The sequence below is a fragment of the Bacteroides sp. HPS0048 genome (assembly GCF_964240755.1).
Classification (GTDB): Bacteria; Bacteroidota; Bacteroidia; order Bacteroidales; family Bacteroidaceae; genus Bacteroides; species Bacteroides nordii.
The window spans coordinates 1-103,538 of the sequence record NZ_CAXSVC010000022.1; the positions used below are offsets into that span (position 1 = coordinate 1).

Genomic DNA, 103,538 nt, shown 5'->3' on the forward strand with positions numbered 1-103,538 from the left:
ACTTTTTTATTAGGAATAAGGAAAGATTACAAAGCGATCAAAAACACAATCAAGTACAATATTACCAATGGGATTACTGAGGGCTTCGTTAACAAACTAAAGGTAGTGAAGCGAAGCATGTATGGAAGGGCAGGATTAGAGTTACTCAAAATAAAGATGGTTATGGAAAATGTACTTTTCAACTAAATTGAAGAAGAACCACTCTTGGTATGTTAAAGTGTACATTCTTGTAAAGTAAATCCTTACTGTTAAAAAAGTACATTAACGATATTAACAAACGTATTTGACGAACGAGACTATTTCTATTGTTCCGGATAATGTTTTTGGGATGAGTGGCAATGTTTAATATAGCTCGAAAGTCTGTACCTGTGGTAAGTACAGACTTTCGAGCATTTTACTAGTTAGTTGGAAATCAATATTAATGTTGTACGAAAGTGGGACGTATCATCTTTAGGAATATTTACTGAATATTCCATTATCAAATGCGTCCCACTCATTTTTTCAAATTATAAGTCGGATATATATTGAACTACTTCAACTATATCCTGAGTACTGTTTTTTATTCGGTTCTCTTTTATGAATGATGTTATTTCCTTTTTTAAATCAGGGAATAACTTTATTAATTCTTTGGCTTTAGAGAACTTATTCAATTCATTAGCTATTTCAATATAATACCAAACATAAGGCTCTGCTTTATAGTTTTCGGGTAATTTCAATTGATATATTTCACCGGATGTATTTAGTGACGAGATATTATCAATAGCTGTGGTTGAAGAAGTACCATAACCGATATTTTGTGCCCGGACACTCATACGGCAACGATAGGAAGCATATAAAGTATATCTATCTTGTGTGAGAACCTCATAAAACCGATTATCCACCGGGATAAACTTTCGTTTATCAAAATATATGGTATCAATCTGATCTATCGGATACAGCGCCATATTTTTCCCTTCTTGCGAGGTGTAAATCATCTCTTCTGTAGCCTTGTTGTAGTTAAGAGTGGCATGTGTCCTTTTTTGATTCTTGTATAAGACGGTAGCCTCTCTGAACTGATCAAATATAAAATGATGATTTGTATTTTGCCCTTTAGTATTGATAGAAATACCTGACAATAAGATAATCAAGCCAATATAGGTTATTTTCATTCTATAAATATTTTTCGTTTGTATATGTCATTTCCGGATAAAACAGACACAATATAAGTACCTTTCGAGAGATGTTTTAATGAGAGCTGGGTAACGTTTTTAACATCTTCCAGAATTTTTCCAGAGATGTCTACTACTATGATATGGTCAACATTCGTATCCGCTGTTACATACAGTATTCCCTCATTAAACAATAACTGTATTTTTCTATTGTCTGAAAGATTTTCAAGACCTGTTGGAATGGAATTTATATCAAATGTTAATTTGTCATCTTCCATAATTACATTAGTTATTCTTAAACCACCATCAGAATCATCTGACAAGAAAGGTTTTGGAAAAGTTTTATCTGTCATAACGGCTCCTGAGTTAGTTTGATAGGCAGCTTCATCCAGGAAACCATTTTCTGTTAATGAACCAAATGGACGATAGATATATACTTCATCCGGTGGTCCGTTACGATTTCCATCTTTAACTGTTGTATTGATTCTATAGATAAGTAATCCGGAACGGATCAGATTTTTTTCATAACGTCCCTCTTTCTTCCTGTACTCCAATACATAATATTCATTGGGATTGGTGGAGTTCACTCTATAGCAACTGTTTTCTGCACTTTGTGACAACGGAAGTAAAGTGTAGGTACCAGGTTGTGTGATGGTTGGCATCTCTTTTATCCAACTTTGTCCTGCATATCTCCATTTCATATAGGCACCCATATGGCACCAACCACTGTTCATCAGGTCCCAACTGCCTACAGGATCCAGATTTTTGCTCTCTTCGCTATAATGATACAAATCCGGTGCTCCCAATGCATGAAACATTTCATGGCAAAGTGTATTTATAGTTACTTGATTTTCGGGTTGGAATACATAATCCATCACGCGTTTGCCATGAATATAACATTCTTTGGTGTATAATGACCAGCGATGTGCCCATAATAAGTCACTCCAGCCATCACTGTTTCCTTGAACAACAAAACATACATTATCTATATAACCGTCATTGTCATTATCCAATTCTTCCGGAGTGAAATCTTCTTCAATAGAAGCTTTTACAGCATCAATGGCATTTACAATTAAATTATGTTCTCTATTTGTCGATTCATCACTTGTTCTATACCCATCCGGATTGGTTGTTGCGTTATAAGGACGATAGAACCCTCTTTTATGAAAGTCAATATATCCGTCAGTTTTAGTTTCTAGATCAGCGGCTTTAGGATAGAAATGAGAAGTTATATCAAGGCTACTATATGAAACTTCTTGATAATAATCTTTTAAGGAACCACTGGAAGAGGTTGTACTGTTGAACCTGCTATCGTATACTGTTCTTTTTTTTGAAAATGTAGTGACATCCTGAAAAGAGACGAAAATAACAATATTATTTAATGGATTTTTATGAGATGCATATTGAGGCCTTGAAGCTCTTGTTATAGCTTGATTTCGCATTTGCTCCCGCCGTTCTTCATATCGTTTTTTCGGAATCTTCAGCCAGGGATTGATACTTACCTCTTTGGGTAATGCCTTGTCTGCCCGGCAAGAGGAGGGGACCATTTCACCTTTATCGTTTTTCACTGCATAGTAGCAGTAACCATCATCCGCTTGCACAATAGTATATCCGTCTTTATCATGCACCCAATGATAAAATTCATCTCCTGATGCATATAGAGTTAATTGACTTCCATCCGCCTGAGTCACAATCGTCTCCAAAAAACGGAAAGGGGCTGCATACGTTAACAGGCAACAATAGCATAATAGCAGGATTATAGATATATATTTTTTCATAATATAGTTGTTTTTAGGCAAATAAGGCCACCCTAAAGGTGACCTTATTGCAAATAAATTTATTTATAAGACAAAATCCGCTATTTTGCTTTAGTAAATACAATTCCGTCTTCAAATAATGTGAAATATCCGCCGGATGCTCCTGTTGTAGGATGGATAGCCTGGAAGCCCAATCCGTACTCACAAGTTATGACTCCGTCTTCAAAGATGCCCGTTAAGGCATTTAACGTATATAAATCTTCACCGTCAACATGAGTTGCTCTGAAATAACGGTTCCAATTATCTGTTGGTTTAGGTGTTGGGCCGATGTACTGATTGTCTTTGATAGAAATCATAATCTCACCTTCTACCTCTTCAACACTCATAGTAGCCAAAGTACCATAACCGAAATTAAGATTCAAGACATTTACGTCATCATCAGAAGCAGTAACCACTGCCGGTATACTTACATCAGTTCCATCAAATCCGGAAGTACCTGTTATGCTGTATGTACCAATGATAGCAGCCCACGGATGCTCATCATCAATAATACTTACTCTGACAGAATTTTGCACAGTTTCTTTTAAAACTGGTACGGTACTCGCAATTACCAAATTAAATGTTTTTTTCCCTGTAAACAGATCATTGTCTATTGCCTCAATTTCTATATACTGAGTTCCAAAACCTTCTTCAAAAACGATTGTTTTGTTTTTGATATTGAAATCAGTACCTTCAATAGCCGGAACAGCTTCGCCTTCTGTTACTGCTGCTACATTTACAGTTACTTTCTCTCCGTTAGGTAATCCTGCCAGAGCAATTGGAATTTTAATTGTTTCTGTTGCATTTTCATCAATGGAAGCTGTTGCCTCAGGAAAACTTACAAAAGTATCTTCTGCAAGAAATGATTGAGGCTCATTGTCGTCGCATGATGTTATTGCAAGTAACAAGCCACCAATCAAACTTAAATATTTTAGTTTTTTCATTTATGTATTCTTTGAAAGTTAATACTTGTTTTGAACCATATTCTTATTCGCGTCGATTTCAGACTGCGGAATCGGCATTACGTAATACGGGCTATCTGCCGATACATGCTGAGTAGAAGAGGGTACTCCTGAACCATCAGCCATAAAACCCTTTCCATCTCTCTGTACGTCTTCGTGTCTACGTTTCAAATCAAAGAAGCGATGTCCTTCGAAAGCCAACTCTAAACGACGTTGTAGTTGAATTTCTTTTTCCAGAGCGGCTCCGGATTCGGTTCCTTCTTCATAATCAGAATAACGTCTTTCTTTCACCAGATTCAAGTCTGACAGGGCATCATCATAATTTTTCAAATTATAGTTAGCTTCCGCACGTGTCAGATATACCTCTGAAGCACGGATGATAGGAATATCAATCAAACCTGTAGATTTACCTCCGTTATTATATTTCCATACTACATTGTATGCTCCTCCATTTACAAGTTTAATTTGTGACCGGCGGATGTCTGTAGATTTATACAGTTCATTCAAACTATAAGTTACCGAGTAATTAGCGATATAAGAAGACTCGCTACCCTGTCCCCAATCATTACCGGGTAGGTATCCATTATCGGCAGTAATTGCAATACGGAATAATACCTCAGGAACTTCCATGCTTGTAGTGAATATTTTGGAGAAATCACTAATGCTTGCAATATCAGAGCCGTCTCCGGCAATAGCATCTGTAGCAGCCGACACAGCTTTTGCATCTTCGCCCATTGTCAGATACACACGAGAAAGAATAGCGCTGATAGATTTCTTGTTCAATCGGCTGTTTATACTTTTATTATAGTTGTCACTCATTAACTTTTTAGCGTTTTCCAGATCTTCTACCAATCTTGAATAAACGTATTTTACTGTATGTCTGGAAGGAAGGTCTACTTCTGTATAATCTTTGTAAGTTACACCAAGATCACCATCGCTTGCAGTTTTATAATCTTTTCCATAAGCACGTACAAGGTCAAAATGTATCAACCCTCTCAGTGCCAAACATTCTGCTAATAGATTGTCGCTTATTGTTTTCTCATTGCCCTGGAAAGTATTTTCTTTCTCTAAGCGGGTAATTACCTCATTAGCACCTAAGATGGCATTATATGCTGAACTCCATAGTCCACTGATTCCATATGTGTCTGCATAATATCTGAAATCTGAGAATTCATTATATATCTGGCGGCCATTACGGTTCAGTACCAGGTTGTCGGACATTACATCCGGAACCATCAGCATAAAATTAGCAGTATAATATTGACTACGCATTGATTCATACACACTTTTAGTGGTATTATCAAAGTCTTCGATACTTTCCAATGCATTATCACTATTTAATGAATCATGTGGAGTAGTATCTAAGAAATCAGCACATCCTGTCATTGCAAAAACGAATACAGTTGCAACGGGTATTATTGTTTTTTTTAATAATTTCATATTTTATCTTTTTTACAAATTAAAAGGTGTTATTAGAAACCTATCTCAATACCAAACATAATGGTGCGTGCTGCCGGGAAACTGAAATCAAGTACAGATGCAGCGGGACCGGCTGTAGCAGCTAATCCTGTTGTAGGTGAATCACCTACTTCCGGGTCTAATCCAGAGAAATTAGTGATTGTGAATAGATTCAATCCTTGTGCATAAATCCTGAGATTTTCCATACGCAATGGTTTTAACCATCTTTTAGGTAAGGTATAAGCTAAGGTTATGTTCCTCAAACGCAAGTAAGAAGCATCTTCCAGATATCTGGTTGATTGATAACTTTGGTTATTCAGACTTTGTTTAGGGATATTGGTAATATCACCGGGTTTAGTCCACTGATTGTAGAGGAGTTTCTTATCAAGGTTCTGGTCTATCATTGAACCATCACTTTGAGTAAAGAAATTAATATGATTATAGATATAATTACCACCCGAGAAGTAGAAATCACCACTAAGTTCAATTCCTTTATAAGCCAATTTGGCTCCAAAAGAACCAAAGTATTTAGGATCCGGAGTTTTATCGTCAAGGATTACTGCGTCGTCAGAGTTATATACATTGGTTATTTTACCGTCTTTGGTATAATAGAGAGCATCACCATTAGCCGGATTTACTCCTGCCCAACGTACCATTTTGTATACATTGATAGGATGTCCTTCACTTACAAGGCTGTTCCAGCCGATTGTAATATCGTTTCCTTCATATAATTTCAGAACCTTGTTCTTGTTCTGTGAAATCATACCGTTGAGGCTGAAGGTCCAGTCATTTGTTCTGATAACGTCTCCACTGATAGCTAACTCATATCCCTTATTTTCCATTTCTCCTACATTATCGATACGGCTGGAGAAACCTGAAGTCATAGAAAGACGGGTTGCCAAAAGCAAATCTGTTGTTTTACGTTTGTAAAGGTCAAAAGTCACACTCAGGCGTGAGTCAAAGAAAGAAGCATCCAAGCCGACTGAGGTCTGCATACTCTTCTCCCATGACAAATTGGGATTCGGCAATCGGCTTGGATAAGCTGTCGATTCGCTGTTATAACTACCATAACCGTATACACCTTGAGCTGCGTAATCACCGATATTGTTATTACCCGATGTACCTACACTACCACGGATTTTTAAGCGTGTTAACCACTCAATATTTTCCAGGAATTTTTCTCTTTCCATATTCCATCCCAGACCGACTGCCCAGAAAGTACCGAACTGGTTGTCTGCACCAAAACGAGAAGAACCGTCACGGCGTAAAGCTACATCTAAAATATACTTATCGTCATAGGTATATCCGGCAGAACCCAGATAAGACAACATTTTCCATTCAGTAGTTGTACCTAACACGTCTTTATTAGTTGAACCAATGCTGATAGCATCCAGCTTTCCGGTAGCAAATCCTTCTACCATGGCATTAATTCTTCTGTATTTACTTGCCTGTGCTTCCATACCGACTACAGCTTTCACTGCATGTACAGAGTTGAATGTTTTTTCGTAAGTCAACATGTTAGTCCATAACCAAGTTGCTCTTTGAGTAAAGTTGTCATTTCTATAACCTTTAGGACCATCAGGGCTCAATATGTTACTTAATTGAGATTCCGGTTTATTATATTGGTACTGGATTGCTTGATTGAAGTCAACACCGGCTACAGTTACATACTTAATTTCATCCCAGATTTTCCACTCCAGATTGAACGCTCCTACAATTTTCAAACGATTGATGTATGAAGGATTGTTATCGATATTTTCGAAGATATTTAATGGTACTCCTCCTACTGTAATATCTGTATTATAAGAACCATCTTCATTGAAAGGTGCATCATAAGGGTTAGCACTATATACATAGTTGAAAGGATTTAAAGCATTACGGTCAGTTCTTAACAATCCTTCTTTAGAAATGCCGGCAGAAGTTGCTACTCCCACTTTTAGGCGATCACTTACAGTATGTTCTACATTGATACGGGCTGTTTCTCTTGTAAGGTATGATCCCGGAACAATGGCATCTTGATCATAATACTGTCCGGAAATATAAAATTTAGTCTTTTCACTACCTCCTGACATGTTCAATTCATACAATTGAGTTGCGCCGGTACGGAATATTTCATCTGCCCAGTTTGTACTTGGGTGAGCAGCAATTTCCTCGTCTGTCATTGCACCACCATTGGCACCGCCTGTAGCGCCATATCCGCTTCCTAACTGTCTTTCATAAGTTAGTTTCTCCTGTGCATTCATCATTTCAAACTTGTCAGTGGTCTTAGTTGAAATTCCGTATTGTGCCCGTATATTAAAGGTCGTTTTTCCGCTTTTTCCTTTCTTGGTGGTAACAAGAATAACACCATTAGAGCCTCTTGATCCATATATAGCTGTCGCAGAGGCATCTTTTAGGATAGACATGTACTCGATATCATTTGCATTTATAGATGCAAAATCCGTAGAAGACATAGGTACACCATCTATTACATATAATGGATCTGATCCGGCAGAAATGGAACTTGTTCCACGTATTTTAATATTTGCTCCTGCTCCCGGACGTCCTGTGGCGGCAGTCACTTGAACACCTGCAGATTTACCTTGCAATGCTTGGTCAAAACTGGTTACTGGCACTTTGGTTAACTGTTCTGCTTTTACGATATCAACAGATCCTGTCAGCGAACTTTTTTTAGCTGAACCATAAGCAACCACTACCACTTCGTCAACCATCTGTGAATCAGACTTAAGTACAACTCTCAGATTCGGTTTAATAGCCACCTCTTGCGTCTGCATTCCGATGTAAGAAATTTGCAAAGTCTTTGCAGAACTAAATATGTTTTTAAATATTTAATTATCAGTATATTATATCTATTTGTATGAACTTTGCATTATAGTATTCATCTCATCTTATCGCTTGATAATCAACAATATATATATGGTCATAATAAAATACAAATATATATGAGATACTCGTTTGAGGTTTAAATATGAATTTAATTAATTGGTAATCAAACAGAAATAACTCATACGAACGATAAGTTGAAATACTATTTCTTTGTTTAGTAATTAATCATCTCCAATAATGTCAATCATTATTGCAGTTGTGAGATGATTTTATGATAAAAGATACTAAGAAGAAATGTTATAATGATATCGATTAGATATATAATAATATATTACTAAATTAATATTTTTGTAAACACCTTGTGATGTGTGTATAAAATATACCGATATTTAATATCCGAGACAAGAATCACAAGCATGATAAAATGTTAATTTAAAATTGCAATTACATTGAATATTACTACTTTTACTCAGTAGTTTGTTTATAGCATTTGGAATTCAATCATCAATTATGGCAAACATAAGGGATGGCTAAACTTTGATCAACCCCTTATGTTTGTTATAATATATGCTCCGGCTTAGTTAATTCTATTGCTTATGGAAATGTATTCTTACTAATTCATAAACGATGTTTTGTGTCCCGTCTACATTTATGTAATTGGATGACGGGAAGTTTTCTCTCAATAAAGAAAACGCGGATATCGATAAACTGAAATACCCTCAAATGCCGAATGGAACCCAAACAAATTTTTATCCCGTTTACTTTATTATTACTTTAGTACTACTCATTCCAGCAGATGTGACAACTTGTACAATATATGTCCCATCAATACAATTGGAATATGATAATGTATAATCTACACTTTCAAGTCCTTCCGTTTTTTTGATTATTCGTCCCTTTATGTCAACCAAAGAAAGCTCAAGGATAGGTATTGGAGATTTTATATAAATAGTTTTAGTCATGTCATTTGTAACAGCAATAAGATTTGCATCAGAAAAATCAACGTTTTCAACCACAGAAACAGGCAACTCTTTTACTATAATTTCTGTTATCGTATCTCTATCTCCTCGTATTCTCTTCCATTCATTCCCATCTTGACTTTTATACATCATTCAAATCCGATCACCCTCTTCAGGAATATTAGCTATTGAGCATGAAAATACATTTCCACTTCCATAGCCTATTTTTAGGCTATTCACAGAAACTTCACGAGTAATGAATTCTTTTATGTTCCCATGTTTATCGACTAAAGCTAAAACAATCGCGCCAGAAAAATTGCGTATACCATAATTTATATAAAAACCGGCTTTTACAGTAAATCTAACTCGAGGAATAAAATTTGTTTCCGTGGTTGTCAATCCGGAAAACATTTCACCAGATTCCGTAGAGCCAGACATAAAAGCTAAATTATCACAATAACCAGATCCCTCTTCGCTTTTTTTCACCCCTATAACAGCATCCTGGCCTACAGTGAACCCTCCTCCTGTATTACCTCCTACTCCCTGAGAATCAGGATCCAGTGCCGACAATGAATAATAACCATTCGCAGTGCCACCCCATCCCCAATTGACGTGGTAATCATTCTGTTTATAACCATCTAACACAAATTGATGTCCTTCCTCTTTGTTATTACTACCACCATATATGATAAGGCGTCCTGCATCAAGTTCCTTCTTTAAAAGACTATTCCATTCCGCTTCCGTATACCATTCACGGGATTGCAAAGTCATACTTTTATCATATTTCATATACCGAACCATTCCTCCCATTGCTGTTAGGGTTAGAGCTCCGCTTGATCGGGGAGTATAGTCCATTTCTGAGAATACTCCACAATGATACATTAGTTGTGAAACAGCTTCTGCCTGCTCAGTCGAATAATTTCCTTTTTCATATTTATTCAACATATTATCCCAATCATAAACAATATTATAAGTAGCAGAAAGAGTCTGTTTATATTGTTTCGTTGTATACTGAAAAGTCATTCCGCTTCCTTGATCAGGCCATCGATTATATTTCATGACAATAGCCAGGGCTGTTGCTACGCAACCGGTTGGGGCCTGTGTACCGTTTATAGTCGGACACAACAAATTATAAGGTGCAGTCTGATCCCATAAAGCGGTTTCAATCAATACCTCTTCCGAATTCTTTGCTGAATCTATTTCATCCCTTAATCTTTCCCAAGCCCAAATCGTTTCTTCATCAGATACAATATTTTCCTCACGTGCCCAATTAATTTGCTCACGATAATATGCCATCCAGGCTCTTAGATTATCCGGCATATTTTCTACATGGAAACTGTTGACGTAACTATATGCCAATATTGGTTTTATTATATCATCTCCAGAAACAATAACAAACCCATTACCACCAACTTTATTAAATACATAATAAGCCGGAGAGTTATTCATTCGAGTACACACATCTTCACCTGTCCAAATCAAACTTACATCTATTTCATTACTCCTTGTTTGTGTATCGACACCGGTCAAAACAAATTTTGCTATTTTCTCTGCTGTTATCACATCGACATTTTTTGCAAAAAAAGAAAATGGAATACAACAGAACACTAAAAATAAAAAACATTTCATAACTCTTTATTTTTCTAATAATGAAAACTGTGATTATTTATAGAGACAAAAGTCCTCCTACATAAAATGTAAGAGGACCTTAATATTATTCTAAATAATCACTTACCATGTAAATGAGTCATCCTTCCAACCAAAATTACCGGCATCTACATAATAATAATGGTTAAAACATGCCGTTTTCGTAGTTTCTACAAAAAAAGAATAATTAATATCCGGATCCAAATATAAAGATACCATATCGTAAGTAGGATGAATATATCCAGTTGCAAAATCATATAAACCATTAGAATTCAATCCACCAAACAATGAAATACTACCATTCTCTGCAACAGAAAATTTGTAATCATAACCTTCGGCAAATAATTCCGGAAATTTATATTTGTTAAATCCTTCCGCTTTATATAATTCTTGTGACCACGAACCAAATAATCCGGATGTAAAAGTTCCAGTTGCAAAAAGTTGCCAATTATAATCTCTATTTATTGTCAAAGTGAATGTTCTGATTTTTCCCTGAATCGGATTTTCCGGAACGTTTAATTTTATAGAGTAATCTTCTCCAACAGCTAATTTGGTTCTATCAAAAGACACTTTTATAGCAGCTTCATAAGCACCATCAGCAAATTCCACATTAGTAGGAACTGTAAATAATCCGCTAACGTCCTCCTTCACCAACGGAATGGTTGCTGCCCCAATAGAATTAGCACGGAGCAGTAACACTTCGAATTCTTCCGGATCATCCGTACCAAATGTATAATTAGCGGAGGCCTCATTAAAAGCGACCTCTGTATTAGTAGCATTGTATATAGTACCATCTGTTGCATTTTGATCACATGCGATCAAAAAGAGCATTATAAAACCAATGGCACCAAAATATTTTATTTTTCTCATAATTTCATACTTTAAAAAATCTCTTATATTAAATATAATATCTCGTTATCTAGGATTTTGATCGGCTATATTTATATTGGTATTACCATCAAACTCTTTTTGAGGGATCAAAGTAACGAACAGGTTGTCGCCAGGTTTTAATGCTTTCTTTGAAGGGTGATTAGTTCCATTATAATTACGATCATAACCTAAGTTTAATCGACAAAGATCAAAAGCACGTCCCATACCTTCACTCCATAGTTCAACACGACGTTGAAATAATATCTCATCCATTAGTGTCATAAATGCTCCGTGAGTATCTGTATTATAAGTTGCTGCATTAGTACGGGCTTCCAATACAGTACCATAATTGGTATCACGCTTATCTCCCAATTCTTTCAACAAATTACGGGTAGTCGGGTAATCATTTTGCCGACATGCAGCTTCGGCTGCGATTAATACCAACTCCTCCGCACGCAAATAAATAACATCTCCCAAATAAGTTGAAAAATCAGAGTAGCGGAACTTAACTTGGCCATAAGGATAATATTTAGAAGTTTCCGGATCTTCCCACCAAGTTCTTTTACGGATATCAGTGTCTGGAATAATTCTCCAAAGCCATGCATCAATACACTGTTGAGCTATTTTGCCATAACCACCCTCCGGGTCCATATGTGACAAAAATGCTCCGTAAGGTCCAGTCTGGTCAGCTATAACCTGGAATCCCCACATAACACTTGGAGCTTTACAATTATTAAACTGGCCAAGATCTGTCATAGAAGCAACTCGGGTCAATCCTGGTTTTTCAAGAGCGGCATTCGCATATTTGGCAGCCGCCACCCAGTCCTCCTGAACTTGAGCAGCCCGTGCCCATAAACCATAAGTAACATAGAGATCGACATTCGTCGGATTCGCCTGTGCTACACCGGCAGCCTCAAATAAATCAACCGCAGTCTGATAATCATTGTTAATTCTTTCAAAAACATTTTCAACAGTTCCACGAGGTTGTCCTACAGTATTAGCAGAAGTAGCCTCCGTATAAACAGGTACTCCTGGAGTCTGTTTATTCACAGGATAATTTCCCTTACAGAAAAAATGGTACAGACAAAAATAGGCAAAACCTCTGACTGTATACGCTTGTGCCAATACAGACTGCCCTTTTGCACCAAATGATTTTAACTGATCAGCGGCGTCAATTACATAGTTTACCTGTGATATTATGGTATAATAAAAATTCCATTGAGCATATTGACGACCATCAGTTGTTGTCCAGTCACCATCTGTCGAGAATGAATAATCATAGAAAAACCAACCTTGTCCCTGATTAGCCATTAAATGATCCTCTCCTTGAATATCCTTAACCAGAGTCATTGCCATAAGACCAGGATTTTCATGACTCCAATTGCCAGACCAACCATTAATAAATAAACTCCGATAAACTCCGTTCATAGCTACCTGTGCAGCATCGGCATTCCCAAAAATAAGACTTCCGGATACTTTATCCGTAGGATTTGTATCAAGCGCATCGCTGCAAGAGCTAAACGAGCAAATCCCTACTAAAGTCAATATATATAATATTTTTTTCATCTTTGACATTTTTATAGTTTCAATCATTTGATTTACATTAGAATTTCACATCAACACTAAAAGAAATAGTACGTGAAGGAGTGTAAACATACGTAGTACCGCCAGTCATACTATATTGAGGATCCATGCCTTTTAAATGTGTAAATACATATAAATTATCAGCAGTTACTGCAAATCGCAAATTCTGAAAACCTATTCTTTTAACAACTTTTACAGGAAGTGAATATCCCAATGTAATATTCTTAATGGAGAAATAAGAAGCATCAATCAACATATCATCTGTCGAAGCATAATTTTTACCGATTTGATAACGCGGTATATCTGTTACATCTCCCGGTTTCTTCCATGCTCTTTCCAAGTTGATATGTTTAGCTTGTCCTGCATAATAAAAGCTCATAAGATTTTGATAAACACCATCAATCATCTCTCCACCAATAGAGTAATTGGTTGCAATTGACAGGTCAAAACCTTTATATTGCAATTGCGTACTAATAGATCCAAATAAATCCGGAATTCTACTACCGGCAACAACGCGAGAAGCTTGAGCATAAGTTTCATTTGTCGTGATATAAGGTTCAACTGTATTGCCTTTACCATCAACCGTAGCCCAATAAAGTTGATCACCCGTCATCGGATCAACACCTGCTGAACGAGAAACATAATAAGAATAGATAGGCTCACCTTCACGAATAATCTGACTACCGCTAAGTATGTCTTTTCCGTCATCCGTCAATTTCAACACTTTGTTTTTTAATGTGGAAGCCATAACCGTCAAATCCCACTGAAAGTCATTGGTTTTTATTAAACGCCCTGTTATATTTGCTTCAAAACCACTATTTCTCATGCTACCCGAATTTCTGTAATATCCCTCAAAACCGGATGACATCGGAAGAGGATAGTAAAGTAACATGTCTGTAGTTTTACGTGTATACCATTCGAGTCCCACTTGCAATCTTTGATCCCAAAAAGCAGCTTCCACACCAATGTTAAAATTATGATTGTTTTCCCAAGAAACTTCTTTATTGGCCACAGAACTTACAATTGCCCCCGACTCACTACCATTAGAATAGCTTAGGTCATAAAGAGACTGCCATGCATAAAAATTACTATAGCCATCGGCATCCAGAAGTCCATCATTACCTTGCACACCATAACTCGCTTTTACAGAAAGATTATTCAACCAAGTGAAATCTTTCATGAACTCTTCCTCTGAGATACGATAATTAGCACCAACTGACCAAAAATCTCCCCAACGATTATCTTTATAGAAACGTGAAGAGCCATCACGGCGATAACTGCCAGATAGATAATATTTATCCGCATAATTATAGTTTATACGTCCAAAATATGACTCAATACGATACTGTTTACTTGCCCCACTTGTGCTGTAAACTGTTGAAGCAGCATCCAATTCATAAAGCCCTCCAAAAGGGAAACCGGTTTTTGTTCCACTTAAAGTATTACTCTCATATGCATACCATTCATGAGCAACTAAAATATCAAAATTATGCTTATCAAAACCTCTGTTGTATGTTAATATCTGATTGAAGGTATATCCTAACGAATTAGAGTTCTGCTTAATAGCGCGCCCTTTGGAAGTAGCCGCATTTCCAAAAAACGGATTATAATAAACCAAAGCATTTGCATTGTAGTAATCAAGACCAAAATTAAATGATAATTTGAGACCTTGAGCCCATCCATCCTTTAAATCACCAAAATCTAAATGAGTACGTGCTGACAAATTATCTGCAACTGTACTGTATTTATCATCATATAATGTAGCGACAGAGTTAAAGTTCTGCTGCTGTCCGGTAGGACGGTTATCACCATAGTCAAACTGTTTATTTCCGTCGGCATCCAAAATAAATGCTCCACCGTTATTCTTATCTCTCAGATACACGGGAAAAATAGGTCCCATAAGAGAAGCTGAGTACCATACATTACTGGAAGAACTTGTAGCGGTTGCTGCGGTATTAGATATGTTACGTGCAAAATTTGCCCCCAAACCTGCACTTAACCATTCGACAGGTTTAGTTTCAATATTAGTTCTCCCTGAATAACGTTGAAAGTTTGTTGTTTTTAATATCCCATCTTCATTTACATATCCCAGTGAGAACATATATTGTGTTTTTTCCGTACCTCCGTTCAAATTGAAAGTATATTCATGACGCAATGCATTATTACGAGTTACCTCATCCATCCAATCGTCTTCCCACATTAAGGTAGCATCATTACGTATTTTACCTGTATTAATATCAATCAAATCAGAAATAGCATAGTTAAAAGGATTATATTGTTCTTTTTCTCCAAATATTTTAGTTGCGCCAGAAGCCATTTCTTGCAAAGCAGCCATTCCCGCTTGTCCAGATGGAGTTCCGTCTGCTATTTGTTGATTGTAAAAAGCCGAATATAAAGCTTCAACATATTGTTTGGAATCCATTGTTTCATATCTGGGAAGCGACCGACTCGATAAGCCGACAGAAGCTTTGAAATTAACTTCCGTCTTACCTTTTACACCTTTTTTGGTCGTTATCATAATAACTCCATTCGCTCCACGTGAACCATATAATGCAGCAGCAGAAGCATCCTTCAAAATAGTAATATTTTCGATATCATCAGGACTAATAGCCGCAATAGAACCGTCATACGGTATACCATCCACTACATAAAGAGGGGTTTTACTAGCATTGATAGATCCCATACCACGAATATAAATAGAAGATGAAGAACCCGGCTGTCCACTACCCGTTGTTGCTTGAACACCTGGTGCTAATCCGTCAATTGCTTTTGTCACATTGGACATCTGACGTTTTTTTAATTCACCCGATTTTACTGTTGCGGCAGAACCGGTAAATGATGTTTTTTTTGCAGTACCGTAAGCTACTACCATCACTTCATCAATTGCCTGTGCGTCAGATTTTAATATTACTTTTACAGTTGGTTTAATAACCACCTCTTGCGTTTGCATTCCGATGTAAGAAATCTGCAAAGTCTTTGCAGAACTAAATATTTTATAATCATCTTATTATAAGATGATTATAAAATATACTTAGGACTTGGCTTTATTAAATCAAACACATGTATATATCGTTGATAATCAGAAATATATAAGTTTTAAATATCACCTTTTATCATCTATTTGAAATACTAATTTATTATCAAATTATGAATTTAATAATTTGATATACAAGTACAAATATTCAATACACAATATTGTCTGAGATACTATTATAGTACTTTACAGTTATAAAATTCACTTAAGGTTAATTTTTATTGTACTCATAACATGTTTATTTGCAGTAAATTATAAAAGCATTATAATAATGTAGGTTTCTTAATTCATGTAAGGATATATCGATTCAGTGAAGACATTTCCGCTCACTTATTGATTAACATTGTTAATCAATATTTTAAAGCATATTGCATAAAGTAGCAAACTATGCATTGTTTTATCATATAACAATGCATAGTTTTGTGTAGAAAAGTACGTATTTAAAGCATTATTAAATACGTACTTTTGATATGAATATAATACATTGTTTTCAGAGTGCTGATAACTATGTGTACAACCCATTTTTATATATTGGACACTGCATCTTACTCTATTTTATTAAGTTCAAAACAGTAAGATAAACGTTATTTTGATAAGCTTCTCATATTGAAAAGAAACAGGCATATAAAAAGTTGAAATATTTTTTGCACAAAGCCCTATACATACAGCATAGTTTCTTTATAAGGAAGTTTTTGATTCTCGGGAAGTGAGATTTAGTTTTTCGTAGAGAGTCGTGGTGTTTCTCATAAAGTGACTGCACTGTGTTGCCAACGTTTAACTATTGAAACAGTAATATTTATCTTAGCACAAATATCTGTTGACTGTTTCGTAACCAATGAACGCCTTTTATCTAAATAACTGTTTACTTAAAACGTCATCTTATACCCCATACATTCTCATAATGGAGAACGTTTTGTACTCTTAGCTTTCTCCAGATCCCTCACAATCGTCATATCCATAACATTTGTATAGACTTGGGTAGTCTTAACACTTTTGTGGCCTAATAATTTCTGGACAGTTGTAATATTTACTCCATTGTATATTAATAAAGTAGCATTCGTATGTCTGGCTGTATGAAAAGATACTTTTTTGTTTATCCCTGCCAGCCTTGATATAATAAGTAATTCCTTATTCACATTTGAATTATCTCTGAGTTTAAAAAAATCAGAAAGATTATCCTGATATTTATTCAGAATCTGAAGTCCTTTGCCTTTAAATAACAGATATAAGGGAAGTCGTACTTCTATACGAGTTTTGATTGTCTTATATATAAGCCAGGTATCTTTTTGTATTTTCACAATGTTTTCAGCAGTCAAATTTACAAAATCGGAATATCTCATTCCAGCATAACAGCAAAACAGAAAAGCGTCTTTTGTTTTTTCCAATCGCTCATATTTATCTCCCAAGTTTAATTTTTCAATCTTGTAAAGTTCATCTGGCGATAAATGAGTATGTTTATTTTCCACACTCTTTATTTTATATTTTCTGAAAGCGTATTTTTGTACCTCCATATATTCTTTATTTATAGCTACATTAATGTGCCTCTTCAGATGCTTCATGTGCTTAGCTATTGTATTTACATGGTATCCCTTGCTTTGTAAATACTGATCAAAAGAAGATATAAATTCGAAAGTTAATTCTGTGAATGAGATGTCCTTTTTATACTTTCTCAATAGTTCAAGCGTCGAAAGATGATTCTGTTTAGTACTTTCTTTCAATCGGGAGTTTAGAATTTCTTTACGAAAAAAAGCAAGAAAAGATTCTTCTTCTCCTGGTGAGGTTACTAATGCATCTTTTAGGGCATCCAATGATATTGATTTGTTTTGTTGCCACATGCCTAACTCTTTTTTTTCTATTTCGGCCATGTATTCATAAATCATTCGGTTAAGTGCTTCTGCATTCGGATGATTCCGAACCCTTCTCCTTTTAGCGTCCCACTGATCCGGTTTTAAATAAACCTTAGTTGAGAAGTATTTTTTCTTTCTATTCAGATAAGCTTCTATCTGAACTAATGCCATTCCCCTCTTATTTAGGTTTTTCTTTCTGTTAAACACTAAATTGTAGATAATTTTCTCCATAAATTTGATTTTGTATTAATACTATAAACAAATAAGACGTATATATGTGCAATATAAGAACTGAATAAGTTTTAATATCTGCTAAAAGCCAGCAAAGCCAGTTAGATAATTATCTATGGTCGTTTAAAAAAAATGCGGAATTTTTGTTTATAAAGCTTTCTCTTCGATCAAAAAGGATTCTTTTTAGCTAAATTTAGTGGTAAATAACAGAAAATATACAGTTAGAACGTACTTTTTGTCAGTGCAACATGTTAGTTATAGGTGTGCTATTTAGGTTTTTTAAGCCGTGATTATATGCTGTTAAGCATTATTTTGCGTGCTTTGATAACAATTTGTTATTAACACATGGTTTTTTTACAAAAACAATTGCTTGTTTCATATTTATTAATATATTTGCATTTTGTTAGAGTAAAGAAACAATTAATGTAAAGTTAAACTTTAAGAGAGAATTTATGAAAAGAAAATTAATGCTGTTATTGACCTGTCTTTTTGTAGGTATAGGTCTAGTAACTGCCCAAACTCAGAAAGTTACAGGTGTTGTAATTTCTGAAGAAGATGGGCAACCAGTTGTTGGAGCCTCTGTATTAGTAAAAGGTACCAATTTAGGTACCATCACTGATGTAGATGGTAATTTTACTTTGTCGAGCGTACCAAGTTCTGCAAAGACTTTGCAAATTTCTTATATCGGAATGCAGACGCAAGAGGTGGCTATTAAACCGAATCTGAGAGTTGTACTTAAGTCTGATTCGCAGATGATTGACGAAGTAATGGTGGTTGCTTATGGTACCACAAAAAAATCATCATTCACTGGAGCAGCTTCTACTGTAAGCGGAGATAAAGTATTAAAAGATATTCCTGTAACTTCATTCGAGGAAGCATTAGCAGGATCAACTCCGGGACTTACGGTGAACTCAACAAGTGGTCAGCCGGGAGCTGGTTTACAAATTAGAGTTCGTGGTACGGGTTCAATGAATGCTTCTAATGATCCGTTGTATGTAATAGATGGAGTTCCTGTTGTTTCTGGTGATATTGCTGTGTCAGCTGTAAGTGGTGACTCTAAAGCATTTAATGTAATGGCTTCTATCAATCCGAGTGATATTGAAAATATTACTGTGTTAAAGGATGCTGCAGCAGCTTCTCTGTATGGTTCACGTGCGGCTAATGGAGTTATTTTGATTACTACCAAGCATGGTAAAGTGGGTAAAACAAGAATTAATTTCAAAGCGAATTGGGGGTTCTCTGATTGGGCAATGAAAAACAGAAAGAATGTGAATGGTCAGCAACGTCATGAGTTAACATACGAAGCATGTTATAATGAGGCTACTTTGTACGGTATACCCGATGAAAATGGAAACTATAACGGTCCGGCTTCGGATGAAGAGGCAAGAGCTTATGCTCAGGAATATGCTGACTTTTATGCAGATTCTAATTATAACGTAGATTGGGAAGATGCTTTTTTCCGTAAACATGGTTCCTCACAAAATTATGAATTCTCGGCACAAGGTGGAGACGAACGTAATTCATTCTTTGCTTCTTTGGCATACAAAAAAGAAGATGGAAAATCCAAAACTTCATCCATAGATGGATTTATCGGACGTGTAAATGCAACTCACAAATCGGCTGATAACAAATTGCAGATGGGAGCTAACATTTCTTTGTCTAAACAGAATTCTTCGGTAACAAGCGAAGGTACTGCTTATGCTAATCCTTTCTTCTTGCAGAGCTTCATTTGTACCCCTAATATGCCTATATATGATGAAAACGGGAATTATTATCTGCATCCGGTTTTACAACAAGTCTTTCCGCATACACACCCTGTAGAAGATATTAATCTGGATAAAAATCAGTCGAAAGTATTCAGAAGCTTTAATAGTTTATGGGCATCTTATGAAATTATTGATGGACTAATTCTTAAAGAAACTGTAAGTTATGACTATGTTAATAATACATCCATCACTTATTGGCCGGTAAATTCTAATAATGGACAGCTGCTAAATGGACTTGGAGCAACTTATCCGTATCAGTATCATAATGTATATTCTTCAACTACATTGAATTACGCTAAAACATTCAAAGAGAAACACAATCTTGATGCACTTGTGGGTTGGGATGTAGATGATCGCAAAAAGGAAGCGGTTAGAGCAGCTTCTACCGGTTATCCTCATGATAAATTGCCTGAGTCTGTTAATGCTTCTACTCCGGCAGAAGGTATGGCTTATTATACAGAAGACCATTTATTGTCTTTATTATCACGTGTTAACTACGATTATGATAATAAGTATTACGTTTCGGCAAACTATCGTCGTGATGGAAGTTCCCGGTTGGGTGCCAACAATCGTTGGGCTAACTTCTGGTCTGTATCTGCAGCATGGAGATTAACACAGGAGAACTTTATGAAAGATCTGCATCAGATTAATGACTTGAAAGTACGTGCTTCCTATGGTATTAATGGAACATTACCCAATTCTCTGTATGAACATCTGAGTTTGTATGGTTATGGTTATAACTACCAGGATATTGCCGGTTCTGCTCCTGTATCTGTTCCCAATCCGGATTTGTCATGGGAAAAGAATAAAAACTTTAATATTGGTTTTGATGGTCGTTTTTTTGATCGGGTGAGTGTGAGTTTTGACTATTACTCACGTAAGACAACCGATTTGCTACAAGATGTACCTACTTCTATGGTCGTTGGATTTAAAACGATGTTGAAAAATGTGGGTGAAATGACCAATAAAGGTGTTGAGGTGGACATCAACGTAGATATCTTCAAAGATACATCTGTGAAATGGACTTCCGGGCTTGCTCTATCACACAACAGTAATAAAATCTCCAAGTTGTATGAAGGTAAAGATATTATTGATGGTACGAGTATATTGCGCGAAGGCGAATCTTATTATTCTTGGTGGAGTCGTGAATGGGCAGGTGTAGATCCGCAAACAGGTGAAGAATTGTGGGTGCTGAATACGAAAAATGCTGATGGTAGTTTGAACAAAGAATTGACTACGGATCCCGCTAAAGCTCAGCGTGTTATTATAGGCAAACCCGATCCGAAACTTACCGGTGGATGGAGAAATAGTTTCTCTTGGAATGGACTTGAATTGAATATGCTCTTTAATTTCTCACTCGGAGGAAAGGTATTTGATACGATGAGAACAAGTATTACTGATACAGATGGTTATGGAATTTTCTATAATTCTTCTATTGATCAGTTAGACAGATGGCAAAAGCCCGGTGATAAAACGGATGTTCCAAGACGTATCAACAACTATCAGTACGGTAATTACGGAAGTTCACGTTTTATGAAAGATCTTAATTATCTTCGTTTGAAGAGCTTGAGTCTCTCCTACACACTTCCTTCAAGATGGACCCGCAAAGCACAAATGGAAAATGTACGTTTGTTCGTGTCGGGAAGCAACTTGCTGACATGGACTTCTTATAAGAATGTCGATCCGGAACAACCGATCAATGGTATTCCGACATTTGCATTTCCTACTTTGAGAAGTGTGACATTCGGTATTGAAATTGGATTATAATTATTAATACAAAAAACGAAAATGATGAAAAAATTGAATATACAATCAATCTTTACGACGGTCATTGTAGCGACTTCCGTATGCCTCACTTCCTGTGATGGATACCTTACTACATTACCTTCTGATTCTTTGGTTAGTGATGGAGCCATTACTACTGCAGAGGATACAAAAACAGCTTTGAATGGAGCCTATGCAGGATTGATAAGCGTATCTGATAAAGATAACACCAGCTATTATTATTATGGAGTTGATTTTATAGCACGTGCAGAAGTCGGGGGAGATGATACGCAGACGAACAAAACAAGTGATCGTACAGAACAATACTATCGATACACGTATCGTCAGAATAATGCTCCCGATGATCTTTGGTTTCCTCCTTATGCAGTAATCAATCGTGTTAATGTATTATTGGAAGCAATAGATAAAGGAGAGGTTCCAATGTCTGATGTGGTTAAGAATTCAAAAGGCGAAGCCTTAGCTATCCGTGCATTGGCCCATTTCAACTTATTGATAACTTACGGAGCTCCTTATCTGAAAGATAATGGTGCTTCTTTGGGAGTTCCGGTTGTGAAGGAGGTATTAACTGCTGCAGAACTTCCTGCTCGTCAGACTGTAGCTCAAGGGTATGCAGCTGTATTAGAGGACTTAACAGATGCATTGAGCTTTATTGATGAGAACAAAAATTACGGTCACTTTAATAGATGGGCTGTAAAAGCATTGTTGGCTCGTGTCAATCTTTATAAAGGTGATTATGACGCTGCTTATGGCTATGCGAAAGACGTAGTGGAGAATGGACCTTATGAACTGATTAAAAATTCAGATTATGTAGATTCGTGGAAACTGGAAGAAACGAGTGAGTCTATTTTTGATTTGGCTTTATCCAGTACGACCTATGCAGGAGGCCGTGAACTTTGGGGAGCTGTGGTTGCTCCTTCTGAGTACGGAGCTGTTGTGGCGACTAAGGATTTTCTTGATTTGTTAAATGAGGATCCCAATGATGTGCGTTTAGGTTTATTGATTACGGATAAAAATGGTACAAAGCGTACTATTAATAAATATCCGGGACGTGCAGGTTCAGTAGCTGTTAATAATGTACGTGTCATTCGTTTATCTGATATCTATTTGATTGGTGCTGAAGCTGCATTGAAGAAAGCTGCTCCGGATCAGACATTGGCGGACGATTACTTATATAAGATTCAGAATCGTGCTAATTCTGCAACTGTAAAAACTACAGCGACATTGGATTTGATAATGAAAGAGCGTCGTAAAGAGTTGGTGTTGGAAGGACACCGTTTATATGATGTACTTCGCCAAGGTATAGAAATCACTCGTAAAGGTGGAAATCATTTCCTGAATGCAACTGACCTGGTGACAGTTAACTGGAATGATTATCGTACTATTATGCCGATACCACAAGCTGAAATAGATGCTAACACAAATATTCAGCAAAATCCGGAATATAATTAAGCTGGAATTTTAGCCATACATAATAGGGTGGCTATAATTATAAATAAAGTGTTTTGGGAGGTCGTTCTTGTGAAAGAATGACCTCTATTTTTCCTTATCTAATATAAAAGTATATAGGATTGATATTCTGCTTAAATAAATAAATCCGGAAAAACCATACGTGCCGCTTAACAAAAACGATGCGTTTCAAAAAGTACAAAAACGACGCGTACAAAAAAAACGGTGAGCGCGGTCCTGTTCTGCATGACCAAAGCCCACCGTTTTTCTTTCACTTGAACCTTCCTTGAACAACTTTAAAATACCATTCAAAAGCCATTGCCGATTCAAAATAAATCACTATCTTTATGCAGTGTTAGGCTGCGATTGTCTGCTCTTCATCCGGTACCGTGTACAGCATCATGTCTGTATATTTGGCTTGATAGTTTACGTTTGCACTAAATTCCACTTTCCTGCATTCCTTGAACGGGTTGCCAAGAAACGGGTTCCGACCCATCCAGTCACACAGTTCCAGGATGGAAGACTTGTTTGAGGTGAAGTACACGAATGCATGTCTTTTCAACACGTTCAATACGTTCAAATAGTCAGCCAGGCGCCAATACATTTTGTAGGTTCCTACTTCAGTGGAAAGGTACGGCGGATCAACCAGGAACACCACACCCGGGACATCCTTGTAACGTTTGAACACTTCCTTGTAGTCTTCGCAGGTGACGGTAATTCCTTCCAGGTAATCTTCCGCTTCGGGATAATCAGTCCTCCGAATCCTATTGTAGATGGTCTCTTTCTTCATTTCTTTCAAACAAGTCACGTACTTCATGGCGAACAACAAAGATGCGGAAATCGTGATATAATCCACGTAGCCGTGCTCCTTCTCTTCCCTCTCAATACGGGCAAACATTTTATTGCGAACCTCCCCGGTTATACGTTTGTTTCTGGGTTTCCCTTCAGCTATCCGGTGCAAATCGGATAACAGCACATTGGTGACCGGGATATTCGCAAGCCGCTGGCGGTAGTTGTCGAAGTCGTTATACACAACGACGGCATCAGGCCTGACACATTTGGTAATATGTGACAGCAGGCCCGATCCGCCAAACAGGTCCACAAACACGGTGCTGTCCGGGAACTGTCCCAGCACCTTGATAAACTCCTTCGCAAACATGCGTTTCTGCCCCACGAAAGGAAGCGGGGCGGACAAATACATCTTTCTCATTTCATTCTGCTTTAAAACGGCCGCAAAGGTCCCCAGAATAAACGAAAAACAGCGGGAAACATGAACTGTTCCCGCTGCAAGGCATATACAGCAAATCACACGTTCAGCCCGAAGCGGACCGTCTCGTCACCGGCGATCAACGCACGTGTACCCGGGATATTATTCTCGTAGATATGTACATTGCCCAGGTAGAGGGTGATCGACTTCAGGGGAAGTTCTATCTGCCGGGCCATCAGGTACAGGTGGTAAATGTCGGAAGGCAGTCCGAGGTTCGCATCGCTGCTGCGCTGGTAGGCGGACAGAACCAGTTCACCACCGTCCAGCTGGAACTGCACCAGACTCAGGCAGGGCGCCTGGTTGCTTTCCGCACCGGTCTCACCCAGGAAAAGCACGTAGTTCTTGCTGTTGCGTTTCTCCCGGTTGATTTTCGCTATCAACGGAGGAAGCTTCTCAAAATATGTGGGGTAACTGTTCACCAGGATAGAACCGCAATAATCCCACCAGTTGATGCCGGCCTCCCGGTACTTCTCTACATTACGTTCCCCCTGCATGAACAGTTGGAGCTCGCTGCGGAGTTTCTTGCGGGCGATATTATGCCCCTCGAATATGTCAAGCAGGTCTGCCGGAGTCAGCGACAGTTGCTCGTTCAGAAGGTATTGTATGTTTCCCTTCTTGTTGGTCTGTGTTTTTCCCGCGACAAGAATCTTGTCCAGGATACGGTAATACTTGTTCATAGCCATTTCCTCCTTCTAAAATTGAAACACCCTAAAGATAAGGGGAAACGGCACTCCCTACGGCATAAAACACCCCGTTCACACTGCAAGCGTCTTGCAGTCACTCTGGAAACGTTTTACCAGGGCATAAACCTTGCGCTCGCTCACCGAATATTTCTCGGACAGTACGGCCACAGCATACGAGACCTTCTCACCTTGGTCCAGCAGACGGGTATAGTCCGCGTACAGGTCGATATACCGGGCATCCTCCAGACGGATGCCGGCCGCCTGGAGCCTTTTCAACAGCTCCCGGTTAAAGTTTAGTATCTCAATCACTTTCATACAACAAAAAAATTATATCTTTGCATCGCCAATCATTTTTTAGACAACAAAAAAAACACCCAAGTGGCGTGACAGAGGGTATTTGCCCCCGGTCGCGCGCCGCTTGGGTGTGTTGTTAATAAATGATTGGCGTCTATATTAACAGGCCGGGGGCTTTTTTCTTATCCTCCCCCCGAAGGATTTATTCCACCCGGTACTTCTCCGGATCAAAAGCGTCTTTCTTTTTCCAGCCGTCAGCCAGTGTATCCTGGATGTGCTTCATGGCTTTCGTATAGAAGTCCGTCAGTTCCTCCAGCTTCCCGAACGTCCGGTACCGGGGTTCCTCATCCGTTCCGAACTTGAACGTCACCGGAAGCGTCGCGCCGCCGTTCTGCACGGCAAGGTCGTGGGCCGCCTTGTAGTTGAACTGGTTCTCACTTGACAGCCACACCGGCATACCCTCGTAAACGAAGCCGGAAAGTATCTCCCGGTCGATCTGTTCGTTGTACCAGCCCAGGATAACGCTTCTTATTATCTCACCGGAGGGCTTCCCTAAAAAGTTCTCCTCCATATAGTCGGCAGAACCGTCCTCCCTTTCCCGCACGTCCCAACGGATGCGCCACGTGTTCTTCACCGGGTTCACGCATTCCAGCAGCTTCACCCCGGCTGTTCCTTCAACTCGTTTCATGTAAATACGTATTTGGTTCGACCCTTCCCAAAGGTTTCCGTCTTGATGGTTGTTTCAAAAGGAAAGCCGTCGGGCATCTCTTTCACTTGCGAGAGGATGTTCTTCATCTCCTCGCTGTTGGTGAAGAACTTCTTCGGCTCACCGTTCATCTCGATGGCCACGATACAGCGGTCTTCTCCCTGCTCGGTCTTGATGCCCGTCTCGAAGTCCTTCACTACAATCGGTAAGTTTACCAGTTCCCGGATGCTTACCACCACCCCGGGAAATCGCTTTTTGCCGTCTTCGGGCTTATAAGCGACGTTCAAGTCTTTAAATGATCTCATGTCTTTGCCTGTTAATTTTTTAAACAACGTATGACAGTCGGCGTGCTTGGCCATCCCGTAGAACGACGCTATCAGCTCACGCCTCCTTCTTCTTGATTTTACCTCGTGCATTTTTCGGGCGAATTTCTGCTTGATGCGCTTGCGCAGACGGACGTGGTCCGCACCGAAAGTCACATATCCCAGAAAATCGATGCCCTCGCCCAGGGGAAACACACGGTCGTTCCCCTTCACCCGGAGACCGACATGCTGAATATGCCCATGGACGATATCACGAATCTTCCACAATTCCGCTTTCGTTTTACCCAATACGACACCATCATCACAATAACGGTAGAAATGACGGACACCGTACTTGTCCTTCAAGTAATGATCCAAAAACACAGACAAAAGCAAATTACCCAGACCCTGCGAGCTACGCAGCCCGATACTCAAACCCTCGGGCATCAGCCGGACAAAATTGTCAAGTATGGCGATGAGTTTCTTGTCCTTGAACACCCGGCCGACACAATACATCACGAAGTCCTGCTTCACGCTCTCATAAAACTTGGTGATGTCGAACTTGTAACAGTACCGCGTACCCTCCGGATCCTCGACCATGTCACGACGGATATACGACAGAAGATCGTGCATACCCCGCTTCTTGATACTGGCAGAGGTGGTACGGATGAAACGTTTCCGCAAATGGCAGTCCACCACCGTCATGATGGCATGTACGGCGATACGGTCGTACATAGGGATTACCTGGATACGGCGCAGCTTGCCGCCCTCGAAAATCTCTCGCTCACGATAGTCCTTCACACGGAAAGTACCGTCCGAGATACGCGCGGCCAGTTCCTCCAACACCTCGGGTTTATGCGCAAGCAGGTAGCGTCCCTGGCGGCTGCGTTTACGCCTCCTGCCGCGAAGGACCTGAAGGAAAGACTCCTCCATGTTGGAGGGCTTCACGATTTCCTCTATTACAAAACCTGCTCTGTGCATATTTCTTTTGTTTTCCATTTTGGGGCCTTCAATCCCCCGGGCACTGCTTCTTCGAACCGTTTCCGGCCTACCAAACCCTCCCGACACTCTATTTTTCAGTTTTCCAGCCCCGAAAAGGCTGCTGTTACTGAGGCTTGCTTCCCTCGGCACCACGGTGGGGACAAGTCCCCGGTGTTGTACGCCGATTAAAATTTCTTTTCGATTGTTGTTCAGACGAGAACCGATGTTCGTGTTCGTATTCGAGAAATCGTTATTCGCATTCGACATCGAGACACCGCCATTCGGGTTCGCGTTGTTGTTGCCACGATAAACCACACGGCTTATGGGGAAGCGCCACCTTTTAATTTGAATGCAAAAGTACAATTTTTCATAAATTATTATTTAACAAACAGGTACAAAACCCCGGAAACAAAAATTTTTCAACGGGCTGACGCCCGTAAAGAACGGTGTTCCCCGAACAAGGGGAACACCGGACGTTTTGTCGCTTCGCTCCCGCTTTGACGCTTTACGCGGCCGGTCATGCCACCTCGCTTACCGACTTGAACGCAGCGACGCTTGCCGCCTTGACGAGCCGGCCGCGGAAGGCCAGACGAGAACCGATGTGCGCGTTCGTAAACGAGAAATCGTAAAACGCATACGACATCGAGACACCGCCATTCGGGTACGCGCTGTTGTTGCCACGATAAACCACACGGCTGGCTGCGGTGGATATATAGTACATATCGCAATAATGCGTCGAGGAAGAACCCGAAACGGAGCCCACCGGAACCACGTCCATGTACTTGCCATGTGCAACGGCCGTTATCCATACACCCGAGCTTGTGCCTCCTTTCACCATGCGGGTCGTGCCGTCAGGCATCCAGATACGCCACTTGCCGGCGTTGCCGCTGTCATTAGGAAGGTCAACACCGTCCATCATGTCATACTTATGACCGTAGATATCCTCGTAGCCAAGGCAGCAGATATTGTTCACCTGTGTGACTGTAGCACCGCCGTAGTCATCCTCGCCGCGATACCAGGCGTACTGGTGGACCATGTTGTCCACAAGCGAGTTCGTCACGTTCGGGTTGATGGCGTGCGCCTCTTCATAACCTATCGTATCGGTCATGCCGCGTGAAGCGGTACCGCCGGTGATACGGTTGTTAGTATGCTGGCCCGCGCCGCATTGTTCCTGGCTGTCACGACGGCCATAGGCGGCGTAGAAGAGGTTGGCGATACGGGAGTGCATCAGCGCGTCAATCTGCTGCATGCCGCGCTGGACAGAGTAATAATGGAAGTCGGCCCAGCTCATGCTCGCCGTAGTGCTGCCGCCGGTGATACAGGCACGGAGCTTGGAACCGACAACCGAACTGCCCACAACCGCGCAAAGGTGCTCGTCATTGGCTACCCAGTCCGGCTCCATGTCCTCGATCCTGTCGGAGTTGGAAAGCACTACCTTGTCGAACTCCGCGGTGTTCAGAACGGAGAAGTGCAGCGCTGTGGCATCGGCAGGAACGTCAGCGATCAGGTACATGCCCGCCTCGAACTTGTTGGAGAGGGTCGGAACAACGATGGAACTGACTACGGCACCGGTATTGTCAGTGAACACGCTGCCGACAAGGTTCGTACCGGGAACGCTCGGGAACCGGACACGCTTGTGCCCGCTGACGTTCACCTTGCAGACGGAATACGTGGTGTCGGCACTGTAGCTGTTCGCGAGCGTGTCCTTGCCGCTCATGATCTTACGACCGCTCAGGTAACCGCCGGCTTCCTTGATGTCATCCAGCGTGAGGATATCGGCGTCAGGAACGGAGGGCATGTCATCCCGGCCCTTGCTGCTGTAGCAGGAGTAATGCTTGCCGTTCAGGTAGTCATTGATGCCCTTTGACCAGAAGAAGGGCTCGAACATCATCCAGTCGCCCTCGCTGCCGTCAAGTTTGGCGGGGCTGCCATCGGCGTAATAGTTGGAATTATTGTCGTCAAGCGGGTAATAGGTCATCTCACCGTCGAGATTGTTCACCGTCGTATCGATGTTCGCGATCTTCACGCTGCGCGTGGTGGCTTTCTTGGTCACTTTCGCCAGTACACGGTGACGCTGTTTCAGGATGGCGGCGATATGCCCGCTCGTCCTGTAAGGCGTACCGTACTTGTAACCTGTCCTGTTGTCCGGGTTGCTGATATTGGCATCATCGGCCACATCGTCGTCGGATTCGATCATCGTGTATTCGGGCTGGAGGATGTTCAGTTCCGGGAAATGGGCTTTCAACGCCTCGTATCTCTCATCCTCGACATAGTTGGTAAGGCGCACCGTACCCGCCAGCGCGCACGTGTCCGTGGCGTTGCCTTCTGCGTCCACGCCGCCCATCTTCATGAACCGGTTCAGCCATGTGCCGTCGTCCTCCCGGTCGATGCCGGTCACGCGGATGCGTTCCACGCCGGAACAGCGGTTCAGCAGGGTTTCCCAGTTCAGACCCGGGCAGCCGTCAACGATAAGCGTCTTCACTTTACTGTAGTTCTCCAGCGTGAGCCCGCTTGTAGCCAGTTTGCCCAGATATTCCAATTTCAACACGGTCAGCGTGCCGGGAAGCCAGGCTCTCGTCAGCGGAGCACCCTTGGCAAAGGTCACGCTCTGCACCTGTGTGCCTCTCGCGTCAAGTTCCTCCAGCTTGGTCTGGTTCGTGAAGTCAAGCTCGGTGCTGGTGTTGCTCCCGGTCTTGGCCTGTGCCTGGTTGCGCAGGTTCACCTTACGCAGCTGGCGGCAGCTGCCGAGGTTCAGCCACCAGCCAGTAGAGCCGGTGGAGGGGCTTTGCAGGTTCAGCTCACGCAATACGGTACATTTACCCAGGTCAAAGCCGTTCTTCAGGCGGTCCGAGGCGCCGGTCATGTCAAGCACACGCATGCGGCTCGCGCCGTAGATACGCAGGGGGTCGTTTACCGTGTAGGCCCCCGTGATTTGAAGGGTGGCCACCTTGCCGCCCTCCACGATGCCGGTACCCGCGATATTGGGGCTGTTGTTCGTGCCGTAACCGAAGGCGTACACCTCGCTCGCCGTAATCTTCACCACGTCGGCGGCATCGGAGGAGGTACGGGCCATATACAGGTCGATGTTGTCACTCGTGAAGTTGCTCGTGCCGTATTTGGCGTCCAGAAGGGCGAAACGGTTCTTCACGAAGTAACTGCGGTGCGCAGCGTTGCTTCCCTGAAGGGCGTAGATGAACGGCCATTTCTTGCCGTAAACCTCTTCCATGTTCGGGCGGATATACTTCAGGTAGCCGCTCTTATTGTACGCACGGTCGCTCCAGTTGCCCGCCTGCTCGACGTCAAGCATCGACAGCACGCGATCGACCGTCATTTTCGCGCGGTAAGCGGCGGCGCAGGCTTTCAGCTCGTCCTGCAGGTTGGCCAACACAAGGTTCCAAAGCCAGCTGTCGCGGCCCTCGAAGGCGTATTTCCCCGCCTCCGCGTCCCACGTGTCACGGTCGAGCGTGTAGTCGTAGGCAAGGAAACAGTCGTTCCTCTTGGCAAGCTGGGTGTCACCGTCGTAATAGGTGGTGTACCAGACCAGCCCGTCCCAGGTACGCAGGAGGATGTTCTTCGCGCGCTGGTCAACGCTCGCGAAGTAGTCGGTGTGCACGTAGTAGGTCAGCAGGTGGTCCACATCAAAATACTGGCCGATTTCCGTCCTGAACTTTTCACTCACGAAGGTGCCCAGGTCGTCCGCGGTGGCGTTTGCCGGGACACATGAACGGATCCAGCCGAAAAGGCGTTTCAGTGCGGACTGCTGGGCCGTGTTCAGGCCCGCCCATTTCACGTCGTCCGGGTAGTTGGTTTCCAGGCCGGCATCGAAACCGGCGGCAAGGTCCGCGTCGCCGGAGCTCTGGAAAAGGCAGACCCTCTCGCCGTTGTTCAGCGTCTCCAGCGTCATCGGGCAGGAAGGGGTGAAACCGTCAAGCCCCTCCATGCCGAACAGCCGGCCGCTCTTGCTCTTCTCGTTGTTGAAGTTGTACTGCCCGTAGTAGGTGCTCTCCCCGTCGGAGGTCTCCGCGCTGAACACGTCGATGGGGAAACCGTCGATGCTCTGCCTAACCTTCACCGCGTTCAGGTCACCGCCCGCCTGTTCCAGCTGGTAACGCTGCGGAGGGGTCAGAAGGCCCAGTTCGAGCATCACGTCGTTGTACAGCTTCGCCACACCGGTATTCAAAGTCATGGACGAGTCGGAATAGTCGGACTTCATGCAGAACAGGTCCATCGGGATGCTCCCGGGGCGCATCATGTACCTGTTGCCGCCAAGGGGGTCCGGGGTACCGTTGATCTCGAAACTGAGGTTCGCGCCGCCCTTGGTGAAGTAGATGCGGATGTTCTTGCTCGGGTATTTCGTGGAACTGGTACCCTGGATCCGGATGTAGCAGTCGCGGAGGACAAAATCGTACTCCTTGCCGAAAGGGGACCAGAAATAGACGTCGGCGATGAAGTCGGTCTTCTTGTTGTTCGTCTCGTTCACCTCGTCAAGGCCGCCCTTGCGGACGATGCGCATCACGCCCTTCCCCTTGGCGCGCAGCTTGTCGATATCGACGTCGCCGCTGCCGCCCAGGATGTCGTTCTCCTCGTACAGGCGCATCATGTCGTCGCTGCTGCCGGCATCCACCATCCGGTTATCCAGGACTTCGTCATCGCTCAGGGCACGGTTGTAGATACGGATGTTCTTCAGTTCCACATCAGCGGACGCGCTGTCGACGGTGATACCCGCCGGGGTGTCCTGGCGGAAGTAGTAGCTGTTGTCGTAGATGTCAGCACCGGCACGGTTGCCGTTCACGTAAAGTTCCATCAGGCGCCCGTCACCGCGTTTGCCGATGACGAAGGCGACCTTCAGCCACTTCTCGGGGGCGAACTTCGTGCCGATCTTGATTTCACGGCTCGCGTCCTCACCGTCCTCGTTCGTGTAGTGCAGGATGGTGCCGGTCTTGATGCTCGCCTCCTCGCTCGTGACACTAAGGCCTTTCCCCTTATCCATGCAGCTGATCACCTCGCCCTGACGGTCCGTCACACCCGATACCCGGAACTCCATCTCGATGGTAGCGCCGGAGGCGCCGGCATCATCCTTGAACAGCTGGTAGCCGATGACGGCCTTCGCCCCGCCCGTCAGTTTCAGGCTGTCACCCGTCCAGCCGTTGCTGCTCCAGTCGAAGCCCTCGAAGATTGTCTTCACGCCGTTATACTCCCACCGCGCCGGGTCGCTCTCGCTGTTGCTGCGGCCGGACGGGCTAAGCTTCACTTGAAGGCCGTAGGTGGCCTCGCTGATGTCGATGCCGCTCTCGACCACGTCAATGTGGAAAGTGTAGGCGGTGGCACCGACCTTCAGCTGCATCTGCTGTCGGCCCTGCTCCGTGAAGCGGTTCCGGTAGGTCTGGGCGGTACGCGGGACGCTCACCGTCTGGAGAAGCGTGCCGTTCCTGTAGATGCCCACACCCGCCGGGGTGGTACCGGGATCGTAGGCGGCAAACTTGAACTCGCAGTTTTCGTACTGCCCCACCTCGATGACCGGGGAGAGGTGGTCGGCACCGGTAAGGATACGGCCGTCCCGGTGGGTGACCATCAGCCCCACGTAGGGGACGCTGCTGCCGCTCTTCAGGATATCGATATGGATGCTCTCGCTTTTGAGCGTCAGGCCGTCGCCGGCATCCATCTCGGCGACCATCTGGACGGTATGCCGGCCTACCGACAGGGAGGACATGGAGAGCGGGAAGCTGCTGTTGGTCGTACCGCTGCGGGTGACCGTGTGGGCGTTCTGCTGTTTGCCGTCCACGTAAAGGGTCACCACCTTCGTGCCGGTGCCGCTCACGCCGTAGGGGATGTTCACGGTCTCCTGCGCGCCATAACCGCCGGAAGCCAGGCCGGAGGCGATATTGTAGCTGCTGGACAGGGCCAGCGTCACGCTGCGCACGCTAACGTACGCCTGCCGCTTCTGCGCCTTGCCGGTGGTGGGGTCGGTGGTCTCGGCTATCACGTAGATGTCGCTCGTGCCGGAAAGGAGGTATTTCGTCAGGTCGAGCGTGTACGTGCCCTTGCTCACATCCTGAACCGTCTCCGAATAGGTGGTGGTGGCGCCGCGCCTCACCTGGACGGTGATTTTCGCTTTCTGGCCGGTACTCTCGCCCTTCTCGTCGCCGCTGCCGTACTGGTGGTCGTAGGTATAGGTCAGCCTTACCGGGTCGCCTTCCTTGACGGTGGGCTTGTCAACACTTGCGCCAAGCACTATCTTCGTCGTGCTGCCCTCACCGCCGCCACCGCCGCCTCCGGCAGGGATGTCGAAACCGGTCACCTCGACGCCGCTTTTGTTCTTCAGGCTCACGTGGACGGTGGTCTCGTCGTCGCTCAGTTCGGCGGAGCTGTCGAAGATGGTGTTTGCTTCCACCTCGCCCAGCTTGGCCGCCACGGCACGGTTCTCGACCGGGTTCGTGCTTTCGGCGTTCAGGCTCTCGTCAACCTCCAGCTTATCGATGGTCAGGCTCACGTTGCCCTCCGCATCGGGGATTTGCTTCTCACCGTTCACCGTCAGGCTCTTCATCGTGCCGGCCCCGCCGAAATCCTCCCAGCTCGCGGCCTGTTCCCAACTCTCCACGCTCGTGCCGGTGAACTGTTTCGTCTCCCATCTGCCCTGCGCGGCCTCGTAGGTGATGCAACGGCCCTTGTGCCGGTATTTCACGTTTACGGCGGCGATGGCCGTCTCCAGGGTATAGTAGCCGTTCTCCAGCGGAACCTCCTCCGTCACGTTGTACGTGTTGCCGCCGCTACCCGTACCGCCGGGAATGTCGGTGGAGGTGATTGCCTGCCCATTACGGCCCAGGATGGTCAGTTTCACCGTGTCGTTCTTCTCGTCAGGGACGGCTGTCATGCTACCCACCAGGCTGCCGTCCACGGCTGCGGCGGCATCCTCCGCCTTCTTGGCGGCGGCGGTGGCCGTACCGGCAGCGGCATCGGCGGTTTCAGCGGACCTGTTTGCGGTACCGGCGGCGTTCGTCGCGGTCTGGGCCGCATTGGTGGCGCCGGTCGCGGCATTATTGGCCTTCGTGGCGGCAGCGTTAGCCACCGCCGCAGCATCCTCCGCCGGTTTCCGGAGCAACGCAACCGGCGCAAGCACGACCTCCTGGCCGCGCATCGCAGGAAGGCTCTTGATATTGTCCAGCGAGGTGACCTCGGCCAGTTCATCGACACTCTGGCTCTCAGACTTGATGGAGTTCAGGATGTCCTTCTTCAATTCATTCTTTTCAGATTCTGTCAGTGCCATAAATTATCCTCCTTATCTTTCTATCAGTTGTACAACCTGCGAGTAACAGCCGGGAGTCAGTCCGGAAACAGCCTCCTTTATCAACACGGCATCTTCCGATGTGATTTCAATCTCACCGCCAGTGTCCATTATCCGCATACAAAGGTGATACGCACGCATCTTCTTACCGTTGTCTGTCTGCATATTGCCACTCGGACGAATACCCGTCCCGTTGAAAAGGCACTGGGCCACGATATGACCGATTACCTGCGGGTTGCCATCAACCAGCAGGGGTTCACCATTAAAATCCTTAAAATCCGCATTAAAATTTACCTTCATAATTACATGATATTAAATACCCAACATTTTGACAACAATACCATTGACAACTTCAAGGGTATAATTATTAGTTAGAAAATCATTCTTCACAGACCATCTGAAAGTCCCGGAAACACCCTTCCGGTAAGTATAGGTCCCGTCACTGCCCAAAGTCCATTCCGTACCATAATTGTTCGAAAGGATGTCGCCACAATATACCGCACCGTTCACATGTACGCCCCCGTCAAAAAAGCCGGCATAAGAATTGGCACTTACCGGGTAACTTTGTCCGGATGATTTGCTGGAAGCATAAATGGCGGCACCGCCCGTATTGGAACCGACAACCTTCACTCCGAACCGCCCCTGAGTGGCGGCATTGAAAGCGACATCCACAACCCCATCCATATCGGTCTGGGACACTCCGAGTTTCAAACTGCGGGAATCGTTGCCGAAATAATCACCCGCTTTCCAGAACAAACGGCCGGACTCTATCGTAAAACCGCCGATCTTGCCATCTTGGGCATGAACGGTCCCGTATATTTTTGCATTGCGCGTCTCAATACTACCATCTTGCAAAATTTTAAAATTATTGTTAGCCGTAACAAGCCCCTCAAGGGTAATGTAGTCGCCTTTGATTTTTATACCGTCACCGCCGACACCAACAAGGGATTTTAAATTTCCGTCGCCGTCAATGGCATATAACCCGGAATATTTGGAAGTAACCATCAGACCTGTCTCTTCCAACATATTCTCGTCCTTATCAAAGACAGCCGCCGAAATCTTCACCAGACGCTCCGACTGCTCGAAAAGTGTTTTATAACGGTGCGCCAGCGATTCCACGCGGTCGGTAGAGAGTATGAGCATGTACAGGTAGATGTCCCCGGTGAAAGACAGCTTGAAGTCTCCCGTACCGTTCCAAAGACCGCTACAGGTATATTGCACGTAGCCGTCAGTCGCGGGCAGTTCCTCTTCCACTTCCATGCTGTTGAAGTTGGCGAACCCCGTCTTGTCAACACCCACGAACTCCACCCGCAGGGTTCCACCGACCGCACAACGGTAAAAGAAGGTCAGGTACACCGGGACGGCTTCCTTCTCCCCGCTGCCGTTTTCAGGCATGGAGGGGATGCTTTTCAGGTTCTCACGTTTCTGGAGAATGTACTTACCCCGGATACGCACGACCTTACGGCCGTCATCCTCGGTCACGCTCGCGCCGTCACCCTTCTTCGTCAGCACATTGCCGTTCGCCCAGACCCAGCGGTTACCCACAAGGAAGAACACCGTCTCGTTTTCCGTGTTCCATTTCATAAGGCCGTCATCAAAGGCGGGGTTATTCAGATACCCGCGATCGGTGGCGAAGTCCTGGCGCAGAGCGGTCACCACACTGGTGATACGTCCCTCGACGATCTCGAATTTTGTCTTGATATCCTCGCCTGTCACCAAAAGGAATGTCCCGCGCAGATAGGCGTTGTCGCTGTAAAGGCCGTTGCCGTGCGGCTGGTTGTCGGCCGGGAACCAGTCGTCGCTGATGCCGTCCAGGTTACCCAGGCGGGCACGAAGGCAGCCGGTGAAGTTTTTCGCCTTCACGCCGTCCATCACGTCCATGCGGGGCTGCCCGTCCTCGGTGGCGGATATCAGGATCAGGTTCTGGCGCAACGGGTTTTCCGTATTACCCATCAGCACACATTCGTCACCGGGGGCAGGCAGGGAAGTTCCGAACTCATCCACGCCCACGAGGATGGAATCACCCTCCACGCCGGCAACCTCCACCCAGTAGCCTTTCAGGTTCCCGCCGGTAAACGTGGCGCAACGCATCAGGTCATGCGCCCGGAAGGTATTCGCCTGCTCGAAGGTGATTTTATAAAAGCCGTCCTCCGGAACGGCGGTCTTTATCTTGCCATTGGCGGCGGACACACAGAGCTGGCCGCCCACGCTGCGAACCTTCTCGATAAGCAGTTCCAGCACCACCATGACCTGGCGCACCGTCAGCTTGTCGATGGTAAGGTGCGAAAGGGCGTCCTCCATCCACAACCGCCAACCCTCACCCAAAAGGCCGTCCACGAATTTCGGGCTGCGAAGAAGCTCACGCACAACAAGGGTCAGCAGTTCGGCGTTGCCCTTGCCGTCAATGTGGCCGTTCTCCTCCGGACCGATGCCGACGCCCTCCTCGAAGGTGATTTTCTTTTTCGCGCGGTCGGCCTTCTTCTTGCTGATGAACTCCGCCTGGCTTCTTCTGGCCGAGAAAAGGTTGTTGTCGGTGGGAAGCGTGTTATCCCAGCTCCTTATGATGTCGGGAAGGTTCGCGCCGGCCGTTCTGGTATAATTCCTCACCTCCTCGATACTCCCCTTCAGGCTTTCCATCACGCCGGTGGAAAGCGCGTCACCGATTTCAAGATCCACCTGTGAGGGGAGCGCCACCTTCCGCGTGATTTTCGTGATACGACTCAAGCGATAACCCGTTTCCGGGAAATACTCCGTGCTTTCCAACCGGACGCGGCGGCCCGGGTAAAGGTCTATCCCGTTACGCTCGACATACACGTGGTCTGTCGGGCCCTTGTACACGGAAACGTCGACGGCGTTCTCCGCGTTGTACCTGTTCACCGCCGTCAGGTATTCCTCCTCGGCAAGCGCGTAGTATTCGTCAGGCATGCGGATATTCCAGAGGATATACCTGTCACCCGCTTTCGGGACAAGGCGGTCACCGGGAAGCTGCGTGTCGTCATCATACGGCCAGATGGTGATGATCTCGAACTCGCGGGTGTCACTGTCGAAGTTCACCTCGAAATAGTAGGTGCCGTCCTCTTCCTCGCCAAGACCGGCAAGTTCGCCACCTTCCTGGAAGGAGACACGTTTCACCTTGCCGGCAAGTTCGTAAGCGTTGGGATCGAAGTTCAGCGTGTCATCCCGGAAATACCAGATCACGAAAGGGTTGCCGTCCTCATCCGTCACCTGCGCGCTGCGTACAGAGGTCACGGTACCCACGCGGCGGGGATAGATATCCGCGAAGGCGTCCTTCTCGTAGTGGTGGTGGATGCCGTACTTTTCCGTGTCCACATCCACATATTTGGCACCGTCGGGAAGCTGGAGGCGGCTGTGGCCGTATTTCTCCGGGTCGATGTTCCGGGAACTGCCGATCGGAAACAGGCGGGTGTAGAACTTCGCGCCGTCGGCCTTGTCGCGGGAAAGCTCCGTCAGCCCTTTGCCGTAGGACAGGGTAACCTCCTCACCGTGTTCGCAACGGCAGAGGTTCACAGTCTGGCCTTCCACCCACCACTCGGCGCCCGGCACCTTGCCGGCAAGTTCCTTCAGCGCGTCAGGGCAGTACTTCCCCTCGTAGTCGATGACCACGTTCTCGGTACCTTCCACACGCCCCACTTTCCAATCGGTGATGCCGCCCATGCCGTCATTGATGGACTTCACAATCAGGGCCATGTGTTCCCGTGGCGGGGCGGTCAGCGTAAATACCGGCTCAGGGTCGCCGTCCACCACGTTCAGGACGAGGAAACGTTTCATCAGGCTCTCGATGCCGTAAAACTTCACGTCGTATTTCCACTCCTGCGTGCTGCGTTCATCCGGAAGGTAACGCTCCTGGAGCCAGTAGCGCTCGCCCTCGAAATCCACGTAGTCGTTCACCTCAAGCGCCACATACTCGTACAGGGTGAAGGAGAGCGTCAGCACGTTGTCCGACTGGATCGCCTTCACCTGCGTCGAGCTGTCGTCCGGGGAAAGGACCGCCTTCGCCTGCCTGTTACTGTCATATACCGTTAAAAGCATGTTCGAATGGTGTTTGAACGTTGTTTAAATGATTGGTTCGGGTTCGCGGAATTTCACCTTGAAGCGGCCGGCCTGCACGCCTTCCCGCCAGAGGTAGGTCAGCGGGGTGAAGCCGGGACAATCCAGGTAATGCACGCGAAATGTCAGCTCCAGCTGTGGAAGATACAGCGAGAGCCAGCCTTTGTCGCCGGTTTTCAGGAAGGAGATGAAGGACATGTATTTCTTCAGCCACTCCCCTTTACCCGGGGCATACAGGGCAAAGGTCAGCGTGATGTCGCGCGCTTCGTTGGCCACTGTCAGAATGTCGGAATATTTCTCCCCGTTCTCCTCACGTATGTCCACGGCGGTGTGCGCTTTCGTCTTGCTCGCGGCAAGGATGGCTTTCAGGTTGTCACGCCCGCCGCGCTTCTCTTCGGTCAGGAATACGCCGTACTCCGTCCAGATATCGGTGCCGTTGATAAGGAACAGCCCGCCCATGATTGGTTCCATGCTCATGATGATTTCATTCTTAGTCCGTCACGTATGATTCGTTTTATATCTTCCTTTATCTCGCCGAGGAAACCGGCGCTTTTACCGGTATTCTCCGCAATCTTAGCCAAGTGTCCCTCGGCACTGGCCATGCGGCCCGCCACGTCCTCGGTCTTCTCGTCAATGCTTACCCAATGGTTCAGGCCCGAAGTGAACATGCCTTCCAGTTTAGTGCCCTGGTCCTGCGACATGGCCGAGAAGCCGCCGGCGCGGCCGGTCTGCGTTGTGGATTTACCCTCCTCCGTGATGCCGGCAGTGTCAAACATCTCCTCCTTCTTGGCACGGGCACGCTCGAAAATGTCCGAGTACCGGGTGCGCAACGTGTCGGCTTCCTCCTTCGACAGGATACCGTCGCTCATGAACTCGGCGAACGTCTCCTGCCATTTCTTCAGCTCGTCCGAATAGGTGCCGTTCACGATGGATTTCAGGATGGCGTTCTCCATGAACTCGTCCACGCTCGCGATCACGTCTTTCGAGTCCGTCTCGAAATCCTTCAGCAGGTCCTTCATGCCGCTGCGGATACCGTCGAAAGAGGTGTCCGTGATGGCTTCCTGCCATTGCCTCTGGAGTTCCAGCAGCGTGTTCGCGTCAGAGACGTACTCGTCAAGCCACTGGCTCTGGTCGTACTTGCCCGAATGGAGTTTCTCCCAGATGTCGGGAAGTTCCTGGAGCCGGGCCAGCTCCTCGGGGGAAAGGCTCCAGAGGGAATCGGTATCCCGCACCGACTTGCCCAGGTAGGCGGAAACCGTGTCCCAGTCACCGCTGCCCATGGCCTTGCCGATGTAGTAGTTGTTCGAGTGGTGCGAACTGTGGTATCCCATCTTTGCCGCGAGCATCTGGCGGTCGTTCTCAATTTTCTGCTGCTGTTTCTCGTAGGCACTCCGGTAGTATTCGGTGGAACGTGCGCCGCCGGAGCTGGCCATCTCGTCGGTCAGCTTCTCGATGGCGGTGGTCAGGTACTTGTTCGATTCGGTCAGCCGATCCACCAGCGCGTTCACCTCCCTGGCATTGCCGTGCGAGGAGAACAGGCCGAAGGTCACCGTGTCCAGGATGTCCCTCACCCCGTAGAAAAGCGAGCTGCCGATCTGCGTGAACAGTTCACCGGAAAGGATGTTCTCCAGGATACCGTTCACCGCACCGAGCACGGAATCAAGAATACCGCTTACCAGCGTACCGATTCCTTCCTTCAGCACGTCAAGGATGGAAAGCACCGCCGCGATGATCTGCCCGATGATGCCGCCGTTTGAAAACGTCTCGGCAAGGGTACTGCCCACGCTGCCCATCACACCGCCCATGTTCTTCGTCACCTCGCCCAGTTTGCCGAGCCCCTGAACCACGCCGGCAAGGGAACCAGACTTCAGGCTCTGGAGCCCCTCGGCAAACCCGGTGAGGGATGAAACGGCGTTCGTGCTGGACGTGCGCAGGTCCTGCGCCGCCTTATCGTTCGCCTCTGTCAGGGTGGCCACGCTCGCCGAGGCGGCGTCGAAAGCTTCCTGCGCGGTAGCCACCAGTTCTTCCGCTTCCTTCATGGCGGAGGGGTCACCGCTTTCAGCGGCCTTCTTCTGTTTTTCCTGTGCCACCACCAAAGCGTCAGCGGCGGCCTTCTCCCTTTCTTTGGCCTCTGTCAGCTCACGCAGCGTCGTCTGGTAGGCGGAAAGATCACGGGAAACATCCTTGAACATGTTCCGGTTAATACCGCCCGCGCTCCGATCCTCCAGCTTCGCGATCAGCTGGCTGATCACCTGTTTGTCCTCGGCGCTTGCATTCCGGTACTCATCGGAGGCGGCATACTTCCGCAGCTTCGCCAGCGTGGGACGCAGCTGCTCCTCAAGCAGCCCGCCGAAATTGCCGAAAAGGCCGTCCCAGTCGATATCCGCCTTCAGACTGGCAATCTCGGCGGCAGCAGTCTCTTCTTTCTGCTGGCGGCCGAGGCGTAGCACCTCACCCAAGTTGCCCGCCTCCTGCGCCTTGCGGATTTTCTCCGCGTATTCCTGGGCGATGGCCAGCTTCTTCTGCTGGTACGTGCCATATTCCTTCAGGTAGTCGAGCATCGACTGGCGGGCGGCGTCATTTTCTTCCCGGGTCACCTTCGCCAGGTCGCCGTCACGTGCCGCCGCAGCCTTCTCCCGCGCCTCCTTCAGGGTGGATTCCTGCTCACCGGTCAGTTCGCCCTTCTGCGCGTCCTTCCACTTCTTCTCCTGGGCGGCAAGCTCGGCGATCTCCTTGTCGTAGTTCAGGCGGATCTGGCGGCGGCGTTTCTCGCCGCTCTCCTTCAGAAGGTCGATTTCTGCCTGGCGGTTCTTCATCTGGAGCTTCAGAAGCTCCGAGGCACGCTGCTCTTCCGACTGTTTCTCCTTTTTGGCGGCATTTGGGTCGGGTTTGGCATGGTCACCCAGGTCGAACTCCTTGCCGATATCCAGATATTCCTCCTGCAGCTTCCGGGCTTCAGCCAGATAGCCGTCGCGGACTTCCTCGGCCTCACGTACGGCCTTTTCCTTCGCCTTCTCGTTATACTCCGATATCATGGACTGCGCGTCCACCCGTCCGTACGAATCGCTCTGGGCCATGTAAAGCCCCATACGTGCGAACCAGCCCATCGAACCGTCCACGTCTTCCGGCCGGCTGGCCTTGATCTCGTTCACCTTCTCGTCCGCCTCGGTGGCCTTGTTCACCAGGCTCTGCACCTTGGCCTGGAGGAAAAGCATCCGGATGTATTTTTCACCCTTTTTCTGAAGGATGTCATACCACTGGGCGATCGTGTCGTAATACCCGAAACTCTCGCCATATTTGCGGTTCAGTTCCTCCACCTTGGCCTTCTCCTCGTCCTTCGTGCCGGTGAACTTCTTCAGGCTTGCCAGCGTGCTCTCGATCTCGAAACGGGTCTTGATCATCTGTGCACGGCCGTCGGACTCGATTTTTACCATTTCCCGGGCTTTCTCCGCGGCTTTCTCCTGCGCGGTGGAATATCTGTCCCAGGCGACGACAAGTCCCGTGATAACGGCTGAAAGACCCAACGTAAGCGTGGCCATCAGGGCCTGCGCGGCACCGGTGGAAATGCCCAGGGCGACAGCCAGCCGGGTATTGGCGGCTGTCAGCAGGTTCTTCATCTTCACGACCGTCACCAGCCGGAAAGCGGAATCCTTGTTCAGCGTATTGAACACCTGCTGCAACCCCATCGTGATGGCCATCACGCTCTGCACGCGCGTCTGGATCTTTGCCAGGTTCTCGTTTTCCGAAGCGAAAAGAGACAGCGCGCCGGTGGCCGTGGTGAACAGACCGGCAAGGCCGCTCAAGCCCGACATGAAGCCCTGGAGGTTCGCGTCATCGTGCGAGAGGATCTTCGTCTGGGTGTTCAGATCGGCAAGCGTGTCGGAAAGAAGAGCGGCCTGCTGTGCCATCTTCCGGTACTCCTCGGTGTCCTGTTTCCCTTCCAGCCGCAGGCGGGCCATGTTGTCCTGGAGCTCACGCAGCTGCATGGAAAGGCGTTTGCTGCTTGCACGCGTCTTCTCCTGTTCAGCCTGGAGCCCAGCAAGGGCGCCCTTTTCCTCTTCAAGCGCTTTCTTCGCGGCGTTCAGTTCATCCAGGGCGGCTACCTTCGCCTTGCCGGGTGCGGCCCCCTGGTAGGCTTTCTCCAGCGACTTGATGTCGCTTTCAATCTGCCCGATGACTTCCTTCTGCTCCCGGATCTTGTCGGTCAGGCTCTTGCTGCCGGCGGCGGCGCGTTCTTCCTCCAGGGAGATACGCTCGTACTCCTTACGGAGGTTCCGGACGCTTTTCTCCGCCTCGCGGTGCTCCTTTTCAAGCCCTTCAAGGGCGGCACGCTCCTCATCCAGGACCTTGCGGCAGGCCGCCACGTCGGCGGCAAGTTCCGCCTGCGCCGGGCCGGGCTTCATGTTCTGGAGCTGCGTTTCCATCCGGTGCAGGTCGGAATTCACCCGGTCGATGACCTTGCGCTGCTCTAAAATACGGGCGTTGATGGCAGCGGCGGCCTTCTCCGATTTCTCGGCAAGGATATCGACGGCAAGGCCGGCCTTGTCAAGGCCCCCCGTCAGGTTGTCCTTCATCAGGAATTCGATTTCTACGGGCTTCATCGTTTACAGTTCTAAATTGCTTTGGTAAAAATTCACTATGTCGCCGGCTTCACGGGCGGCGGCTTCCGGATCAATCCCACCGCCACCGCTTTGCGGAACCTTGGAGTCAGCTGCTGACCGGCGGACGTAACGCGGGGCGTCGGACAGCATCAGGATGAGCGTCTGGTAGTTCACCTTCTCCAGGATGTACTCCACAGTCCAGCCGGTGGCGCTCGCGATGTTCCAGATAAAACCGAAGGGGCTATGGGAACCTTCAAACTCGGTCCTTAACTCCCCTTCCTTCTTTGGCTCATTCTCAACTTCATCGGGTTCGCCCGATCGATCGAGCTGATAATACTCGTAAAAGACTCGCTCCCCATCAGGCTGATGAACTTCTCCAGGGCGCCCAGCAGGAAACGGTGCTCCACGGCCTCACGCAGGAACCATGCCACGGGGCGGACAAGAAGCCGCCGGCTCACCGGGCCGCGGCAGAGGGTATGGGCCACCATGCGGGAAACCTTGACGCCGTTCCGTGCCAGGAACTCCAGCCGCTCACGCCCGGCAAAGGAGAAAACCTCCTCGGGGGAGACACCCATCGAGAGGTACAACCTCACGATGCATATCTGCCCGGCAAGGCGCGGGCGGCGCATGGTCACGCGCCACCGCACGGGGCGTTTCATGAAAGGCAGGCGCCATTCCTTCAGGGGAAGGGAGACACCCAGGTCAAGCAATGCCTCGGATGCCTCCCTCTGCACCTTTCTCGCTTCACGCTCGTCCATGCGTTAGCCCTCCACTGCCGCGGTGTCATTGATTTCGTAAGGGGAAGAGCCGTCCTCCGGCTTGTTCACCTTCAACTGGCATTCCAGCTTGGAAACCTCCGTCAGCGTCAGCTTCCCGCCGAGGTTCGCAAGGATCGTACCGTTCGGGATGGACATCGTCTGCCCGGATACGAACTTGATGGTCCACGGACCCGAAAGGTTCACCAGTTCGGTCGGGGCCTTCCAGCCGGTCGGGGCATCCGCCGGACCTACAAGCGTGCCGCCCAAAACGGCCTTGATATTCTTATAGTCCAGCTGGATAAGGTTGAACGTGGGCGATACCTGCCCGTTCTTCTGGAGCAATGTCAGGACGGGGGCGTCGGGAACCTGCTCGGCTTCGACATCGACACTCTCGGGCTTCGTGCCGCCCCAGTCCCAGCTGCCCTTCTCGATCCAGCCGATAGTCATGGCACCGAACGTAACGACGGCGATGCCATAAATGAAATTCTTGTTATTTTTCATACAGTCGTCTCTTTATTAAAACGGTTAATACTATGCCGGATGCCATACCGGCGATAAAGGCAATGAGGGAGATTTTAACGGGGTTAAAACGTTGTTTGAACTCCGTTTTGACCTCTGTTATGTCCTGTTCGGTTTCGCTACGAATACGCACAAGTTCCTGCTTATAGAACTCAACTGTTTGCAGCAGGCTGTCTTCCCGGACCTGCCTTCGAAAAACTTCTTCTTCATAGAATAGGCAGCGCCGCATGAGCGAATCGCAATGCCCGGTGACTGCCAGGGAATCCCCCTGCCTGCGGATATCGACCGAGGCACGCCCGTCCCGGTGCCGGTAACCGGCACCCTCGGGAAGGTCAAGGAGGTTCTGAAAGGGAATCGTCAAAGTCGCCTCCTGTGCCGGAACCGGTTCCTGCATCAGGGTCGAACTCCGGCGGTCCGCCAAAAGATCCTGCATTTTGCGCACCGCTGTTACTGCCACGTCCGCGGACACGGCGGCGCTGTCTGTCATTCTCTCCGCCCGCACCGTGCCCTGTCTCTGAAGGTTCCGGCTCTCTTTGGACGTGCCGCATCCTGCCAGCAGGAACACGGCGAGCAATAATAGGATTACGGGGGTCCACCCCCGGATTCTGTCTTTCATCATTTACCGATTGTTTACTTATTACTTTTCTTAACCGCTCGACCTCTTTCGTCAGGCACGACAGCTTCAGGATCATCTCCTCCTGGTTCGCTTTCAGGTCGGCATTCTCGCGCCGGAGCTGCACGTTCTCCTCCAGAATCTTGCGGTTCTCCTCACTCAGCAGGTTGATGGACGCCTGAAGCTGGGACAGCATGTCGTTGTCACGCTTGCGCCGGCCGAACAGCCAGGTGAAGATGCTTCCGACAAAACCGCCGGGGAGGGCAAACATTAAAAAATTTATCAGGGTGTCCATCTTCTTGCCGTTTATTATTGTCTGATACCTATTGAAACAAGCCACTTACGCACGTCAAAACTGGGGCAGGCTTTGGCCGCCAGTTCGTTATGCCCCACGATACGCACATCAGGAAAACGGCGGTGGAAGTCTTTCACGTACTTCTCAAGCGCACGCTTCTGGCACGCCGTACGCGTGTCCTTCGGGGTCTTGCCGTCTTTGGCTACACCGCCGGCATACACGATATGACGGCTGACGGAATTATAGCCGGCCACGCCGTTGGTGATTTCCCAAGGGTCCACGTTCGCGTCCTCGTTGTTGTCCACCAGGCGTTCCACGCCGCCATTCAGATGGAACAAGTCAGTATACCCGACCTGTTTCCAGCCGCGGCCACCCTTGGATACCGGGTTCGTGTGCCAGGCGCGAATCTCTGCGCCACTGACTTCACGCCCTTCAGGCGTAGCCGTGCAATGAATGACCAGATACTTCAGCCTGCCCATCACGCACCGCCTTCCTCGTCATCAGCGGCCACCTGGGACAACGCTATTTCAACCTTCTTTTCCGGATCAGCGTCCAGGCTTACCACAAGCGTACCGGATACTGCTTTGCCGCTACTGTTCACCTCGGCGGTAATTTTCAGCCCGTCATCGGTACCGACCGCCGTAAAACCGGCAGGGACGGATGTCACACTATAATCACCGGATGCAGTGACTGTCACATACTTGCTCTCACCTGCGGCCTTGAACGAAAGGGCGGAAGGGTCGGCTGAAATGGTACGTTCCACCGCCTTGAACACCGGGTCGGTACGGGTGTCAAGCACCACAAACTCCTCACCGAAGGCGATTTCCGTGTCGGCCTTCATAAGCAGCTTGAAGAAGTACAGCTCGCTGGAGTTCATCCACTTGTCAATCTGGATCACCTCCTCGTCGTCCTGGAGATTCACACCAGCGAAAAGGTTGCCGTCGGCGCTCATCGAGCAGAGCGTGGCCACGATAAGGTCATCAGGCCAGGAGTTCAGCGTCTCGATGGTGATACCCTTGTAACGCTTCTTGTTGATGTCCGTCTCGCTCGTATTCTTGTACTCGCGTTCGGTCAGTTCGTCATCGTACTTGTCAAAGTCATCGATGCTCATCAGGATACGCAGGTTCGGGTTCTCGCGCAGGGCTTTCGGAATGGCCTTGCGGACAGCCTTCAACTTGCCGATCATGGAAGTATCGGCAGGAGCCGGGACCACTATCACGTCCGAGTCCTTGGCAGCCTGTGTCAGGATACCGTTAAAAAGGTGGTCGTCATCACTCCCGAACTCGCCGTTGATGTAATGCCAGCCCAACTCGAATTTCACACTCTTGCTGAGTTCATCAAGCAGCGTGTTCTGGGCTTCGGGAGGAAGTTCGGCAAACACAAGGTTGCCTTTCGGCTGCCACTTGCGCCAGATATGCTCGAAAGCGCGGGGGTTGAAAGTGGTGAACGCCATGAAATCCTCCGGATCCAGGGACTTCTCCGAGTAATTGAAGTTACCCTTCGAATCCTCCAGGCCCGGGTTCTCCTTGCGTTTCTGGAGCATCTTGCCGGTCTTGATACGCGGCAGGCTGATTTTCTTCTCGACGCCGGGGATCACCATGATCAGGCCTTTTTCCACAAGGTCGTTCCCGGTACAGGCGAGTACCAGGATCTTCTCCAGTACCTCACCGTTGTAGTTGGTGTTTCTTACTACTATTGCCATAGCAAATATTTTTATTAATGTTTCAACTTGTCCTTAATCTCGGTCATGCGCTTGTTCCAGGGACTTTCATTTGTCGGGTTCACACGCAGGTCGGTCATGACTTTACGTTTCGGGGAGAGTTTCTCCAGCGCCTTTTCCCCGTTTTCGCGGTCCTTGGACAAAAGGTTCTCATAGATGGGGCGGGTGGTGGCGTCGATACGCCCGTCATTCTCCGCGTCATCAAGCAGTTTCTTACGGGCGGCGGCTTCATCCGCATCCGCCTTGTCCCGGAACTCCTTCAGCTCACCCTTCAGGCGGGTGACTTCAGCATCAAGGCCCGGAACTTTCCCGGCTTCCGTTTCCAGAAGCCCGACTTCACGGAGAAAATCGTCATCTGTCACGCAGTTCTTGAACCGCGGACGTTTCTTCAGTTCGTCTAAATTCATGTTACTCTTGTTTTGTGGCTTGTGCAGCCGGTTATTGAATATTTGGAATACCTGTTCAGGGGTACTGTCCTCCGGAAGGGGGTCGGCATCATAGATACCGTCAATAAGGCCAAGCGCCAGCGCTTCATCGGCACGCAGCCAGTGGTCTTTGCCGTCAAAATACAACGAGCGGATTTCCTCCTTGTCCTTTCCCATGCGGGCGGCATACATCTCGCAAAGGGTGTCCTCCAGCGATTCGATCTCGCGGATGCATCCCCGCATTTCCTCCTTGTTGCCGTAACAGCCTCCTTGGACACTGTGGAGCATCAGACGGGCATAACGGCTCATCTGCACCGGCTTGCCGCAAAGGGCAATCACCGAGGCCATGCTGGCAGCGATGCCGTCCACGTAAATGGTGATGTCAGCCTTGCTGTTTTTCAGGGCGTTGAAAATGGCAATGCCCGCATACACCTCGCCGCCGTTGCTGTTGATACGAACGTCAATCCTGCCGGACAAGGCCTCGGCCTCCAGAAGCTCGCGGGCGATATCCCCGCTGCGCACATTGCCGTCATAATCACCGATGTCACCGTAAAGGAGGATACAACAGGCGTCTTCCCCGGGTATGATGTTGAAAAACTTTTTCATGCTTATATAGTCTTTTAGGCGGGTGTTCCCCGCGAAGTTCACGGTGCGAAATTAGGGGGATTAAAGCCGTTTTTCAAACCGCATATTCATCACACTCAGTTTAAAACGCTGTCATGAAGTTTTAAAGTGTCATCATGCGGCATGCGTTTTTTTCCGCCCCTTTTCCTTATCAATTTTGCACGTAAAAAAGGAGGAAATATGACCGAACTAAGCATGCAGCAAAAAAGGGAATGGGCGAAGACGCTCTACCTGAAAGAGAACCTCACGCAGCAGGAGATAGCCGAACGCGTGGGGGTGTCACGCATCACGGTGAACAACTGGATAGGCAAGAACGGATGGGAGATGCTCAAGACATCCATCACCATCACACGCGAGGAACAACTGAAAAGCCTGTACCGCCAGCTGGCCGAGCTCAACAACGCCATCATGGCCAGACCGGCGGGGGAACGCTTCCCGAACACAGCCGAAGCCGACACCATATCCAAACTGTCGAACGCCATCAAGAAGATGGAGACGGAAGTCGGGCTCTCGGACATCATATCCGTATTCTCCGACCTGCTTAAATGGCTGCGCGCGTCCGACCCCACGCAGGCGAAAGAAGTGACGCCGCTGCTTGACGCGTTCGTAAAATCAAAAGTCTCATAACCATGGCAAAGAAAAGACTTACACCGCAGGACCGCACGGCACTTGTCGAATGGGAGGAACTGATCGCATCCATACGCGAGAATTCGGACATCAACCCCTCGGACACGGAAGCGGAAATACGCGCACGCAGGGAAAGGCTCGAAAAGGATGACGAGGAGTGGTTCCGGTATTACTTCGCCATGTACTATTCATGCGAGGCGGCGGACTTCCACAAGAAAGCCACCAGAAGGTTGACAAGGAACAACCGGTGGTACGAGGTACGCGCATGGTCGCGGGAGCTGGCGAAGTCCGCACGGTCCATGATGGAAATCTCAAAACTGGCAATTACAGGAAAAGTACGCAACGTACTGCTGATCTCCAACTCGCAGGACAACGCCCAAAGGCTCCTGCTTCCTTTCATGGCCAACTTCGAGGAAAACCAAAGAATCATCCAGGATTACGGGATGCAGAAGAAACCCGGATATTGGGAAACGGGGGAATTCACCATCATGGCGGGATGTTCTTTCCGGGCCATCGGGGCCGGACAGTCACCGCGCGGTACCCGTAACAAGAACTTCCGGCCGGACTTCATCCTGGTGGACGATATCGATACCGACGAGGAATGCCGGAACCCGGAACGTATCAAGACAAAATGGAAATGGCTGGAGGAAGCCCTGATACCGACCATGTCCGTATCGGGAAACTACCGCATACTCTTCAACGGGAACATCATCGCAGCGGACTGCTGCATAAAAAGGGCCATTGAAAAGGCCACGGAACTGAAGGAAAAGGGCATCGGGCACGTGGACATCATCAACATACGCGACAGGAACGGAGTCTCTGTGTGGCCGCAGAAAAACTCGGAAGAGGATATAGACCTCTTCCTCTCGCTGGTCAGCGCGGCGGCACGACAGAAGGAGTTCTTCAACAACCCGGTAGCCGAGGGAGAGATATTCAAGGACATCATCTACGGGAAAGTGCCGGCGCTCTCGAAGTTCAAGTTCCTGGTCATCTACGGCGACCCCGCGCCCGGCGAGAACAAGACGAAGAAGAGCTCCACGAAGGCGGTGTTCCTGCTCGGCAAACTGGCCGGAAAGCTCTACGTCATCAAGGGGTTCCTCGGAAGGGAGACAAACGCCACGTTTATCGAATGGTACATCAGACTGCTGGAATTCGTGAACGGGAAAACGAACGTGTACTGCTACATGGAGAACAACAAGTTGCAGGACCCTTTTTTCCAGCAGGTGTTCCAGCCCATCATCAGGCGCATACGCCGGCAAAGGAAGATATCCCTCTACATCCAGGGGGACGAGGAGAAGAAAACGGACAAGGCCACACGTATCGAGACAAACCTGGAACCCCTCAACAGCGAAGGGAACCTCATCTTCAACGAGGCGGAAAAGGACAACCCGCACATGAAGCTGCTCACCGACCAGTTCAGCCTCTTCAACCTCATGCTGACGTATCCGGCGGACGGACCCGACTGCGTGGAGGGAGGAAACCGCATCATAGACCGCAAGGCGCACCAGGCCGAAAAACCGGCCGTCATCTCCACAAGGAAGATGCGGGCGCACAACAAGTACAGACTGTAAACTTTAATACTTTACCCACATGAGCAAATTTATAGAACTTACAGATTACGACGCGAGCATCCACCGCGAGATACTGGACGCGCTGACAAGGGAGGACAATGCCGTCGTGGAGATATGCGAGGACCGGGCCGTCGAAGAGATGCGGTGCTACCTCTCCAAGCGCTATGACTGTGACAGGATATTCACCCGGACCGGAGACGAACGGAGCCAGCTCGTGCTGATGATGGCCATAGACATCGCAGTGTACCATATTTTCAGCATCCACAACCCGAGGAACCTTTCACCCCTGCGCAAGGAACGCTACGAAAGGGCCGTCGAATGGCTCAGGGCGGTAGCGGCCGAAGAGATATCCGCGGACGGGCTGCCCCTGCTTCCCGAAGAGACAAGGGCGGCAAAATCAAATTTCCTTATCAAAAGCAATCGTAAACGTGTAAACCACTGGTAACATGAGCAAAAGACAGAAAAGGGCCGGAAAGATAACCAAAAGCGGAAACCTGCCGAGGCCCGGGCAGAAAGGACCCGCAACCATCATACTGACACAACCCAAACGCTTCGGCATAGACATAGCGGATTATATGCTGGCCATACGGGCCTTCGAGAACGTGGATTACTCCAGAAGGTTCAGATTATACGACCTGTATGAGGACATTCTCATGGACACGCACCTGACAAGTGTCATCGAGAAACGGAAAAACGCCGTGCTCTCCTCCGTCATCGAGTTCAGACGTAACGGAAAGCCGGACAAGGCGGTAAACGAACAGATACGCTCCCCGTGGTTCCGGCGCCTCATAGGCGACATCCTGGACGCGAAATTCTGGGGGTTCACGCTCGTACAGTTCTACCGCAAAGGGGAATGGGTAAACTATGACCGGATACCGCGCAAGCATGTGGATCCGGTGCGCAGGCTCATACTGCGGCACCAGACGGACACCACAGGAACATCCTGGGACGAATACCCCGACCTGCTGTTCATCGGGGAACCGGAAGAGCTCGGGATGCTCGCAAAGGCGGCCGTATGGGTGATATACAAGCGGAACGACGTGGCGGACTGGGCACAGTTCGCGGAAGTGTTCGGCGCACCCATCCGGGAATACACATACCCCACGGATGACGACGAGGCACGGCAGAGGGCGCTGGCGGACGCGGAAAGTACCGGAAGCATGTCGGTATTCGTGCACGCCCAGGAAACAATGATGGAACTCAGGGAAGCGGCGAACAAGACCGGAAGCTCCGACCTGTATGACAAGCTCTGCGAACGGTGCAACAGCGAGATATCGAAACTGTTCCTCGGGAACACGCTCACCACCGAGGCATCGGACAAGGGAACACAGGCACTCGGAACCGTCCACAAGGACGTGGAGGAGAAGGTCACGCTGGCGGACCGGCAGGACATCCTGGACGTGCTCAACTACAACATGACCGACATATTCGCCATGCTCGGGATAGACACCACCGGCGGCGAGTTCTGCTACCCGGAAAAGAAAGTCATCGAACCGGAGAAGAAGATGAGCATCCTCACCCAGCTGCGTACGAACTTCGGCCTGCCGGTGGGAGACGATTATCTGTACGAGGAATTCGGGATCGAGAAGCCGACAGACTACAACGAACTGAAAAAACGGCAGGAAGCCGGAGCGGCCGAAATACAGAAGGCGAAAGAGAAAGCGGCAACCACCGGGGAACGGGAGGATGAAGAGGAGGAGATACCGGAAACCGGCAAAGAAGCTCCCAAAGAGAAGAAAAACGCCCTTAAAAACGCGTATAACTGGCTGAAACGTTTTTTCGCGAAAGCCCCGGGAAAAGACGGGGCAGCTTTAGAATGGTGATGAACGACCTCTACCGGTTGGAAAACAAGCAGGTGGAAAACGTGTTTTCTTTTGATGAGGAGGTACTGGGGAAAGCCCTGAAGAACATATACAGCAAGGATTTCCATCCCATGACCGACATCGAGGAGAACCTGTTCGAGGCCACGTGGAAAACAATGAACAAAGCCACCGACAAGGGGTTCGGAGTACGAAAGCCCGATGATCCGGATTATGACTTCTACCGCGAAATACGGACGAACAACGCCGTATTTGCCGCGTTCAAGGTACATCGGGCACAAAACGACATGGCGGCACTACTGCTGGACGAAAACGGCAATTTAAGGCCGTTTGAACAGTGGCTGAAACTCGCCATGCCCATAGCGGACCACCAGATGGTAGACTGGCTGCGTACCGAATACGACACGGCAGTCATACGGGCGCATCAGGCGGCCGACTGGAGACAGTTCGAGCGGGAGAAGGATATCCTGCCGAACCTCAAATGGATGCCCTCGACATCCGTACACCCGGGAGCGGACCACCGCGTGTTCTGGGGAACCATACGCCCCGTCGATGATCCGTTCTGGAACGTGCACAGGCCGGGGGACCGGTGGAACTGCAAGTGCACGCTCTCGTCAACGGATGAAGCGCCGACAGCGGTACCGGACGAGAACGGGCGAAACAAGGCACATGACGGTCTGGAAAACAATCCGGGAAAAGATGGCAAATTGTTTTCAGACAAACATCCCTACATTACTGAAGCGCACCCGGGAGCCAGAAAAGCCGTGGACGCACTAACCAGGCGCATCAACGAGATGATAGCCGAAATGCCGGACAACCTGACGCTGGAGGAAAAAACCGACATCGCCCACAACAACCTCAGGATAGAAAAGGCCCTCGGTATCACCAAAGGCAAACCGATGACATACGAACAGGCGAACAAGGGAAAGGAAAATCCGAAATTCGGGAAAGAGGAAGGATACCGCGTAAATTGCCAGACCTGCACCGTGACACACATGCTCAGAAGGTTAGGGTTCGACACCGAGGCAAAACCCAACATCCGGCAAAGCGCATACAACGAAATGGCAAAACAAGGCATCACATGGGAAGAACGTTTCCTGAACCGGGACGGAACAAAGCCGGATTATGACTATACCTATAAATGGCAGGTCAGAAAGGGATATCAAGTAATGAATGCGAACCGGCTGAAGGAATACTTCAGGGAAAAATTCAGCGAGGACGGAATATATGAGATATATTGTGCCTGGAAAGGCGGTTCCGCACACGTGTTCTGTGCGGAGGTGTCCGAAGGGAAAATAAGGTTCTTCGACCCGCAAACCGGAAAGGATGATGCAAGCAATTACATACAGAGCATGAAAGCCAACCGCGTGGGAGTGATAAGAATAGACAACAAACTGGTAAATCCCAAAATCATGGGACTATTCATCACCAAATAAACGGGAAGAAAGTGCCAGCCCCTCCTCACCGTCCATCAGACGGCAGGACCGGCCGTCGAACAGAATAAAGGCGGGAAGACCGACAGGCAACTCAAAACCATTCCCATCAACACACCCCACGGAATAGATGCTTCCCTCAGGGGAACTGGCTGATAAGACAACGGAGTTGTAACCGTTACTGTTTGCTAATTCCGACACTTGTTTAGGTATTTCCATAACGCAAAAAGGCACATAAAACGCCTTGTCTGCAAAAGTATAAAATTATTTTTTTAAATCAGTCATTTATGGACATAAAAGAATATTCAAAGCTGATAAAAGCCAAGCGCAAGGAACTGGATGACCTGATGAAACGGAAGATGCCGGTCATAGCCGGACGAATGGCAAAAGACCATTTCCAGGACAATTTCCGCCGGGAAGGTTTCGTAAACGGTGGATTACACCCGTGGCCGAAAGCGAAAAGGCTGTCCTCGGGACGGACCGATGCGGCAGGGCAGTACGGGACGCTGCTATCCGGGAGGAACCACCTCTTCAGCTCTGTCAAGTACGTGCCGGGGGACTACCGGGTGAGAGTGGCCAACGACCTCATATACGCCCCCGTCAACAACTGGGGAGGGGAAGTGCATCCGACCGTTACGCCACGAATGCGGCGCTTTGCGTGGGCGAAGTATTACCAGGCTTCAGGCAAGGCTAAAAAAGCCGCCACAGGCAAAAGAAAGGGCAAAAAGAAGGGTTCTGCCGCAAGCAATGAACCGCAGGAGAGCCCGGAGGCACTGAAATGGAAAAGACTGGCGCTCACCAAAAAGAAAAAACTCCGGATACGCATACCACAGCGACAGTTCATCGGGGAAAGCAGCGAACTGTCCGACAGGATAACGGAAAAGACAGAAAACGAAATCAGAAACATTCTAAATTTATAAAGACATGGAAGAAATATTCATCGCGATCATGGAACGCATCGCCGGAAAGATGCCGGAACTCTCCTATATAGACGAGGATTACGGACAACTTGAAGCAGGGGCGGAAGAGGACAGCTATCCGGTCACGTTCCCCTGTGTGCTGATCGGAAACACCGAATCGGACTGGAACGACCTCGGGTACGGGGTACAGAAAAGCGAGTCACTCATCACCATACGCCTGGCCATCGACTGTTACGACGACACGCACTACACTTCAGGTACCTATGATAAAGTAAAGGAACGCCAGCAGAAGGCAAAGGAACTGTATAGGATACTCCAGGGATTCCAGTGCTCGGAAGAAGCCAGCCCGCTGGTCAGGGTGAAGAACCGGGACTATTCCCTGCCCGGAAACATCAAGGTGTATGAAACCGTATATTCCTTCACGTTGCATGACGAATCCGCAATGCAGGAAAGTGCGGCGAGGTTTATTCTCCGGTAAAGAGCGAAAGCTGGACGGCTGTCAGGCGGGGCTTCTTCACCTTCGGGACGGGTTTCACTTCCAGATCCTTCAGTTCCCGGCATTTGCGCCGGATAATGGACATGATACGTTCCTCGGAAATGAAAAATTCCTGCTGGGACAACACTTTCAGGGCGTCATCAAAGCGCAGGCGCTGTACCTCCGTCCAGTAATAGTAACGGCGGCACAGGGCTTCATCACGGAGTTCTATCAGGTTCTTGTCTCGTCCTTTGGCCATAATTGTGGGATACTTGCTGCAAAATTAGGCATTTAACCGGTCATTATAGATAAAAAAACGCCGCATCGTATATGAATGCGGCGTTTTCTGTTTAGAGTGTGAACAAAATCACATGGTCATCAGTTCGGTGTCATCCTCACCCGGAACAAACGGCTCGATGCGGGTAATCACCTTGCTTTGCACCTTCACCCGTCCGCTACCCTTGCAGACCGGGCATGTGGCAGATGAAGGAGCCCCTCCCTGATCCGGATAAAAGACACGTCCCTTGCCTTCACAACGCTTGCAGGCCATGACATGTGGCGCGATATTCTTCGTCTTTTCCATAATTACAACCGGCAGAATGAAGGCTCGATACGATGCCAGACACCGTTCTCGTCACGTTTGTGGAAATAATAATTCACTGCGGTCTTGTACACTACGTTACTTTCGCGGAAGAGGTCCATGATTTCGGTGTACTCGCTATCGAAACGGTCCTCCAACTCGTACAGTTTGCTCACCGACTTGTAGTCCAGGTCACCCTGGCGGTTACGCTCGATCATCGTCATGCCGAGCTGGTACATCGGATCATCGGTACCCAACTCGCGCCCCATGGCATAACGCTTCAGGTAGTCCACCAGGCGCTCGGCGGCAAGATCGGCACGCTCGTCGAAGCTCTTCACCTTGTTGCTTCTCACCTCCAGCTTCATGTCACCGTCCACGATGGTGAAACTCGCCTGCTCGTCCTTGCGGAGCTGGCCGTATTCACGCATCACCGCACGGAAGGCGGCGGCTTCTTTCTCCACCCAGTCGCGGAACGCTTTCACATCATCCACAACCGGGAGCAGCTTGTTCTTCACTTCAAGCATGAACTGCGCACGAAGGCCCTCATAGGCGTCGCGCCGGTTACGCTTGTTTTCCTTCTCTTCCTGCTGGAGCTGTTTCAGCAGTTCTTTTCTGTCCTGTGCGGACAAGCTCTTTAACTGTTCTTTTAAGTCCATAACTAAAAAATTTGATGGTTATTATTGTTGTTTATTCTCACGTTTACGGCGGATGGCACGCAGCTTCACCTGCAATGTGTCCAGCGCCTCACAGTCAAGTTCACGGAACTCCTTGCCGGCGATACGGCTGTCCAGGCAGAAAGTATTCACCTTGCCCCAATCTGCCGTATCAATACCCAACAACTGCATCTGGTGCAATACCGCGGAGCGCTTTTGGCGGAGAATCTTCCGGAGCTGTTCCTGGTAAGTGGGCGGTACCAGCTTCTGCATGGCGGCCACGGCGGCACTGTATTCCTTCAGCGTCATGTCACGCAGACTCGTGGTACGTCCCTCCGTGTACTGGGAAACGATGCTTTCCTTCAGCGCATCACGATCGGATGTCGGAAGGCGGTTCAAAAGGCTGTAAAACGCCGAGTAATTCTCGGGTTTGTTCAATTGCTTGCGGCTGTTGATGTCTATCTGCATGGCTATGTCGGTTTTAAGTTATCCCTTTAAAAAGGGTACGCCTCCAAAAAGAAGTTAAAACGTCACTTAAAACTTTTACAATTATGCCGGAGAACGTACCCTGATTCATTATTTTTGTCTGTCACTTTTAAATTTTACAATTATGAAATTTACAGAAGAAAATGCTAATGCCATTTTGGCCGAGATCAACAAGAAATGTTCACCGTACGAATGTCCCATGTGCAAACAAAGAACAAACTTTATTTTCGGTAAAGGTGAGTCTCAAATTTTATCGTTCCAACGGGAAGGGATGCAATTAAAAGCTGATAATGGCATCAATTTTATCCCTGTCATTGTCGGATATTGCCAAAACTGCGGCTATGTAGCGCAATTCAATCTGAATGTCATTTTCCCAGAGAAATGACACCTTTTTGGTAGGTATCATTTTGGAACTTTCCTTCTGATTCACCAGAGGTTCGGCTATCCACATTCCGTTTCTGGTGAATCACTTCAACCGACACCACACTGTTCCTGTTGGTGTTGATCGCCATAATGTATCTGTTTCCTTTCTGTCCTTTCTCGTAAAGATAAGCCCAGTTCTCCTCAACCTCCACGTAACCTTGGCGGTCAACCGGAAGACCGAAACCGTTCACGATTTGCACACGGACCTTCAGACCTTCGAATTTCTTGAATATATTGCTCATAATATTGAAGTGTTACAGGTTATTCAACTCTTATCCTTCCGGTGTATTGGTTTCCCCGAAACTTCATCCCCTTGGTGAAGCCGCCCGGATATCCCAGTTCCTTACTTCTCGCGTTTGCCAGCAACAGATGTTCCCGGCTAAGGGAGGCTACAAAACCTTTGTCCTTTTCCAGTCCCATCTCTCGGGCCTTCCGGGTGACACTGCGTTCGGAAACACCGAGCATTTCAGCCAGCTCCCGGTTGAGGGTATTGTGATAGTGGCGACGCATGATGGAAAGCATATTGCCGTTCCAGAATATACGCGTCGAGTAGCCGTTATGCTCCACAATCCGCCCCTGGGTCCGGTGCATGAAAGTACCATCGGGAACCTTCCGGGTCTTACGGTACCGCTCCCGTTTGTATTCCAGCACACATTCATGACACCAGGAACTCCGGCCTCCGTTCTTCAGCGGATAAAATTCACGCATCCACAACTTGCGGCCGCAATGCGGACAAACACGTTTACGTTTCTGTTTGTTGTTATTCTCACTCATGGCTGTTTATGCTACATTCATCAATTCAAATTTTCCCGCCAAAACGGGATAACATTGATATCCGCCTTTCTCACCTGGGCCTGCATCAGCGCCATGGACAGCAACATGCAGACACGTTTGTCAGTTTTGACGGTTCCAGATATGGAACCCACAACATGGTCACCCTTGCCGGTCACGATTGAACCCGCAACCTGCTCAAGCCCGTCCGGATGATCCTCACTGGCCGCAACGCTCATAAAAGCGCTAAGGTCGTTCTCCTTACAAAAGTTCTCCACATACCGGCAGAGTTCCATTACTGCCTCTTTCTGTTTTTCTGTAATCATTTCTGTAATTTTTAATTGTTAATTAATTATATGTTATTTCTCAAGAATATAATCACATTCAAGAACCTTGACACCACTGTAAAATGTCACTTTGGACGTATCAGTGATACCGAAATGTTCTTTATCCGCGAAAATCATATTTTTCACACCGGACTTCATTTGCCGGACAACGTCCTTAGCCCTTTTATCAGTCCAGCCATGAGCGGCAAAACCGGCCTTGAACTGGTAAGTGGTCGTTACGGCACCGTTCTGGATCCTGGTGGAAACAGTAACTGTACCCACACAGTTCTCTATTGTTTTCTTCTTTCCCATGATGATTATTTATTTGTTGGTTTCCAATCCACTGTTATAACCGCATCCAGTTCACCACTGCCTTCACAGACCGGACAAGGTTTCCGCACATCCTCGCGGCTGCCTTCCTCCGTTCCCCAGAACCAGCCGTTACCCTTGCAGTAACCACACTTGTGACCGGTACTGACGAAGTTCTCGCGGTTAGTCCCTTTACACATATAGGCAGGAGGACAGATCTCCAGCTGTTTCTTTATCCTGCTCATGCCTGGCCCCCTTTCTGTTTCGGCCCCGCCACATTCCAATAGTCATAGGCGCCCTTCTCCCAGATTGTGTATTCACCTGTGGACCCCTGATAACGTCCCTTACTGAAGGCGACATAGCCCTCCACCCATATCTTCAGATCTGCATCATACATCACACTCGTGGCCGCATCACCTTTAGGATTTTTGCCGCGGGCATGGCTGATGAAAACAAACAGCTTGTCCGGAAACTCCTCCTTCAGCTGGATATAGTCACGATACGTCATCTGTGTGTATTGGAAGCTGTCAATAATCACGATGTTGAAACTTTTATGACGTCGGAGTCTGATCTTCAAGGTGGGGATGTCCTCCTTGATGAACGCCAAATGGCGGCTTACCTCGGCCATACCAAAGCGCCGCAGGTTATTCTGGACTGTCAAAGAAGTTCCTTCCTCCAGGGAGTTGAACGCCACACGGTCATACTTGCAAAGTTCCTTGCAGAGCTGCATCACAAAGGAGGTCTTTCCGTTGCCGCTATTACCCCACACGAACCAGCAGCCCCGGACTTCCGGAGTGTCGAAGGCGTCCTTCCATTTCCCCTCGAAAGGGAACACGTCATACTTCTTGTTCAAGATGTCCCTGACATTCAAGGCACGCTTCATGCCGGCCTTTTTATTATCCTTTTTCTCTTCTTCCATAGTCAGAACAGTCTTAGTTGTCGGATATTGTCAATTCGGTCAAGCACGGCCTGCCGTGCGGCACCCCGCAGCTTCTCGTGGCAGAGCATCCTGCCGAGTGCCCACAGAAGGGCGTTCTCACGGGTGGCAAACTGTCCCCATTTGCGCCCCGGGTTGAAACCGCCGCCGGAACCGTCCACCTCCATGTGAACGCCGGAGGTCCACCAGCCGTCCTGCTGCCCCACAAGGGCATCCAGATAGTCGCGTCCATTACGGTAAACGGTCACCGTCTCGTATTCCGTCAGAACGGGATAATCACTCCAGGGAGCGGGGAGCTGGTTACGGCCGTCTATTCTCAGGTATTCAAATTTGTTTTCCATATCCTTTAAATTACGTTTGAACGGTATTTGAACGGGAATCATTCCCCCGTCATGCGTTTTACCTTGTGAATGGACTTCCTCACACGGCGCAAATCAAAGTCACATGTCGAAGCCTCCTTTATCACATTGTCGATATCCCTCTTGTCGGTCACCCCATTGGCGGAACAGATCGCGAACACGTCATTCACATCCGTGGGTTCCAGTTCATAGAACTTCCGACCTATACGGCTGTAGAACTCCTTGTAACCAGGCTTCTGGTAGCGCAGGCCGTTACTGATGCGTTTGGCAATATAATCAGTACTCAAGAACACAACACCGCATTTCTCCTCCAGCTTATTGTACAGGCTGATAAAGTAGTGGAACACCGGTTCGGTCAGCTTGTCCGCCTCATCGAACACCAGCAGGGGTGCGTCCATCTGGATGATGTCATCCAAAATAAGTCCCCATACCTCACGGATATTATACCCTTCAGTCCGGATTCCGACCGTGCGGGCAATCTCACGAACGAAGTCACCTTTCTTCATGTCCTCGGAGCAGAGGATATAGAAAACCTCCTTATGCTCCTGAAGGTAAACACGGGCGGTGGTACTCTTACCACAACCGGCCTCACCGGTCACCCATGTGACGTTACGCCAACGCTGCGCATCGGAAAGCACAGCCGTGATCTCCTGGTAAGCACCGGTCTCTACAATCTGCCAGCCGGTAGCGCTTACACCACCGACCTGCGAAGCGACATTACGGAACATCTCGTCGCTGATATTCTCATAACGGCCGTTCAGGATATTGCTCACAGTACCCACACTGACTCCCTTCAGACTACCCGCGGCTTTCGTCTGGCTCGGATACTTCGCCACGTAAGCCCGGAGGCTCTCGCTGATGGCGTCTTTCTCTTTCATTGTAATTTCCATAATCAATAATTTTTATCTTGTTATAAATCTGTTCCTTATAATTTTCCGACCACCTTACGGATGCTCACTTCCTTCTTCTCAAAACTGTCCCATGTTACGTTGCTGATGACTTTCATGTCACGACCTATGGAAGGACGGGGCGGCTGACTGTATTTTCTTGTGCGGCGGTCAATCTGGCGTTGAGCTTCCTTGCCGAGCCCTTTCAGGTCAGGAGTACGCAAACCGTTCTGTTCCGGTGCGACACCATGCTCATACTCGATATCCTTGGCGACGACCTGACGGTTTATACGCTCATTGATGACGGCCTCTTGCTGGGTGCGGATGAAACGTTTCTCGTCTTCCGTCTGCTCCTGCTGGGCACGGTGGATCATCAGCGGGAACGAAGCCACACACTCGAAACGCATTGCTCCGCCCTTATCCTTGTACAGCAGGCGCACGCTGCTCATGTCATAAGGATCGTACTGGACATAGAACTTCTTGTAGGTGTTACGCCGGCGCCATTCTAGATCAGGCTCACCGGGAGCGGAGAAAACCTCGTAGGGGTATTTCTTTCCCCGTACCGTGATCTCGATACCGCTGGCGGTGAACAGAGACGGTTTTTCGGTTGTGTACCAGAACATTTCCACCATATCCGGCACACTTACCGTATCAGTAGCCTCGTTCACGCTGGTATTGTACATTTCCATACGAGAGATGCCGGTGACCGGATGCTTCATTGAGTTCCACTGCTCACGGGAAGCGGCATACTGCTCCTTCAGCTCCTCCAGTGTGGGAAGGGAGTCGATGTTCGCGTTGATGAATTCCAGGTTCGGACGGCTTGTCTCTCTCTTTGCCGTAATATTCTGCCCGGTGAAACTGAAACGTTTTTTCAACACCTGGCTCTGGAAGCGGTAGAAAATGTTCTCAATCGTTTTGGACTCGCCGTTATACGGGGCTGTCGGGCGGTGGATACGGCTGATCTTCGAGAAAAGGCCCAACGCCGCGTTTTTCTTATGACCGCCCTGGTTGTCGCACACGATCTCGTAAGGTTTGTGCCGGCTCGTTTGGATAGCCATGCGGAAAGCATGGTACTGGGCGATATAGTCCTCATTGTCGCTAATGTAATAACCGAGCAGAACTTCACTATAGGCATCCACCACCTCATACACGCTTGTAGTGCACTTATTTCCGTTCTCATCACGATAGTAGAGGTTCAACTTCGTACCGTCACCATACCAGAGGCTGTCACGACGGCTCGGAAGGATTGTCCGGTGTTTACGGTCATAACGCTGGTGTGCCTTCATTTCCCCATAAACGGCATCGTACCACAGTGGTTCGACACGCGGGCTGTTGAACCATTCGCGGAGGCTGCGGGGACTCTTCAGGGGTTTCCAACCACGTTCTGGAGCGACACGGTTGTACTCCTCGAAGATCTCCATATCAGTATAAACCGGAACGCGGCTACGTTTCAATGCAACAAGGTAACGTCCACCGTCCTCCTCGATCTTCAGCGTGTTGCTGTTGCCGTATTTACCGCTCACAAGCACACCGTAGTTGTCGGGACGAAACTTGTTTATCAGGGCTTTCAACCGGCCCACACTGCCCGGAAGACTATGCCCGTACACCGGACGCCATTCCTCACTCGTGACAAGCAGAAGCTCCCAAAGGTTACGGCGGAAACCGGTCAGCTTGTTATTGGATGAACTCAAGCGTTTGAACTCTTCCATCAGCGCGTTCAGTACCGAGGCATTCCAGGTGTATTCCTTCTTCACATCCACGGGAAGAGCGACCATCTCACCGTTCTTGTCGTAGCGGTACTCCTCAAAAAATCTCTCGGCCTTCTCGTCTTTCTTCACTATGTTACGAATCATTTCTTCTCGCATCTGTTGCTCGGGCTCGCCATGGCGAGCAACCCAGCGTTGCTTATACTTCTCGGGAAGGGAGGAATAGGAATACAGGGCTACATTGCCCTCGCCACCGCCACGGTTGACACTTTCGATGTTACCGCGACGGACATTCTGGTATAAAGTTATATACTTCATCACCGGGTCATCCCCTGAAGTAAGTTCTTCGCAGGTCACACACAATGTATTATCAAAATATTCCATCTTCCAACTTGATTATCAATCCTCTAAACCATTCAAGGGGACATGCCTCTTTATCAGTCTCGCTGAAGCCCCGAAGTTCAACACTACGAGAAGCTCCGGCAGTGGGTGGTCGAAGACCACGGAAAGCAGGATCCCGAAACTCAGACAGAAGTAAAGCGCACAAAGGCGCTGTTTCCGGTTCAGACGGGCAAACCAGCGCAGCTGGTCACCGAACAGTGTCATCAGGTCTCTTTTCATCGTCGTCTTTCTTTTGAGAGTTATCACCTACCTTGGTACCACCACGCTCGATAGCGAGCTTGCGGATGGAACGGGCCAACTTGCTGTTCTTGCGAAATGCAAGGGAGTGGGAGACCATTTCTCGGGAACAACCCAGTAAACCGGCTATTTTACCCACCTCACTGTATTCTACGACTATTCGTTCTTTCATAATTCACTGATATTTAATTATTATAGCGGGCAGTCGCGGACTCGAACCGCGGACCATGACCTCTCCCTTACAGGAGTTTGGTGTGTTCTACCAACTGAACTAACCGCCCAGAAAACTTATCGAAGTTCTTGCATTGCATCCTCCGGGACACATATCACAGTCCAAACCTGACCATCTTTCATATAATCAACATTATATTCACGACCGAAAGTACAAATGTTGTAATCCCAATCACGGATTATACCATCAATGATCTCACCGTTTCTCTTGGTGATTCTCACACTTTGTCCCTTTTTAAATTTTGCTTCCATTCTATCCTCGTTTTAAAGTATATTAATATCAATCACATCCAGCACATTACTCGTTCTCAGACTACTCACAACCAAAGTGGCTAAAACGATACTGTTTTCTGCCATCCACTTCTTCGCCTGCCTAACAGCCACTTCCTTATTGTAACCATCCGGAATAAAGGCTCCCAGATCATTATAACTCCCGTCTGTCAATTCAAAATAGTACCGTTTCATAACTTTCTATTTAACCTCTTCTATAGTTGGGGCAACCCGGTAATCAAAACAGGAACGGCAATAAGCCAACCCGCACTCGTTCTCACAGACCACGATACCGGTCAACGCATCAATCTGGTAGGCGAAAATATTTTCGTCATCATTCAACTCTTTAAGGGTGACAGCAAACAGGTCCATTTCTGCCCAGTCAACGGTTACTTTCAATGCTTTCATTTTCTTCTTTTTATATTTCTCATTGCCACCTCAAGCCTTTTTTGTAGCTTTGGGGCGGTGTTCACACTTTGAATACGCTGCAAATATAGTATGAGATTTTCATACTACAAAATAAAATAGCGTAATTTTTCATACTTTATCAAGATTATGGATGAGAATTTCAGATTTATACAAGTTCTTGACGAATTAAAAGAGAAGGGCATAATAACAGATTATGTTCAGGCTGCGAATGATTTAGGAACAAATAAAGCAGGTATCAGTGATATAAAAAGCGGAAGAAAGAAATTATCAATAGAGCTTCTTCGCCGTCTGAAATTATCATACCCAACGACTAATATAGAATGGATTATAATGGGAGAGGGGGATGCATTTGTCACCTCTAAAACTAATAATTCCAGCAATCCAAGTTCTGAAACTTCATTTTTTATAGAGAAAATAGCCCAACAAGCAGAGGAAATAGGAATACTTAAACAAACAATCGTGCAACTCAAACAGGAAAGCGCGGGGCGTGTTTCAGGTGCGGAAAGTTCAACACTTGCAGGTGTCGGATAAAATGCGTTTTATGGGGTAAAGGGGGCAAAAAGAATTAAAATATTGATTTATAGCACAATATCTTAAATTATAGGGGAGTAAATAAATATTATCAATGTATTGTTTACTCCCTCAAATAGTTTAAAAACAAGCAAAAACAAATCCTATTTATATTGTATAGATAGGTAAATCGCTAAAAAATAACCCCAAAATGTAAACCCAAGTGTAAACCCTACTAAAACGTTTCGTTTTTGTAACGGGAAAAATGTAAACCCAAGTTGTAAACCCAAGTGTAAACCCTTTCCATTTTTCCACCCGTTCAAACCGTTCAAATGAGTAACAGATTCTTTCAGATGTACTACTTGAAAAGGATACCACCCAAAAGACACAAAAAAAGCCGCAAAAAGCGGCTTTATAGACGTTCTAAGGCCGTTTTAGACCTTTCTGGTAGTCTTTATCAAGTGCGACTGGATAATCATCGCACGTTTCGTGTATTTTACGGCTCCATCGGTCAAACCGGCATGTAACAGACTGCTCTTGGTGATACCGACCTCACTCTCCGTCAAAGTATCAAATATGGCGGAAATGCTGCCGAAATAGAGGTTCTTTTTCTCATAAATCAGGTGTACATGGATAACTTTAGTCATAGTATATTGCATTTATTTTGCTGCAAATATACCAAATATCATCTATATGGAATAATTTTAATAAAAAAATAGGAGAGAGTACTATGCACTCCCCCTACTCTATTTGCACAAACCGATCTTTTTGCCTACCTTTATACATGAGAGCCAATCAGAAACAAATCGAAGAGTAAATTGACTGCACGATGTCCAATTTCTCCCCTATCCTACCTTCAATGTAAAGCATTTCATTTGAACGGCGTTCAAACAGAGCTCAATTGTAAGCCCAATGTAAAGCGATGTAAACGCTTCGTTTTTCCAGAGTACTCTCCCCTACTCTACCATAACACTTTGAAAACCAAAGCAATCAAGCTTTTTCAGGCTGACCACATATTGACACGCTTCGTTTTTCCCCCCTTATAAATTAATGTATTACATTTGTGGCGTTACAAACCACTCTCAAAATAAGGTGCTTATGAAACGTAATCTATTTTGGTTCTTTTTATTCACTTGCTCTTTATCATGGGCAGACAATGTGCCTGTGTCAAAAGCAGAACAACTGGCTCGTAACTTCTTTGGAATTCACGAAACTACCCGGGCAGGTGATAGTATGCAATTGGAGTATATCTGGGATGGTGAGGATGTACAAACACGTGTAATGACCTCATCACCAGCCTTTCATGTTTTTAATCGTACACCGGAAGGAGGTTTTATCATTATTGCGGGTGATGATGTAGCATCTCCTGTACTGGCTTATAGTGATACCGGAGAATTTGAAGTAGAAAATATGCCTTCCAATCTGCAGGGGTGGATGCAATATTACCGTGAACAGATTAACTGGGCCAGAGAACAGCATATAACTCCATCTGAATCGGTTATGAAGCTTTGGGAACAATTGCAACGCGGGGCTTTAGCTGATGATGCAGAAAAAGAAGTTTTATTGAAAACAGCTCTTTGGAATCAGAATGCTCCTTATAATAATTTATGTCCCAAAATATCCGGAAGTTCTACTCCTACAGGTTGTGTTGCAACTGCACTGGCTATTGTAATGAAATACAATCGTTGGCCGGATCAGGGAAGCGGCGGGACATGTACTTATACTCCTTCTATATATGGAAGTCAGTTATCTGTAACCTATAATGTTCCATATCAGTGGGATAAAATGTCTCATGTATATGAGATAGGAAAGTATGTAGGAACGCAAGCTGATGCTGTAGCAACATTGATGTATCACTGTGGGGTGTTGTCGCAGATGGAATATGCGCCAAATGGAAGTGGAGCCTTTACTTTGATAGCAGCCAGGGGGATGATAGAGTATATGAAATATGATAAAAGTATGGCTGTATTACAACGGGAGTGGTATACGGATGATGAGTGGGACGCTTTATTGAAACAAGAGTTGGACGAGGGACGGCTTGTGATCTATGGCGGCAGTAATTCCAAAAGAGAAGGACATCAGTTCGTTTTTGATGGTTACAAGGCTAATAGATATCATGTTAACTGGGGATGGGGCGGCATGGCCAATGGATATTATTTGTTATCTACTTTGGAGCCCGATCAGCAGGGTATAGGAGGTAATTCAGGAGGAGGATTTTCGATAGGGCAAGATGCTGTAGTCGGTATCAAGAAAGCCGAATCCGGTTCCGGTTATCGTGATTTGCTATATTTTTTTGATGGAACAACAAGTTCCGGAGAAGCTTTTGCCGGGTTGACAACTACAGAGACTGATTTTCGTCTTAACACTTCATTTAAGGTGAAAGCCGGATTTATAACGAATGCGGGGCTTCGTGACTTTTCCGGAATCGTAGCTTTGGCTTTGGTAGATAAACAGGGAAAGGTGAAACAACTTATATCGGATTCTAAAAATATTGACCTGAGTGCGATGAATGCAGCAGGGCAAATATCAGGTAGTGGAGTTGTTTTTTCTTGTAAAATCACTGAGACACTTGTTGGAGGCGACCGGATCAGGATGGTGTACAGAGCCGGAGATAATCAGAATGATTTTGAGTGGGAAAGCGTAAAAGGAGGAAGCGAAGTCTCTACGGAGATTCTTGTCAAAGAAGATCTGACAGGAATAAATCATGTTGAACAAGATAATATAGTACCCGTTACAGTTATATATAGGGACGATCGAATCATAGTGAAATCCTCTGTCGCAATGACCAGACTGATGATTTATGATATGCAAGGACATTTGTTGGAGGAGGCAGAATGCCATGGAAATATGGAATTTAGCCTGTCTTGTAAAGAGTATATTCCGGGTATATATATTTTGAGAGCCGTTACTACAGAAGGAGTTGGTAGTAATAAATTTGTAATAAAGTGATTGTTTTGAGAGTGTACTTCTGATTATACAGAACCGGCAAGTTTGAGATAAATGGCATTCTCACTTGCCGGTTTTGCTTTTTATTACTATTTTTGTTTAAAATCGTGAAACCATTTGTATGAAACAAAGCTTTTATTTATTAGGATGTATGTGTATTGTGTTGTTGGCAGGTGCTTGCCGTACTCCGGGTATTCAACCACAAAAAAATCAGAATATGGATAGCCAGATAATAGTTACAACTACTTCTCCTAAAGGTGGAGCGGTCTCTGTAAGTTCTCCTCCTGTGTATATTTATAAAACGAGGGAGGACTACTCACACCTGGTTCCGGTTATCATGAATGATGCCCGTACCACTATTGTTTCTTATCCGCACCCGCGTGACCTTCGTATAGGTGACAAACTGTGTTTGCCTACACTGCTGGAAAAAGGCTATTGGTTGGACAATAGGGGGATTGGCCGGAATGTTGTCTTTCTTTCCTATACGTACGAGGAGTATAGTCAATTGGGTAGTGCACCCTCTATGGAGGAATTGATGGCACATATTCATGATAAATATCCTTTAACCGAATGGCATGAATGTGGACGCCGGGCAGATTATAAAAACATTGTTTCTGAATTAAATAAACTTATAGAACAAGGCTTTCTGCAAAAATAACTATATATTTGCGCACATTATTATAGATAAGAATAAAGAATGAAAGAATTTGTAATCTCCGAAGCTCAGGTCGAAACAGCGGTACTCGTAGGACTCATCACGCAGACGCAGGATGAACGTAAGACGAAAGAATACCTTGACGAACTGGAATTCCTTGCCGAGACGGCTGGGGCGGAAGTTGTGAAAAAGTTTACCCAGAAGTTGCCGACAGCCAATTCTGTAACTTATGTGGGAAAAGGAAAACTGGAAGAGATAAAGGAATATATCCTAAACGAAGAAGAAAACGAACGGGAAGTAGGAATGGTCATTTTTGATGATGAACTTTCTGCCAAACAGATACGTAATATTGAAGCAGAGCTGAAGATTAAGATATTAGATCGTACTTCGCTCATTCTCGATATATTCGCTATGCGTGCTCAGACTGCCAATGCTAAAACACAGGTGGAACTGGCGCAGTATAAATACATGTTGCCTCGTTTGCAACGTTTGTGGACTCACCTTGAACGCCAGGGTGGTGGCTCTGGTTCGGGTAGTGGTAAAGGAGGTTCGGTAGGACTTCGTGGCCCGGGTGAAACGCAGCTTGAAATGGACCGTCGTATTATCCTCAATCGTATGTCACTGCTCAAGGAGCGGCTGGCTGAGATTGACAAACAGAAATCTACACAGCGTAAGAACCGTGGACGTATGATTCGTGTGGCTCTTGTTGGATATACCAATGTAGGAAAGTCAACGATCATGAATCTTTTGGCAAAGAGTGAAGTGTTTGCGGAGAATAAACTTTTCGCTACGCTTGATACCACAGTGCGTAAGGTGATTATAGAAAATCTGCCTTTTTTGTTGTCCGATACTGTAGGATTTATTCGTAAGTTGCCCACAGACCTCGTAGACTCTTTCAAATCTACTCTTGACGAGGTGCGTGAAGCCGACCTGTTGCTACATGTTGTAGATATTTCTCATCCCGGCTTTGAAGAACAGATTGAAGTAGTGAACAAAACACTGGCTGATATCGGTGGTGCCGGAAAACCAATGATATTGATTTTTAATAAAATAGACGCTTATACTTATATAGAGAAAGCGGCTGACGACCTTACCCCCAAAACAAAGGAAAACTTAACACTCGAAGAACTGATGAAGACGTGGATGGCTAAAGTGGAGGATAATTGCCTCTTTATTTCCGCCCGCGAACGAATCAACATAGAAGAACTGAAGAGTGTTGTTTATAAACGCGTAAAAGAACTACACGTACAGAAGTATCCCTATAATGATTTTCTTTATCAGACTTACGAGGAAGAAGAGGAAGAATAATTATTCAATGTGCCAATATGCTAATGTGCCAATTGGTTGTACTATGCCACCGAGAGGCATTGGCAGATTGGTATATTAGAAAATTGGCAAATTATTTTATTTATGGGAAAAGATTACAGAAGATTGACTGAAGACGAAGTGCTTCAGTTGAAGAGCCAGTCGTGTCTGGCTGATGATTGGGGGAAAATCTCTGTGGCCAAGGACTTTACTACCGAGTATGTGCACCATACCCGCTTCTCAGGCGAGGTAAAACTCGGAGTTTTCCAGTCGGAATTTACTCTGCCGGGTGGGATTAAGAAGCATTCCGGGCTACGGCATGTCACCTTGCATAACGTAACAGTAGGAGATAACTGCTGTATTGAAAACATCCAGAACTACATTGCGAACTATGAAATCGGAGATGATGCATTTATTGAGAATGTTGATATTATCCTTGTAGATGGCCGTACCACTTTTGGTAATGGAGTAGAAGTTGCCGTATTGAATGAAACGGGTGGGCGGGAAGTACTGATTAATGATAAACTTTCGGCACATCAGGCTTATATTTTAGCTCTGTACCGCCATCGTCCGGAACTAATCAACCGTATGAAGGAAATCACCGATTATTATTCCAATAAGCATGCTTCTACTGTCGGAACAATCGGAAACCGGGTCATGATACTTAATACCGGTTCTATTAAAAATGTGCGGATAGGAGACTGTTGTCATATATGCGGGACCTGCCGTTTGTCAAATGGTAGTATTAATAGTAATGCAATTGCTCCGGTGCACATCGGGCATGGAGTGATTTGTGATGACTTTATTGTTTCTTCCGGTTCGCATATTGATGATGGAACAATGTTGACCCGTTGCTTTATTGGACAAGCTTGCCGGTTGGGGCATAACTATTCGGCTTCAGACTCTTTGTTTTTCAGCAATTGCCAGGGAGAGAACGGTGAGGCATGTGCTATTTTCGCCGGCCCCTATACGGTGACACATCATAAATCAACTTTATTGATTGCCGGTATGTTCTCGTTTATGAATGCTGGTTCAGGTTCAAATCAAAGTAATCACATGTACAAATTAGGTCCTATCCATCAGGGAACAATGGAACGGGGTGCGAAAACGACTTCTGATTCTTATATTCTCTGGCCGGCGCGTGTAGGAGCTTTCTCGCTGGTAATGGGGCGTCATGTTAATCACGCTGATACATCTAATCTGCCATTCTCTTATCTGATAGAACAACAGAATACCACTTTCCTTGTCCCTGGAGTTAATTTGCGTAGTGTAGGAACCATTCGTGATGCTCAGAAATGGCCGAAGCGTGATAAACGAAAAGATCCGAACAAGCTGGATTATATCAATTATAATCTATTGAGTCCTTATACCATTCAGAAGATGTTTGCAGGGCGTACTATTCTGAAAGATTTGAAGCGTGTATCGGGTGAAACTTCGGAGACCTATTCTTATCAGAGTGCTAAAATAAAGAATTCTTCGCTCAACAGTGGTATTCGTTTTTATGAAATAGCTATTCATAAATTTTTGGGTAACTCTATTATTAAACGTCTCGAAGGTATTAACTTCCAAAGCAATGAAGATATTCGTGAACGTTTGAAACCAGATACTGAAATAGGTACGGGCGAATGGGTGGATATTTCCGGATTAATTGCTCCGAAGAGTGAGATAGAGAAACTGATGTGTGGTATTGAGAGTGGAGAAATCAATCGCCTGAAAGAAATCAATGCTTGTTTCTCAGAGATGCATAATAACTACTATACCTACGAGTGGACATGGGCGTACGGTAAGATACAGGAGTTCTACGGGCTTGATCCCGAAACGATTACGGCGAAAAATATCATTGATATTGTACGTTCCTGGAAAGAAGCTGTTATCGGGCTGGATCGTATGGTCTATAGTGATGCGCGCAAGGAGTTTTCTTTGTCTTCCATGACTGGTTTTGGTGCCGACGGTTCTCAAGATGAAATGAAGCTCGACTTTGAGCAGGTACGTGGTGATTTTGAGAGCAATCCGTTTGTAACCGCTGTATTGCAACATATTGATGATAAGAATGCTTTGGGCGATGAATTAATAAATCGTATCGGGCAGTTAGTGTAAAAAGGTGAAAATCGGATATATATCACCACAGACTATTTTTTGTGGTGATATATATAAAAAATATTTCTTATTGAAGATTTTCTTCTCTGTATTTGGTAGGTGTACAACCTACCATCTTTTTAAAGAATGTACTGAAATAGCGTTGACTGCTAAAGCCGACTGCTTCTGATATTTCAAGCATATTGCAATTTGTCTCGCGTAACATTTGCAGCGCTTTTTCTATACGGAAGTTATTGATGCAATCATTGATACCCATATAGTTCAGCGCTTTTAGTCTGTTATAAAGCGTAGTTCGCGCCATTCCCATTCTTTCAGCAATGAAGTCTACATCTAAATCAGGATTATTTAGATTTTCTATAATAATATTGTTCAGCTTGAACAAGAATCTTTCATCTGCGTTACTGGGTTCTTTTCCTTCTATTGATATACTGCTGACATGATTCCGGTAATGCTTTTGTAACATTTTTCTGTTTTTCAGTAAATTATGTGCTATAATTGTCAGTTCTTCTACTTCGAATGGTTTAGTTAAATAAATATCAGCCCCTGATTTATATCCGGAAGCTGTACTTTCAACATCTGTTCGTGCGGTCAGTAGAATTACAGGGATAAAGCAAGTCTTCTCTTGTTTTTTAATTTGTTGGCAGAGTTCCAGTCCGTCTCCCCCTTGCATCATAATATCGCTCACAATAATATCCGGTAGGCTTTGTGTAGCAATGATAAAGGCGTCCTTACCATTATTAGCTGTGTATACGTTTTGGAAATTGTCTTTCAAGGCTTCTTTGAGAAAGTTACATAATTCTACATTATCCTCCACTACCAGTATGGAGTAGTTTTTAGTGTCGAATGTTTCGTCTTCCTCTTTTGTTTCCGGTTTTTCTTTTTCAGAAAAGCGAAGTATGTCATTAAGTGATATATTGACTGATTGTTCCGGTGATATCTCATTTTTCTTTTCCGGAAGATCAAAATAGAAGGTTGCTCCCGCTTTTTCATTATTATAAGCATTTATTTTTCCTCCTTGCAGCTCTACTAACACTTTCACATAAGATAGTCCGATGCCACTTCCTTCTTTCGAATTTCTTCCTTGGTAAAAACGGACAAACAGATGTTTCATATCCTCTTCGTCCAAGCCGACACCCTCGTCGGTTATCAGAATTCGTATATGCCCTTCTTCTTTGCGTGTAGTTAGTGTTACTGTACTACCCGCTGGAGTAAATTTCAGAGCATTTGCCAATAAATTGGATATGATCATTTCGCATTTGTTCATATCAAATGTCCAATCAGCAATTTGATTGTCAAAGTTATATATAAAATCTACTCCTTTGTTAGTGAATTCTTCGGTGAAACTGCCGGCAATATCTTCCAGCCAATCGTTGAAATGGGTAGTTGAAAGATGCAATACATTTTGTCCCATCTCTATACGACGCACATCGAGTACCATTTCTATGAGGTTTTTCATTCGTCTTACCTGTTTACAGATACCTTCCAGTTGTTCTTTCAATTTTCCATCAACTGTCATATCTTTACTTAACAGTCGTCTGAGTGGAGCATATATTAACATTAACGGAGTTCGTAACTCATGGCTCATGTTGATAAGGAAACGTATTTTTTCCTCATTCATATTTTGCTTATGCTCTTTTAATTCCCATTGAAGTTTACGTTCTTTTTTTCGATTGTAATATATCATATAAAAGATACAGAATACAATGAATAGAACTATTGACAATAGTTTCAGATATATACTTTGCCACCACGGAGCCGAAACTTTCAGGCTGAGTATCGGGACCATATCTGTCCAACTGCCATCCCGGTTACTACACGAAACAGATACCTCATAGTTGCCTGGAGGTAGTGAATAAAGGGGTAGGGTAGGAACGTACGATTCAATATCTCGTGTCATTTCCGAAATATGGAACCGGTATATTCTTCTCCGGAATACATCTTCTTCATTTCCGATCAGTTTAATAACGAGAGATGTGTAATGATATGGGAGAGTCAATTCTCCCTTTTCTGAAACCTGATTTGTGATCGTGGCTCCGTTTAGTTCTACATCCATCAGTTTTATGGAAGGCATTTTACTGTCTTTGAATGGATACCCCTTGCAGATACGCAATAAACCGTTTGCTCCGCATAGGTAGATATCTCCTGATTGTGATACCGGATAATTAGTGTACATATATTCATTGGCCAAAGCTCCATCGTTTTCATCAAAAATGGTGAATCGCTTGTCCGATAAAGAATAAGTAAATAACATATTACATGCACCTACCCATACTCTTCCCGTAGAGTCGTAGACTACTATTCTGGCTTCGCTGAATAGTGAAGTCTCTATTTTGTTAACTGATTTATCTTTTCGGTTGTACTCCATTAGTCCACGATTGGTTGCCATCCAAAAGTTTCCTTGTGCATCACTACATACACTATTTATCGTAATATTCGGATTGGTATAATAAAGTGGAGATAAAGTTCGGGTATGATTATCTAATCGAAAGATATTTCTTATTCCACTCAGATAAGTTACCGAATCTGTTGAGGTGATTACTTTCAGGTTGCTAGTAGGCGTTTCCGTATCTTTTCGTATATCTACCATCCGTACCTGAGAAAGTTGATTTGTTTTCGTATCATAAATATATACCTGTTCTGCCAGTATATGGTATTTGCCGGGACTGAACTGGTGTATACAGATGCTCTTTCCCATCAGGTTTATTTGATCTATGAGAGATTGGTTTATGAAATTACACGGACGACAAGCTCCTGTTGTTTTATTAAAGAAATAAAGTCCTTTTCCGAAAAAGGATACAATCAGTTCCTGGCGGCTATATCCAGCTATCGATACCACTTTTTCTTTGCAGCACAGAGGGTAATGTTTAAATGTGTTTTCTGTTTGGTTCAGACGGTTGATGCCACCTCCGTCTGTTCCTACATATATAAAGCCGTCTTCTTCATGCAGGCATAAGGCCGTTTTATTGGTCAATCCGAAAATGTTTTCCAACGGTGCATCCTGAAAGGTACGCATGTATACTTCACGTATGTTCAATAATCCGTTCCGGATAGTACCTGCCCATAAATTTTGTGACCGGTCTGCATACAAGCATTTTACAGAGTTTGTCGGGAATGAATTATTATTCCCCGTTTGATATTCGATGGTCCGGAAAGTATTAGTAGGCAGATGCAGGCGAGCTATTCCACCGCCATCAGTTGCTATCCAAAGTTCATCTTTATAAGACAACATATCCAATACTACGTTATTGCATAGTTCGGAGTTATGAGTTGAATAACTGGCTACCTTATTGCCATTTATATCATAGCATACTATCCCTTTGCCATAGGGTGATAACCATAGATTTTTGTGCTTATCAATAAAATATGAAGTTATGTGTTGTTCCTCACATGAGGTGAAAGGTGTTAGCTGATGGCTATCGGCATGATAGAGGTAAACACCTTTCCATAGTGTTCCTATTATGTATATATCATTCTTCCACGGTTGGATATACATAAAATAATCGTTGATAGTTTCGCCTTTATTAATGATTGGGAGGCTATGTAATTTCCGGTCGTCATAGCTATATAACCAAAGCCCGGTTCCGGCAAACAACACTCCATTTTTTAGCAGACAAGCTGTTTTGGCTTGTACGGGAGCATTATTATGATATAATAAAGTGAAGTTATCTTCTCCCCGGCTATAGAGTGATAGTCCTTCCCGGGTTCCTATCCATAGATTGAGTAAGGAATCTTCTTCTAAAAAACAGATTTCATTGTCTGGTAATGAGTGAGAGGAATATGAATCATAAAAGTAGTTTTTCAATTCGTATTGATCGAAGCGGTTTAATCCCATCTGAGTTCCTATCCAGATGATACCTTTGTAATCTTTTAGCACACAGTTGACAGTTGTTTGTGAAAGTCCTTCCTGTAATGATAATTGCTTGAAGTAATAATCCGGAAAAGCGTGTAGAGAGAAAATGCTACATTGTATTGATAATATGCATCCTACAAACCTGTATAAGCCGCTTAGCACATTTATAGAGTTTTTCATAATCGGTTCTTCTGATTTGTTCGGACAAATTTAAGATAAATGAGGCAGATAAACAAAAGGTATGCAGAATAATATATTGGTTACTTTCTATATCTAACCGGATACTTGGTGAGGCAGACCGTGGATGCTTGTTTTGCCAACGTATTGGCAAGGTATTGCCAACAAGGTGGCAAACCTTTGCCAACATGAAGGCAATACTCTGCCAACCCATTGGCAAGAACGATTCTTAAGCCTCGTTTACAGGTGTAAAAACGAGGTATTCTTATCTTTTCGAGTTATACATAATGTAAGGTGCTTCTGGCTACATGGATTTCTAAAATCAATCATGTAATTTCTAAAAATGTCCCTATTTAGCCTCTAAAGCGCTTTTGGAACGTTTTTAGAATAATAATAGCCGTTTTTAAACATCGATTGATATTATGTAGATTATGTTTGCGGTATGAAAAAATAACGTATTATTAATTTATATTGGTGACGTTAAATCATTCTATTATTAACTTTAATTTTTATTATTATGAGAAAAAATTTACTTTTAATTTCGGCCGCTTGCCTATTCTCTATGTGTACAATGGCACAAAATTATGCTCCTGCTGCATGGACATTTAGTAAGCAGCAGCAAGGTAGCGCAGCAGGATTATTTATTAAAGAAATGGCTTCTACTAATTGGAACTGTAAAGCTCCTTTCCGTTTAGGGGATGCTTTGGATGGTTCTATTGGGTTGGCATGCGCCGTTGGTGGGGATGTGACAGGACCGGGAAGTGATCTGTATGCTAATGTAACAGATGCAGATAAAGCTGTGTTTGAAGAGTTCTATAAAGCATGTCAAATTGTAGATGGTGGTGAGTTAGGCAATTTGTTCTGCTATCAAGGTAGTGCTTCTACCATGTCTGACCCCAGAGCTGTAAAGAATATCAAGGCAATGCCTAATGCTACTATGTTCTGGCTTTCAAATACAGATATTCCTTTGGCCGCAAATTATCGTGTTTCTATGGGGTATCGTGTTATTGCAAATTCGGGTACCAATGCAATGAAATTGACTTTAGCTACTTCTGCTTATGACGGAATAGATACTGGTACCGGACTGGCTAACGGCTCTTATCGTGAATTGGAATTGCCTTTTTATGCTGACTTTAACGACTATTGGAGCACTGCTACAATGGATATAACTATTGCAGATAATACAGATCCTAACTATAAAGAGTTGCCTTTAGTAATAAAGATGTGGTTAGGTGGTGGCATTGAAAATGCGATTGTGCTATTTAGTGATATTAAACTGGAGAAAATCGGAGCAATTGATAATAAGTATGTTCCGGGTAAAGTGGAAGATGTGGAATGGAATGACTCTCCAACCGGAATAAGTTATAAGACAGCTGATCAGAACGCTGTTGTTTGGGCATCTAATGGTGAAATTACGGTGGTAGATGCAAAATCTCCTATTCAGGTTTATTCGGTTTCAGGACAACTGGTTTCCTTCAAAGCTCCTATTTCAAGCGTTACAACAATCCCTGTGGCTCAAAAGGGTGCTTATATTGTCAAGATCGGAGAAAGCAGTAGAAAAGTTGTTTTGTAATTTTCTGAGCTATCTAGGAAACGAATCTTTACAGCTTCACAGCAAGAGTCAAGATTCGTTTCTTCTTTTGTTAATCTTTTATTTAATGATCTAAATTGATTAGTATGGTTTTAAAAAAAGTTATGTTAGCATGCATTTTGGGATGCTTCTTTTTAAACTCTTTTTCGCAAACGACCAATTATGCGATAAATAATGATGGTACTGGTTTTGTTCAAACGTCAACTATTATGAATGAGTTGAACGGACTGGCGGAAGCTACCGTACAAATATGGATTAAACCTGTAGAATGGGTGAAAGGTGCTCAGCTTTATAACCAGAGTAATCTTGTTATAGAATTGGGAGAAAACCAGTCGCTGATTGTTAAAGCCGGGGCTTCTTCTGTTACTTGCACTCCGGAAATAGCATTGAATATCTGGTCGCAATTGACCATGGTATATGATAATGGTGCAGTAAAGTTATACGTGAATAACGAACAGAAAGAGACAACAGGTACGTTACCGGCTATTTTGCCGGATGCAGTGAATACCTGTTATATTGGCAAAAATTTTAAAGGTCAAATAGATGAAATACGTGTTTGGAGGAAAGCATTGGAACAGAAAGACTTTTTTTGGAACAATACGTTGAATAAGTTTAATCCTAATTACGATACATTAGTTTCTTACTGGAAGTGCGATCAGGAACAATGTGAGAATTTGGTTGATTATCAGTTTGCTCACCATGGAATTATTAATAATATGCAACGCGTGGCTGTTGAAGATAATGCGATAATGCGCTATCGCGTAGTGACCGGATATACAAATCTGATGCGTTTTACAGACCGGGGTAATATAAACCGGGATATGTTTCTGATGACCAATGATTTGATTCTACTTTCTGCCAAAGTGCAGCAAGACGGATCATTGTTCCCGGAATATCCGGATAATTCCGCCGTTCCTGTGAATGTGTCTTATTTGGCTGAGTTTGAAGGACGTAAGGGAGTGATGGATTTTCATGGAATAGGATCTAAGATGGTAGCAGAAGATGGTCGTGCACCTTTTGATCCGACTGAACGATTTGGCTGCGGTACTCCTAATGTTGCCACTGTGTCGGGGTGGATTTATATTGATAAATGGGTAGAAGGTGCCGGTATATTCTCCAACTATCAGGACGAAGATAATTGCATGGTCATTAAATTGGGACAAGAAGCAAATAAGGAGATTGTTGTTGATTTTTGCGGGACTATAGCTACTCTGAAGAATCAAGTGGAAGTTGGAAAATGGCATTATTTGAGTGTTTGTTTTAAACCGGCTGAAGGAGAGATTACAGGTCGTAGATTTAATCCGGTTTTTATAAGCGTTGATTATGTAATGCATGATAAGATTTCCAGTAAAACCGTTGAACTTAGTGGTAAAGATATGACAATAAAGGTAGTACCGGTGTTTGCAAATAGTACAATAACGTTGGGAGATAATCTGGATGGAAAACTGGATGAAGTTATGGTTTGGGGAAGTGACCGCTCCGGATCGGCAAAGAATGATGCTGAGAACGGTTACCAATGGAACATCGGAAGCTGGAATAATATTTTCTTAAATGCTTATTGGAAGGGGGATGATCCCGAGAATGTCGGTAAAGACTCACAGAGCTATATCGGTATGATCGAGTTCATTCGTAATTATTATGCAGGACATCGTGGTATGAAAATCCGTATGGGTATTATTTATCCGGATGGAGAAAAATGGAAATGGGGTGTTTTGAATAAAGAGGAATATCTGGACAATATGATTAATGATGCAAAAAAACTATTGACACATTGTGATGGTCTGGATGTTGATCTGGAATGGATGTACAGTTCGTCTGACTGGACTATTTATAACCATGTCGTAAAACGTTTGATTGACGAAGTTATGGCAGGGCATAGAGATACAAAAACATTTACCTGTTCATTGCATAAAGTGTCTTATGGCGGATTTGATAAAACAATGATAAATGATGTAGATTTCTTTACGTTCCAGCTATATGGCCCTAACAAGGAAACTTATTATTGGGATTATTATCCTGAAGCCTACAATTGGTTTACAAGTTACGGATTTCCTAAAGATAAGATTTTGATGTCTTACGGAGTATTGCTCGTTAATAACGGAGAGGAAGGCTATAAAGATCTGTTTGAGAAATATGGAATGAATGATAGTAATTTTGATCCGGCTTTGAATTCATGGGATTGTGGTGGCATCGTTAAGTATTATAATGGGGTGAACCAAACGAAACGTAAACAAGAATTTATTATAGAGAAAGATTGCCGTGGAACGATGTACTTTGATATGGGTAATGACCAACCTGTTAGAGATTATAAGAGTTTGATACGTGCACAAAATGATATACTTGCATCTAACGTAGATACATTGATTACGAAAGTAGATTTGGGCCCGGTGGGGATACAAAATATAGAAAAGAATGGTAAGAAAGAAATATTTTCATTCTATCTCAATCCGTCCGGTAATCAGATAACCTTAATTCTTTCTGTAGAAAAGGATGCAGGCAATGCTTTCTGTGAAATTTGTGCAATCGATGGTAAGGTTGTAATGCAGGAACGTTTGAATGCCGTTACAAATGTAATCCCGCTATCTTTGACAAAGGGGACCTATCTGATACAAGTATGTACCAATAATGGAAATTACACAAAAAAGTTACATATTAATTAAATCTTAGTATTATGGAAAGAAAAACACAAGTACGTATCCTGGCGTTATTTTGTTTGTTATTTCTTCCTGCTTTAGCCTTCTCACAAATAATAGTGAAAGGTACGGTGAAAGCAGAAGATGGCTTTGGAATGCCGGGGGCCAATGTACTACTAAAAGGCTCTACAAATGGTACTATCACTGATGTAGATGGCAATTATAGTATATCTGTTCCAACAGAAAAGTCGGTGTTAGTCTTTAGCTTCATTGGTATGACCACACAAGAAGTTACCGTGGGCAAACAGCGCACCATTGACGTTGTCTTGAAAGACGACAGTGAAATGTTGGATGAGGTGGTGGTAGTAGGTTACGGTACAATGAAGAAAAGTGACTTAACGGGGGCTGTGTCTTCCTATCGTCCGGACGAAAAGGAGGTAGGAAAAATAGCTTCTATCGATAATATGTTGCAGGGAAAGATTGCCGGACTTTCAATCGGAGCTTCTATTGATGCTCCGGGAGCCGCTTCTTCGGTTACGATACGTGGTGCCAATTCATTGCGTGGAGATAATCAGCCTTTGTATGTTATCGACAATATTCCTCAAGCTTCTACGGGAGAGTTTGCCAACTCCGGCAATGATGGTACTTTTACCATTGCAACCAATGCATTGAGTTCTTTGAATCCGGCCGATATTGAAAGTATCGAGGTATTGAAAGATGCTTCGGCTACTGCAATTTATGGTTCTCGTGGTGCAAACGGAGTTATTTTGATTACTACTAAGAAAGGTAAGTCGGGGAAAACGACGGTAGGAGTTTCTGCTAACTTTACCGTTGCCAATGCCGCCAATTTGTTAGAATTGATGAGTCTTGAGGAATATGCTCAATACCGGTTGGTATATGGCGGAGGTTATAAAAAGGATGACAATGGGGATTGGAATCTGTGGAAAATAAATAAGGAAACCGGTGAAAATGAGTGGAATGATACTTTTCAATTCTTCTTGCAAGACGGTGGTGTGTATAGGAAAAATGGTGAAAACTCCAAGTTAAAAGAGAAGTGGACACTTTTGAATCCGATAGATTGGCAGAAAGAGATATATAGTACTGCTCTTTCACAGAATTATTCTGTCACCGTAAACGGTGGTTCTGAGAAAACTACTTATTTTGCTTCGGCTTCCTACAAGGATATTGAGGGATTGGTAAAAGGTACCGGCTTAAAGCAAGGTGACTTCCGTTTGAATTTGAATTCCACACTTGCCAAGAACATTACGATGGCTGTTTCAGTGAATGGATCTATCAAACAGAATGACATGATGTCTGGTGGTAATACGACGGGGGGGGCAACTGGTTCTATCTCTAACGTTGCTCTGTCAAGTGCCCCTTATGTAAAATCCGAAGAAGAAATGGAACTGACTACTCCGAATCTTGCCGATCGGGCTACGGTCTGGACGTGGGTGGAAGATTATGATGATACTACCATTGAAAAGACATTTCGTGGATCACTGGATTTGAATTGGAAAATCTTTAAATTCCTATCTTATAATCTGCGTGCCGGTGGTAATATCTCTATTCAAGACCGTGACCGTTGGTTCAACATTACACTTTATACAGGTTCTGCACAGAACGGCTATATTACTCAGTCGGACTTTAACCGTAGCAATTATTCTGTAGAGAATGTGTTTCAGTTCAACCATGAAGTAAAGGGGATTGTGGATATCAATGCTACAGCTGGTATCACGTATGATACATATCGTTCACTGAATACACTGGTTGTTGGAAATGATTTTAACAACTATAGTTTTCGTTCCAATGGAATGCACATGGCCGGTAATGTGGAGTATAAACAACCGGCTCAACGGGATTATCAACTACTGTCATTCCTGGCACGCGCAAATTTGAGCTTTTTGCAAGGGCGCTATTTGCTCACTGCATCTATTCGTGGCGATGGTTCCAGTAAGTTTAAAAAAGGTAACCAGTGGGCATATTTCCCTGCAGCAACAGTAGCATGGCGTTTGGAACAGGAAGATTTCATAAAAGATTATTCATGGATCAATCAATTGAAGCTTCGTGCCGGGTATGGTGAAACGGGGTCTCAATCTATTGATCCGTATAGTACATTCTCAAGTTACGGTACACAATTTACAAATACGCCACAGGGGGCAGAAAAACCTGCACAAGGGGCAACCGGTAGCGGTGATAAATTGATAGGTCTTGTAGTCGATAAAATGGAAAATGACGGGTTGAAATGGGAAAGAACTGTTTCCTATAATGTCGGAGTTGACTTTTCTTTCTTTCAGGATCGAATCGGAGGTACTGTCGACTTGTATTCCAAGAAGACGAAAGATTTGCTGATACAACGCGATCTTCCACCATCAACTGGCTATAAATCAATGACAATCAATCAGGGAAGCCTTCGTAATAAAGGGTTAGAGATTTCGTTGCATGGAGATATTATCCGTACGAAAGATTTTACATGGTCGCTTTCTGGTAATATAGCTTTCAACCGACCTGAGATTCTGGATTTCGGATTGCCGGAAGAAGAGTGGGGGACAGGACAATATTGGAAAGCATATATGGGAAATAGTTTGGGCGATCATTTTGGTGAGGCGAATATATTTATTGCCGGAAAGGCCCCAGGTTTGTTCTATGGTTATCAGACGGATGGAATTATTCAGGAGAATGATCCTTATATAAATAAGATAGATGCAACTAAGTCTATAGGAACGGTAAAAGCAGGTAATTTGAAGTTTGTAGATCAGAACGGTGACGGGGCTATTAATGAAAAAGATCGGGTCATTTTGGGAGACCCTAACCCTGATTTTACATATGGATTCCAGACTGATTTTAGGTGGAAAGACTTATCGCTATCCATGGCATTTACCGGGGTACAGGGGAATGATATTCTAAATACGAATGCACGTTATTCTATCTTACCGTCTAATTCGACCAGTATGATTTATAAAAGTTCATTTGAGAAAATGTGGAGAAATGATAATCCATGGATAGGAGAATATCATGGAAATGAAATGCCCTCGCCCGGCGCGGTAACTCCTAAAGTTATAATGGACAGATATGTGGAGGATGGAAGCTATCTGCGTTGTTCGGATATTACATTGGGATATAATTTGCCCAAAAATCTGGTTTCAAAGATTGGATTTAATAGTATTGGGGTTTATGCATCAGTGAAAAATGCGTTTATAATAACCAATTATTCCGGTTATGATCCTGAAGTAAACAGCTTTGCTTTTGACGGAACGCGTCCGGGTATCGATACGAGTTCAATGCCGCATACCCGTTCGTTTATATTTGGACTTAATGTTTCATTCTAATATTCTGGTTTGATTATGAAGAAAATCAATATAATTTATCTGTTTTTAATGTTAGCTGTTTTAGGGGCTTGTTTGGACGAAGATCCAAAGTACACTACAAACTCTAAAGTAGTATACAGCGACGAACAGTCTGCACAAATGGCTCTGACCGGAATTTATGGTCTGATGGCTGTACAGGGGTCTTTTGCACAATTGCTTCCTGAGATTAATACGGAAGCTTCCGGTCTGTGCTGGACCTCTTATAACACATCCGATAATCGTTGTCAGTATACTGCCGGGGCTATTCCTACGGAGAATGAGTTTAATAATCTGGTATGGGGAGCGCTTTATCAGGCAATTGCAAATTGCAATATTTTTATAAAGGCGTGTGAAGACGGAGAGAGTGCTGATTGGAGTACGAAAGCCAATATGGTAGCTCAGGCTAAATTTATGCGAGGGGTATGTTACTATGTTCTTTATTCTTTTTACGGAGGAGTACCCCTGCGATTAACACCGTCTGATCGGGAAAGTTTAGCTGTGTCACGGGCTACCCGTCAGCAGACGATTGACCAGATTATAAAAGATTGGACGGAAGCTGCTGTTGATTTGGATGAAACCTCTTCTTTGGCAAGTAATAAACCGACTGCTCCTAATAAATATTCTGCTTATGCTTATTTAGCGAAATTGTATTGGGTGATGGGCTGTAATGCTTGGGCTGCCGAAAACGGAGATTATTGGGCTACAGGCGTTTTGAAGCAGACGTGGCCGGAAATGCAAACCAGCGATGTTTATTTTAAGAAAGCAAAGGAATATGGTGACTTGGTGTTAGACAAAAGTGATTTTGATCTTGAACCGGATTTTAATACTTTATATAATGGTACACGTCTCAGTTTTTCTAAAGAGTTTGTCTTTGTAATCGATGCTACTAAAAATACGACTGAGAATGTAGGATACAATTCATTGCACTGGACATTTTCTCCTCAGAACTCTTCTCAGGGGGAAACTTGGGGACGTTCGCAGCCTAATAAATCTTTTTATGACTGGGCACATGGTACTTATCAGGATGATCCGCGTTTGAAGGTTACTTTCATCTCTAAATGGGTGAAATATGTTAATAAAATGCCGTCGGATGAATGGCAGGCTGCTTATCCCTACGTAACAAAATCTTTTAATGATACGACATGGGTCGATTCGATTGTCAGACCTGGAAGACCTCCTATTAAAGTACCGATAGTAACTACGCATAAAGAATTGGTGGATTCTATCGATTATATCAATGGTGGATATGAGGATCCGACGAATCCGAAAGTAGAAGAACTGGATTCTTTATTACGTGAAGCATATTGCAAAACAAAAGGCCCATCGGATTGGAATATTAATGACTGGCCTTATTTCGGAAAATATATGACTAATGATTGTTCCGGACGTTATGCTAATAACAATCTGTATGTATATCGTTTTGCTGATTTTCTTTTATTGATGGCAGATGTTGAAAATGAATTAGGAAATACGGGAACTGCTATTTCTTTGGTAAACAAGGTGTTGCAGCGCGCACGTAATTCAGCTAAGCCGATAGCCACTTATCCGAAAGATTTATCGGCTACTTTGTCGAAAGAGGCAGTGCGGGAATACATTTTCCATGAACGTCTCTTTGAATTGGCAGCAGAATTTGATGGATTTACGGATACAAGAAGGCGGGGTATTGAATGGCGAAAGAAGCTACTTGAACGCAATAATAACCACCATATAACTTCTGCTTGTTATCATTATGGTCTTGAAAACAATTATGCTGCCCCTTGGAGAGAGTATTGGTATCCCAGTGATGGCGAGGAAGACTGGAATACGTATCTGATACGTAATCAGTTGATTCCTATTCCACAGATGGAATTAACTACTAATGATATGATTTCCATTGAAGACCAGAATCCAGGATATAGCAAATAAGGATAGGTAGGGATAATATGACAGATATGTCAGTGTACTTTCTGATAGGTATTTATAAATAAATCCTGATAACAGTGGGCAGTAATGATGAAATTATCGTATATTGTCCACTGTTTATTTTTTTTAAGGGTAGAAGATATAGTGAATAATCAATTGCGTCCCTAAATAAACTTTGTTATGTGAAGAATATGACTTTCACTGAAAAAAGCTACTACAGAAGAAAAATGGATATAGCTTCCTAAGACTAAGGGTGGAATCATACTGACGAAAATAAAGAGGAAGCAGTTGGGCATTATCAGAAAGATTGGTGTTTTGAATAAATAAGTATTGTAGTTTTTGTTTGATGATTGAAAAGAGAATGAAAAATCTTATATTAAATATTGTATCTAAGAAAATAGGAATGTCGTTGTTACTTTGTTCCTTAATGAGTGTTGCATTGATGGCTACTCCTGGAGAGAAGAAACCTTTTGTAATCCCGGAGTTGAAAGAATGGAAAGCATCCGGAGGATATATGACTTTAGGGAGCCATACAAGAATTGTGTACGATGCCGGACAACCGGAGTTGCTTCGTATTGCCGGACTGATGGCCGACGATTGCTTTAGAATGTTTCAGTGGAGACCGGAAATCGTAGTCGGTAAGCCAAAAGCCGGTGATATTGCATTGACATTGAAGCCGGATAGACAATTGGCAAAAGAGGGTTACTCTATTAAAATAACTGATAAAGTACTTTTATCGGCTCCTCAGTCTGAAGGCATATACTGGGGAACCCGTACTTTGTTACAAATAACAGAACAAGATGATAATTATCGTTTGCCTAAAGGGGAGATCCGGGATTATCCCGACTATCCCCTTCGTGGGTTCATGATAGACTGTGCACGTAAGTTTATTCCTTTATCTTATTTACAGGATTTGGTTAAAATCATGTCTTACTACAAGATGAATACTCTGCAAATTCATTTGAATGATAACGGACACAAAAAATTCTTCGATAATGACTTTACGAATACTTATTCGGCTTTTCGGTTGGAATCGGATATGTATCCCGGATTGACGGCCTATGACGGTTTTTATACCAAGAAAGAATTTATCGATTTGCAGAAACAGGCAATGGCACTGGGGATTGAAATTATTCCGGAGATCGATGTTCCGGCACATTCTTTGGCATTTTCACGTTATAAACCCGAAATAGGTAGTAAGAAGTATGGTATGGATCATCTGGATCTGTTCTCACCGGAGACCTATCCGTTTATAGACGCCCTGTTTAAAGAATATTTGGAGGGTGACGAGCCAGTATTCTGTGGTAAACGGGTACATGTGGGTACGGATGAATATTCCAATGAAACACCCGAATTGGTTGAGAAGTTTCGAGAGTTTACAGATCACTATATTCGTCTGGTAGAGCAATATGGCAAGCAGGCTTGTGTATGGGGAGCATTGACTCATGCAAAAGGTAGTACTCCAGTCAAGGCAGAACAGGTGGTCATGAGTTTATGGAATCCTGGCTTTGCCAATCCTCAGGAAATGATTGCGGAAGGATACCAATTAGTGAGCATGTACGATTGGGATATCTATATTGTACCGGGTGCTTTTTACTATCATGACTATCTGGACGAAGAAAAGTTATACAAAGAGTGGACACCGGCTAAAATAGGCCGAAATGAGAGATTTGAAGAGAAGCATCCGTCTATCTTGGGTGGTATGTTCGCTTTGTGGAATGATCTTGTAGGCAATGGCATAACAGTGAAAGATATTCATTATCGTACCTTCCCGGCATTACAGACCTTGGCTGTGAAAATGTGGACAGGCAAAAACACGACTATACCTTATACCGCTTTTAATGAAACTCGTGCTGCATTGAGCGAAGCACCGGGAGTGAATCTGTTGGGTAGGGTAGGAAAGCCGGGTTCCTTGGTTTATCGGAAAACGGATGTTCCGGCGGGTAGTAAGAATCAGATACAGGAAATAGGATATGGTTACACGGTGAATTTTGATTTGACAGGTCAGAAAGAAGCATCGGGTACTGTGCTTTTCCGTTCGCCGGATGCAGTTTTTTATCTGGCCGATCCGATCAATGGATTTTTGGGGTTTGCACGTGATGGCTACCTGGATACTTTCAGATATAAGATTCGGGAGGGTGAAAAGATAAATGTTCAGATAGAAGGCACATCTCGTACAACGACTCTTAAGATAGATGGGAAATTGATTGACCAGTTGGAACCAAAGATGCGTTACTTTAGCTGTGGGAAGGATTCTATGTTGTATTTCCGCACGTTGGTTTTCCCGTTGGAAGAAGCCGGACATTTTAAGAGCCGGGTAGAGAATCTGAAAGTCTATAATTATTGTAAAGAGTAAGATGTCAGATTGTTTGTAGGTTTGGATGGTTATAATCTATGGGCAGAGTCATGTGTTATCTCGGTAAATTGATACTTTGGGGGCGTTACTTATCAGGTTACCCCACTATGTTATGTTACAAACGTTGTTGTGCTGTAATGAATAGTAGTTTGCTCTCGAAGTACCTGTCTTTTCAGTTAAGAATCAATAAATCTGCTCTTGACAAGATTCTCCCGGTAACAGCCTTTTTCTGTTTATCTTTTTTAGCCCTCCATTTTCTGTACTTCGGAAAACTATTATTACCTTTGCCTCACTAACTAACATTACGTAATAAAAAGTAAAGATATGGCAACACCTCCGTTTAAGTATCAACCCATGTTTGAACATGGAGAAGATAAGACTGAGTATTATCTGCTTACCAAAGACTATGTATCGGTAAGCGAGTTTGAAGGAAATCCGATTCTGAAAGTAGAGAAAGAAGGGCTTACGGCTATGGCTAATACAGCTTTCCGTGATGTATCGTTCATGTTGCGCCGTTCGCACAACGAACAGGTGGCAAAGATTCTGAGCGATCCCGAAGCAAGTGATAACGACAAATACGTAGCACTCACTTTCCTGCGTAATGCAGAAGTTGCAGCCAAAGGGGTATTGCCTTTCTGCCAGGACACCGGTACGGCTATCGTGCATGGTGAAAAAGGACAACAGGTATGGACTGGCTATTGTGACGAAGAAGCACTCTCACTCGGTGTTTACAAAACATATACCGAAGAGAACCTGCGTTACTCTCAGAATGCTCCTTTGAATATGTACGATGAGGTGAATACAAAATGTAACCTGCCTGCCCAAATCGATATCGAGGCAACAGAAGGCATGGAGTACAGATTCCTTTGTGTGACCAAAGGAGGTGGATCTGCCAATAAAACTTATTTATATCAGGAAACAAAAGCGATCTTGAATCCGGGTACGCTGGTTCCTTTCCTTGTGGAGAAGATGAAGACGTTGGGCACAGCTGCCTGTCCTCCTTATCACATTGCATTCGTGATTGGTGGAACTTCGGCTGAAAAGAACCTGCTGACCGTGAAGCTGGCTTCTACACATTATTATGACGAACTGCCTACTACCGGAAATGAGTACGGTCGTGCTTTCCGTGATATCGAACTGGAAAAAGAAGTGCTGGCTGAGGCTCAGCGTATAGGACTTGGTGCACAGTTCGGCGGTAAATATCTGGCACATGATGTACGTATCATCCGTTTGCCCCGTCATGGTGCTTCCTGTCCGGTAGGCCTTGGAGTATCTTGTTCTGCCGATCGTAATATTAAATGTAAGATCAACAAAGATGGTATCTGGATTGAGAAGTTAGATGAAAATCCGGGCAGCCTGATTCCTGTTGAGCTTCGCAATACAGGTGAAGGCGATGCGGTTAAGATTGATCTGAACCGTCCGATGCAGGAGATTCTGAAAGAACTGACTAAGTATCCGGTATCTACCCGCCTGTCACTTAACGGAACAATTATCGTAGGTCGTGATATCGCTCATGCTAAGCTGAAAGAACGTTTGGATCGTGGTGAGGACCTGCCTCAGTATATTAAGGATCATCCGATTTACTACGCCGGTCCTGCCAAGACTCCTCAGGGAATGGCTTGTGGTTCTATGGGCCCCACTACTGCCGGACGTATGGACTCGTATGTAGAGTTGTTCCAGAGCCACGGTGGAAGTATGATTATGCTTGCCAAAGGCAATCGTAGCCAGCAGGTGACCGATGCCTGTAAGAAGTATGGCGGTTTCTATTTAGGTTCTATCGGTGGTCCGGCAGCTATCCTTGCTCAGAACAACATCAAGAGCATTGAATGTGTGGAATATCCCGAACTGGGTATGGAGGCCATCTGGAAGATTGAAGTGGAAAACTTCCCGGCATTCATTCTGGTAGATGATAAAGGCAATGACTTTTTCAAACAGATTAAACCACGCTGTGCAGGTGGTGGCTGCGAAGGCAAATAATGTCGCGGCTACACGTATAACTTGTACCAATGAATAATTTTTCGGGCATCTGTATGTATTAGTACAGGTGCCTTTTTTATAATTTAATATCTTATACATATCATGAAACAAACATCGACTGAGCTACTACATCCAAAAACACACATTGTTTGGTTAGACGTCGTACGATTGATAGCCATGTTTACTGTGGTCTGTTGTCATTGTACAGATCCTTTCAATTTTTATCCGGGCGACGCTCCTAATATTAATGAAATTAAATTCTGGGGTGCTGTTTATGGATCGGTATTACGTCCGTGTGTTCCCTTATTTGTAATGATAACCGGTGCTTTGTTGTTACCGGTACGTGGCGATGCCTCTGTGTTTTATAAGAAGCGTATCCCACGTGTATTGTTTCCCTTTCTTATCTGGTCGGTTTTATATAATCTTTTTCCGTGGGTGACGGGGTTATTGGGGCTTAGTCCGCAAGTGATACTCGATTTTTTTCCTTATGCCGGAGAAGATGTAATGCGCCAGTCGCTTTCCGTGGCAGTTCGTTATATATTAGAAATACCTTTTAATTTTTCCATTCTGGCTGTTCACATGTGGTACATCTATCTGTTGATCGGACTTTATCTCTATATGCCTATTTTCTCAGCCTGGGTGGAAAAAGTGTCCGAACGTGCCAAACTTGGGTTTCTGTTGGTTTGGGGAGTCACTTTATTCCTACCTTACTACAATCAGTTTGTAGCTCAATATTTATGGGGCACTTGCTCTTGGAATACTTTTGGTATGCTCTATGTTTTTGCCGGATTCAATGGATATCTGTTGTTGGGACACTATCTGAAAAGGATTGATTGGTCTTTACGTAAAACATTGGCTATTGGTATTCCGATGTTTATTGTTGGTTATATTATTACATTCTTTGGCTTTCGCTATATCTCAGCGTTACCGGAGTATACCCCTGAAATGTACGAGCTCTTCTTCACCTACTGTTCTATCAATGTGGTAATGATGACGATTCCTATATTTATGCTGGCAAAGAAAGCGGAGATTCGTTCGGAACGTATACGGAAGGCTTTGGCCAATCTTACACTTTGTGGCTTTGGTATCTATATGGTTCATTATTTTCTTGCCGGACCTTCCGTACTTCTTATGAGAGCCCTGAATGTTCCTATAAGTATCCAGATTCCACTCGCTGCCGTGGTGGCATTCTGTATCTCATGGCTCTTTGTAGCAATGATTTATCGTTGTTTTAGTAAGGGTGCAAAATACATTGTCGGTTAATTTATAGAATACAATGAAACGGGTTTGTGCAGTATTGCTGTTAGCTGTGATTACAACCATCGTCTCAGCTTCTCCCATCTCAGGCTTATTAGAGCGTATCGATAGAGGAGCTTCAAAGAAGTTTATTATTGAAGAGGTGAAGTCTGATACCGACTTCTTTGAACTTGATCAGAAAGGTAGCCGGGTGGTGATTCGGGGAAATAACTCTGTCAGCATAGCAACGGGGTTGAACTGGTATCTGAAGTATTATGCCGGTATTCATCTTTCATGGAATGGGATGACAGCTACACTGCCGGACGTTCTTCCTCCTGTGATGAAGAAAGAGCGTCATGAGACGAAATTACCGTGGCGTTATGATTTGAATTATTGTACATACTCCTATTCTATGGCATTCTGGGACTGGGAACGGTGGGAGAAAGAGATTGACTGGATGGCATTGCATGGTATCAATCTTCCTTTGGTGATCACCGGAACGGAAACAGTATGGTATAATGTGCTTCAGAAACTGGGATATAACAAGACGGAGATCGATGAATTCATTTCAGGACCGGGATTCTTTGCCTGGTGGCTGATGAATAATCTTGAAGGATGGGGTGGTCCGAATCCGGATCATTGGTATACACAGCAGGTGTCGCTTCAGAAGAAAATTCTGAAACGAATGCATGAGTATGGGATAGAACCCGTCCTGCCGGGATATTGTGGAATGGTACCTCACAATGCAAAAGCAAAGTTAGGTTTGAATGTTTCCGATCCCGGTGTGTGGTGTGGTTATCGTCGCCCTGCTTTCCTTCAACCTGACGATTCGCGTTTCGAAGAGATATCATCACTCTATTACAAAGAACTGGAAAAACTATATGGCAAGGCAAATTACTATTCAATGGATCCTTTCCATGAGGGTGGTAGTACAGACGGCGTTAATTTGGATGCTGTAGGTAAAGCTGTAATGAAAGCAATGAAGAAGGCGAATCCGAAAGCTGTCTGGGTGATTCAGGCGTGGCAGGCAAATCCTCGTCCTGAACTGATTAGGAATTTGGAGACCGGAGATTTATTAATACTTGATCTCACAAGTGAGTGCCGGCCGCAGTGGGGTGACCCGGAATCAGAGTGGTATCGTAAAGATGGATATGGAAAACATAATTGGGTATATTGTATGTTATTGAATTATGGTGCCAATGTCGGATTGCATGGGAAAATGGACAACGTGATCGATAATTACTATTTAGCGAAAGAAAATCTCCGGGCCCGCGCTACTCTGAAAGGAGTAGGTATGACACCCGAAGGAATAGAAAACAATCCTGTGATGTACGAATTGTTGATGGAGTTGCCTTGGCGTCCGGAGCGTTTTACGAAAGAGGATTGGCTGAAAGGATACGTCAAAGCACGTTATGGTAAAGACGAACCGGTTCTACAACTGGCCTGGGGCAAGCTGGCAAATTCTATCTATAATGCTCCGAAGGAGCTGACCCAGCAAGGAACACACGAGTCGGTGTTCTGTGCCCGTCCGGGATTGGATGTTTATCAGGTCTCCAGTTGGTCGGAAATGAAAGATTATTATGACCCGCAAGAGGTGATAGAGGCTGCCCGTCTGATGGTTTCTGTGGCCGACCGGTATAGAGGGAATACTAACTTTGAGTACGATTTGGTAGATGTTGTTCGTCAGGCTATTGCTGAGAAAGGAAGGCTGATGCAGAAAGCGGTTACGACTGCTTATCGTGCAGGTGATAAAGAACTTTTTGCAATGGCTTCTCAGAAATTTTTGAATCTGATACTGTTGCAGGATCAATTGTTGGGTACTCGTACAGAGTTTCGGTTGGGAAGATGGATTAACAGCGCTCGTGCTCTGGGTGTTACTCCTGAAGAGAAAGCGTTGTACGAATGGAATACCCGTGTACAGGTTACTACTTGGGGAAACCGGAACGCTGCCGAAAGGGGAGGCCTTCGGGATTATGCTCATAAGGAGTGGAACGGTCTGTTGAAGGATTTCTATTATATGCGTTGGAAGTTATATTTTGATAATCTTGCCTGTAAGATGGAAGGGGAAACGATTCCGGAAATAGATTTCTACGCAGTGGAAGAAGCTTGGGTAAAAAGAACGAATCCGTATCAAGCAGAACCGGAAGGAGACTGTGTGGATACAGCGAAACTTATCTTTGAAACCTTGTTCTAAGATGTTTGTTATAGATTAACTGCGCTATACCTATTGTGGTATAGCGCAGTTAATCTACTATTCATCGTACATCGCCTAACTTACCGTACAATAAAAAGATGATGTACAATACTTTTATTGTTTCTTCTTCTTCCACTCTTCGTATTTCTTCAATACCTTCAATCCACCGTTATTGTACCAACTGTATCCGTTGCGGCGTTCGTGCCCAATCTCCGAGATATCATATTTTTTGATCCCGTCACGGTCACAAAAGAAAGGACGGTTGGTATCTAACTCATAGAAACGTGCCCATAAAGGGTCACAGTCTGTACAAGGAACCATCCGGTAGTCTTTTTTACCCTCTTCATTGGTGAAGTATTCTTTTTTCAATCCTTTTATTTCCGACTCTTTGAACCATTCTACTGCTGCTTCAACGCATGTGACCACCTCCGGTGAAGGTTTAGAGAGTGACATAAGGAACAATACGATGTCATCAGATTCTTGTCCACTCAGTGATGGGAGTTCATAGGCACGTGCTTTGGCAGGAGCAAGTGTTTCGCGGTCGTGCTGTGCACACCATACGGTTAATTTTCCATTTTGCTTTACCTGGGTTTTCAGAATGCAATCTACTCCTTTGTCTAAAGCTACCTGGGCTTTTGGGATAATAGAATCGGGTAGGAAGGTATAGGGAGCTTTCTTTTTAGTAATGTCTCTCAAGAGTTTCATTACATTGATCATTGCATCGTCATTGTACGTGATATGAATGTAATATCCTTTGGGACGAGGGTAAAACTGTGGCCAGCCTCCGTTTTCATATTGTGCTTCAAAAAGGTACTGCAATCCGTGGAGTACAGCGTCTTTATATTTCTCGTCCTGAGTAGCTAAATAGGTACGGGCCAGGTAATTAATCTCTGTGATGGTCGCTTTATTGTCAATGGTACTGAGATTTACATTTTCTTTCATCTTGAGTGCCTCTGCGCGTTCTTTTTTGTTTAATTCGGCAGCCATGTAAATGTTTTTGGGCCATCCTCCGGTAGTTTGTTGATAGAGCAATACATTGTCGGCAATGCGGGTGGCTTCCGGCGTTTTGAAGAAAGCGTCATCAAACTGCGGTGCAATTTTTACCCAGTCTTTATAAGGATGCTTTTCTTTGTAATTATTGTCCGTTTGGGCAGAAAGGCTTGTCAGGCAGAAACATGACAAAGCCATCAATACTAATTTCTTCATGGTTTGTTATTGTTTAAAACTTATTGTATGGAGGCAAAGGTAGCGGAAAGTGGAAGAAAGGGGCGGTAAAAATTGTTTTATATAGGGGGAAAATTGATAATTAGTGATGAGTGAGTAGTGATAAGTGATTAGCTGGCTGCGCAATTATACCGCATGGTACTAATCACTTATCACTACTCACTTATCACTAATTCAGATATTTCAATACTTTACCACTAATCTGTAACAGTGAGATTTCACAAAGTTTGGTATCATATTCGGCAGAGAGGATACGTTCTTCGGCATCAAGCAAGCTTTTCTGGGCTTCGCGCATCTCGATACCTGCAAGGTCTCCAAGCATATAACGTTCCATGGCAATTTCGTGATTCTCTTTGGCTGCAACAAGATTCTGACGTTCCAGATTCAGCATTTTAAGATTATTGCGATAGGCCTGCCATAGGTTACTGATGTCAGCCCGTAGGGCCTGTTCCACTTCCTGACGTTGCAAACGGGCATTCTTAATGGCAATACTTGCATTTCTTTTTTCCCGGCGGCGATTGCCATCGAATATATTGAAACCTACAGTCAACCCACCATTGAATCCCAGATTACCACGTTGGCTATTGGCAGCTATATCATATTTATTGAGCGTATATCCATAGCCGGTATTTAGTTTCAGATACGGATAGTTACGGGCGTTTATCTTCTTATAGTCCAGTTGGGCTATCGTAGTATTCTGGTCAGCTTTTAGCAAAGAGGCATTGGTAGCCAGTGTCGCATCCCATAATTCTTCAAAGTTTAAGTTGGCGTTGACTCTGATAATGGAATCTACGATAGAGAGCGGCTGGTCTACATTGGCATTTGCCATTAGTTCATTCAGGTTGATACGTGAGGTATGCAATAGCTCCTGCTGTTTCATATACTTGGCACTATCTGCGTTGAAGTCTACTTTGGCTTGCTGATAGTCCAGTCGGGAGAAGTTTCCGATGTGATAACGTTCTTCTACAATGCGTAACCGTTCCTTGGAAAGTTTCACGGCATAATGCAGATTGGCCAGACGAATCTTTTGCTGAACGTAGTTATAGTATTCGGCGGCAAGGCTCGCTATGAAATCTTCAATGGCGATACGTGTATTGGTCTCACCCTGGCGTTCCAGCTCTTTCAATATCTTATAGTTTGCCTGGATATTGAATCCGTCAAAGATAGTCCAGTTGAGATTGAGTCCCACATTGATTGTTTGGTCAAATACACCGTTTTCTTTGATCGTTTCTCCGCTTTCGCGTACTTTGGTCTGCGTATTGTCCACCGTACCTTTATATCCGGCTGAGAAGTCGATAGTAGGCAGATAACCGGCATTCCCCGGGGTAGCATTATTCTTACTCACCTGTTCTTCGTTATGAATGATACGTAGTGAATAGTTGTTTTGTAATCCCTTTTCCAGACAGGACTTCAAAGTATAGACCTCTTGTGCTGATGCCTCACCTCCGAAACCTCTCCCAAGGAAGGGAGAGCAGGTGCAGAGAGCGAGTAGGGAGATTAAAAGTTTCTTCTTATCCATCTTTCTTACTTAATTATGGGTCGTCGTTGGAGTTGTTTCGTCTTCCTCGTTTTTGGAAAGGACAGGCGTGAGTCTCCGGTTCGTTGAAATATAACTGTATATGGCCGGTACGATGTACATCGTCATCAGTGTAGAGATAAGCATTCCGCCTACTACTGCCGTACCCATGGCAATACGCTGGTTACAACCTTCACTGGTGGCAAAAGCAAGTGGAATAAGCCCCAATATGGTAGATGCACTTGTCATCAGGATGGGGCGCAGGCGTTGCAGAGAAGCGTCTTTGATGGCACTCATCTTGTCTTCGCCGCTTTCTTGCTTCTGATTGGCAAACTCCACAATAAGGATACCATTCTTTGCTACCAGTCCGATAAGCATAATAATACCAATCTGGCTGAAAATGTTCATTGTTATTCCGCCGAAGTGCATGAAAATCAGGGCACCGGCAATGGCGAGCGGTACTGTCAGCATCACGATTAATGGGTCTTTGAAACTTTCAAACTGGGCGGCCAGAATCAGATAAATCAGGAAGATAGCCAGAATGAAGGCGAACATCAGGCTTGATGAACTTTCGCGGTATTCTTTTGAATCTCCGGTCAGTGCCGTACGGAACGAATCGTCCAGCGTCTCTTTGGCTATTTTATCCATTTCGTCCAGTCCCTGTCCGATAGTCTTGCCATCTGCCAGTCCGGCGGAAACAGTAGCCGATACGAAACGGTTGTAACGGTAGAGTTTCGGAGGAGCGATACCGTTTGTCAATTCTATCAGATTGTCAAGCTGTACCATGTCTCCGTTGTCACTGCGTACATAGATGGCTTTCAGGTCCGCAGGTTTGTTACGCTGCTGGCGATTGATCTCACCTAAAATCTCGTATTGTTTTCCATTCATATAGAAGTAGCCCATACGCTGTCCGCTCAATCCATATTGCAGGGTTTGGGCGATGTTGCGGGTACTGACTCCCATAATGCTGGCTTTATCACGATTGATGTTGATACGTGCTTCGGGTTTACTGAACTTCAGATCGACATCGGCCATTTGGAATACCGGATTTTCGTATACTTTTGCCATAAACTTCGGCAGTACTTCCTGAAGCTTTTCCAGATTGGTAGCTTGCAAAACATATTGTACAGGCATACCTCCGCGTCGTCCTCCAAACGAAGAAGACTGTTGCACAAACGAGCGTGCCATGGTCTTTTTCTGTACTGCTTTTGATAGTTTTTCGGCTACGTCCATCTGTGAATAGTCTCGGTCTTTCATATCTTTCAGTGTGATACGTACGTTGCCGCTACCACTCGAAACACGGGCAGTTACGGATTCTGCATCAGGAATAATGGAATCGACAAGGTCGTTGATGTCCTCTGTATAGTCTCGTATATATTCATAGGTTACGCCTTCTGCTCCGCGCGTACTGATACTGATTTGAGAACGGTCTTCCAGCGGTGCCATCTCTGCAGGAATATAGCCCCATAAGAATACAATGATTCCGATAGTAACGGCGATGACGGGTAATGCCAACCAGCGTTTCCGCAAAAATGCTGCCAGCGAACGGCTATATAGGCGATTCATTCCTTCAAAGAATGGTTCTGTTTTTCTATAAAACCAGTTCTGCTTTTCACGCTTTATCAGCAGTTTGGTAGCAAGCATCGGTGTGAAAGTCAATGCTGCAAAAGAGGATATAATAACCGATCCTGAAATAACCAGACTGAACTCCCGGAAGAGCCGTCCTGTCATACCATCCATGAACACAATAGGGAAGAATACGGCTACCAGCGTAATCGTAGTGGAGATAACGGCAAAGAAAATTTCTTTGGCTCCTTCGATTCCTGCCTCTTTCGGTGCCATACCCTGTTCAATCCGGACATAAATATTTTCGGTCATAACGATTGCATCGTCCACCACAAGCCCCACCGACAGAACTACTGCAAGCATCGAAAGCACGTTGATTGAGAATCCCGCCAGGTACATAACGAAGAATGCGCCAATCAGTGAAACGGGGATCACAATACACGGTACGAGTGTCACGCGCCAGTCGCGCAGAAAAAGGAAAATGATGATGATAACCAGTACAAATGCTTCGTATACCGTTTGTTTTACTTCATTGATGGAAGCACGGATAAATTTGGTATTATCGAATCCATAGTTGTAGTGTACATCCTCCGGAAGATCTTTTTGCATTCTTTCCATACGGTCGTACACTGCATCGGCAATCTTGATATGATTAGCCCCCGGTTGGGGGATGACAACTACACCAACCATGGGGACTCCGTTCATTTTCATGTAACTTTTGATGTCCGCCGGACCCAGTTCGGCGCGACCAATATCACTGAAACGAACAATCTGATTCTTATCCTCTCTGATAATGAGGTCGTTGAACTCTTCTGCCGTATGCATCAAACCCAACGTACGGATCGTCAGTTCTATGGTGTTTCCTTCGATACTACCTGAAGGCAATTCCACATTCTCCTTGTCCACTGCGTTCTTTACGTCGATAGGCGTGATACCGTAACCGGACATCTTGATAGGGTCCAGCCACAAACGCATGGAATAACGTTTTTCACCCCAGATAGATACGCTACTTACATCGGCAATTGTCTGAAGCTGTTCCTTTACGGTAAGATCGGCTATTTCACTCAGTTCCAGTAGCGAACGTCTTTCGCTCTGGAGGGCTACCATGAGGATAGGCATGGCATCGGCATCGGCTTTTGATACCGTAGGAGGATCACAATCGCGGGGCAGGTAGCGCTGGGCACGTGATACTTTGTCGCGCACATCATTGGCCGCTGTTTCCAGATCGACAGAGAGCTCAAACTCTACCGTAATACGGCATTGTCCCTGCTGGCTGACACTCGACAGAGAGCGAATACCGGGAATACCGTTGATGTTCTGTTCCAGTGGTTCTGTGATCTGATTTTCAATAACATCAGCGTTTGCACCGGGGTAGGAGCAGGATACCGATATAATGGGATTATCCACCGACGGATACTCGCGTACACCAAGATAGCTGTATCCGATGAACCCGAAGAGGAGGATAATAATTGTCAGTACCGTCGATAATACCGGCCGGCGTATGCTTAATTCGGATATATTCATAAGGCGGCTGGTTTAATCAATGTTATCAAGAGTGACAGGCAATGCTGTACGAAGTTGCAGTGTTCCCGAAGTTATAATAGTATCGCCTACTTGCAGACCTCTTAGTACCTGTACTTCAGCTTCGGTACGTATACCGGTGGAAATTTCTACCGGCTGTGCTTTTCCGTTTTTGTAAAGGTATATTTTGTCTTTTCCCATTTCGGGGACAATCGCTTCCGAAGGTACTGCAATTGCATTGGGGATCTCTTCTTTCTTTAAATGAACGCTTACGTAACGACCGGGAAGTACGGTACCATTACTGTTGGGGTAGAGTGCACGTATGGTCAATGAGTGCATCTCACTGATTTTTGACTCGGTGGCATATACTTTGGCATCGAATCCGTCAAGTTGTCCTTCGAGGTGGAAGGTCAGGTTTGCTCCTTTTTTAACTTGGCCGGCATAACGCTCTGGTACTGCAAACTCTACTTTCAGCGGAGATATTTTGGTTAATTTGGCTACAATGGTACTGGGAGAGGCATAGGCTCCGACGCTGACTTGTCGCAGACCGATAACGCCGTCAAACGGGGCACGGAGTTCTGTCAGTGCTATGTTTGCCTTGACAATATCTATATCGGCATTCAGTGTGGCAAGTTCTGTTTTCACCTGTTCATAAGCTTCTTTGCTGACAGCATCTCTTTCCAACAGAGCATTCTGGCGAAAGACACGGTCTTCTGCCAGTTTCAGTTGAGACACAAGGCGCTGTAGTTGTGCTTGTAGTTGCCGGTCGTTTACTTTAGCCAATAGCTGGCCTTTTTTTACGGCACTACCTTCTTCAAAGTTGATTTCTACAATCTTTCCCGATGTTTCAAATGAAAGGTCAACCTCTTCGTCGGGTAGCAGGCTACCGCTGATACGTATTTCATCTGTAAGCAATTGCGGTTTTATAATCCGCGCATTTACATTCAGAATCTTTTTACCTCCCTTTTGACTTAGGGTTACTTTGTCGGCTGCTGCCAGTTCGGCGTTTTGTTTAGGCATTTGCGAGTAGATGCCACCTCCTATCAATCCGGCGCCTACAATGATAATAATACCCCATTTAATCCTCTTGTCCATGTATGTTTTATATTATAGGTACGCGATGTGGTGTTGTGTACCTGTTAAGTATAGTATATAACGTCTTAATTTAGACAGGCGATTGGGAAGATAGTTTAATACGCAGTGAGTGAAAAAGAGTTAATAATTTAATAGGCGGCACGGTATTTTCCCTCTTCTTTATCTTCAAGCATATTCAGATAAGAAGTGTAACGTGATTCGCTGATGTAATGTTGTTCTACGGCCTGCCGGACTGCGCAGCCGGGTTCGTGCCTGTGAGTACAGTTGTTGTATTTGCAGTCAGCAGAAAATTTGAATATTTCCGGGAAGTAATGTCCTATTTCTTCTTCTTCCATGTCGAAGGTTCCGAATCCTTTGATACCCGGAGTGTCGATGATATAGCCTCCGTCTGCTACGGCAAACATTTCGGAGAAAGTAGTAGTATGCATTCCTTTATTGTGATATGCAGATATTTCAGCGGTCTTTACTTCCTGTTCCGGAAGTATGGCATTGATCAGAGTCGATTTCCCCACTCCCGAATGCCCGGAAAATAGAGTAATCCGTCCTTTCAGTTCTTCTTTGATGATATCAATTCCTTCTCCCTTTTTAGCTGAGATTTTGAAACAGGGGTAACCGATATTCGTATAGAGATTGATGAGGCTGTCCAGATAGTGCAGTTCATCTTCATTGTAAACGTCTACTTTATTGAATATCAGCTTTACCGGTACACGATAGGCTTCTGCCGAGGCAAGAAAACGGTCGATGAAAATTGTGGATGTTTCAGGGTAGTTCACCGTCACCACCAGCATACACTGGTCAAGATTGGCAGCAAGGATATGAGATTGTTTAGAAAGATTGGAGGAACGGCGAACGATGTAGTTCTTTCTGTCTTCTATTTCGCTGATAAAAGCAGTACCCTCCTGATTTAGTATGATTTGAACACGATCGCCCACGGCAACAGGATTGGTACTTCGTATTCCTTTCAGACGGAAATTCCCTTTTATCTTGCATTCGATAAACAGCCCGTCATCAGTCTTTACCTGATACCAGCTCCCTGTATTCTTTATTACCAATCCTCTCATCATCCTTTAGTAGTCAAGTAGTGAGTAGTCAAGTAGTTAAGTAGGATATAAACAGAAAAATCTGCTACTTGCTACTTAACTACTTGACTACTTAACTACTAATTTACACTGTCATAATTTCTTTGTCCTTTTCAGCCAGCATATCATCAATCTGCTTGATATACTTATCATGGATTTTCTGCAGTTTAGCTTCTGCATTCTTCTGTTCGTCCTCTGCAAGACCTTCTTTCAGGGCTTTCTTCAGTGTGTCGATACCGTCACGGCGGGCATTACGTACGCTTACTTTAGCTGTCTCACCTTCAGCTTTACACTGTTTTGCCAGTTGCTTACGACGTTCCTCTGTCAAAGGAGGGATACCAATACGGATGATCTCACCATTGTTCTCGGGCATAATACCCAGATCAGAATCAATAATTGCTTTTTCAATGATACGGAACATACCTTTATCCCACGGTTTGATAGTAATGCTACGTGCATCCGGAGTGGTTACGGCAGCTACATTACTAATAGGTACCATGCTTCCATAAGAATCTACACGGATTCCATCCAGCAATCTGGTACTTGCTTTACCGGCGCGGATGTGAGCCAGTGCCTCTTCCAGGTACATAATGGCCATATCCATTTTCTCTTGTGAATCGTTGATACAAGTCTTTACGTCTATCATATTCTTTTGCTTTATATAGTTTACTATTTACTGAATGAAAAACAAAAGTAGATTATTTTTTGCTTATCTGCAACAATAATGGAAAGAGAAAGCAGGCTGTTAGTTATAAATAATGAAAATGGCGAGGAAACCGGCTTTGTTTTCTAATTAAATGACCGTATCATTGAAACGCAGATTATCGTAAATTCACACAAAGAATATCGGCTCTCAACTACAGTAAATCATCTAATTTACGATAATCTCCGATCATTTGCGTTTTAATAAAACGCTGTCATAGTATGAATTAAAATGGATATAAAGAAGAGAACGCAAGCTGTATGTTTTATATACCCTGTGTTCTCTTCTGTGTCAAATATGACTAATAAATCAATTGTGTACCACCGTACCAATTTCTTCTCCGCTGATTACTTTTTTCAGATTTCCTGCTGTATCCATATCGAATACTACAATCGGGAGATTATTTTCCTTGCACATGCAAGTAGCTGTAAGGTCCATCACCTTCAAACCACGTTTCAGCACTTCATCATAAGTGATATCATCGAATTTTGTAGCAGTAGGATCTTTTTCCGGATCGGCGGTGTATATCCCGTCTACACGGGTACCTTTCAACATTACGTCGGCTTCTATTTCGATGCCGCGCAGAGAGGAACCGGTATCGGTTGTGAAGAACGGATTGCCTGTTCCGGCGGACATGATAACGATTTCACCGGCTTCCATATATTCAATCGCCTTCCACTTGCTATAGAATTCGCCGATAGGCTCCATGCGGATAGCTGTCAGTACGCGGGCCTTTTCGCCGGCGGCAACGAGGGCTGAGCTAAGGGCAAGGCTATTCATAACTGTTGCCAGCATACCCATTTGATCGCCTTTTACACGGTCGAAACCTTTGCCGGCTCCTGTGAGCCCACGGAAGAAGTTTCCACCACCTATGACGATGCCTATTTGTACACCTTGTTCATGAATCTCTTTTATCTGTGCTGCATACTCAGCGAGTCTTTTCTCGTCGATTCCACTCTTTTTTTCTCCCATCAGGCTCTCACCACTGAGCTTCAACAGGATTCTTTTGTATTTTGCCATATTGTTCTTATAATTAGTTTGCGCAAATATACATGATTATTTTGCCATAATCACGCAGATTAGTATACTATTTGACTCGAATCTGAATAGACATGAATACTTCCCGCACGGGGAGGTATACTAAGCGATGATTCATTGAAACGCAGATGAACGCAGATTTTCGCAAAGAGAAACAAATAGATAATAAAGATCCACAGTCTTTTAATCTGCGTTAATCCGCGTTTCATTAAAGATTTAAAACTCCGTGTTCTCTGCGTCCTCTGTGGTGAAATGCACTTAAAACCCTATTAGGTAGTGAATATTATCGGGCGTATCTTTTTGATATCGGAAGTCCCTCGAAGCAGTATCGTTATCCTTCCCCGGTATTGCACTTTGTCTTTCTCAGAAAGGAACGTTCCTTTTCCCTGTGGGCAGTGTTGTTTTACATGTACATCTAAAGCGGTACGACATGCACATGTGGAGCTGCACGACATGCACATCTCGTACTGCTTTACATGTACATCTAAAACAACGTTACATACCGGAGATCAGGGCCGACGCATTAAATAATTTACTATTGCATATGTACTTTTCTTGTTGTTATTTAATTGAATATTAATTATTTAGCATTGTTTTGTTTATATTTCGTATATTTACATGGTAATATTAAACAGTAATTGACATGAAAATAGGTATAATTGACATTTGTAAGC

General features: G+C 45.2%; 81 protein-coding genes and 1 tRNA gene. 24 read left to right on the forward strand and 58 right to left on the reverse strand.

Annotated features, from left to right (window positions below):
- A partial coding sequence (locus tag ACESQI_RS16335) for a transposase (RefSeq protein ID WP_373126573.1) occupies positions 1–186 on the forward strand: 186 nt, incomplete at its 5' end.
- Between the two features lie 320 nt (positions 187–506).
- Here ACESQI_RS16335 and ACESQI_RS16340 read toward each other — a convergent pair.
- The 11 genes from ACESQI_RS16340 to ACESQI_RS16390 form a co-directional block, all read right to left on the reverse strand.
- A complete protein-coding gene (locus tag ACESQI_RS16340; RefSeq protein ID WP_007483957.1) occupies positions 507–1,148 on the reverse strand; it encodes a hypothetical protein in 642 nt (213 codons plus the stop codon).
- On the reverse strand, positions 1,145–2,926 hold the full coding sequence (locus ACESQI_RS16345; protein ID WP_007483959.1) for a M6 family metalloprotease domain-containing protein: 1,782 nt from the start codon (positions 2,924–2,926) through the stop codon (positions 1,145–1,147). The genes ACESQI_RS16340 and ACESQI_RS16345 overlap by 4 nt, the downstream gene beginning before the upstream one ends.
- An 80-nt stretch (positions 2,927–3,006) precedes the next feature.
- Positions 3,007–3,888: a Calx-beta domain-containing protein gene (locus ACESQI_RS16350; protein WP_007483961.1), complete on the reverse strand. Its 882-nt coding sequence runs from the start codon at positions 3,886–3,888 to the stop codon at positions 3,007–3,009.
- A gap of 18 nt (positions 3,889–3,906) precedes the next feature.
- Positions 3,907–5,346, reverse strand: a complete 1,440-nt coding sequence (locus ACESQI_RS16355) for a RagB/SusD family nutrient uptake outer membrane protein (protein ID WP_002559200.1) — start codon at positions 5,344–5,346, stop codon at positions 3,907–3,909.
- 32 nt (positions 5,347–5,378) lie between these two features.
- A complete protein-coding gene (locus ACESQI_RS16360) occupies positions 5,379–8,159 on the reverse strand; it encodes a TonB-dependent receptor (RefSeq protein ID WP_226812803.1) in 2,781 nt (926 codons plus the stop codon).
- 789 nt (positions 8,160–8,948) lie between these two features.
- Positions 8,949–9,302 (reverse strand): T9SS type A sorting domain-containing protein, encoded by a 354-nt coding sequence (locus ACESQI_RS16365; protein ID WP_373126574.1) that lies wholly within the window; start codon positions 9,300–9,302, stop codon positions 8,949–8,951.
- A complete protein-coding gene (locus tag ACESQI_RS16370; RefSeq protein WP_373126575.1) occupies positions 9,303–10,778 on the reverse strand; it encodes a C10 family peptidase in 1,476 nt (491 codons plus the stop codon).
- Between the two features lie 102 nt (positions 10,779–10,880).
- The gene (locus tag ACESQI_RS16375; RefSeq protein WP_373126576.1) at positions 10,881–11,666 is read right to left on the reverse strand and encodes a hypothetical protein; all 786 of its coding nucleotides are present in this window, start codon (positions 11,664–11,666) and stop codon (positions 10,881–10,883) included.
- A 45-nt stretch (positions 11,667–11,711) separates the two neighbouring features.
- Entirely contained in the window at positions 11,712–13,232 is a 1,521-nt protein-coding gene (locus ACESQI_RS16380) for a RagB/SusD family nutrient uptake outer membrane protein (protein ID WP_007483981.1), read from the reverse strand.
- Between the two features lie 37 nt (positions 13,233–13,269).
- A complete protein-coding gene (locus ACESQI_RS16385) occupies positions 13,270–16,221 on the reverse strand; it encodes a SusC/RagA family TonB-linked outer membrane protein (RefSeq protein WP_373126577.1) in 2,952 nt (983 codons plus the stop codon).
- Between the two features lie 959 nt (positions 16,222–17,180).
- The gene (locus tag ACESQI_RS16390; RefSeq protein WP_025868343.1) at positions 17,181–18,362 is read right to left on the reverse strand and encodes a site-specific integrase; all 1,182 of its coding nucleotides are present in this window, start codon (positions 18,360–18,362) and stop codon (positions 17,181–17,183) included.
- 452 nt (positions 18,363–18,814) lie between these two features.
- On the opposite strand from ACESQI_RS16390, the gene ACESQI_RS16395 reads away from it, so the two are divergent.
- Both ACESQI_RS16395 and ACESQI_RS16400 read left to right on the forward strand, forming a co-directional pair.
- Positions 18,815–21,895: a TonB-dependent receptor gene (locus ACESQI_RS16395; RefSeq protein ID WP_278510910.1), complete on the forward strand. Its 3,081-nt coding sequence runs from the start codon at positions 18,815–18,817 to the stop codon at positions 21,893–21,895.
- A 21-nt stretch (positions 21,896–21,916) separates the two neighbouring features.
- Positions 21,917–23,362, forward strand: a complete 1,446-nt coding sequence (locus ACESQI_RS16400) for a RagB/SusD family nutrient uptake outer membrane protein (protein WP_007483987.1) — start codon at positions 21,917–21,919, stop codon at positions 23,360–23,362.
- A gap of 352 nt (positions 23,363–23,714) precedes the next feature.
- On the opposite strand, the gene ACESQI_RS16405 is transcribed toward ACESQI_RS16400, so the two are convergent.
- The 18 genes from ACESQI_RS16405 to ACESQI_RS16490 form a co-directional block, all read right to left on the reverse strand.
- Positions 23,715–24,569, reverse strand: a complete 855-nt coding sequence (locus tag ACESQI_RS16405) for a DNA adenine methylase (protein ID WP_151873240.1) — start codon at positions 24,567–24,569, stop codon at positions 23,715–23,717.
- 95 nt (positions 24,570–24,664) lie between these two features.
- Entirely contained in the window at positions 24,665–25,309 is a 645-nt protein-coding gene (locus tag ACESQI_RS16410; protein WP_008762195.1) for a thymidylate synthase, read from the reverse strand.
- 72 nt (positions 25,310–25,381) lie between these two features.
- Positions 25,382–25,624: a hypothetical protein gene (locus tag ACESQI_RS16415; RefSeq protein WP_004326021.1), complete on the reverse strand. Its 243-nt coding sequence runs from the start codon at positions 25,622–25,624 to the stop codon at positions 25,382–25,384.
- A gap of 181 nt (positions 25,625–25,805) precedes the next feature.
- A complete protein-coding gene (locus ACESQI_RS16420) occupies positions 25,806–26,291 on the reverse strand; it encodes a hypothetical protein (RefSeq protein WP_008762194.1) in 486 nt (161 codons plus the stop codon).
- Positions 26,288–27,592, reverse strand: a complete 1,305-nt coding sequence (locus ACESQI_RS16425; RefSeq protein WP_138333989.1) for a reverse transcriptase domain-containing protein — start codon at positions 27,590–27,592, stop codon at positions 26,288–26,290. The genes ACESQI_RS16420 and ACESQI_RS16425 overlap by 4 nt, the downstream gene beginning before the upstream one ends.
- Positions 27,593–28,109: 517 nt before the next feature.
- Positions 28,110–34,856: a LamG-like jellyroll fold domain-containing protein gene (locus tag ACESQI_RS16430; protein WP_373126578.1), complete on the reverse strand. Its 6,747-nt coding sequence runs from the start codon at positions 34,854–34,856 to the stop codon at positions 28,110–28,112.
- A 12-nt stretch (positions 34,857–34,868) separates the two neighbouring features.
- On the reverse strand, positions 34,869–35,174 hold the full coding sequence (locus ACESQI_RS16435; RefSeq protein WP_008762191.1) for a hypothetical protein: 306 nt from the start codon (positions 35,172–35,174) through the stop codon (positions 34,869–34,871).
- 12 nt (positions 35,175–35,186) lie between these two features.
- Positions 35,187–38,924 carry a hypothetical protein gene (locus ACESQI_RS16440; RefSeq protein WP_373126579.1) on the reverse strand — a complete coding sequence of 1,246 codons (3,738 nt, stop codon included), beginning with the start codon at positions 38,922–38,924 and terminating at the stop codon, positions 35,187–35,189.
- Between the two features lie 24 nt (positions 38,925–38,948).
- Entirely contained in the window at positions 38,949–39,413 is a 465-nt protein-coding gene (locus tag ACESQI_RS16445) for a hypothetical protein (protein WP_149921842.1), read from the reverse strand.
- A 2-nt stretch (positions 39,414–39,415) separates the two neighbouring features.
- Positions 39,416–43,543, reverse strand: a complete 4,128-nt coding sequence (locus tag ACESQI_RS16450) for a hypothetical protein (RefSeq protein ID WP_151873891.1) — start codon at positions 43,541–43,543, stop codon at positions 39,416–39,418.
- 3 nt (positions 43,544–43,546) lie between these two features.
- Positions 43,547–43,771: a hypothetical protein gene (locus ACESQI_RS16455; RefSeq protein ID WP_032850519.1), complete on the reverse strand. Its 225-nt coding sequence runs from the start codon at positions 43,769–43,771 to the stop codon at positions 43,547–43,549.
- A 38-nt stretch (positions 43,772–43,809) separates the two neighbouring features.
- Complete coding sequence (locus ACESQI_RS16460; RefSeq protein WP_151873892.1) at positions 43,810–44,301, reverse strand: hypothetical protein; 492 nt, start codon at positions 44,299–44,301, stop codon at positions 43,810–43,812.
- A gap of 3 nt (positions 44,302–44,304) precedes the next feature.
- Entirely contained in the window at positions 44,305–44,802 is a 498-nt protein-coding gene (locus ACESQI_RS16465; protein WP_008762184.1) for a hypothetical protein, read from the reverse strand.
- Complete coding sequence (locus ACESQI_RS16470) at positions 44,792–45,214, reverse strand: hypothetical protein (protein WP_008762183.1); 423 nt, start codon at positions 45,212–45,214, stop codon at positions 44,792–44,794. Before ACESQI_RS16470 ends, ACESQI_RS16465 begins: the two co-directional genes overlap by 11 nt.
- A complete protein-coding gene (locus tag ACESQI_RS16475) occupies positions 45,153–45,560 on the reverse strand; it encodes a hypothetical protein (protein ID WP_229128640.1) in 408 nt (135 codons plus the stop codon). The genes ACESQI_RS16470 and ACESQI_RS16475 overlap by 62 nt, the downstream gene beginning before the upstream one ends.
- Positions 45,561–45,742: 182 nt before the next feature.
- Positions 45,743–46,207 carry an N-acetylmuramoyl-L-alanine amidase gene (locus ACESQI_RS16480; protein WP_008762181.1) on the reverse strand — a complete coding sequence of 155 codons (465 nt, stop codon included), beginning with the start codon at positions 46,205–46,207 and terminating at the stop codon, positions 45,743–45,745.
- The gene (locus ACESQI_RS16485) at positions 46,207–47,430 is read right to left on the reverse strand and encodes a BACON domain-containing protein (protein ID WP_008762180.1); all 1,224 of its coding nucleotides are present in this window, start codon (positions 47,428–47,430) and stop codon (positions 46,207–46,209) included. The genes ACESQI_RS16480 and ACESQI_RS16485 overlap by 1 nt, the downstream gene beginning before the upstream one ends.
- Before the next feature lie 14 nt (positions 47,431–47,444).
- Positions 47,445–48,479 (reverse strand): head maturation protease, ClpP-related, encoded by a 1,035-nt coding sequence (locus ACESQI_RS16490; protein ID WP_032850557.1) that lies wholly within the window; start codon positions 48,477–48,479, stop codon positions 47,445–47,447.
- 198 nt (positions 48,480–48,677) lie between these two features.
- On the opposite strand from ACESQI_RS16490, the gene ACESQI_RS16495 reads away from it, so the two are divergent.
- The 5 genes from ACESQI_RS16495 to ACESQI_RS16515 are packed head-to-tail and all read left to right on the forward strand — an operon-like array spanning position 48,678 to position 53,951.
- A complete protein-coding gene (locus ACESQI_RS16495) occupies positions 48,678–49,124 on the forward strand; it encodes a helix-turn-helix domain-containing protein (protein ID WP_008762178.1) in 447 nt (148 codons plus the stop codon).
- A gap of 2 nt (positions 49,125–49,126) precedes the next feature.
- On the forward strand, positions 49,127–50,695 hold the full coding sequence (locus tag ACESQI_RS16500; RefSeq protein WP_008762177.1) for a hypothetical protein: 1,569 nt from the start codon (positions 49,127–49,129) through the stop codon (positions 50,693–50,695).
- Between the two features lie 19 nt (positions 50,696–50,714).
- A complete protein-coding gene (locus ACESQI_RS16505; RefSeq protein WP_008762176.1) occupies positions 50,715–51,140 on the forward strand; it encodes a phage protein Gp36 family protein in 426 nt (141 codons plus the stop codon).
- A gap of 1 nt (position 51,141) precedes the next feature.
- The gene (locus tag ACESQI_RS16510; RefSeq protein WP_008762175.1) at positions 51,142–52,518 is read left to right on the forward strand and encodes a DUF935 family protein; all 1,377 of its coding nucleotides are present in this window, start codon (positions 51,142–51,144) and stop codon (positions 52,516–52,518) included.
- Positions 52,512–53,951, forward strand: a complete 1,440-nt coding sequence (locus tag ACESQI_RS16515; protein ID WP_229030888.1) for a toxin glutamine deamidase domain-containing protein — start codon at positions 52,512–52,514, stop codon at positions 53,949–53,951. The genes ACESQI_RS16510 and ACESQI_RS16515 overlap by 7 nt, the downstream gene beginning before the upstream one ends.
- On the opposite strand, the gene ACESQI_RS16520 is transcribed toward ACESQI_RS16515, so the two are convergent.
- Positions 53,934–54,167 carry a hypothetical protein gene (locus ACESQI_RS16520; RefSeq protein WP_008762172.1) on the reverse strand — a complete coding sequence of 78 codons (234 nt, stop codon included), beginning with the start codon at positions 54,165–54,167 and terminating at the stop codon, positions 53,934–53,936. The two genes, ACESQI_RS16515 and ACESQI_RS16520, sit on opposite strands and share 18 nt — an antisense overlap.
- Positions 54,168–54,235: 68 nt before the next feature.
- Between ACESQI_RS16520 and ACESQI_RS16525 the strand changes: the two genes are divergently transcribed.
- Both ACESQI_RS16525 and ACESQI_RS16530 read left to right on the forward strand, forming a co-directional pair.
- The gene (locus tag ACESQI_RS16525; protein ID WP_008762171.1) at positions 54,236–54,868 is read left to right on the forward strand and encodes a hypothetical protein; all 633 of its coding nucleotides are present in this window, start codon (positions 54,236–54,238) and stop codon (positions 54,866–54,868) included.
- Positions 54,869–54,872: 4 nt separating this feature from the next.
- Positions 54,873–55,346 (forward strand): hypothetical protein, encoded by a 474-nt coding sequence (locus ACESQI_RS16530; protein WP_008762170.1) that lies wholly within the window; start codon positions 54,873–54,875, stop codon positions 55,344–55,346.
- Here ACESQI_RS16530 and ACESQI_RS16535 read toward each other — a convergent pair.
- The 4 genes from ACESQI_RS16535 to ACESQI_RS16550 form a co-directional block, all read right to left on the reverse strand.
- On the reverse strand, positions 55,333–55,602 hold the full coding sequence (locus ACESQI_RS16535; RefSeq protein ID WP_008762169.1) for a hypothetical protein: 270 nt from the start codon (positions 55,600–55,602) through the stop codon (positions 55,333–55,335). The genes ACESQI_RS16530 and ACESQI_RS16535 overlap by 14 nt on opposite strands.
- Before the next feature lie 108 nt (positions 55,603–55,710).
- A complete protein-coding gene (locus ACESQI_RS16540; protein ID WP_008762168.1) occupies positions 55,711–55,926 on the reverse strand; it encodes a molecular chaperone DnaJ in 216 nt (71 codons plus the stop codon).
- A gap of 2 nt (positions 55,927–55,928) precedes the next feature.
- Complete coding sequence (locus ACESQI_RS16545; protein ID WP_008667116.1) at positions 55,929–56,579, reverse strand: DUF3164 family protein; 651 nt, start codon at positions 56,577–56,579, stop codon at positions 55,929–55,931.
- Positions 56,580–56,600: 21 nt separating this feature from the next.
- Complete coding sequence (locus ACESQI_RS16550) at positions 56,601–57,044, reverse strand: hypothetical protein (RefSeq protein WP_008762167.1); 444 nt, start codon at positions 57,042–57,044, stop codon at positions 56,601–56,603.
- Between the two features lie 142 nt (positions 57,045–57,186).
- On the opposite strand from ACESQI_RS16550, the gene ACESQI_RS16555 reads away from it, so the two are divergent.
- Positions 57,187–57,447, forward strand: a complete 261-nt coding sequence (locus tag ACESQI_RS16555) for a hypothetical protein (protein WP_008667114.1) — start codon at positions 57,187–57,189, stop codon at positions 57,445–57,447.
- Here ACESQI_RS16555 and ACESQI_RS16560 read toward each other — a convergent pair.
- From ACESQI_RS16560 to ACESQI_RS16630, 15 genes are all read right to left on the reverse strand, one after another.
- Positions 57,428–57,727, reverse strand: coding sequence for a hypothetical protein (locus tag ACESQI_RS16560; protein ID WP_008667113.1), 300 nt, complete (start codon positions 57,725–57,727; stop codon positions 57,428–57,430). The genes ACESQI_RS16555 and ACESQI_RS16560 overlap by 20 nt on opposite strands.
- Positions 57,728–57,746: 19 nt before the next feature.
- Positions 57,747–58,259, reverse strand: coding sequence for a hypothetical protein (locus tag ACESQI_RS16565; RefSeq protein ID WP_008667112.1), 513 nt, complete (start codon positions 58,257–58,259; stop codon positions 57,747–57,749).
- A gap of 20 nt (positions 58,260–58,279) precedes the next feature.
- Positions 58,280–58,582, reverse strand: a complete 303-nt coding sequence (locus tag ACESQI_RS16570; RefSeq protein WP_008667111.1) for a hypothetical protein — start codon at positions 58,580–58,582, stop codon at positions 58,280–58,282.
- A 33-nt stretch (positions 58,583–58,615) separates the two neighbouring features.
- On the reverse strand, positions 58,616–58,894 hold the full coding sequence (locus tag ACESQI_RS16575) for a hypothetical protein (RefSeq protein WP_008667110.1): 279 nt from the start codon (positions 58,892–58,894) through the stop codon (positions 58,616–58,618).
- 5 nt (positions 58,895–58,899) lie between these two features.
- A complete protein-coding gene (locus ACESQI_RS16580; protein ID WP_008667109.1) occupies positions 58,900–59,136 on the reverse strand; it encodes a hypothetical protein in 237 nt (78 codons plus the stop codon).
- Positions 59,133–59,810, reverse strand: coding sequence for a hypothetical protein (locus ACESQI_RS16585; protein WP_008667107.1), 678 nt, complete (start codon positions 59,808–59,810; stop codon positions 59,133–59,135). Before ACESQI_RS16585 ends, ACESQI_RS16580 begins: the two co-directional genes overlap by 4 nt.
- A 2-nt stretch (positions 59,811–59,812) precedes the next feature.
- Positions 59,813–60,211, reverse strand: a complete 399-nt coding sequence (locus tag ACESQI_RS16590; protein ID WP_008667105.1) for a hypothetical protein — start codon at positions 60,209–60,211, stop codon at positions 59,813–59,815.
- Positions 60,208–61,077 (reverse strand): ATP-binding protein, encoded by an 870-nt coding sequence (locus ACESQI_RS16595; RefSeq protein ID WP_008667103.1) that lies wholly within the window; start codon positions 61,075–61,077, stop codon positions 60,208–60,210. Before ACESQI_RS16595 ends, ACESQI_RS16590 begins: the two co-directional genes overlap by 4 nt.
- A 35-nt stretch (positions 61,078–61,112) precedes the next feature.
- Complete coding sequence (locus ACESQI_RS16600; RefSeq protein ID WP_149990371.1) at positions 61,113–63,164, reverse strand: transposase family protein; 2,052 nt, start codon at positions 63,162–63,164, stop codon at positions 61,113–61,115.
- 15 nt (positions 63,165–63,179) lie between these two features.
- Positions 63,180–63,401: a hypothetical protein gene (locus tag ACESQI_RS16605; protein ID WP_008762164.1), complete on the reverse strand. Its 222-nt coding sequence runs from the start codon at positions 63,399–63,401 to the stop codon at positions 63,180–63,182.
- A complete protein-coding gene (locus ACESQI_RS16610) occupies positions 63,370–63,591 on the reverse strand; it encodes a hypothetical protein (protein WP_008762163.1) in 222 nt (73 codons plus the stop codon). Before ACESQI_RS16610 ends, ACESQI_RS16605 begins: the two co-directional genes overlap by 32 nt.
- Positions 63,592–63,617: 26 nt before the next feature.
- Positions 63,618–63,700: transfer RNA gene (locus ACESQI_RS16615), tRNA-OTHER, on the reverse strand.
- 7 nt (positions 63,701–63,707) lie between these two features.
- The gene (locus ACESQI_RS16620) at positions 63,708–63,902 is read right to left on the reverse strand and encodes a hypothetical protein (RefSeq protein ID WP_008762162.1); all 195 of its coding nucleotides are present in this window, start codon (positions 63,900–63,902) and stop codon (positions 63,708–63,710) included.
- Positions 63,903–63,914: 12 nt separating this feature from the next.
- Positions 63,915–64,115 carry a hypothetical protein gene (locus ACESQI_RS16625; protein WP_008762161.1) on the reverse strand — a complete coding sequence of 67 codons (201 nt, stop codon included), beginning with the start codon at positions 64,113–64,115 and terminating at the stop codon, positions 63,915–63,917.
- Positions 64,116–64,121: 6 nt separating this feature from the next.
- Positions 64,122–64,328: a hypothetical protein gene (locus ACESQI_RS16630; RefSeq protein ID WP_008762160.1), complete on the reverse strand. Its 207-nt coding sequence runs from the start codon at positions 64,326–64,328 to the stop codon at positions 64,122–64,124.
- A gap of 147 nt (positions 64,329–64,475) precedes the next feature.
- Here ACESQI_RS16630 and ACESQI_RS16635 point away from each other — a divergent pair, with 147 nt between their 5' ends.
- Positions 64,476–64,880 carry a hypothetical protein gene (locus ACESQI_RS16635; protein ID WP_008762159.1) on the forward strand — a complete coding sequence of 135 codons (405 nt, stop codon included), beginning with the start codon at positions 64,476–64,478 and terminating at the stop codon, positions 64,878–64,880.
- A gap of 413 nt (positions 64,881–65,293) precedes the next feature.
- Here ACESQI_RS16635 and ACESQI_RS16640 read toward each other — a convergent pair whose 3' ends face one another.
- Entirely contained in the window at positions 65,294–65,506 is a 213-nt protein-coding gene (locus ACESQI_RS16640; protein ID WP_008762158.1) for a hypothetical protein, read from the reverse strand.
- Positions 65,507–65,957: 451 nt separating this feature from the next.
- On the opposite strand from ACESQI_RS16640, the gene ACESQI_RS16645 reads away from it, so the two are divergent.
- From ACESQI_RS16645 to ACESQI_RS16660, 4 genes are all read left to right on the forward strand, one after another.
- The gene (locus ACESQI_RS16645; RefSeq protein WP_263667759.1) at positions 65,958–67,808 is read left to right on the forward strand and encodes a thiol protease/hemagglutinin PrtT; all 1,851 of its coding nucleotides are present in this window, start codon (positions 65,958–65,960) and stop codon (positions 67,806–67,808) included.
- Between the two features lie 118 nt (positions 67,809–67,926).
- Positions 67,927–68,463 (forward strand): hypothetical protein, encoded by a 537-nt coding sequence (locus ACESQI_RS16650; RefSeq protein WP_263667758.1) that lies wholly within the window; start codon positions 67,927–67,929, stop codon positions 68,461–68,463.
- A gap of 39 nt (positions 68,464–68,502) precedes the next feature.
- Entirely contained in the window at positions 68,503–69,768 is a 1,266-nt protein-coding gene (hflX, locus tag ACESQI_RS16655; RefSeq protein WP_195661477.1) for a GTPase HflX, read from the forward strand.
- 102 nt (positions 69,769–69,870) lie between these two features.
- Positions 69,871–71,862, forward strand: coding sequence for a DUF4954 family protein (locus ACESQI_RS16660; RefSeq protein ID WP_007483991.1), 1,992 nt, complete (start codon positions 69,871–69,873; stop codon positions 71,860–71,862).
- Between the two features lie 67 nt (positions 71,863–71,929).
- On the opposite strand, the gene ACESQI_RS16665 is transcribed toward ACESQI_RS16660, so the two are convergent.
- Complete coding sequence (locus tag ACESQI_RS16665; protein ID WP_373126580.1) at positions 71,930–75,892, reverse strand: ATP-binding protein; 3,963 nt, start codon at positions 75,890–75,892, stop codon at positions 71,930–71,932.
- Between the two features lie 514 nt (positions 75,893–76,406).
- Here ACESQI_RS16665 and ACESQI_RS16670 point away from each other — a divergent pair.
- The 8 genes from ACESQI_RS16670 to ACESQI_RS16705 all read left to right on the forward strand — a co-directional run bounded on the left by ACESQI_RS16670 (position 76,407) and on the right by ACESQI_RS16705 (position 93,122).
- Positions 76,407–77,462: a T9SS type A sorting domain-containing protein gene (locus ACESQI_RS16670; protein ID WP_002559210.1), complete on the forward strand. Its 1,056-nt coding sequence runs from the start codon at positions 76,407–76,409 to the stop codon at positions 77,460–77,462.
- Between the two features lie 122 nt (positions 77,463–77,584).
- A complete protein-coding gene (locus tag ACESQI_RS16675; RefSeq protein ID WP_002559211.1) occupies positions 77,585–80,140 on the forward strand; it encodes a LamG-like jellyroll fold domain-containing protein in 2,556 nt (851 codons plus the stop codon).
- An 11-nt stretch (positions 80,141–80,151) separates the two neighbouring features.
- The gene (locus ACESQI_RS16680; RefSeq protein WP_122200827.1) at positions 80,152–83,439 is read left to right on the forward strand and encodes a TonB-dependent receptor; all 3,288 of its coding nucleotides are present in this window, start codon (positions 80,152–80,154) and stop codon (positions 83,437–83,439) included.
- A 15-nt stretch (positions 83,440–83,454) separates the two neighbouring features.
- Positions 83,455–85,362: a RagB/SusD family nutrient uptake outer membrane protein gene (locus ACESQI_RS16685; RefSeq protein ID WP_025867984.1), complete on the forward strand. Its 1,908-nt coding sequence runs from the start codon at positions 83,455–83,457 to the stop codon at positions 85,360–85,362.
- Positions 85,363–85,762: 400 nt separating this feature from the next.
- Positions 85,763–87,715, forward strand: coding sequence for a family 20 glycosylhydrolase (locus ACESQI_RS16690; RefSeq protein WP_223382472.1), 1,953 nt, complete (start codon positions 85,763–85,765; stop codon positions 87,713–87,715).
- A gap of 324 nt (positions 87,716–88,039) precedes the next feature.
- Entirely contained in the window at positions 88,040–89,692 is a 1,653-nt protein-coding gene (locus tag ACESQI_RS16695) for a fumarate hydratase (protein WP_002559218.1), read from the forward strand.
- 102 nt (positions 89,693–89,794) lie between these two features.
- Entirely contained in the window at positions 89,795–90,955 is a 1,161-nt protein-coding gene (locus ACESQI_RS16700) for an acyltransferase (protein WP_195661479.1), read from the forward strand.
- A 13-nt stretch (positions 90,956–90,968) separates the two neighbouring features.
- On the forward strand, positions 90,969–93,122 hold the full coding sequence (locus ACESQI_RS16705) for an alpha-N-acetylglucosaminidase (protein WP_195661480.1): 2,154 nt from the start codon (positions 90,969–90,971) through the stop codon (positions 93,120–93,122).
- A gap of 114 nt (positions 93,123–93,236) precedes the next feature.
- On the opposite strand, the gene pelA is transcribed toward ACESQI_RS16705, so the two are convergent.
- The 7 genes from pelA to pyrH form a co-directional block, all read right to left on the reverse strand.
- A complete protein-coding gene (gene pelA / locus ACESQI_RS16710; protein WP_007483999.1) occupies positions 93,237–94,328 on the reverse strand; it encodes a pectate lyase in 1,092 nt (363 codons plus the stop codon).
- 187 nt (positions 94,329–94,515) lie between these two features.
- Entirely contained in the window at positions 94,516–95,865 is a 1,350-nt protein-coding gene (locus ACESQI_RS16715; protein ID WP_002559222.1) for a TolC family protein, read from the reverse strand.
- 9 nt (positions 95,866–95,874) lie between these two features.
- Positions 95,875–98,952, reverse strand: coding sequence for an efflux RND transporter permease subunit (locus ACESQI_RS16720; protein ID WP_007484000.1), 3,078 nt, complete (start codon positions 98,950–98,952; stop codon positions 95,875–95,877).
- A 12-nt stretch (positions 98,953–98,964) separates the two neighbouring features.
- Entirely contained in the window at positions 98,965–100,044 is a 1,080-nt protein-coding gene (locus ACESQI_RS16725) for an efflux RND transporter periplasmic adaptor subunit (RefSeq protein WP_002559224.1), read from the reverse strand.
- Between the two features lie 128 nt (positions 100,045–100,172).
- Complete coding sequence (gene rsgA / locus ACESQI_RS16730; RefSeq protein WP_007484001.1) at positions 100,173–101,105, reverse strand: ribosome small subunit-dependent GTPase A; 933 nt, start codon at positions 101,103–101,105, stop codon at positions 100,173–100,175.
- 103 nt (positions 101,106–101,208) lie between these two features.
- Positions 101,209–101,769: a ribosome recycling factor gene (gene frr / locus ACESQI_RS16735; protein ID WP_002559226.1), complete on the reverse strand. Its 561-nt coding sequence runs from the start codon at positions 101,767–101,769 to the stop codon at positions 101,209–101,211.
- A 366-nt stretch (positions 101,770–102,135) separates the two neighbouring features.
- The gene (gene pyrH / locus ACESQI_RS16740; RefSeq protein WP_007484002.1) at positions 102,136–102,846 is read right to left on the reverse strand and encodes a UMP kinase; all 711 of its coding nucleotides are present in this window, start codon (positions 102,844–102,846) and stop codon (positions 102,136–102,138) included.
- Positions 102,847–103,538: the final 692 nt, after the last annotated feature.

Coding starts and splice junctions, on each gene's coding strand:
- ACESQI_RS16490 (WP_032850557.1), bottom strand. CDS start 48,479: ATGAAAAAGTTTTTCAACATCATACCCGGGGAAGACGCCTGTTGTATC.
- ACESQI_RS16700 (WP_195661479.1), top strand. CDS start 89,795: ATGAAACAAACATCGACTGAGCTACTACATCCAAAAACACACATTGTT.
- ACESQI_RS16505 (WP_008762176.1), top strand. CDS start 50,715: ATGAGCAAATTTATAGAACTTACAGATTACGACGCGAGCATCCACCGC.
- ACESQI_RS16630 (WP_008762160.1), bottom strand. CDS start 64,328: ATGAAAGCATTGAAAGTAACCGTTGACTGGGCAGAAATGGACCTGTTT.
- ACESQI_RS16470 (WP_008762183.1), bottom strand. CDS start 45,214: ATGCAGGAACCGGTTCCGGCACAGGAGGCGACTTTGACGATTCCCTTT.
- ACESQI_RS16430 (WP_373126578.1), bottom strand. CDS start 34,856: ATGGCACTGACAGAATCTGAAAAGAATGAATTGAAGAAGGACATCCTG.
- ACESQI_RS16620 (WP_008762162.1), bottom strand. CDS start 63,902: ATGGAAGCAAAATTTAAAAAGGGACAAAGTGTGAGAATCACCAAGAGA.
- ACESQI_RS16420 (WP_008762194.1), bottom strand. CDS start 26,291: ATGAAACGAGTTGAAGGAACAGCCGGGGTGAAGCTGCTGGAATGCGTG.
- ACESQI_RS16440 (WP_373126579.1), bottom strand. CDS start 38,924: ATGCTTTTAACGGTATATGACAGTAACAGGCAGGCGAAGGCGGTCCTT.
- rsgA (WP_007484001.1), bottom strand. CDS start 101,105: ATGAGAGGATTGGTAATAAAGAATACAGGGAGCTGGTATCAGGTAAAG.
- ACESQI_RS16545 (WP_008667116.1), bottom strand. CDS start 56,579: ATGGACTTAAAAGAACAGTTAAAGAGCTTGTCCGCACAGGACAGAAAA.
- ACESQI_RS16575 (WP_008667110.1), bottom strand. CDS start 58,894: ATGGGAAAGAAGAAAACAATAGAGAACTGTGTGGGTACAGTTACTGTT.
- hflX (WP_195661477.1), top strand. CDS start 68,503: ATGAAAGAATTTGTAATCTCCGAAGCTCAGGTCGAAACAGCGGTACTC.
- ACESQI_RS16540 (WP_008762168.1), bottom strand. CDS start 55,926: ATGGAAAAGACGAAGAATATCGCGCCACATGTCATGGCCTGCAAGCGT.
- ACESQI_RS16695 (WP_002559218.1), top strand. CDS start 88,040: ATGGCAACACCTCCGTTTAAGTATCAACCCATGTTTGAACATGGAGAA.
- ACESQI_RS16495 (WP_008762178.1), top strand. CDS start 48,678: ATGACCGAACTAAGCATGCAGCAAAAAAGGGAATGGGCGAAGACGCTC.
- ACESQI_RS16675 (WP_002559211.1), top strand. CDS start 77,585: ATGTTAGCATGCATTTTGGGATGCTTCTTTTTAAACTCTTTTTCGCAA.
- ACESQI_RS16640 (WP_008762158.1), bottom strand. CDS start 65,506: ATGACTAAAGTTATCCATGTACACCTGATTTATGAGAAAAAGAACCTC.
- ACESQI_RS16450 (WP_151873891.1), bottom strand. CDS start 43,543: ATGAAGCCCGTAGAAATCGAATTCCTGATGAAGGACAACCTGACGGGG.
- ACESQI_RS16530 (WP_008762170.1), top strand. CDS start 54,873: ATGGAAGAAATATTCATCGCGATCATGGAACGCATCGCCGGAAAGATG.
- ACESQI_RS16665 (WP_373126580.1), bottom strand. CDS start 75,892: ATGAAAAACTCTATAAATGTGCTAAGCGGCTTATACAGGTTTGTAGGA.
- ACESQI_RS16445 (WP_149921842.1), bottom strand. CDS start 39,413: ATGGAACCAATCATGGGCGGGCTGTTCCTTATCAACGGCACCGATATC.
- ACESQI_RS16585 (WP_008667107.1), bottom strand. CDS start 59,810: ATGGAAGAAGAGAAAAAGGATAATAAAAAGGCCGGCATGAAGCGTGCC.
- ACESQI_RS16410 (WP_008762195.1), bottom strand. CDS start 25,309: ATGGCTATGAACAAGTATTACCGTATCCTGGACAAGATTCTTGTCGCG.
- ACESQI_RS16635 (WP_008762159.1), top strand. CDS start 64,476: ATGGATGAGAATTTCAGATTTATACAAGTTCTTGACGAATTAAAAGAG.
- ACESQI_RS16715 (WP_002559222.1), bottom strand. CDS start 95,865: ATGGATAAGAAGAAACTTTTAATCTCCCTACTCGCTCTCTGCACCTGC.
- ACESQI_RS16725 (WP_002559224.1), bottom strand. CDS start 100,044: ATGGACAAGAGGATTAAATGGGGTATTATTATCATTGTAGGCGCCGGA.
- ACESQI_RS16685 (WP_025867984.1), top strand. CDS start 83,455: ATGAAGAAAATCAATATAATTTATCTGTTTTTAATGTTAGCTGTTTTA.
- ACESQI_RS16705 (WP_195661480.1), top strand. CDS start 90,969: ATGAAACGGGTTTGTGCAGTATTGCTGTTAGCTGTGATTACAACCATC.
- ACESQI_RS16485 (WP_008762180.1), bottom strand. CDS start 47,430: ATGGCAATAGTAGTAAGAAACACCAACTACAACGGTGAGGTACTGGAG.
- ACESQI_RS16365 (WP_373126574.1), bottom strand. CDS start 9,302: ATGATGTATAAAAGTCAAGATGGGAATGAATGGAAGAGAATACGAGGA.
- ACESQI_RS16355 (WP_002559200.1), bottom strand. CDS start 5,346: ATGAAATTATTAAAAAAAACAATAATACCCGTTGCAACTGTATTCGTT.
- ACESQI_RS16405 (WP_151873240.1), bottom strand. CDS start 24,569: ATGAGAAAGATGTATTTGTCCGCCCCGCTTCCTTTCGTGGGGCAGAAA.
- ACESQI_RS16345 (WP_007483959.1), bottom strand. CDS start 2,926: ATGAAAAAATATATATCTATAATCCTGCTATTATGCTATTGTTGCCTG.
- ACESQI_RS16610 (WP_008762163.1), bottom strand. CDS start 63,591: ATGAAAGAACGAATAGTCGTAGAATACAGTGAGGTGGGTAAAATAGCC.
- ACESQI_RS16660 (WP_007483991.1), top strand. CDS start 69,871: ATGGGAAAAGATTACAGAAGATTGACTGAAGACGAAGTGCTTCAGTTG.
- pelA (WP_007483999.1), bottom strand. CDS start 94,328: ATGAAGAAATTAGTATTGATGGCTTTGTCATGTTTCTGCCTGACAAGC.
- ACESQI_RS16555 (WP_008667114.1), top strand. CDS start 57,187: ATGAAATTTACAGAAGAAAATGCTAATGCCATTTTGGCCGAGATCAAC.
- ACESQI_RS16400 (WP_007483987.1), top strand. CDS start 21,917: ATGATGAAAAAATTGAATATACAATCAATCTTTACGACGGTCATTGTA.
- ACESQI_RS16580 (WP_008667109.1), bottom strand. CDS start 59,136: ATGAGCAGGATAAAGAAACAGCTGGAGATCTGTCCTCCTGCCTATATG.
- ACESQI_RS16525 (WP_008762171.1), top strand. CDS start 54,236: ATGGACATAAAAGAATATTCAAAGCTGATAAAAGCCAAGCGCAAGGAA.
- pyrH (WP_007484002.1), bottom strand. CDS start 102,846: ATGGCAAAATACAAAAGAATCCTGTTGAAGCTCAGTGGTGAGAGCCTG.
- ACESQI_RS16680 (WP_122200827.1), top strand. CDS start 80,152: ATGGAAAGAAAAACACAAGTACGTATCCTGGCGTTATTTTGTTTGTTA.
- ACESQI_RS16600 (WP_149990371.1), bottom strand. CDS start 63,164: ATGGAATATTTTGATAATACATTGTGTGTGACCTGCGAAGAACTTACT.
- ACESQI_RS16670 (WP_002559210.1), top strand. CDS start 76,407: ATGAGAAAAAATTTACTTTTAATTTCGGCCGCTTGCCTATTCTCTATG.
- ACESQI_RS16515 (WP_229030888.1), top strand. CDS start 52,512: ATGGTGATGAACGACCTCTACCGGTTGGAAAACAAGCAGGTGGAAAAC.
- frr (WP_002559226.1), bottom strand. CDS start 101,769: ATGATAGACGTAAAGACTTGTATCAACGATTCACAAGAGAAAATGGAT.
- ACESQI_RS16550 (WP_008762167.1), bottom strand. CDS start 57,044: ATGCAGATAGACATCAACAGCCGCAAGCAATTGAACAAACCCGAGAAT.
- ACESQI_RS16350 (WP_007483961.1), bottom strand. CDS start 3,888: ATGAAAAAACTAAAATATTTAAGTTTGATTGGTGGCTTGTTACTTGCA.
- ACESQI_RS16625 (WP_008762161.1), bottom strand. CDS start 64,115: ATGAAACGGTACTATTTTGAATTGACAGACGGGAGTTATAATGATCTG.
- ACESQI_RS16340 (WP_007483957.1), bottom strand. CDS start 1,148: ATGAAAATAACCTATATTGGCTTGATTATCTTATTGTCAGGTATTTCT.
- ACESQI_RS16520 (WP_008762172.1), bottom strand. CDS start 54,167: ATGGAAATACCTAAACAAGTGTCGGAATTAGCAAACAGTAACGGTTAC.
- ACESQI_RS16375 (WP_373126576.1), bottom strand. CDS start 11,666: ATGAGAAAAATAAAATATTTTGGTGCCATTGGTTTTATAATGCTCTTT.
- ACESQI_RS16720 (WP_007484000.1), bottom strand. CDS start 98,952: ATGAATATATCCGAATTAAGCATACGCCGGCCGGTATTATCGACGGTA.
- ACESQI_RS16380 (WP_007483981.1), bottom strand. CDS start 13,232: ATGAAAAAAATATTATATATATTGACTTTAGTAGGGATTTGCTCGTTT.
- ACESQI_RS16435 (WP_008762191.1), bottom strand. CDS start 35,174: ATGAAGGTAAATTTTAATGCGGATTTTAAGGATTTTAATGGTGAACCC.
- ACESQI_RS16465 (WP_008762184.1), bottom strand. CDS start 44,802: ATGAAAAATAACAAGAATTTCATTTATGGCATCGCCGTCGTTACGTTC.
- ACESQI_RS16395 (WP_278510910.1), top strand. CDS start 18,815: ATGAAAAGAAAATTAATGCTGTTATTGACCTGTCTTTTTGTAGGTATA.
- ACESQI_RS16595 (WP_008667103.1), bottom strand. CDS start 61,077: ATGGAAATTACAATGAAAGAGAAAGACGCCATCAGCGAGAGCCTCCGG.
- ACESQI_RS16605 (WP_008762164.1), bottom strand. CDS start 63,401: ATGAAAAGAGACCTGATGACACTGTTCGGTGACCAGCTGCGCTGGTTT.
- ACESQI_RS16535 (WP_008762169.1), bottom strand. CDS start 55,602: ATGGCCAAAGGACGAGACAAGAACCTGATAGAACTCCGTGATGAAGCC.
- ACESQI_RS16690 (WP_223382472.1), top strand. CDS start 85,763: ATGTCGTTGTTACTTTGTTCCTTAATGAGTGTTGCATTGATGGCTACT.
- ACESQI_RS16565 (WP_008667112.1), bottom strand. CDS start 58,259: ATGAGTGAGAATAACAACAAACAGAAACGTAAACGTGTTTGTCCGCAT.
- ACESQI_RS16460 (WP_151873892.1), bottom strand. CDS start 44,301: ATGGACGAGCGTGAAGCGAGAAAGGTGCAGAGGGAGGCATCCGAGGCA.
- ACESQI_RS16415 (WP_004326021.1), bottom strand. CDS start 25,624: ATGAAAGTGATTGAGATACTAAACTTTAACCGGGAGCTGTTGAAAAGG.
- ACESQI_RS16500 (WP_008762177.1), top strand. CDS start 49,127: ATGGCAAAGAAAAGACTTACACCGCAGGACCGCACGGCACTTGTCGAA.
- ACESQI_RS16510 (WP_008762175.1), top strand. CDS start 51,142: ATGAGCAAAAGACAGAAAAGGGCCGGAAAGATAACCAAAAGCGGAAAC.
- ACESQI_RS16480 (WP_008762181.1), bottom strand. CDS start 46,207: ATGGGCAGGCTGAAGTATCTGGTCATTCATTGCACGGCTACGCCTGAA.
- ACESQI_RS16590 (WP_008667105.1), bottom strand. CDS start 60,211: ATGATTCCCGTTCAAATACCGTTCAAACGTAATTTAAAGGATATGGAA.
- ACESQI_RS16370 (WP_373126575.1), bottom strand. CDS start 10,778: ATGAAATGTTTTTTATTTTTAGTGTTCTGTTGTATTCCATTTTCTTTT.
- ACESQI_RS16560 (WP_008667113.1), bottom strand. CDS start 57,727: ATGAGCAATATATTCAAGAAATTCGAAGGTCTGAAGGTCCGTGTGCAA.
- ACESQI_RS16570 (WP_008667111.1), bottom strand. CDS start 58,582: ATGATTACAGAAAAACAGAAAGAGGCAGTAATGGAACTCTGCCGGTAT.
- ACESQI_RS16425 (WP_138333989.1), bottom strand. CDS start 27,592: ATGCACAGAGCAGGTTTTGTAATAGAGGAAATCGTGAAGCCCTCCAAC.
- ACESQI_RS16650 (WP_263667758.1), top strand. CDS start 67,927: ATGAAACAAAGCTTTTATTTATTAGGATGTATGTGTATTGTGTTGTTG.
- ACESQI_RS16390 (WP_025868343.1), bottom strand. CDS start 18,362: ATGGAGAAAATTATCTACAATTTAGTGTTTAACAGAAAGAAAAACCTA.
- ACESQI_RS16645 (WP_263667759.1), top strand. CDS start 65,958: ATGAAACGTAATCTATTTTGGTTCTTTTTATTCACTTGCTCTTTATCA.